Genomic DNA, 112,489 nt, shown 5'->3' with positions numbered 1-112,489 from the left:
GCTCTCCGCCCGCGCACCGTGCGCGACCAGCACGCTGATCAGCAACGCGGCCAGCCACAGCAGACGAAACGGAACCGCTGAACCGCGGTTCCGCACCCTGCCGTTGTTCGAACGGGCCGTTGCCATGCCCCGATCGTAACCGGGGCGGGCGGCCGTCGCCGGTAAGCCGGTGCCCGCCAGACGGTTATCGGCCTGCCGGCGAGGCGTGCCGGCGGTGACCGCCCACGCCTCGCCTCCTCATCTCACTGATGAGGGCGCATCAGGCGAACGACACCGCGGGCGAGGCCGCCGGGGCCGCCCCGTCGGCCGTGGCCTTGGGCCCCGGCTCGGCCGGCGGCTCGACCGGGAGGACCGGCGGCATGGCCGGCTGCCCCTTCGCGTCGGGCACGCTGCGCAGCGGGGCCTGGCTCGTCAGCGGGGCCTTGCGGGTCTCCTCGACCCGTCGGGTGAACCAGATGACCTTGCCGTCCGGGGTCCCGCAGGTGCCCCAACTGTCGCTCAGCGCCGCGACCGTGGACAGTCCGCCGCCACCGGCACTGCGCAGCTTCGGCAGCCGTGGGCCCTCGTCCGCGACGGAGGCCGTCAGATGGCGTCCGGACCAGCGGAGTTCGACGACGCAGCGGGCGTCCGGGCCGATATGGCGATGGACGTTGGTCAGGAGTTCCGCCACTCCCCGGCATACGGGCGGAATATGCAGCTCAAGACTCCAGTACCGCAGGTGTGCGGCCAGGATCCGCCGGATCTGCGGCACACGTTCCGCCGAGGCATGCAGTTCGACCGTGTAGTGCCGGTCGCTGGGAAGTGTCATGTCGTGGCTCCTCACCGCGAGGCTCACGCCCTCACCTCGTTGGACCAACGAACCCCGAACACGAAGAGTGAGCATTAATCACGTATGGGTCATTTGTCATGGTGTCCCGACGGCGAGACTTCCGCAACAGATCTTGGGCCACCGGAGTCCCCCGCCCTCGTCCGCTCCGGCCGCTCCGACCGCCCCGACCGGCTCACAGATGCGGCAGGAGCCTGTCGGGCGTGAGCGGCAGATCCCGCAACCGGACGCCGGTGGCGTGCCGCACGGCGTTGGCGACGGCCGCGGCGGTGCCGACGATGCCGATCTCCCCGATGCCCTTGCTGCCCATGGGGTTGAGATGCGGATCCTCCTCGTCGAGCCAGTACGCCTCGATCCACGGGACGTCGGCGCAGGCCGGCACGTGGTACGAGGCCAGATCGCACTCCGCGAAGTCGCCGAAGGCGGGGTCCAGACCGCTGCCCTCCATGAGGGCCATCCCGAGCCCCATGGTCATGCCGCCGATGAACTGCGAGCGCGCCGTACGGGAGTTGAGGATCCGCCCGGCCGCGAACACGCCCAGCAGTCGGCGCACCCGGACCTCCCCGGTGACGGTGTCGACCTGGACCTCCGCGAAGGTGGCACCGAAGGAGTGCCGGGCATACGGGGACCGCTCGGCCGCCTCCTGGCGGGTGTCCGCGGTGACCGTGAACCCGTCGGACGGGAGCGGCCCGACATGGTCGCGCAGCCGCGCCCGCAGCGCCGTGCACGCCTTGTGCACGGCCCAGCCCCAGGACCCGGTGCCCGCCGAGCCGCCGGCCAGCAGCGCGGGCGGCAGATCGCTGCTGCCGATCTCGATACCGACCCGGTCCTCCGGCACGCCCAGCGCGGCGGCGGCGACCTGCGCGAGGACGGTACGGGCGCCGGTGCCGATGTCGGTGGCGTTCAGGCGGATGCGGAACCCGCCGTCGGCGTCCGCGTGCGCCTCGGCCTCGGAGGCGGCCTGGAAGACGGGGTAGGTAGCCGAGGCGACGCCGGTGCCCAGCAGCAGACGGCCTTCCCGCCGGACGGCCGGCCGTGGATCGCGCGGCTGCCAGCCGAAGCGCTGGGCGCCCTCCCGAAGGCAGCCCACGAGGTGCCGGCTGCTGAAGGCGCGGTCGCTGTCCGGCTCGGTGTCCGGTTCGTTGCGCATCCGCAGTTCGACGGGGTCGATGTCCAGGAGGACGGCGAGTTCGTCGACGGCCGACTCCAGGGCGAACATCCCGGGTGCCTCGCCCGGCGCGCGCATCCACGAGGGGCTCGGCACGTCGAGCGGGACGACGCGGTGCACGGTGCGGCTGTGGGGCGAGGTGTACATGACGCGCGCCGGGACCGCGGCCTGTTCCACGAACTCCTTGACGGTGGAGGTGTGGGTGACGACCTCGTGCGCGAGGGCGGTGATGACACCGTCCTCGCCCGCACCGATGCGCACCCGCTGGACGGTGGGTGCCCGATGCCCGACGACGGCCGGCATCTGGCGGCGCGGCAGGGACAGCTTGACCGGTCGGCCGGTGTGCCGGGCGGCCATCGCGGCCAGTACGACCTGCGGGCGCGGCGTGCCCTTGGAGCCGAAGCCGCCGCCGACGTGCTCGGAGACGACGGTGACCTCGCTCTTGTCCAGTTTGAACAGCGCGGCGAGGTCCTCGCACACCTTGGTGGAGCCCTGGCTGGAGTCATGGACCGTCAGATGGCCGTCGCTCCAGTGGGCGGTGGAGGCGTGCGGTTCCATGGGGTGGTTGTGCAGCGGGGGCACGGTGTAGGTGGCGTCGACGGTGGCCGGAGCGGCCGCGAACGCCGCGTCGAAGTCGCCGCGCTCCCGGGTCCCCGGATAGCCGCCGTTGGCCGTCTCCGGTGCGTACAGGCGCGGATGCCCGGCGCTCAGCCGCACGTCGTGCGCGTCGGACTCGTAGGTGACGCGTACCGCCTCGGCGGCGGCGCGGGCGGCTTCGAGGCTGTCCGCGACGGCCAGCGCGACATACCAGCCGCGGTGCGGCACCCGGTCCTCCTGGAGCACCGACAGCGTCGGATCGTCGGCGGCCGCGAGACGGGGCGCGTTCTCATGCGTCAGCACCGCGCACACCCCCGGCAGCGCGAGCGCCTGCGCGGTGTCCACCGCGGTCACCCGGCCGCGGGCGACGGTCGCCGGGACCGGCCAGGCGTAGGCGCAGTCCGGCGGGGTGTGTTCGGCCGCGTAACGGGCGGCGCCGGTGACCTTCAGCCGGCCCTCCCGGCGGACGAGGGGCGCGCCCAGGGGATAGGGCGGTGGACCTGACGGGAACTGGGGGGTCATGGCGGGGTCCTTGGGGGGTGGGGGTCGGTACCGTCAACGGTCAACCGCGCGCTGCCGGGTCCGGCCGATCCGACAGATCCGCCAGGTCCGACAGCACTCCGACGGCGAGGTTGCGGGCCAGGGGGACCTTGAAGCCGTTGTCGCGCAGCGGCCGGGCGGCGGCGAGTTCGGCGTCGGCGGCGCGTGCGAAGGTCTCTTCGGTGGCCGGCGCGCCCTGCAGCACCTCCTCGGCCGCGCGGGCGCGCCACGGCCGGTGCGCGAGCCCGCCGAACGCCAGCGCCGCGCGCCGTACGACACCGTCCCGCACCTCCAGTACGGCACCGACGGAGACCAGCGCGAAGGCGAACGAGGCGCGGTCGCGGGCCTTGCGGTAGCGCGAGCGCGCGCCGGGTCCCGCCGGCGGGAGCTCGACGGCGGTGATCAGCTCGCCGGGCCGGATCACGGTGTCCTGCTCCGGCTGCTCGCCCGGCAGCCGGTGGAAGTCGGTCGCCGGCACACTGCGTTCGCCGTCGGGGCCGTGCAGGTGCACGGTGGCGTCGAGGGCGGCCAGCGCGACCGCCATGTCCGACGGCTGGGTGGCGACGCAGTGTGCGGAGTGGCCCAGTACGGCGAGGTCGCGATGCGCGCCCTCACGGGCCGGGCAGCCGCTTCCCGGGGTGCGCTTGTTGCAGGGCTTGGAGGTGTCCTGGAAGTACAGGCAGCGGGTGCGCTGCAGCAGATTGCCGCCGGTGGTCGCGGTGTTGCGCAGTTGCCCGGAGGCGCCGGCCAGCAGCGCCTGCGACAGGACCGGGTAGCGCTCGCGTACGGGGACGGCCGCGGCGAGAGCGCTGTTGCGGACCGTCGCGCCGATGCGCAGTCCGCCGTCCGGCAGCTCCTCGATACGGTCGAGCGGCAACCGGGTGACGTCGATGAGCAGCCGCGGCGTCTCCACGCCCAGCTTCATCAGGTCGACGAGGTTGGTGCCCCCGCCGAGGAACCGTGCGCCGGGCCGGCCGCCGGCTGCCCGTACGGCCTCGTCGACGCTGGTCACGCGGAGGTATCCGAACGGCTTCACGGGGCCACCCCCTGACCTGCCGGCGAACCGGCCGCCGCGCCCTCGGCACCGACGTCCCCGACCGCTTCGACGATCCGGGGGTACGCGCCGCAGCGGCACAGGTTTCCGCTCATCCGCTCGCGGATCTCGTCCGCGCCGAGCTCCACCGGAGCACCGGGGTCCACGGTGGCCGGGGTGACGTGGGACGGAAAGCCGTCGGCCGCCTCCTCCAGCACCCCGACGGCCGAACAGATCTGGCCAGGGGTGCAGTAGCCGCACTGCAGGGCGTCCCGCTCCAGGAAGGCCTCCTGCAGGGGGTGCAGCCGCTCCCCGTCGGCCAGGCCCTCGACGGTGACGATCCGCCGTCCGTCCTGCGCCACCGCCAGCAGCAGGCAGCTGTTGGCGCGCCGCCCGTCGACGAGCACCGTGCAGGCGCCGCACTGCCCGTGGTCGCACCCCTTCTTGGCGCCGGTGAGACCGAGGTGCTCACGGAGCGCGTCCAGGAGCGTCGTGCGGTGATCCAGGGTCAGCGGGTGCGTCCGGTTGTTGACATGCAGCACCAGCTCGGACGCCTGGCCGGCCTTGGGCCAGGCGGTCTCGGAGTCGGCCGGGGCGTTGCCGTCGGCGGCCGGCGGGTCGTTGGTGGGCTCCACTCGGTCATACCTTCCGGTGTGGGTCGTGCCGTACGTGTCTCCCCCGCCGCTTGCTTTCCGCGCGCGTCGTCCGTCAGCGGGATTCCAGGCGCAGTTCGACTTCCTTTTCCTGGTCGCCGGCGGCCATGCCGAGAATCTGTACCGCGAACGCCGGCTGCAGGCCCTTGACCAGCTGGTCGACCGCCCAATAGCCCCCCTGGAGGCTGACGATGACGGGCGCGCTCAGCCGTCGGGGCTCGGCCTCGACCTTGCGCTCGCTCACGTCGAAAGTCGAGGTCCACACGGTCGCGCCTGGCCCCGCCATCTCCTCGGGCACGTCATCGGCGGCCCGGTCTGAGCTGAACGAGGTACGCAGCGCGCTGAAGACGGCGTGCGCGTCCTGCGCGGCGCAGCTCTCCAGCTCCACCACCACCTCGGCCGATACGTGTTCCGCGTGTGATGCCTGATCCGCGCTGTTCACTGTGGGGCCTTCCTCTGCGGGCCTTCCTCCGGGGCCGAACGCTTCCAGGCTCGCGCCACGGCCCGGTGTGTGCGACCTGAGGCTCGAACGAGTGGTTTGAACGGCGCAACGTTGCGACGCGACCCACGAATGTTACGCTCTGTAATCGATGACAGCTCTCTGTGAGCGTCAGTAGCCAGTACCCACCCTCGCCCCCACCAGGAGTCCGCTTTGACCAGCACCGTCATCGATCAGAAGGCCACCAGCTACAGCGTCCGCCATGCGCTGTGCATGGCGCGCGCCGCCGAGCTCGCGTACAAGGACGAGAAGTCCGTCGAGGCCACCGCCCATAGTTGGGGCTTCGACCGGGTGCGCCATCATCACACCGAGTTCCGTCAGCCCTTCCCGCTGGAGGACACCCAGGCATACACCCTCGGCGGCGAGAGCATGATCATTACCGCGTTCCGGGGCACGGAGCCGGCGAACCTTCGCGACTGGCTCTCCGACGCCACCACACCGCCGCGGCCCGGCCCCGGCGGCAAGGGGTACGTCCACTACGGCTTCGGCGAGGCGCTGGCGGGCATCTGGCCGCAGGTCCGCGCCGCCATCGACGAGTTCCGCGACAACGGCCAGACCGTGTGGTTCACCGGCCACAGCCTCGGCGGCGCGCTGGCGATGCTGGCCGGCGCCCGGCTGCACTTCGAAGAGCCGCATGTGACGGCCACCGGCGTCTACACCTTCGGACAGCCGCGGACCTGCGACCAGCTGTTGTCGCAGGCGTTCAGCGCGGCGTTCACGGACCGTATGTACCGCTTCGTCAACAACAACGACATCGTGCCGCAGCTCCCCCCGGAGCCCGCCTTCCACCACGTCTCCGCGCTGCGCTACATCGATTCCAAGGGCACCATCCACCACTCCATGCCGGTGATCACCGGCCTGTTCGACCGCGCCAAGGGGCTCACCGCCGATGCGTTCGCGCCCGCCTCCGACGGCGTCCGCGACCACTTCATGAACGCGTACATCAACGCACTGGAGAAGAACCAGAACTGACCGGCTGGGTGAGGTTGACGGCATTGCCGTCCGGGTCCTGGATGTGGGCCACCCGCTGGCCCCACGGCATGTCGTTGGCCGGGCCGCGCACCGTGCCGCCGAGGGGCGCGACCCGGTCCAGGAGGTGGTCCACGTCCTCGACCGCGAAGCTGAGCAGGATGCGGGTCGGGGTGCCGGTCTCGACGTCCTTGTCCGCCACGATGCCCAGCTCCGAACCGCCGAGCCGCAGCCCCACGAAGAAGACCGGCCCCTCTTCGGGCACACGGGTGAACTCCTCGGCGCCGAGCAGCTCGCGGTAGAAGCTCCGCAGCCGTTCGACGTCAGGGGTGACGATCACGGGCTGGAGGGCGGCGGGGGCGGGGGGCGTGGTGTCGGGCACGGTGTCCTCCTGTTGCGAGGGGTAGGGGCTACCAGGCCCGGGGGTCCGAGGAGACGGACCGCCGGGTCCGGGGAGGTGGACCGCGCCAGGGGCGCAGATTCATCGGTCGGGGTGGGACGCGGTGGACGTGGCGCGGGTGAAGGTGACGTCGGCGGCGTGGGCGACGATCTCCACCTCGTCGCCCAGGGCCCATTCTGCGGCGCGGGAGGACATGGCCGCCGGGACGACCTCGCTGATGCCCGGAGCCGCGGGGATGTCGTAGGTGGCGTGTGCGTCGTGCGGCAGAACGACCCGGAAGTCGCGGTCCAGGGCCGTGCGGGCGGTCGCGGCGACGCACATCTCGGACAGGACCCCGCAGACGGCCAGCGCCTGGACGTCGGCGTCGGCGAGCAGGGCGCCCAGCGCGGTGCCCTCGAAGCCGTCGTCCTCCGTCTTGCGGACCACGACCTCACGGGGTCCCGGCTCGACGGGCAGATGGAGTTCCCAGCCGGGCGTGTGCGGCGCGTCGACGGTTCCGGGCGCGCCGTCGTTCTGCAGATGAACGACGAGGGCGCCGGCGGCGCGGGCCCTGGCGAGCAGGTCGCGGCTCCGGTCGAGCACCCGCGCCGCGTCGGGCACCGCCTCGTCGCCCGCGACAAAGGCCGACTGCAGGTCGACGAGGAGGAGGGCCTCGACGGGGAGGAGGGGGCCGGCGGGGTGAATCGGGTCGCCGGTCGCGGCGACGGCATGCGCCCCGGTCCCGGGCCGCGCCCCGGCCTCGGTCGCGGACTGCGCATCGGGCCCGGCGTGCGGACCGGTCGAGGTGCTGGTCGTGGTCATGGTGACCATGGTGCGTGCGCGGACGGGCGGTGATCGCCGAGTACGGCGGGATCCGGCCAGGGACTTCACGCGGCGGACGGTCGTAGCGGAAGGCGGTGAGGGTCAGGTGCTGCTTCCCGCCGCGCTCCGGCCGGCCCGGACACGCGCCGCTGAGCCGTCCGGGCTCACCTCGTTGCCATGAGCATCGACCGGGCGGATCATCCCGTCGAGCACACCGTACGCAGCCACCCCCCGCACGTACGCGCCCTGCGTACCAGCCCATGGACGCGCCGTACGGACGCACGAGATGACGCACAAGGACGACGCGAGGAGAGCCGCCGTGGGACCAGCCACCGTCAAGGGCCACTGCGCACCGGAGTTCGCCGGCGTACGGGAGGCGTTCGAGCGGAACTTCGGCGAGCACGGCGACGTCGGCGCGGCAGTCGCGGTGACCGTGGACGGCGCGGCGGTGGTCGACCTGTGGGGCGGCCACGCGGACGCCGACCGGACCCGCGCCTGGGAGCGCGACACCCTCGTGAACGTCTACTCGACGTCCAAGGGGATGACCGCACTGTGCGCCCATCTCCTCGTGGACCGAGGCGAGTTGGACCTCGACGCGCCGGTCGCCCGCTACTGGCCGGAGTTCGCGCAGGCCGGCAAGCAGGACATACCCGTACGCTGGCTGCTCAGCCATCGCGCCGGACTGATCGCGCCCGGTGAGCCACTGCCCGCGGGGCGCGCCTACGACTGGGACCGGGTGTGCGCCGCCCTGGCGGCCACCGCGCCGTGGTGGGAGCCGGGCACCGCTCAGGGCTACCACGCGGTGACCTTCGGCTACCTCGTCGGTGAGGTGGTACGGCGGATCACCGGGCAGTCCCTCGGCGCGTTCCTGCGCAGCGAGATCACCGGGCCCATGGGCGCGCGGATGTTCATCGGGACCCCCGCCGAGGAGCACGCCTCCTGCGCGGACATGATCGGGCAACTGGACGGGACACCGATCGGGGAACGGTTCCCCGGCGCGCCGAAGCCGCCGTTCCGGTCGATCACCGATCATCCGCTGACGGCCGCGCTGCTGGCGCTGACCTACATCCCCACTGGTGACGTCAACAGTGCCGCCTACCGCTCGGCCGAGATCCCGGCGGGCAACGGGCACGCCACCGCGCACGGGCTGGCGGCGGTGTACGGCGCGCTGGCGTGCGGCACGCTCGTCGGCCCGGCCACGCTGGAGGAGATGCGCCGGTCGCAGAGCCTGCCCGGCGAGCGCGACCTGGCCCTCGGCGCGCTCGCCCCGGCGGGCTTCGCGCACCACTGGGGCCTTGGCTACCTCCTCAACCACCACGGCCTGGCGGGCCCCAATCCGCGGGCCTTCGGGCACGGCGGGGCGGGCGGCTCGTACGCCTTCGCCGACCCGGAGAACGGGCTGTCGTACGCCTACGTCATGAACAGGTGCGGCGGCGGCACGACCGGCGACGACCCGCGCAACCTCGGTCTGGTCGCGGCGGTGTACACGGCCCTGGAGCGGGTGCGGGGCCAATGCCCCGGCCCGGCTTCTACGGGGTGGCCGATTCGGGCGGCGGGGCGGGCCTCGGGGCGACGGGCCGCTCGCCGGCGGCATCGGTGAGCGCGCGCAGGGACGCCACGAGCCCGGCGCGCTGGGCGACCGGCAGCCGGGCCACGACCGCGGCGATCTCCGCATGCCGGTGGGCCAGTACGCGCTCGACGAGCTCGCGGCCCTGCGCCGTCAGGCTCAGGACCACCTCCCGGCGGTTACCGGGATTGGCCTGCCGGGTGACGCCGCCGGCCGCCGCCAGCCGGTCGACCATGCGCATCGCGGTCGACGGATTGACGCCCAGCGCGGCGGCCAGCGTGGCGAGCTTGACCGGGCCCTGGCCCTCCAGCACCACGAGGGCCCGCAGCTGGGGCAGCGTGAGCGAGGGATCCGTCCGGGCGAGCGCACGGGCCGAGATCCCGACCAACAGCCGGGAGGCGGTCAGCACGGCGGCGATGACCTCCTCGACCTCATGATCGAGATCGACCTCATGATCGAGATCGTCGTCCCGGCCTGGATCGTCGTCATGCCCCGTGGCTGCCTTTGGCCCCATGGCTGCCTTTATACCGCTGACGGCATCACACCTGGTGAGGGGCCCCTTCGGGCGCTGCCGGCGGCCTGGAGGTCTGCCCCGGCGATCGCGGTTGCCCGGCGCAATAATGGGAGGTGCGGCAAGTATCCGGCCCGGCGCGAGCGCGGCGGGCCCGGGGAGAGGGCGTGGTGACCATGGAACGGGACACCGAGACGGTTCACGAGGCGTATTCGTTCGTCTGTCTGCACTGCGGGCACGGCTGGGAGGAGGAGTACGAGATCCGGCACACCACGGACCTGTCCGGGCATCGGCGCGCCGACTACTTCACCCGCGGCGTCCGGGTCGCCTCCCCGCTGACCCGCAACGACTGCCCGTCCTGCAACCTCGGCCCGATCCGGATCCTGCGCCCCGGCCGGGTGAACACGGCCCGTACGTACCTCGCCTGAGGACGGTGCCCGTCCGTACGCGCCTGGCGTGTGGCGCCTGGCCCGATGACTCCTGCCCAGCGCCCCTGACCGACGCGACAGCTCACCCCGCCCCTCACTGACGCATCGTCACCATCCGGTGTACAGCAGATGGTTGACGCCCAGTGCCAGTAGCGCCTGCGCCGTGAGCCAGTGGCGGTGCCGGGCGGGGGGCAGTAGGGCGCAGGCGGGCAGGAGCCAGACGGCGAAGGGGAGCCAGATGCGCTCGGTCTCCGCCTTGCTCATGCCGGAGAGGTCGGCGACCAGCAGGGCGAGCAGCGCGGCCAGGACGAGGATCGCCAGGCGGTCGACGGGTCGGTGCAGGGAGCCGGTGCCGGCCCGTCCGGTGGCGGAAGGGAGCCGGGAGCGGAGCCGCCGTACCGCGGTGGGGGCGGCCGCGAGGACCCGGCGCAGACCGGCGACCGTCGCCAGGCCGGTGATCAGGACGGTGCAGGCGAGGTTGCCCCAGACCCAGTACGCGTACGGGCGGACCGCCGCGGCGCCCTGGTAGTAGCGCTCCACCAGCAGGCGGTAGCCCTCCCACCAGTCGAACCCGGCGAGGGTGAAGACCGCCGCCACGGCGGCGACCCCGGCGGCCAGCAGGGGCAGCGGCCGCGCGGTACGGGCGAGCAGCAGCACGGCGGCGGCGATCAGCGTGACGAGGGTGAGGCCGTAGGAGAGGTAGCAGGTCAGGCCGAGGAGGAGCCCGGAGGCCAGGGCCGCGGCCGCGGGGTGGCGGGTGCGGCGGGTGGCGGCGAGGGCGAGCAGCGCCGACGACCAGGCGGCGACGGCGGTGAAGTAGCCGTCGGCGGAGGTGCCCACCCACACCGCGGCCGGGGCCAGCGCGAGGAACGGGGCGGCCCGGCGCGCGGTCGGCTCGTCGGTGAGGGCGCGCAGCGCGATGAGGACCGCGGCCGCGGCGGAGGTACCGACGGTGATGCACCAGGCGCCGGCCCAGGCTCCGCCGCCCAGGCCGACGCGGTCCAGGCCGACGAAGGTGAGCACCGCGGCCGGCGGGTGCCCGGCGACATGGGCGGGCCAGTGGTCGGGCGCGTTGTTGAGGATGTGCGCGGTGAAGTCGCGCAGTGCCGGGCCGAGAGCGTCGAAGCGGCGGATGACGGTCAGATACTCGTACTCGGTGGTGAGGCGGCGGGCGACACCGGTCTGCCAGCCGTCGACCAGGGCCAGCGACCACGTCCAGGCCAGACAGGCCGCCCAGCCCGTGAGGACCAGCCGACGCCAGGGCAGCCGGTCGGCGAGCGGCGGCCCGTAGGCGATCACCAGGACGGCGACCGCGAGGGCGGCGGGGGTACCGGGGCCCAGGTGCGCGAACCACGAGGCGTACAGCGGCGGCACGTTGACATGCAGGCTGCCGTTGGCGCGCTGGATGACGATGCCGACGACCGCGGCCAGCACGACGAGCAGGGCGCCGGCCGCGGCGGCCAGCAGATCGGCCCGGCGCGCGGCGCGTTCTTCCGGAGCCCGGCGGGCGGCGGCCGCGTCGGCGCGTTCTTCGGACATCGGTCGGGGGGTCACACCGGCACGCTAGGGCGCCGGCGGGGTGACCGGGGCCCGCCGTTCCGCCGACGTCAGAGTTTCGTCATGCGTCGCGGCCCCCTGGGGGCCCGGGTGGCGGCATACCGTCGGAGCGGACCTGCTCGTCCGGGCGGCGGAACGTCGTCGCGCCGGCCTCCGAGGGCTCATCAACCGCCGAGGACTCATCATGGGTGCCCACCACCGTCTCGTTCCCCCCACCTCGCCGTCGTTCTGGCGCAGCCCGCTGCGCGGTCCCCGGCTGACCGCGGTGCTCGGCGTGGTGCTGCTGGCCGGGATCACGCTGCTGTTCGTCACCGGCCTGCTCTCCTACGCCGCGTACAACCCGGACCTGGCCGGCGGCGTCAACGACAAGACGCCGGACAAGGGGCTGCTGGGCTTCTACCTCTTCAGCTGGCCGACCGATCCGCACTGGATCTACCGGCTCACCCAGGGGGTGCATGTCACGCTCGGCGTCGCGCTGGTGCCCGTCCTGCTGGCGAAGCTGTGGTCGGTGATCCCCAAGCTGTTCACGCTGCCGCCGGCGCGGTCCGTCGGGCATGGCCTGGAGCGGATCTCACTGCTGCTGCTGGTCGGCGGCGCGCTGTTCGAGTTCGTGACCGGCATCCTCAACATCCAGTTGGAGTACCTCTTCCCGGGGTCGTTCTATCCGCTGCACTTCTACGGCGCGTGGGTGTTCATCGGCGCCTTCCTCGCCCATGTGGTGCTGCGTCTGCCGCGGGCCGTACGGGCGCTGCGGGAGCGCACGGACCCCGCGGCGGACGCCGACGACACCGGGCTGGTGGCGGTCCGACCGGACCGGCCGACGGTGTCCCGGCGCGGTGCGCTGGGGCTGGTCGGCGCCGGATCGCTGCTGCTGCTCGCGACGACCGCCGGTCAGAGCATCGGGGGATGGTGGCGGCGGACGGCCGTGCTGGCGCCGCACGGTGGCCGCGACCCGGGCAGCGGACCGAACGCCTTCCAGATCAACAAGACGGCCGCGTACGTCGGGATCAGGCCGCAGGACACCGGCGACGACTGGCGGCTGACGGTCGAGGGGGGCGGGCGGCGGGTGCGGCTGGACCGCGCCGCACTGCTGGCCCTGCCGCAGCACGAGTCGGCGCTGCCGATCGCCTGCGTGGAGGGCTGGTCGACGGACGACCAGCTGTGGAGCGGAGTGCGGCTGCGTGACCTCGCCGCGCTGGTGGGGCTCGGCGCGCAGCCGCCCGACCTGCTGGTGGAGTCGCTGCAGTTGCACGGCGCGTTCCGCCGGGCCGCGCTGCGCGGTAACCAGGTGCGCGATCCGCGGTCGCTGCTCGCGCTGCGGGTGGGCGGTGCGGAGCTGTCCGCGGACCACGGCCATCCGGCGCGGATCATCGTTCCGGCGGCGCCCGGAGTGCTCAACACCAAGTGGGTGTCGCGGCTGACGTTCGGGGAGTGGTGAGGGTGCGGCGCAGGTGGCGGGAGCGCGCGGGAGGGTGGCGGCGGGCACTGGCGCGTCACCATTGGTACGGCGAAGGGCCGCTGCATCTGCTGCTGATGCTCGCCTCGTTCGCGCTCACCGGCTATGCGGGGCTGCGGCTGCTGGGCGGCGGGGACTGGCTGCTGGTGATCGTGTGGTTCGTCGGGGCGGCGCTGCTGCACGATCTGGTGCTGCTGCCGCTGTACGCGTGCGCCGACCGCGGGGTGGCGGCGTACACGGCGGGGACCGCCCGGCACGCGGCCTGGACCGGGTACGTCCGGGTCCCCGCCGCGCTGTCCGGGCTGTTGCTGCTGGTGTGGTTCCCGCTGATCGCGGGCTCGGCGGGGAGCGGGTCGGCAGCGCACTTCGAGGCCGCCACCGGACTGTCCGGCCAGGGGTTCCTGACCCGCTGGCTGCTGATCACCGCGGGCCTGTTCGCGGCCTCTGCCCTGTGGCTGCTGTGCCGTACGGTTCAGCCACGCCGGGCGGGCAGGGCCCGGCGCCGGCGCAGGGAGACAAAGCAGCGGCCGGGCACCGGGGACTGAGCGGGCTCCGGTGCGACGGTCCACCGCTCGGCGGGCGTCCAGCCGGTGGCGGCCGCGTACCGCAGCAGCGCGCGGGTGCCGACCCGGGCCCAGGGGAAGGGGGCGCCCGGTGCGCGGTGTCCGTCGTCGTGGCCGTGGCCGCCGGCGGCGTACTGCCCGGTGGCGACATGGACCTCGACGCGTTCGTCGAGGTCCGCCGGGGCGGTCTCCACTATGAGCAGGCCGGACGGGCCGACGAGTTCGGCCGTCCGGGCGAGCAGGGCGCGCGGGTCACCGCCGATGCCGATGTTGCCGTCCAGCAGCAGTGCGGTGCCCCAACACCCCTCGTCGGGCAGGGGGTCGAAGACGGAGCGGTGCAGCGCGGCACCACCGGTCGCGGCGGTGCGGGCGACCGCGGCCCGGCTGACGTCGATGCCGAGCACCGGCCGGCCCTGTGCGGCGAGCGCGGCGACCAGCCGTCCGGGGCCGCAGCCGATGTCGAGGACGGCGCCCTCGCAGCGGCCGAGCGCCGACAGGTCGGCGGCGTCCGCCCCGGCGCACCAGCGCTCGACCTCCAGCGGCAGCAGCCAGCCGTCGGTACGGCGCAGGAAGAGCGGGCCGCGGCCGCGGCGGAGGGCGTCGGCGTAGGGGTCCGCTCCCCAGGAGGCGGTGCCGGGCGGGGCGGTGGCCGGTGGCACGGCGGGGCTCATCGCCCGCCGGCCCGGGTCAGTCGGGCGAGGGTGGCGGCGAACCGTCCGCCGGGGGCCGCGGCCGCGACCCGCTCGGCGTCGTCCGCGGTGTCGACGTCGCACAGCGGCGGCAGTTCCGCCACCCGGAGTCCGGCGGCGGTCAGCCGGGCCCGCTGGGCGGCGCCGGTGCGGTCGGTGGACATGGGGACGCCGCGCAGCAGCCGGGGGTCGGGCACGGCCAGGCCGAGTGCCCAAAATCCGCCGTCCTCGGCCGCGCCGAACCAGGCGTCGCAGTCGTCCCACGCGTCGAAGTCCGTTGCGGGGGCGAGGAGTTGCGGGGTGATCTGCGGGGTGTCCATGCCGATCAGCAGGGTCGGTCCGGTGCTGCCGGCGAAGGCCTGGGCGAGCCGCTCGTCGAGGCCGCCGGTGCCCTGCGGCCGTACCTCGAAGCCGGCCGGCAGCCAGCTTCCCGGCCGGCCGTCGAGCACCACGACCCGCCGCCGGGCGGGCATGGCGCGTACGGCCCGCAGGGTGTCGTACAGCGCGGCCTCGGCCAACTGGGCGGCCTCGGCGGGGGTGTACCGCGGGGTGAGCCGGGTCTTGACCCGGCCGGGCACCGGCTCCTTGGCGATGACCAGGACCGTGGTCGGCCCGGGGCCCGGCAGCGGCTCCGGGCGGTCGGGCGCGGTCATCGGGCCGCCTCCTTCGTACGGGGTGTCAGCGGCGGCTGGTGGAGGACGCCGCGCATGTCGCGGACCGCGTGCCAGGTGCCGCGCCAGGTGCCGGTGACCTTCGAGCGGCCGGTGCGCGGCCGGTAGGGCACCTCGCGCTCCTCGATGCGCCAGCCGGCGTCGGCGGCCCGGACGACCATCTGGAGGGGGTAGCCGCTGCGGCGGTCGGTGAGGTCGAGGCCGAGCAGCGCGGTGCGGCGGGCGGCGCGCAGCGGGCCGAGGTCGTGCAGCCGCAGCCCGGTGCGACGGCGCAGCATCCGGGCCAGGGCGAGGTTGCCGGCCCGGGCGTGCGGCGGCCAGGCGCCGCGTCCTTGGGGGCGCCGGCGGCCCAGCACCAGGTCGCTGTCGCCGTCGCGGACGGCGGCCACGAACGGGGCGAGCAGGGCCGGGTCGAGGGAGGCGTCGCAGTCGCAGAAGCAGACGATGTCCGCCTCGGCGGCCAGCAGTCCGGCGTGGCAGGCGGCGCCGAAGCCGCGGCGCGGTTCGTGGACGACGGTGGCGCCCAGGTCGCGGGCGATCTCGGCCGAGCCGTCGGTGGAGCCGTTGTCCACGACGATCGCCCGCCAGCCGGCCGGGATGCGCGCCAGTACCCAGGGCAGCGCGGCGGCCTCGTCGAGGCAGGGCAGGACGACGTCCACCGGGGCGGGGCGGGCGGCGCCCGCCGCGGCACCGGTCACCCCGGCCGCCGGGCCGGCCGCCGGGCCGGCCGCCGGGCGCAGCTCCTCCCGGGCGAACTCCGCCATCCCTTCCGCGAATCCGGTCGCCGCCCGCCAGCCGAGGTCCTCGGCGATCCGCCGCGACGACGCCGTGATGTGCCGTACGTCGCCCAGCCGGTACTCCCCCGTCACCACCGGCGCCGGCCCGCCGTGGGCCTCGGCCAGGGCGTGCGCCATCTCGCCTACGGTGTGCGGCTGCGAGCTGCCCGTGTTGTACGCGGTCAGGGTGTCGGGCGCCCGCTCCGGCAGGGCCTCCAGCGCCACCACGTTGGCCGCCGCGATGTCCCGCACGTGGACGAAGTCCCGTCGCTGGCCCCCGTCCTCGTAGACGGTCGGTGCCTCGCCGCGGGCCAGCGCCGAGCGGAAGAATGAGGCGACGCCGGCGTACGGGGTGTCGCGTGGCATTCCGGGCCCGTAGACGTTGTGATAGCGCAGCGAGACGGCCCGGCCGCCGGTCGACCGCGCCCAGGAGGCGGCCAGATGCTCCTGGGCGAGCTTGGTGGCGGCGTAGACGTTGCGCGGATCGGTGGGCGCGTCCTCGCCGACCAGCCCCGGTCGCAGCTGCGCACCGCACCGCGGGCAGCGCGGCTCGAACCGTCCGGCGGCCAGCTCTGCGGCGCCGCGCGGACCGGGCCGCACCGCACCGTGCGCAGGGCAGGTGTAGCGCCCCTCCCCGTAGACCACCATCGACCCGGCGAGCACCAACTGGCGGACGCCCGCGGCGGCCATCGCGGCCAGCAGCACGGCCGTCCCCAGGTCGTTGCAGCCGACGTAGTCGGGCGCGTCGGCGAAGTCCTTGCCCAGGCCCACCATCGCCGCCTGGTGGCAGACCGCGTCGATGCCCCGCAGGGCCGCGTCGACGGCCGCCCGGTCGCGGACGTCCGCGACGATGCGCCGCTCCTGCGGGCGCGGCGGCGGGGGCTCGGGGTGTGCCGAGGGGAGCAGCGCGTCGAACACCACGGGCTCGTGGCCGCGCGCGATGAGCGCGGTGACGACCTGCGATCCGATGAAGCCGGCGCCTCCGGTGACCAGTACTCGCATGTCGGTCACGCTAAGCGGGACCGGGCCGCCCGGCGCGCGCCACGACCGCCGTGTCACCGGTCCGTAAGATCCGGCGGCCCACTGCGATTCGGTAACAGGCGCATTCGAGGTATTTCGGTACGGCATGGGTTGCATATGCTCAGGTCGGGGGCTGGGGGGCCGTTTTCGGACACTCCGACGGCCGACGGCCCCCGTAGCCCGATCACCGGACACGACACCGTCGGAGAACACCTTGGCCGTGGAGAACGGGGAGCTGCGCACCGGCTCCCGTGTGCTGTCCGTACTCCCCTACGCGGTGATGGCCGTGGTCAGCGTCGTCGACCTCACCGCAGGCCCGGAAGTGGGCTTTCTGCCCCTGGTGTCCCTGGGGCCGGCGTTCGCCGGACTGGTGGGCGGCTGGCGGCGCACCGCCCTGGTCGGACTCACCGCGTTCGTCCTCTGCCTCGGCCTGGGCGTCTACAACGGTCTGTTCGAGAGCCGGCGCGGGCTGACCGCACTGCTGTCGGTGGCCGGGGTGACCGCGGCCGGTGTGGTCGCGGCGGTGATGCGGCAGCGCCGCGAGGCGGAGCTGGCCAGCGTCCGTTCGATCGCCGAGGTCGCCCAGCGGGTGCTGCTGCGCCCCGTGCCGCGCAGCGCGGGCCCGCTGCGGATCGCGGTCTCCTACACCTCGGCGGTGGCCGAGGCCCGGATAGGCGGCGATCTGTACGAGGTGGTGACCTCGCCCGCCGGTGTACGGATCATCGTCGGCGACGTCCAGGGCAAGGGCCTGGAGGCCGTGGAGAGCGCCGCGGTGGTGCTGGGCGCGTTCCGGGAGGCCGCGCACGACGAGCCGGATCTGCCGGCCGTCGGCGAGCGCGTCGAACGGGCCCTGAACCGCCATCTGTCCGGCGAACGGTTCGTCACGGCGGTGCTCGCGGAGATCGGTGACGGTCCGTGCGCGACGCTGCTCAACTACGGCCATCCGGCCCCGCTGGTCGTCCGCCCCGCCGGCACGGTCGCCTTCGCCGCGCCGCCCGACCGGGCCCTGCCGCTCGGCCTCACCCTCACCGGCCCCGGTGCCCCGCTCCCCTACGAGGTGCCGTTCACCCCCGGCGACCAACTGCTGTTCTACACCGACGGGGTCACCGAGGCCCGCGACGCGGCGGGCCGCTTCTACCCCCTCGACGAGCGCTCCGCGCTGCTGAAGGACCCCGACCCGGAGGCCGCGCTGCGCTCCGTCCGCGAGGACGTGGTCGAGCACGCCGAGGGGCCGCTGCACGATGACGCGGCGATGCTGCTGGTCCGCTACCGGGAGCGCCGCTGACCCAGCGTCACTCCAGGGGCCGGTCAGCGGTGGGCAAGGAAGACCGTCTCCTCGTGCGCGCCGTCCGCCGGCCGCTGCAGCCGTATGTCGAAGCGGTACCGGCCCGGTCCGTCCGGGCGGGCGAGCAGGGTGCGCGCGCGGGCGGCGGGCAGCCGCGTCAGCAGCGGGTCGGCGGCGTGGGCGGTGGGGTGCTCGGGGAAGTAGACGCGGGTGAAGAGGTGGTCGATCAGTCCGCGGGCGAAGACGCACACGGCGAGGTACGGCGCGGCGTCCGGGCGGCCGGCGGGGGCGGCGGTGGGCAGGGTGCGTACGGCGTAGCGCCCGTCGGCGTCGGTGGGGACGCGGCCGAAGCCGGTGAAGTCCACGCCGTCGCGGCCGATGACCGCGCCGGTGGCCGGGTCGTGGCGCAGCGAGCCGGGCGCGCCGGCCAGGCTGCCGTCCGGTGCCGCCTGCCAGAACTCCAGCAGTGCGTCGGGCACCGGGGCGCCGGCTCCGTCCCGTACACAGCCGTGCACGGTGATCGTGTCGGGGTGGCCGGCCGGCGCGATCTGCTCGCCGCCGGGGAACGGGAGCGCGTGGCCGAAGAACGGGCCGATGGTCTGTGAGGGTGTCGGGGCGAGCGGCGCGGGGGACGGAGCGGGCGGCGCGGTGTCGGACGGGTCCCGCCGGGCAGTGGCGCGGGGCATCAGCGGCCCTCCTCGGTCCAGGTGGCGGACGGGCCGTCCAGGACGATGTCCCAGCGGTAGCCCAGGGCCCGTTCGGGGTCGGACAGTTCGTGGTCGTAGGTGGCCACCAGGCGGGCGCGGGCGGCGGGGTCGGTGACCGAGCCGAGGACCGGGTCGTACGGCAGCAGCGGATCGCCGGGGAAGTACATCTGGGTGACCAGCCGCTGGGTGAACGCCGCTCCGAAGAGCGAGAAGTGGATATGGGCCGGGCGCCAGGTGTTGTCGTGGTCGCTCAGCGGATAGGCGCCGGGCTTGACGGTGGTGAAGGCGTAGCGGCCCTCGTCGTCGGTCAGTGCGCGGCCGGTGCCGGTGAAGTTCGGGTCCAGCGGGGCGGGGTGCCGGTCGCCCCGATGGGCGTACCGGCCGGAGGCGTTGGCCTGCCAGACCTCGACGAGCTGGCCGCGTACGGGGCGGCCGGCGCGGTCCAGGACGCGGCCGGTGACGGTGATGCGCTCGCCGAGGGGTTCGCCGGCGTGCTGACGGGTGAGGTCGGCGTCGAGTGCGCCGATGTCCGTGCCGCCGAACACGGGTCCGCGGAGCTCCACGGCCTCGGGGTCGGTGCGGTGGTCGATCTCGACCAGCGGCCGGTGGGGGCGGCGGAGTTCGCTGCTGCGGTACGGGACGTGGTCGTGGGCGGGGTGCTCCGGGGTGCGGGGACCATCGAGCGGGGTGGGCTGCGGGGGCGGGGCCATGTGCCGTCTCCCTGCGGTTGAGGACGGGCCTGGGCGGACGCGTACCTGGTCACTGAAGCAGGCCCGGCCGCCGCAGCGACAGGCGATACCAGGACGAGAACACTCAGCCGGCGCGCCCCTCGCCGTTGCCGTCCCCGCCCTCGTTCCCGTCTGCGCCCTCGTTCCCGTCCGCGCCCTCGTGCCCGCTCTCGTCCCCGTCCGCGCCCTCGTCCCCGTCGCCGTCCCGCTCCGCCGCCCGGCGCGCGATCTCCTCGCGCGCCGCGGCCGTGGCGACCGACGGCCACACCCGGTCGAGTGAGGCGTTCATCGCGGCACCGACCAGCACCGCGAAGGCGGACACGCCGATCCACAGCAGTACCGCGACCGGCGCGGCCAACGACCCGTAGATCGTGGGGCCCTCCACGGTCGAGGTGAGGTAGAGCCGCAGCAGAAAGCTGCCGAGCACCCAGATGCCGAGTGCGACCACCGCCCCCGGAATGTCCTCCTGCCAGGGCGACCGGACCGGTACGGACAGGTGGTAGAGCGTGGTGAGGAAGGCGACCGACACCAGCAGGACGAACGGCCAGTACAGCACCCGGATGATCTGCTCGCTGGCCGGCAGCCAGCTCACGACGGTGTCGGGCCCGGCCACCATCAGCGGCAGCGCGACGGCGCCGACGACCAGCCCGCCCAGGTAGAGCGCGAACGCCAGCAGCCGGGTCCTGACGATGCCGCGCCGGCCGTCGAGCCCGTACATGATGGTGATGGTGTCGACGAAGACGTTCAGCGCCCGGGAGCCGGACCACAGGGCGATGGCGAAGCCGAGGGAGATGACGTCGGGGCGGCGGCCGGTGAAGACGTCGTCCAGCAGGGGGCGGGCGATCTGGTCCACGCCCTTGCCGGACAGCACGGTGCCGGCGGCGCCGAGGATGCGCTCGCGGACGCCGTCGATGGTGTCGTGCCCGATCCAGGCCTGTGTGTAGCCGAGCACGCCGAGGAGTCCGAGGATCAGCGGCGGCAGCGACAGCAGACACCAAAACGCCGCCTCGGCCGCCAGGCCGGTCACGCGGTAGGTCATACAGGAGTGGACGATGTCCTTGAGCAGCAGCCAGGCCAGCCGGCGCTTGGAGACATTGCGGTACAGCACGCGGGCCCTGGTCAGACGCCCCGCGGGCCGCTCGGTTGGTTCGTTTGCCGGCTGCACCTCCTTACCGTATCCGGCATGGCAGCCACCACTCACACGGTCACCAACCAGCCCCCGCCGCTGGTCGGCTACGACGTCTTCGGCAGCGACCCGGCCCTCACCGAGGGCGTCGCCCGGTACCTCGACGGCGCCCGGCTCAGGGAGGCCCGGGCGGAACTGAGCCTGCTGGGCAGGGCGGCCGGCTCGGCGCACGCCCAGCGCTGGGGCGAGCAGGCCAACGCCCATCCGCCGGTCCTGCACACCCACGACCGGTTCGGCCACCGCATCGACGAGGTGGAGTTCCACCCGGCCTGGCACCGGCTGCTCGGCCACGCCGTCTCGGCGGGCCTGACCGACGCCTGGTCCCGGCCCCACGGCCACCTTCGCCGCACCGCCGGCTTCCTGGTGTGGACCCAGGCCGAGGCCGGGCACGGCTGCCCGCTGTCGATGACCCATGCGGCGGTGCCCGCGCTGCGCGCCGAGCCGGATCTGGCGGCCGTATGGGAGCCGCTGCTCACCTCGCACATCTACGCGCACGAGCTGCGGCCGGTCGCCGAGAAGGGCGGCGCGCTGGCGGGCATGGCCATGACGGAGAAGCAGGGCGGCAGCGACGTACGGGCCAACACCACGCGCGCCGAGCCGCTGGCCGCACCCGGCGAGTACGTGCTGACCGGGCACAAGTGGTTCTGCTCGGCGCCGATGTCGGACGCCTTCCTGGTGCTGGCGCAGGCGCCCGGGGGGCTGACCTGTTTCCTGCTGCCGCGGGTGCTGCCGAACGGCGGCCGCAACGCGTTCCGCATCCAGCGGCTCAAGGACAAGCTCGGCAACCGCTCGAACGCCTCGGCGGAGGTCGAGTTCGACGGGCGGAGCTGGGCGCGCCGGGTCGGGGAGGAGGGGCGCGGGGTGGCGACGATCATCGAGATGGTCGCAGCGACCCGGCTGGACTGCGTGACCGCCGCGGCCGCGGTGATGCGGCAGGCAGTGGCGCAGGCGCTGCACCACACGGCGTACCGGGAGGCGTTCGGCGGCCGGCTGATCGACAAGCCGCTGATGCGCAATGTGCTGGCCGACCTGGCGCTGGAGTCGGAGGCGGCGACCACCCTCGCGCTGCGGCTGGCGGCCGCGTACGACGGCGGCGGCGAGCAGGACCGGCAGCTGCTGCGGCTCGCGGTGCCGGCGGCGAAGTACTGGGTGACCAAGCGGTGCACGCCGGTGGTCACAGAGGCGCTGGAGTGCCTGGGCGGCAACGGCTACGTCGAGGAGTCGGGGTTGCCGCGGCTGTTGCGCGAGGCCCCGCTGAACTCGATCTGGGAGGGCTCCGGCAACGTCCAGGCACTGGACGTGCTGCGGGCCCTGCGGGGCGACCCCGAGCCGCTGCACGCCTTTCTGACCGAGATCGGCACCGCCCGCGGCGCGGACCACCGGCTGGACCGGGCGATCAGGGGACTGCTCACCGAACTCGCCGACCTGGAGGGCATCGAGGCCCGGGCCCGGCGTCTGGTGGAGCGGATGGCGCTGGTGCTGCAGGGCTCGCTACTGGTGCGGTACGCACCGCCCGAGGTCGCCGACGCGTTCTGCGCCTCCCGTCTGGGCGGCGACGCGGGCGCCGCGTTCGGGACGCTGCCGCACACGCTGGATCTCGCGGCGGTCGTGGCGCGGGCGCGGCCGGTCCTGGACGACGCGCCCTGAGCGGCGCCGGCCCCCGTACGACGTCGGCGCGGCGGCGGCTCCCCGTCACCTCCGGGCCGTTGCCTCGCGGGGGGACGGGGACAGGGGGTTACCGCCGCCGCGCCCGTCGGGGAGCGGTGCCGCGCCGACTCGGCACCGCTCCCGGTCTCAAGGGCCCCTAGGGCGGGCCGGTCGGGTCGTCGGGCGGGTCCACGGCGGTGCGCCCGCGCAGCGCCGCGTCGACGGCCATGATGATCTCGCCGTCCGGTGCGCCCGGCGGGAAGGCCGCCAGCACCCCGCGCGCCTCGTAGTACCGCAGCACCCGGCAGGCTTCACCGGTGCCGTCGCACTCGGCCTCGTGCAGCACCACGACGAGGTCGGCGAAGGCCAGCGCGGGCAGCAGACCGCCGACACCGGCCACCCGGTCGAGCAGTTGGGGGGCGCCGTCGATGACATAGCCGTCGGCGGGCGGCGGCTGACGCCTGATCAGGACGTCGACCGCGGGCAGCCGGGGGACCCGGTAGTGGCCGGCGAGCCGGGCGGCGCGCGCGATCCGCGCCCCCTCGCTCGCTCCGATCACCACGACGCGCGGAGCAGCGGCCACCATGGTGAGCCCCCCTCGCACCGTGCCGACGTCGCGCCGCGGCCGATGGATTCCCGACGTCACCGGCGGGTTCCCCGACGGGTGACCGGCGAACCTCGCGGTGGCGAGAAGCCATCGGCCGCTGTGATCAGCGTCCTGGTTACGCGTCATAGGCCACAACGGTTGCAGTGCGTTGCAGTGCGCACCGGTGGATCTGGACAATGACGCCTCCCGGACGGCCTGGTGACGGCACGATGGGCAGCGACCGGTGGACCGCACAACGGAGAGCAGCGTGAGCGACAGACCGATCCACAGCGCCATCTGGTCGGCCCAGGACACCCGCTCGACCGCCCGCCGCCTCGCCACCGTGCACGAGGCCGCGCTCGCGGGCGAGGCGTCACCGGGCGCGCCGCCGGAGTCGCCCCGCGCGGTCATCGGCGAGTCCTGGCGCCGGGCGCTGGGCTCCGGCGTCGACCCCGACCGCGATCCGCCGCAACTTCTGCTTTCCGTGGCGGAGTTGGAGCACCGTCGGCAGAAGTCGCAGCTGGCGACGGTGCTGCCGGTGCTCAACGAGGGGCTGCTGGCGACGGCCGACGCGGCCCAGCAGATCATGGTCGTCACCGACGCCGAGGGCCGGGTGCTGTGGCGGGAGGGCAGCTCTCCGGTCCGGCGGATGGCCGACCGGCTGGGCTTCGACAAGGGCGCCGACTGGACGGAGGGCGTCGTCGGCACCAACGCCATCGGCACCGCGCTGGTGGCCCGCCGTCCGGTGCTGGTGCACTCCGCCGAGCACTTCGTACGCAGCCACCACCAGTGGACGTGCGCCGCGGCACCGCTGCACGACCCGCGCGACGGACGCCTGCTGGGCACCGTGGACATCAGCGGACCGGCGCACACCTTCCACCCCACGACGCTGTCCCTGGTGTCCGCGGTCGCCCGGCTCGCGGAGGGTGAGCTGCGCACCCGCCACCACACGTCCCTGGAGCGGCTGCGGTCGAGTGCGGCGCCGGTGCTGGCGCGGCTCGGCGGGCGGGCGCTGGCCGTCGACCCCAACGGCTGGGTCGTCGGCGTGACGGGCCTGACGCCGCCGGAACGCGTGGCGCTGCCCAAGGCGCCCGAGGCCGGGCCGCTGTGGCTGCCGCGCTACGGCATGTGCGCCCTGGAGCCGCTGCCCGGCGGCTGGCTGATCCGGGTCGGCCGGCCGGAGCCGGAGGCCGGGCCCAGCCGGGTGGTGCTGGACGTCGGCGAACGCGACGGCGCCACGGTCACGGTCAGCGGGCCGGCCGGCAGCTGGTCGCACGCGCTGACCCCGCGCCATGCCGAGCTGCTGTTCGCCCTCGCCGCGCATCCGCCGGGGCGCAGCGCCACCGAGCTGGCCGAGGACCTGTTCGGCGACGGGAGCCGTACGGTCACGGTGCGCGCCGAGCTGTCCCGCCTGCGCCGCCATCTCGGGGGTGTGCTGGCGCACCGGCCGTACCGCTTCGCCGACGGTGTGGAGGTGGAGCTGCGACTGCCGCCGCGGCCCGCCGAGCTGCTGCCGCAGTCGACGGCGCCGGCGGTGGTGGCGGCCCGGCGGGGGTGAGGGGGCCCGCGTCCGGCGGGCCTCGGCCGCGGTGGTCCGCCGCCACCCGTTCGGCGGGCTGCGCTCGCCGCCGCCCCGGCGGCGTCCTAGCGTGCCGACCGGGGCCGCACACTCCCCGGCGTGCGGCCGCGGGAGGTGAGCGATGGGCCCGGCAGGCTCGCCGAGGGAACCGGAAGCGGCCCAGGGGCGGCCGGCGGGCGGGCGACGGCCCCGGTGGGGCACGCTGGTGCTGGTCGGTCTCGTCGGGTTCGGCATGCTGCGCCACGGCCTGTCCGGCGAGGCGGACGGGCCGCCGCAGCCGGACGCCGCCCGCTCCCTGTTCTTCGGTGATCCGCCGCCCGGCGGCCCCGCCCCGCCGGCGCTGCCCCGTTCCGCCCCCTCGCTGGTGACGATCCCCTCGATCGGGGTGGCCGCCCCGGTGCTGCCGCTGGGCCTGGACAAGGACGGCTGGATCGAGGCGCCGCCGGCGTCGGACGCCCGTCTGGCCGGCTGGTACAAGGCAGCGGCGTCTCCCGGGGAGCGCGGCACCGCCGTCCTCGTCGGCCATGTCGACAGTGCCGGCGGACCGGCGGTGTTCTACTCGCTGGGCGCCCTGGAGAAGGGCAGGACGATCCGGGTGACCCGTGAGGACGGGCGGATCGCGGACTTCGAGGTCTACGGCGTCCAGGTCTTCGACAAGCGCCGCTTCCCCGCCCGGAAGGTCTACGGCGACACCGGGCGCCCCGAGCTGCGCGTGCTGACCTGCGGCGGAGCGTACTCCGCGGGCTCGGGCTACGCGGGCAACGTGGTGGTCTTCGCCAGGATGGTGAAGATCGGCTAGGGGTGCCGGGCGGCGGCGCGCGCGCCACCGCGCCGTCCACACGATGGGCCGGTGTCTCACCATCCGGATGGTGCGCCGCCGCGTGGCACGGCGGCGCCCCGCCCCGGCGCCCGGACCGGATCCGGCCGCCGCGGGCCGGTGTGATGTGCTGGCCGCATGAGCCTCTCGGTCACCACCTGGTACCTCGAACAGACCGCACGGGCGGACCTGCGCCCCGCACAGGAGCCGCCGGCCGAGCAGGACGTCCGCATCGTCCGGTCCGAGCGGCCGTCGCCCGAATTCAGCCGGTTCCTCTATACGGCGGTCGGCGGGGACGTCGCCTGGACCGACCGGCTGGGGTGGCCGTACGCGCGGTGGGCGGAGCACCTGGGGCGGCCGGGCGTGGAGACCTGGGTGGCGTACGAGCGGGGGACGCCCGCCGGGTTCATCGAGCTGGAGGCGGCCGGGGACGGATCCGTGGAGATCGTCTACTTCGGGCTCGTCCCGGCCTTCCGGGGGCGCCGGATCGGCGGGCACCTGCTGGCGTACGGGGTCGAGCGGGCCTGGGACCTGGCCGAACGGTGGCCCGGACAGGTCCCGACGAAGCGGGTGTGGCTGCACACCTGCTCCCTGGACGGCGCGCACGCGATGGCGAACTACCAGCGGCGGGGGTTCCGGCTCTACGACACCACCGTGACCGAGGAGCCCGAGGCGCCGGCCCCGGGACCCTGGCCGGGCGCGGGGCCGCTCGTCGCGCCCCACACCCCCGCCGAGGAGTGATCGACACCACACCGTCCCGCCATGCGAGACGTCGATGTCCATATTCTGGATAACGGTGGACTGGCCGGAGAGCGGCGTGCCACGCTTCCGTCATGTCTCGAGCTGGAATTGCCTTGGTGAGTCGGCGGCACGTCGACCTCGGCCGCATGTCCAGCGCCATTTGTCGGACGGGCTGAGGCTGTACCCACCTGGGGCGATCGGCCCCGGACAGCACCCAGCACCACCGCACACCCCGCCGTCCCCATCGTCGCGGACGCGCTGAGACCCCACGATCCGCAGGCCCACCGTCGACGCGTCACCACGCGCCGCACTTCGGTGTGTCCGCGCAGGTCACCGTGGGCGCCCGGCGCCGGTCCCGATCCCTTGAGCCTGCCCAGAAGGACGTACGCCCATGGCCGCCACCCCAGAAGCTCCCCAGCCTTCGGCCGGGGGTGCCCGCACCGCAGCCACGACCCGCCGCAAGGCCGGACGCCACCGCGGCGAGGGCCAGTGGGCCGTGGGCCACTTCACGCCCCTGAACGGCAACGAGCAGTTCAAGAAGGACGATGACGGTCTCAATGTGCGGACACGCATTGAGACGATCTACTCCAAGGCCGGATTCGACTCGATCGACCCCAACGACCTGCGCGGGCGGATGCGCTGGTGGGGCCTGTACACCCAGCGCAAGCCCGGGATCGACGGCGGCAAGACCGCGATCCTGGAGCCCGAGGAGCTGGACGACAAGTACTTCATGCTGCGGGTCCGCGTCGACGGCGGACGGCTGACCGTGGCGCAGCTGCGCGCCATCGGCGAGGTCTCCGAGCAGTACGCCCGCGGCACCGCGGACATCACCGACCGGCAGAACATCCAGCTGCACTGGATCCGCATCGAGGACGTCCCCGCCATCTGGGAGAAGCTGGAGGCCGTCGGGCTCTCCACGACCGAGGCGTGCGGTGACTGCCCCCGAGTGATCATCGGTTCCCCGGTCGCCGGCATCGCGGCGGACGAGATCATCGACGGCACCCCGGCCGTCGACGAGATCCACGAGCGCTACATCGGCAGCAAGGAGTTCTCCAACCTGCCGCGCAAGTTCAAGACCGCGATCTCCGGCTCGCCGGTCCAGGACGTGGTCCACGAGATCAACGACGTCGCCTTCGTCGGCGTCGTCCACCCCGAGCACGGCCCCGGCTTCGACCTCTGGGTCGGCGGCGGACTCTCCACCAACCCCAAGCTCGCCCAGCGCCTGGGCACCTGGGTGCCGCTGGACGAGGTCGCGGACGTCTGGGCCGGTGTCGTCGGGATCTTCCGGGACTACGGCTACCGCCGGCTGCGCACCCGCGCCCGGCTGAAGTTCCTGATGGCCGACTGGGGTCCGGAGAAGTTCCGCCAGGTGCTGGAGGACGAGTACCTCCAGCGCAAGCTGGTCGACGGCCCGGCACCCGAGCAGCCGCTCTCCAAGTGGCGCGACCACATCGGTGTCCACCAGCAGCAGGACGGCCGCTTCTACGTGGGCTTCGCGCCGCGCGTCGGCCGGGTGGACGGCACCACCCTCACCAAGATCGCCGAACTCGCCGCCGGGCACGGCTCCGACCGCCTGCGCACCACCGTCGAGCAGAAGATGATCATCCTCGACGTCGAGCGGGACCAGGTCGACGCGCTGGTCGCCGCGCTGGAGGCGCTGGACTTCCAGGTCAACCCCTCGCCGTTCCGGCGCGGCACGATGGCCTGCACCGGTATCGAGTTCTGCAAGCTCGCCATCGTCGAGACCAAGGGCCGGGGCTCCTTGCTCATCGACGAACTGGAGCGCCGGATGCCGGACTTCCAGGAGCCGATCACCATCAACCTCAACGGCTGCCCGAACGCCTGCGCCCGCATCCAGGTCGCCGACATCGGCCTCAAGGGGCAGCTGGTGCTGGACGACGACGGCAACCAGGTCGAGGGCTACCAGGTGCACCTGGGCGGCGCGTTGGGCCTGGAGCCCGGCTTCGGCCGCAAGGTGCGCGGCCTGAAGGTCACCGCCGACGAGCTCCCCGACTACGTCGAGCGGGTGCTGCGCAACTTCGAGGCGCAGCGCGAGGAGGGCGAGCGGTTCGCCACCTGGGCGGCGCGCGCCGAAGAGGGTGCGTTGAAGTGAGCGCGCGTCCGAGCGCGCCCCGGCCGATCGGGAGGCACGGTGAGTGAGCGCGCCGCGCCGTTCTACTGCCCGTACTGCGGGGACGAGGACCTGCGCCCCTCCGAAGAAGGGCCCTTGCGAGGAGAAGGCGCAGCGTGGGAATGCCGGTCCTGCAGCCGCGCGTTCCGGCTGAAGTTCCTGGGCCTGCTGGCCCCGGGAGCCCCCGGCCAGTCCCCTTCCGCTTCCGACGGAGGTACGTCGTGACCACCGCTACCGACCTTCAGCAGCTCGCCGAACAGGCAGGCCGCGACCTGGAGGACGCGCCCGCCCTGGAGATCCTCAAGTGGGCCGCCGAGACCTTCGGTCCGCGCTTCTGCGTGACCTCCTCGATGGAGGACGCGGTCGTCGCGCACCTGGCCTCGCGGGCCTTCCCGGGCGTGGACGTGGTCTTCCTGGACACCGGCTACCACTTCCCCGAGACCATCGGGACCCGGGACGCGGTCGCCGAGGTGATGGACGTCAACGTCATCACCCTGACGCCGCGGCAGACGGTGGCCGAGCAGGACGCCGAGTACGGCCCCAAGCTGCACGACCGCAACCCCGATCTGTGCTGCGCGCTGCGCAAGGTCAAGCCCCTCGAAGAGGGCCTGACCGGGTACGACGCCTGGGCCACCGGACTGCGCAGGGACGAGTCGCCGACCCGGGCCGACACCCCGGTCGTCGGCTGGGACCCCAAGCGGCAGAAGGTGAAGGTCTCGCCGATCGCCCGCTGGACGCAGGCCGACGTGGACGCCTACGTGGCCGAGCACGGCGTGCTCACCAACCCGCTGCTGATGGACGGCTACGCCTCCGTCGGTTGCGCGCCCTGCACCCGCCGGGTGCTGGCGGGCGAGGACGCCAGGGCCGGCCGCTGGGCCGGGAGCAACAAGACCGAGTGCGGGCTGCACGGATGACAGAGCATCAGGAGATATCCATGACGGGCGCCACGATCTGGCTGACCGGTCTGCCGAGCGCGGGCAAGACGACCATCGCGCGCGAGCTGGCGGCCACGCTGCGCGGCGAGGGGCATCGCGTCGAGGTGCTCGACGGCGACGAGATCCGCGAGTTCCTCTCCGCGGGCCTCGGCTTCACCCGCGAGGACCGGCACACCAACGTCCAGCGCATCGGCTTCGTGGCCGAGCTGCTGGCGAGCAACGGCGTCAAGGCGCTGGTGCCGGTGATCGCGCCGTACGCGGACAGCCGCGAGGCGGTGCGGGGGCGCCACCAGAAGGAGGGCACCGCGTATCTGGAGGTGCATGTGGCCACGCCGGTCGAGGTGTGCTCCGAGCGTGATGTGAAGGGGCTGTACGCCAAGCAGGCGGCCGGCGAGATCTCCGGTCTGACCGGCGTGGACGACCCCTACGAGCAGCCCGAATCGCCCGATCTGCGCATCGAGTCGCACACCCAGACCGTGCAGGAGTCCGCGGCGGCGCTGCATGCGCTGCTCACCGAAAGGGGACTGGCGTGACCACCGCGACCATTCGTACCGAGACCGGCGGCGAGCCCGGAGGCGACAACCCGTACGCGCTGTCGCACCTGGACGCCCTGGAGTCCGAGGCGGTGCACATCTTCCGCGAGGTGGCGGGCGAGTTCGAGCGGCCGGTGATCCTGTTCTCCGGCGGCAAGGACTCCATCGTCATGCTGCACCTGGCGCTCAAGGCGTTCGCGCCCGCCGCGATCCCCTTCTCGCTGCTGCACGTCGACACCGGGCACAACTTCCCCGAGGTCCTCGACTACCGCGACCGCACCGTGGAGCGGCACGGCCTGCGGCTGCACGTCGCCTCCGTACAGGACTTCATCGACCGCGGCGAGCTGCGCGAGCGCCCCGACGGCACCCGCAACCCGCTGCAGACCGTCCCGCTGCTGGACGCCATCGACAGCAACCGCTTCGACGCGGTCTTCGGCGGCGGCCGCCGGGACGAGGAGAAGGCACGCGCCAAGGAGCGGGTCTTCTCGCTGCGCGACGAGTTCGGCGGCTGGGACCCGCGCCGGCAGCGCCCCGAGCTGTGGCAGCTCTACAACGGCCGCCACTCGCCCGGCGAGCACGTCCGGGTCTTCCCGCTGTCCAACTGGACCGAGCTGGACGTGTGGCAGTACATCGCCCGCGAGAAGATCGAACTGCCCGCCATCTACTACGCCCACGAGCGCGAGGTGTTCGCCCGCAGCGGCATGTGGCTGGCGCCCGGTGAGTGGGGCGGCCCCAAGGACGGCGAGAGCCTTGAGACCCGGCAGGTGCGCTACCGCACCGTCGGCGACATGTCCTGCACGGGTGCCGTCGACTCCGACGCCGACACCATCGAGGCCGTGATCGCGGAGATCGCCGCGTCCCGGCTCACCGAGCGGGGCGCGACGAGGGCGGACGACAAGATGTCCGAGGCCGCCATGGAGGACCGTAAGCGCGAGGGGTACTTCTAACCATGAGCACGATCAACACCGTGGACGCGGGTGCCACCTCACTGCTGCGCTTCGCCACCGCCGGCTCCGTCGACGACGGCAAGTCCACCCTGGTCGGGCGGCTGCTGCACGACTCCAAGTCGGTGCTCGCCGACCAGCTGGAGGCCGTCGAGCGGGCCTCTCTGGGCCGCGGGCAGGAGGCGCCCGACCTGGCGCTGCTGACCGACGGGCTGCGCGCCGAGCGCGAGCAGGGCATCACCATCGACGTCGCCTACCGCTACTTCGCCACCCCGCGGCGCCGCTTCATCCTCGCCGACACCCCCGGGCATGTGCAGTACACCCGCAACATGGTCACCGGCGCCTCCACCGCCGAGCTGGCCGTGGTGCTGGTCGACGCCCGCAACGGCGTGGTCGAGCAGACCCGCCGGCACGCCGCGGTCGCCGCCCTGCTGCGCGTCCCCCATGTCGTCCTCGCGGTCAACAAGATGGACCTGGTCGACTACGCCGAGCCGGTCTTCGCCGCCATCGCCGAGGAGTTCACGACGTACGCGGCCTCGCTGGGCGTCCCGGAGATCACCGCGATCCCGATCTCGGCGCTGGCCGGCGACAACGTCGTGTCACCGTCGGCCCACATGGACTGGTACGGCGGCCCGACCGTGCTGGAGCACCTGGAGACCGTGCCGGTCGTCGCCGACCCGTCGGAGGACCCCGGCCGCTTCCCGGTCCAGTACGTGATCCGCCCGCAGACCGCCGAGCACCCCGACTACCGCGGCTACGCGGGCCAGATCGCCTCCGGCGTGCTGCGCGTCGGCGACGCCGTCACCGTGCTGCCCTCGGGCCGGACGACCACCATCGAGGCGATCGACGCGCTCGGCCAGGCCGTGGACGTCGCCTGGGCGCCGCAGTCGGTGACCGTGCGCCTGAGCGACGACATCGACATCTCGCGCGGCGACCTGATCGCGCCGACCGCCGCGGCCCCGGCCGTCTCCCAGGACATCGAGGCGACGGTCTGCCATGTGGCGGACCGTCCGCTGACCGTCGGCCAGCGGGTGCTGCTCAAGCACACCACCCGTACCGTCAAGGCGATCGTCAAGGACATCCCGTCCCGGCTGACGCTGGACGATCTGTCCCAGCACCCGGCGCCCGGTGAGCTGGCCGCCAACGACATCGGGCGGGTGGTGGTCCGTACGGCCGAGCCGCTGGCCCTGGACGCCTACGCCGACTCCCGCCGCACCGGCTCGTTCCTGCTGATCGACCCGGCGGACGGCACGACACTGACCGCGGGGATGGCGGGCACCGCCTTCGCGGAGGCGGCCGCGGACGCCGCACCGGCGACGGCGGCGGACGACGAGGGATGGGACTTCTGACCATGACGGAAACGACCCAGGACGTCTTCTCGACCTTCGCGAAGGAGGGCGGCCGCATCGGCAGCGGCGCCCTGGGGAGCGGACAGGGCGGAGTCGGCCGATGTGTGCGCTGACGATGCATGACTCCGTACCCCCCACGCCCCCCTTCCGAAGATCCATAGCTCCGCCGGGCGCGCCCTAGTACGGGCGCGGCTGCCCCGGCCCTCCGAGAGGAACTCCTCCCGTGTCTGCCGTTCGACACCGCCTGCTGGCGGCCGCCGCCACCGTCCCGCTTCTGATCGGCGCGCTGGGCGCCTGCGGCTACGGCTCCGAGGCCAAGAAGGACACCGCCGCCGGCGTCGCTCCCAAGGGCCCCAAGACCGACGGGCTCGATGAGATCAAGATCGGGTTCTTCGGCAACACCACGCACGCCACCCCCCTGATCGGCCTCCAGAAGGGCCTGTTCCAGAAGGAACTGGGCGGCACGGCGGTCAAGCCCGCCACCTTCAACGCGGGACCCGCGGAGATCGAGGCGCTCAACTCGGGCGCCATCGACATCGGCTGGATCGGCCCCTCCCCCGCGATCAACGGTTTCACCAAGTCGCAGGGCAAGAGCCTGAAGATCATCTCCGGCTCGGCCTCCGGTGGTGTCTCGCTCGTCGTCGACCCCAAGAAGATCAAGGGTCTGGACGACCTCAAGGGCAAGACGATCGCCACCCCCCAGCTCGGCAACACCCAGGACGTGGCGCTGCTGAACTTCCTGGCCGGCAAGGGCTACAAGGTCGATGCCACCACCGGCAAGGGCGACGTCACCGTCCAGCGCACCGACAACAAGGTGACGCCGACCGCCTTCGAGCAGGGCTCCATCGACGGTGCCTGGGTGCCCGAGCCCACCGCGTCCAAGCTGGTCGCCGCGGGCGGCAAGACGATCCTGGACGAGAAGAAGCTGTGGAAGGACGGCAAGTTCGTCATCACGAACGTGATCGTCTCGCAGAAGTTCCTCAAGGAGCACCCGAAGGCCGTCGAGGCCGTGCTGCGCGCCTCGGTGAAGACCAACGCCTGGATCCGGTCGCACCCGGCGGAGGCGAAGAAGGCGCTCAACGACAAGCTGGCGGAGGTCGCCGGCAAGGCGCTGCCGAACGACGTCCTCGACCCGGCGTTCAAGAACGTCGACCTCACCGACGACCCGCTGGCCGCCACCCTCGAGCAGGAGGCCGATCACGCCGTCAAGGCGGGTCTGCTGCACAAGCCCGACCTCAAGGGCATCTACGACCTCACGCTGCTGAACAAGGTGCTCAAGTCCGAGGGCAAGCAGCCGGTCGACGACGCCGGCCTCGGCAGCAAGTAGCCCTCACCGCACCGCACTCCCCCAGGAGGTGACACCGATGACGACCACCACGCTCACCAAGCAGCAGCCCGCCACGGCGGACACGGGCACCACCGTGCCGCACGCGGCTCGCATCGACCATGTCTCGAAGTCGTTCGGCCGCACCGGCGCGCAGCAGCATGTGCTCGACGACATCAGCATCGATGTGGCACCCGGCGAGTTCGTCTGCCTCCTGGGGGCCTCGGGCTGCGGCAAGTCCACCCTGCTCAACCTCGTCGCCGGCCTCGACGCGCCGTCCGCCGGCGCCATCGAGACGCCCGGCGGCCGGCCGGCCCTGATGTTCCAGGAGCACGCGCTGTTCCCGTGGCTGACCGCGGGCCGCAACATCGAGCTGGCGCTGCGGCTGCGCGGGGTGCCGCGCGCCGAGCGCCGCGAGGAGGCCGAGCGGCTGCTCGAACTCGTCCGCCTCAAGGGCGCGTACGGCAAGCGGGTGCACGAGCTGTCGGGCGGTATGCGCCAGCGCGTCGCGATGGCCCGTGCGCTCGCCCAGGACAGCCAGCTGCTGCTGATGGACGAGCCGTTCGCCGCGCTGGACGCGATCACCCGCGACGTCCTGCACGACGAGCTGACCCGCATCTGGCAGGAGCAGAACGCCACCGGCTCCGCCGGCAACCTCTCGGTGCTGTTCGTCACCCACAACGTCCGCGAGGCCGTACGGCTGGCCGAGCGGGTGGTGCTGCTGTCCTCGCGGCCGGGCCGGATCGCGCGCGAGTGGCGGGTGGACATCCCGCAGCCGCGCCGCATCGAGGACGCCGCGGTCGCCGACCTTTCCATCGAGATCACCGAACAGCTCCGTGGGGAGATCCGCCGCCATGGCCAGCACTGAGACCTCGGCCGAGTCCGCCGCCGCATCGACCGGCGACGCCCCGGCCACCGACACCACCGTCGCCGACAAGCGCGACGCCTCCGGTGACATCGCCGGTCTGGAGGCCGGCCTCGACGCGCTGGAGTCCACGGTCGTCGCCCGGCAGCCGTGGCTGCGCACCACCGTCTCGAAGGCGCTGCCCCCGCTCGTCGCCATCGCGATCGTGCTGGGCCTGTGGCAGCTCGCCTACCACTTCGAGCTCAAGGCGCACTATCTGCTGCCGAGTCCCGTGGACGTCGCCCGCTCGCTGCAGCAGAAGTGGCTCGAGGGCACCCTGCTGAACTTCGTGTGGACCAGCGTCTCCCGCGGCGCCCTGGGCTTTTTGGCCTCGGTCGCCCTGGGTACGGTGCTCGGGCTGATCGTCGCCAAGGTCAAGGCCGTACGTGCCGCGATCGGCCCGATCCTGAGCGGTCTGCAGTCGCTGCCCTCGGTGGCCTGGGTGCCGGCGGCGATCATCTGGTTCGGGCTGAGCGACGCCACCATCTACGCGGTGGTGCTGCTGGGCGCCGTCCCCTCCATCGCCAACGGCCTGGTGGCGGGCGTCGATCAGATCTCCCCGCTCTATCTGCGCGCGGGCCGCACCATCGGTGCGACGGGTCTGGCCGGGGTGCGCCATGTACTGCTGCCGGCCGCGCTGCCCGGCTACATCGCCGGCCTCAAGCAGGGCTGGGCGTTCTCCTGGCGCTCGCTGATGGCCGCCGAACTGATCGTCAACGCGCCCGATCTGGGCACCGGCCTGGGGCAGTTGCTGGAGCAGGGGCGCGAACTGCAGGACATGTCCTGGGTGCTGGGCGCGATCCTGCTGATCCTGATCGTCGGCATCGGCATCGAGCTGCTGATCTTCGCGCCGATCGAGCGACGGGTGCTGCGCAGCCGCGGCCTGCTGGTGAAGAGCTGAAAAGCCATGGACATACGCCCCGCCTCCCCCACGCTTGTCGTCGTCGCCCACGGCAGTCGCGACCCGCGGCACGCGGCGACCGTCTCCGCGCTCTGCGCGCGGGTACGGGCGCTGCGGCCGGGGCTGCGCGTCGAGGTCGGCCATCTCGACTTCAACGCGCCCCGGGTGCCGCGGGTGCTGGAGCGCCTGTCGGCCGAAGGGGTTCGGGATGTGGTGGCGCTGCCGCTCCTGCTCACCCGCGCGTTCCACGCCAAGGCCGACATCCCGTCGGTGCTGCGCGAGGCCGCCGCGCGACTTCCCCTGCTGACCGTCCGCCAGGCCGAGGTGCTCGGCCCGTCCCCTCTCCTGACCGGTGCGCTGGAGCGCCGGCTGGCCGAGGCCGGGCTGCGGCCCGGCGACCGCCGCTCGACCGGGGTCGTACTGGCCTCGGCGGGCTCTTCGGACCCGGAGGCGATCGCAGTGATCGCTGAAATCGCGCGGGAGTGGCGGCGCACCGCTGGTTGGTGTGCCGTGCGACCTGCGTTCGCCTCCGCATCTCTTCCCCGCACGGCCGACGCCGTACGGGCACTGCGCGCCGAGGGCGTGCACCGGGTGGCCGTCGCCCCGTACGTCATCGCCCCCGGCTTCCTCCCGGACCGGATCGCCGCCGGTGCCCGGGAGGCCCGCGCCGACATCCTCGCCCCCGTCCTCGGCGCCGCTCCCGAACTGGCCCGGCTGGTGCTGCGCCGCTACGACCGGTCGGTCCTGGCCGGCGTCCGCGGTGAGCTGCCGGCGCTGATCGCCTGAGCGCACTGCGCCCGGGGCGCCGGGGCTTCGGCCTCCGGCCCCGGCCGCGGTGCGGGAGTCGGACCGGTGCCGGTGGGGGTCACTGCGCCCATTCCGGTCGCCACGTCCCGGCGTCGTGCGGGACGGGACGCCTGGCGCCGAGGTAGTCGCGGAGCGTGCGGAGCGCGGGGTGCGGGTTGTCGCCGCGCCAGATCAGCGAGTGGGGGTAGACCGGTGTCGGGTCGTGCAGCGCGATGCGCCGCAGATCGCAGTCGGCGGGCCAGACGAGGCGGGTCTGCTCGCCGACGAAGGTCGCCAGCACCGCCGAGCCGGCGATCGTGTCGAGCAGCGGCTCGGTGCCGAAGTCGGGGCCGGTCACCTCGATGGTGAGGCCGAACGCCGCGGCGAGGTCGTCGTAGTAGACGGCCCACTCGGTCCCGGTGACCAGGCCGGGCATCCAGATCCGGTGGCCGGCGAGCTGGGCGGGGGCGACCGAACGGGCGGCGGCGAACTGGTGGGCCGGTCCGGTCAGGAGCTGCAGGGGCTCATGGAGGACCCGGACGGCCTCGATGCCGTCGGGGAGCTGCCGCGTGGGCAGGGTGACGGCGCGGAAGGACGCGTCGATCGTGCCGGACCGGACGGCGGCGAGGGCCGCGTCGGCGTCGAAGAGGGTCACGACGTCGAGTGCGGTGCCGGGATGCGCGCGGTGGAAGTCGCGCAGCAGCGCCGCGGGGGCCAGCTGCCGCCCGATCACGTCGACGCGCAGCGCGCGACTGCCGGGGCGCACGGAGGCGGCGGCCCGCTCCTCGGCCCGCAGGAGGTCGCGGGCGTGCGGCAGAAACGCCTGCCCGTCGATGGTGAGCCGGGCTCCGCGCGCCGTACGCGTGAACAGCCGCACCCCGAGGTCCCCCTCCAGCGTGGAGACCCGCTTGGAGACGGCCTGCTGGGTGATCGACAGGTGGGCGGCGGCCTCCTGGAACTGCCCCGCGTCCGCGACGGCGACGAAGGTGCGCACGGCATCGAGATTCACGCCGACCACCCTAGGCGGCGCCTCCACCTCTGCGTACAACGCATGGTTGTACCCCACCACGCACAGCGGTTGTTTGATCGGCGGGCCCTCCCCTGGCTTGGATACGTCACGGCAACGCGAGGTGGTTCGGGTTGTTGGAGGACGACGGACAGGGGGCGGGGCATGGGCGCCGGCAGGTCGCTGGGGCGGAGTTTCGGGTGGCTGTGGGCGGCGTACGCGGTCAGCGCGTTCGGCACCCGGCTCGCGTTCGACGCGTTCCCCATGATCGCGATCCTGGTGCTGCACGCCGGGCCGGCACAGGTGTCGGCGCTGGCCGCCGCGGGGCTGGCGGTGGGTGCGGTGGTGGCGGTGCCGCTCGGGCCGTGGGTGGAGTTCCGCCGCAAGCGGCCGGTGATGGTGGCGATGGACCTGGCCCGGTTCGCGGCGCTGCTGAGCATCCCCGCCGCGTACGCGCTCGGCCGGCTCGGTTTCGCCCAGCTCGTGGTCGTGTCGGTCGTCGTGGCCGCGGCCGACATCGCCTTCAGGGCGGCCGGCGGGGCGTACCTGAAGGCGCTCGTACCGCAGGGCGATCTCCTCGTCGCCAACGGGCGGTTCGAGAGCACGACGTGGACCACGACCCTGCTCGGACCGCCGCTCGGCACGACCGCGATCGGACTGCTGGGCCCCATGGCGACCGTGGTGGCCGATGCCGTCAGCTATCTGCTCTCGGCGGCCGGGATCCGCGCGATCGGCGGCAGCGAGCCACGCCCCGCGCGCGCGGCCGCGCCACACAGCCGGGCCGGCGGTCTGCTCGCAGGATGGCGATATCTGCTCGCCCACCCGACGCTGCGTCCGCTGCTGTTCAACACGGTGCTGGTCAATGCCCTGATCATGGCGACGGCGCCGCTGCTCGCCGTCCTCATGCTCGGCCGCCTCGGTTTCGCCCCCTGGCAGTACGGCCTCGCCTTCGCGGTGCCCTGCGTGGGCGGCATGATCGGCGCACGGCTGGCCCGGCCGCTCGTCGCGCGGTTCGGGCAGCGCACGGTGATGCTGACCTCGGGGACGCTGCGCGCCTGCTGGTCGCTCGGATTGGCCTTCGTCGGCCCCGGGGTCGCCGGGATGGTGCTCGTGATGGCCGTCGAACTCGGGCTGATCACCTGCATCGGCGTGTTCAACACGGTGTACGCCACCTATCGGCTGGAGCGCACCGCGACGGACCAGGTCGCCCGCGCCTTGTCCGCGTGGACGGTCACCGCCAAGGCCGCCACCGCGGCCCTGACCGGGCTGTGGGGCCTGCTGGCCGGCCTCACCGGCCCCCGCACCGCGATCGCCCTCGCCGGTCTCCTCCTCCTGGCCACACCGTTCCTCCTCCCCCGCCGCGACAACGCACCGCGACACGAAGGGAAGCCGGCACCGGTCCCCACCTGACCTCGGCACCTCGGCACCTCGGCGTTACGCCCACGGCGCCCTGACACCCCGCCACCCCGGCATCGCCACATACCCACGGAAAACAAGGCCGGCTCGACGATCAAGGCGAACCCCGGCTTCCGCGCCAACGGCACCTGGAACATGAGCTACCCCTGCGGCCGGACGCATGTCGGCCTCACGCGCTTTTGCGTGCGAGGAGCCGGCCACCGCGCTCCGCCACGAACCCTTGTGTTCCTTTCTGTTCTACACAACACTCTCAATGCACAGAAACGCGCACCGCTGAACATGTTCGCACCTTGGACGACGACCGATCGAGTCGAGGAGAGCAGAGATGACGCAGTTCAGCCGACGTGGATTCGTGAGCGCGGCCATGGTGGGCGCCGCGTCCATGGGTCTCGCCCTGGGCAGCGGCCGTACGACCCTCGCCCAGGCCGAGAGCCCGCGGGGACTGACCGTCCGCGGCACCGAATTCCTCCTGGACGGTGAGCCGTTCCGGATCCTCTCGGGCGCCTTCCACTACTTCAGAACGCATCCCAAGGACTGGCGGGACCGGTTGCTGCGGATGCGCGCCATGGGCCTGAACACGGTGGAGACCTACGTCGCCTGGAACTTCCACCAACCGCAGGAGAGGAAGGCCGACTTCACCGGATGGCGCGACGTCGCCGCCTTCGTACGGACCGCGGACGAGGCCGGGCTGAAGGTGATCGTGCGACCGGGGCCGTACATCTGCGCCGAATGGGACTTCGGCGGTCTGCCCGCCTGGCTCCTGAAGGACAAGGACGCGCCGCTGCGCCGCTCCGACCCCGCGTACGAGCGAGCCGTCGACACCTGGTTCGCCGAACTGCTCCCCCGCTTCGTCGATCTGCAGGCCACCCGCGGCGGGCCCATCATCGCCCTGCAGGTGGAGAACGAGTACGGCAGCTACGACGACGACCACGCGCACCTGGAGCATCTGCGCGACACCATGCGGGCGCAGGGCATGGACAGCCTGCTGTTCTGCTCCAACGGAGCCACCCAGGAGGCGCTCGAGGCCGGCAGCCTTCCCGACCTCCTGTCCACCGTCAACTTCGCCGGCGACCCCACCGGGCCCTTCGCGGAGCTACGCAAATTCCAGCCGGACAAACCCCTGTTCTGCACGGAGTTCTGGGACGGCTGGTTCGACCACTGGGGAGAGCGGCACCACACCACCGACCCGGCGCAGACCGCCACCGACGTACGAAAGATCCTCGAAGCAGGAGGATCGATCAACTTCTATATGGCGGTGGGCGGAACGAACTTCGGCTGGTCCGCCGGGGCCAATCTGCACGGCAGCGCCTACCAGCCCACCGTCACCAGCTACGACTACGACTCCCCGATCAGCGAATCCGGCGAACTCACCGAGAAGTTCCACAAGGTGCGCGAGGTGCTCGCCGAATACACCACGCTGCCGTCCACGCCCCTGCCGGCCACACCACGCCGGATGCCGGCCCAGAAGGTCACCGTCCGCGAGTCCGTACCGCTGATACAGGCCCTCGACGTACTGAGCGGCGCCCCCGTGCGCCGTACCGCCCCCGTCCATATGGAGGCCCTCGGGCAAGCGCACGGACTGATCCACTACCGCACCCGGGTGCGCGGGCCGCAGGGGACCAGGCGCCTGCGGATCACGGGACTCGGCGACCGTGCGCTGGTGTACGGCGGCGGCCGGCGCATCGGCACCTTCGACCGCAACCAGCCGTCCCACACCGTCGACTTCACCGTTTCCGGCGCCGCCGGCACCCTCGATCTGCTGGTCGACCCCACCGGACGGGTCAACTTCGGCCAGGGCCTGAACGACCCCAAGGGAATCAGCGGACAGGTCCTCCTCGACGACGAGGAACTGCGCGACTGGGAGATCCGCCGGCTGCCCCTGGACGATCTCTCACCCCTGAAGTTCGGCAGCGGAAGCACCCCGACGAACCCCGCGTTCCACCGGGCCCGGGTCCATGTCGACACCCCCGCCGACGGCTTCCTCGCCTTTCCCGGCTGGGACAAGGGCATGGTCTGGCTCAACGGATTCGCACTCGGCCGGTACTGGTCCCTGGGACCCCAGGTCACCCTCTACGCACCGAGCCATCTGTGGCGCCGCGGCCGCAACGAACTCGTCGTACTGGAGATGGAGCGGACGGGCGACGGGATCGAAGTACGGTCGGCGCCCGACATCGGCTAGGAAGGTGCGCTCGACACACGCCCGAACTCGCTGGTGGGGACCGGTGGTGTTCCTCCTTCCAAGCCAGGAGTTCCTTCCCCATGGTGCGGTGGTACGGGATGACGAGTCCGGTGCCCTGGTAGCAGCCGTCGGCAAGGGCCATGGTGTGGCCGACGGCGTTCTTGGCGCCGGACTCCCCCAGCTACGGGAGCCATGACGGTTGCCGGGCACGGACCGGCCGACTACCACGACCACGACCACGCGGGTGTCGGCGTCGATGACGACCTGGTGGACGGTGGAGTACCGACAGTCCTTGGACTGCTCGGCAATGCTGCAATCGCGGGTCGGTACCAGGGTGCCGTCCGTCCACGATCAGCGCCGCGTCCTTCGCGAACCGCTTGCGCGACTCGAGCGCGACCTTCGGGCCAAGATGGGACTGATGCTCTTTCCAGGCGACGACGACGTGGCGAGCCCGGACATCTCCTGGTCCTCCACCGGCTTCAGCCTGTTCAGGAAGTGGTGGGCCCAATCAGAGGGGTTCACCCTCACCGAGATGAACGGCTCCGGCGGAGATCGCCAGTGGTGCAGCGTCTCCACCACGCTGGCGCCACCACTCAACCCTCCAGACGACGACGGCCCCGACCTCGCGCCCGGCCGCCGACACCTGCGACGACGCCTACAAGGCCCTGAAGTCCTACGCGGAGACGGTGTCCTGGGCCCAGGGCAAAGCCGAATTAGCCGCCGCATCGAACGGGACTTCCCCTAGAGCGAGAGTGCGGTCGTTTCGCAGCTCCTTGAGGAACTCGTCGAATCTGTTGGTCGTGGCAGCGCAATAGTTGAGGAGCGCGTCGCTGCTGCAGTTCTTCTCTACAGGTCGCAGATTCCCGCTTCGAGGAGCATCGGCAGTGCCAAGCCTGCTTCCAGCCTGGCGAGGCGGGCGCCCAGGCAGTAGTGGGGCCGTGGCCGAACGCCAGGCTCGGGGTGGCACGTCCGCCGCGTCGGGATCCCAGATCGATGTCTTCGGTGGCGCGCCGCCACGTCGTGTTCTCCAGCGGGCTGGCGTAGCCCAGTGTCTCCTCCACCACGGCCGGCCGACGCCGTGGATTGTCGCGTGCCGCGTCGAGCTCGCCTCGATGGGTGAGCAGGAGTAGGCGGGCCGAGACGAGGAGGTTCATCGTGGTCTCGTAGCCGGCGATCAGGAGCAGGAACATCTGGGGCTGCACGCAGCTCGCGTCAGCCGGTCGAAGACCGTCGCAGCTCTTCCTCAGGCGTTGCCTCTCGCGCGCCCGGGCTTCACCGCTCTGCGCCTCAGCCGTCATGTACCTGGCTCGGATGGTGGTTCCGGCATTTCGGCGGGGGTGGGGAGGGTGAGGGTGGTGATGGCGCCACCGTCGGGGGCATTGGCGAAGTGGATTTCGGCGTTGAGGAGTTGCGCTTGGCCGGTGGCGATGGTCAGGCCAAGGCCATGGCCTTTGCCACGGCGGGAGGTGTGGAAGCGTTGGGGGCCGCTTTCCAGGAGGTAGTCGGGGTAGCCGGCGCCGTGGTCGCGGACGGTGAGGGTCGGTCCGTCGACGGTGAGGATGACAGGCGGTGTGCCGTGGCGGTGGGCGTTGGTGATCAGGTTGCCCAGTACGCGCTCCAGGCGGCGTCGGTCGGTTTCCACCCACACGTCGCGCACGATGTGCACCTCAGTCGGTTGCCCGAAGGCCCGTACGACCCGTTCGGCGATGTCGCCGATCTGGTGGAAGGCAAGTTCCGCCTTCTCGGTCTGGGAGTCGAGCCGGGAGATCTCCAGAAGGTCCTCGGTCAGGTGATGCAGAGCCTGGATGCGGTCGGTGACCATGTCAGTGGGGCGCCCAGGAGGCAGCAGGCCGGCGGCCATGTGCAGGCCGGCGATGGGGGTGCGCAGTTCGTGGGCGACGCCGGCGGTGAAGCGCTGTTCGCTGTGCAGCTTGCCCTGCAGGGTCGTGGCCATCGCATCGAGGGCGGCGGAGACCGCGGCGATCTCGTCCGGAGACCGTCCTGGGCCCTCGTCTGTACGTGGGTCGGCGACGCGGGCATCGAGGTCTCCGGCGCTGATCCGGCGGGCGACATCGGCGGTGTGGTGCAGGCGGCGGGTGACGCGGGAGGACGCGAAGGCGCCCACGGCCACGGTGGTGCCGATGGCGAGTGCAGCGGAGAGGACGATGGCCCGATCCAGGCCCCGGATGGCCTGGGCGCCGGCGCTGTAGTCGTATCGGGCAGCCAGAACCTTGCCGCCGCGCGCCGGGATGGCAGCCCACATGGTCGGCGCGTCGGCGAAGGTGCCCAGCGCCGTTCCGTGCTCACCGCGCCGGGCGAGCGCGCGCAGCTGGGTGGGTAGGGCGGGCGGGTCGAGGGAGGCGGGAGTCGGCAGGGGCACCCCGTTGGTGTAGGCGCGCGTGGCGGCTTCGAGACGGGCCAGGGCCTGGCTGCGCGCCTGCTTGACGGTCTGCCCGGTGACGATGACATGGACCAGGACGCCGACCAGCCCGGCCACAAGGCAGCACACGGCCGCCAGGAACAGAACTGACCTCCAGCGCAGTGAACGAGGCCGGAAGGCTGCCCGCCAACGGGCCGGGAGCCGGCGCCGCTTCGCGGGAGCCGCGCGGGGCCGACAGGCTTCGTCGCATGCTCGCCGGACGAGCTGTGCATCATCGGTGGCCGCCCGGGGAGGGCGTGGCGCCATTGTCAGCGCGTCGAATCTCGTCGGTGCTTTGTGTCATCGAGCCCCGGTGCGCATCCCAGCCCCACTCCGTACGCATGACATACCCCGGAGCGTCTGCGGGTTCGGTGACGATCAGCTTGCCGTTGGCCAGATCCACCGAGCGGGGCGCTACCCCGATGTCGAGGATGCGGGTCAGCCGGCCGTCCACGAAGGCGTAGCAGCGCACGTTCAGAAGGGGGTCTTCCAGACTGAAGCCGAGGATGAGGTCGTCTTCACTGTCACCCGTCAGGTCCTGGTAGATGGGCTCCAGGACCGGGCAGCCCGGCTTGCCCGCGGTGCAGACGGTCTTCTCCAGATACGGCTCCAGGCTATTGGGGCCGCCAGTCGTCGCGGCGACCTCCGCGGCGAAGACGTCGGACGGAACCAGGGCGCGGGCGTTCCCCGCAGCGGCTCCGCGAGCGTGGGGGATCTTCAGGGGAGCCACCGTCACGTCGGTCTGCTCCGTTGACATCGGTGCCGGAGAGCGGTGGGGCCACAACCGTTGGGGCGGTTCCACCGGCGTGGCCTTCCCTGCGCTCACCAGTCCCCCGCCCGCCCCGCACCCCGCCACCGCGGAACAGGCCAGCACGGCCAGCACCGCCGGCAGGAGGAACAGGCGTCTGACCCGCGCGGCCGAAGAGGGCAAGAGCACAAATTTCTCATCTCTGAGTAAGACGCAGCGAATCTACAACAACACCCAAAACGGTTCCATTACCCCCTTTCCACGTCCGAGGCGCAGAGCCCAGTCCGGGCCACTGTCCCGCGCAGCCTCGACGACCAGTCAGGCCACGCGCTGCCGCCCTTCACGAACACCTACCGAGCCCACCAGCCCACCACGGTCGTTTTGAACGGTGAGGGTTGGCCCAGGCCCTGCGGGGCCGCAGGGCCTGAAGCCGGGTCCTGCTGGTCACCCCGGCCGCGCTCGGGTTCGGCGGATTCCCGCGTCCGCGCGATGTCGAAGTGCGGAGCCCTTAGGCGGCCGGCGCCGCCAGGTCGCCGCGGATACCCGCCTGGACCGACTGGTTGTAGCGGCGCCGCAGCAGACGGGCCAGCTCGGGGGCGGCGCCGAGGACCGGGGTGGTGGGGGTGGTGGAGTGCTGCGGTCCCGCCTGTACGAAGTGCGGGCTCCGGAACCAGTCCCACGTCAGGCGACGCTCGTCCTGTCTGACGACAGCATCTAAGCGTCCCTGGCAGGCGCTGACGCCGGATTCTCCACTGGCGCCTTCGTCGTATCAAGGAGTAGCCAGGTGTCCGGCGGCATGTTCGCGGGGAACTTTGGTGGTACCGGCCGCTGCGTCTTCCCGGCCCGTACCGCTCGGGCAGATCCCGCCAAGCCGCCCTCGTGGACAGCTTCCACAAAATGTCGTTGACGACAGCCTGTCCGCCGACGCCATCGCCGCCCTTTACCTCTCTACCTGCGAGTCCGCGTTCTACCGGGAGATCAACGCCTTCCTCCGCTCTCCGGACCGGATCGGATCGTGACCTGGTGGGGCGTGTTCTCCTGCATGTCCAGGCTCAGCGTGGCGCGGGCATTTCTCGGCAGCCGCGGCAAGCGGCATGGCCCTCGTGTCCTGAGCAGGCAGGCGCCGGCCCGGCGGCTTACTGGATGGCCTCTCGTACTCACCCCGCTCCCGCGAGTGCGGTCCGGCCGGTCGGGGTGTCGGCCCGACCCTTTTCGTACACCGTCAGGCCCCGCGCCAGATGGAGGGGTACCAGGAGCAGTTCCACGACGAGGGCCTTCCAGGCGTAGACGAGGTTGACGGCCTTGGTGGCGTAGACGCAGGGGAGGTTCAACAGGACGCCGGTCAGCGGGAGTTTGCGGCGGTGGGCGGCGTAGATCAGGGGTGGGGTGGTGAGGAGGAGTTCGGCTCCGGCCCACCAGGTGACGGTCAGCGGGAGCGGCTGGCCGGTGGTGGCGGCGGCCAGGAAAGGCGTTGCCCACCACAGAGGGGCGGTGACGATCTCGAAGAGGGCCAGGAGCACCCAGAGCGCCAGAAGGGGCTTTCGGAGGATGAGGCGGCCCAGGTGGAGGCGGACGTTCTGGCAGAAGCCGGCCATCCAGCGCCAGACCTGCTTGCGGAGGTAGGTGAGGTCTTCCGGGTCGGCGGCGAGGGCGACGGCGTCGGGGACGTAGACCGCGCGTCTGCCGGCGAGTTGCTGGGACCAGGTGTAGTCCATGTCCTCGACGATGGTGCGCTCGGGGAAGCCGCCGAAGGACATGAGGTCGTCGCGGCGGAAGACGGAGCAGCAGCCGGAGCAGACCATGGGGCTGTTGGCGCGGGCCTGGATGGGGCGGTGCCAATGGAAGCCGAAGAGGTATTCGGTGGAGCGTCCGCGCTCCCAGATCGTGCGGGTGTGACGGGTGCGGACCATGCCCGCGGCGATGGAGACGGCCGGGTCGTCGAAGACGGGGACGACGGTCTCGATGTAGTCCGGGGCGAGGACGGTGTCCGCGTCGACGGCCAGGACCAGGTCGGTGGTGCAGTGCGGAAGGGCGTAGTTCTGAGCTTTGGCTTTGCTGCCGAGGTTGCGCGGCGGGCGGAGGACCGTCACGCCGTGTGATGCGGCCACCTCGCCCGTGCGGTCCGTGGAGGCGTCGTCCACGACCAGGATCCGGTCAGGCCGGAGCGTTTGGCACGCGAGCGACTCCAGCGTGGCCGGTAACCCCTCCTCCTCGTTGTGAGCAGGGACGATGACGGTGATGGTGTGCATGACGAGCTCCCCCCGTGGTACGGATCGCGCCGGTTGCGGCGGCGATCAGGCCGATCAGGCCGTAGATGATGGTGCTGATGCCGATGAACGGCAGTCCTCCGTGCATGTCACCGACGGTAGCGGAGTCGAGCGGGGAGCGGTTTCGGAGGTCACCTCCTGTGGATAACTCGCGGGGCTGCGGGCGAGTTGCTCGTGTGACGCGCGTGTGACCGGGATTCTTAGTTTGCGGACGGGCTCGCTACATTGCGGATCTCGATCAAGTGACGCTGTGTTGCGAGACTGAGCGCTTCAGGTGCCCGTCAGCGCTTGAGTTGGCCCAGCAGGCATAGGCATCCGGAGCATGCAGTGACAGCGGCCTTCACGGCCCGCGCCGACGTCCATGGGATCTCCTGGCTGCCCATGGACCTCTGCTGCAGCAAGGAGATCACACAAGTGCTTAGGGCGACCCAGCCGGACGTGGTCATCAACGCGGCGCATCGCAAGGACGACTGGTCCACCAGTGAGCGTGTTCAGGTTGGGAGAGCCTCGCGGTTGGTGGCCCCGGGAGGGGGCCAACGCGCCGTGGCGCCCGGAGGATGAAGCGGCCGTCCTCCTTTGATGCTCTGCTCTTCTTCACGCATAGCAATGTGCAGGCCGTCACCAGCGTGGAATGATCGCTGTGTCGGTCTGGGGAAGAGGGTGGGCGATGGCAGACACCGGTGAGCAGTATGAGGCGTCGGCGTCGGCGCTTGGCTACCTCTTCCAGTTCGCGAAAGCGCTGCACATCTGTATCGAGCAGTGGATGAGCGCCGACACAGATTGGAGTGTTGCGGTTGAAGCGGCTGACGACATCGAGATCCACCAGGGCTCGGATAGGCGTCTGATTCAGCTGAAGCAGCGCGCCGAGGGCGTTCGAATGACCGACCTGTCTGAGGACCTCTGGAAGACGTTGAGGATCTGGGCGGAGGCCGCCAAGGCCAGCCGGATCACGCTCACCGAAACGAAGCTGTTCCTGCTGACGACGGCTGAGCTCCCCGAAGGTAGCGCAGCCTTTTACCTTCAACCTCGAAGCAGCCAGCATCGCGATGAAGACCGCGCCCTGCACCTGCTCCGCGAGGCCCGTAAGGCTTCGAAGGCGACGAAGGGTTCTCTTCCGAAGTGCTTCGAGGCCTTCGACGATCTGGGCCTCGGAGATAGACCGCTTCAGCGGCCTCTGATCTCCCGTATCGAGGTCCTCGGAGGCACACAGGACATCACCGAGGTCCGGACGGCGCTGAAGGGCCTTGCGGCCTTCGCTGTCGGCCACGATGCGGCGAAGGCATTTCTCGCCAGGCTGGAAGGGTGGTTCTATAACCGTGTAATCGAGCAGATGCAGACGCCAGGGGGAAGCCCGGTCACCGGCATCCAGTTCGATGAAGCGCTCTCCGACCTGCAGCGTCAGTTCCGCTACGACAATTTGCCGATCGACCACGACATCTACGACATGAGTTCCGATGTCTCTGAGGCAGCCGAAAAGAATTTCGTCCGTCAGCTCGGTCTGATCGGTGTCGGAGCTGAGCGGGTCGGTCTCGCGGTGCGGGACTACGTCCGTGCCTTCACCCAGCGCTCCCGCTGGTCCGCCGAGAATCTGCTGCGTGCGGGAGAGCTCGGCAAGTTCGAGCGCAAGCTCGTTGAGGAGTGGCAGTCTCGCTTCGCCGAGATGGCGGAGGAACTTGGCCCCGAGGCTACCGAGGAGGAGAAGAAGAAAGAAGCCAGGTTGATTTACCGCTGGGTCGATCGGGAGGCCCGCTTCCCCATCCGCACAGGTTGCGACGAAGTCTTCGTGACCAAAGGCTCGTACCACATGCTCGCCGACGAACTTAGAGTCGGATGGCACCCGGACTTCTCCGCACGCCTCATAGCGCTCCTTGAGCCGGCCCGGACCCGCTGATGGAACTGAGCCGTGAGGAACGTGCCCTGTACAACCCTGCCTTCACCGCAGTCCTATGCATTCGCGCCGTCCAGGGCTACGACAAGGAGTACGCCGCCGCCTGCCCGCTCCCCGTAGCCGTCACCGCCGGCGTCATGGCCTTGCAGCCCGCCATCCGGGCAGCACTGCCAGCAACGACAGGCACCGGGCTAATGGGGTGGCTCGAAGCAAACGAGCACGTGCGCATCGAAATGTCCCGTAACGCCACGGTCCTCGCCACCGTGGTCAGGCCGGGACTCCTGTTCGCCCTTCAGTCTCGCGTCATGCACTGCACCGCCGCCGGCCTCACCCCCGTTCCCCGCGCTCTGGCCAAAACCATCAGCGAGGGCACACCGCAGACCAGGGCCATCCAACAGGCAGCCCTCATGCTCGGACGCTGGCTCCCCAGTACCGGAAGCCTCGGCACCGTTCTGACCCTCCTGGGAGTTCAGCCGTGACCTTTCAGATCCAAGCGGTCACCATCTATGGCAAGCAGCCCAACCAGGTGCACACCGTGCCCTTCAAGCCTGGCAGTCTCAACATCGTCACCGGCGACTCCCGCCGCGGGAAGAGCGCCCTGCTGACGATCATCGACTATTGCCTCGCCAGCTCCGACTATCCAGTGAAGTCCGGCAAGGTCCGCGAATACGTCAGCACGTTCGCGATCACCCTCGTCAGGCCCGGAGAGCAGCTCTTTGTCGCCCGCCGTGCCCCAGAAGCCAAGAAGGGCGTCAGCACCGTCCTCTGCATCCTTTCGCAGGCGCCCGGCTCCCCGCCGCCGCCCCTGGACGAGCTTCGCTTCGTCACACCGAGGGAGGTTGCCAAGGACCTGCTGAGCGACTTCTGCGGCATCGACCGCAACATCCGCGTCCCGGCCGTCGGCCGCGCAACACTCATCGCACCCTCCGTCCGGCATGCCTTGTTCTTCTGCTTCCAGGCCCAGAACGAGATCGCCAACGAAGACGTGCTCTTCCACTCCCAAGGCGAAGAGTGGAGGCCTAACACCATCCGGGGCGTCATCCCCTACTTCCTTGGCGCAACAGACCGTGAGCAGGCACTTCTCCGCAGCCGGCTACGTCTCGCCCTCCGGGACCTGTCCGACCACGAAGCGAAGCTGGCCGCCGCGAGCAACCTTGCCCCCGCTGCCGGCCAGGCCCAGGCCCTGCTCACCGAGGCCATCGAAGCCCACCTCCTGCCCCCTGCCTCCGGCCGCGAGATAGCCGCCGAAGGCGTCCTGCGCCTCTTGCGTGAGGCGCTCCTCCAAAGAGGCCCGCAGCCAGGTCCGGACGGGACCGACGACCCCCTCACTGAGCTGCGCACCCGTCGTGCCGAGCTGCGCGGTCGGGCAAGCAGAACACGGGTCCGGATCGCCGACCTCAAGACCGCCCTGGCGGAGAACGGCGACTTCACCGACCAAGCCAACGAGCAACGTGCTCGACTGGCCACCCTTGGCCTGCTGAAGCGCGATCCAGAGGCTTCCGATATCGCACAGTGCCCGGTCTGCGACAGTCCCGTCAGATCCGCCCATGGCACCGCCATGGCGTTGACCGCTGACCTGCTTCACCTCCAAGGCGACCTGCACGCCATCGGCAGGGACACCCCGGTCATCGAGCGGATGATCAGCCACGAAGAGGGCCAGCTACAGGAACTCCGCTCGGAACTCGCCCGCAATCAGGAACAGATTAGCGAGGTCACCGCAGCGTCCCGGACCCTTGACCAAGAGCCCGACGACGTTCGGCGTGCCGCCATCGTGCAGGGCCGCATCAGCCTCTACCTAGACACGGCGGCCCAACTCGCCATCGGCCCTAGAGTGGAAGACCGAACCGAGGAGCTCCGAACACGGATTGCCGAGTTGGAGACGCTTCTCAGCGAAGATGTCCAAGGCGACCGCCTGACCAGTTTCCTGTCGCTGATCAACCAGGAGATCAGGAAAAAGGCCCAGGAACTCGCCCTGGAACACTCCAGCTCGCTCATTCGCCTCGACGTGAACCGCCTCACCGTGGTGGCTGACACCATAGAGGGGCCGGTGCCTCTGAGGGACATGGGCAGCGGAGATAACCATCTCGGGTACCACGTGGCCACGCTCCTCAGCCTGCACGAGTGGTTCGCAGAGAACGACAACCCTGTGCCAGGCGTGCTCATTCTTGACCAACCCTCGCAGGTGTACTTTCCGCCCGATCACGTTGGCGAAGAGGTACTGGAGAGCGACGACCGGGTCCTTCTCCTCAACATCTTCAAAGCCATCCACCGGACGCTCCGCAGGCTCGACGGGAAGCTACAAGTCATCGTCATGGAGCACGCCGACCTTGAAGATCCGGCCTTCAGCGACCACGTCGTGCATCGGTGGCGCCGGCGCGATGGACAAGCACTTGTACCCGCCGCATGGATCCCGCCCGAGGCTGACTGACGCGGCCGGTGCAGTAGGCCCCCAGCCCTCATCGACGTGACGCTACGAGACATCCCTGGACCACCGTCGGCGCCTATGTGGGGCGACCCGGGTCGGAGACCAGAAGCGAGCTGTCCCTTCCTGACTGGGTGCGGGGCACCGGCCCTGGTGAAGGGCTCAATTGAGGTTGTCCATAGTGCAGTCCAGGATGTCCAGCAAGGCCATGAGGATCGTTAGGCTGAGTTGCTCGGGTCGCTCGACGACGAGCCGGTAGACCTGGCTGGTGGACAGCGTGATGCCGCGTTCCTTCAGCGGCGGCAGCAGGTCGGTGGTGGAGAACATCCCGCGGTCCGCCATGTCTTTGCGCAGGTGCCAGCGGTAGTCCAACTCTCGGAATGCCTCTGACTGAAAGGAGCAAAGGACGCAAAATGAAAGGGCTGGATCAAACGCCTCACGACAATGATGCGTCCATGAGGACCACGTGTGAGTGGCGCGGAGACTTCGACAGTGTCGCCGTGTTCGGGCCTAAACCTGATTTGTTCCAAGCACGTCCCGGGCGGCCTCGATCAGCTTTTCTCGTACCTCGATGTAGTGCTGCTCGCGCCAACGCTGTTCCCGCCCCGCCCTCTCCGGGTCGCTTCGATCCTGCAACAGCCCGTTGACGTGATCAGCGCCGAAACCGGGGAGGGCTAGGAGGGCTGCGCGCAACTCCTCGTGCTCGGCCCTAAGCTGCGCGAGGGTCTGTGATTCGCGAGGACCTTCGCCTCGCACACGTTGCAGGGCGGTTCTGGCTTGCTCCGCCTCCGGCCGGTCCGACTGTGCCATCTCGGTCAGCGCCCGCCACCCCCACCCGTGGGACGCCCAGATATCCGCCGTGCTCCAGACGTTTCTCACGGCGTTGTGCATCGCAGCCATGTATATGTCCATGTTGGTCGGTGCGGCCAGTTCTGCCTCGGCCTGAGCCAGCACGAACACCTTGTAGGCGGTGTCGTTCTCAGTCAGGGACCCGGCATCGTAGGAGCGCGCGACCGCATCCATGCACAGGTCGGCGGCGCGCAGGTAGGCCGTCAAGACAGCCCAGCGGCGTTCCCCGAGCGCCTGACCGCGTGCAGCCTGGGCAGCTGTTGCTGCCGCGTCGCGGGCGGCCTGGGCCTGAGCATGACCGCCGTTGGCCTGAATCCGGGCTCCCACGACCGTGCCGCCGATCGTCCCGAGCACGCCCGCGGCGCCGATCAACGCGACCACTATCTCCGTGTTCATGTACGGGATGTTGGCTGATCGGCGCAGTCGCAGTCGAGTGAAACTGCTTCGCAGGGCAGCGGCGGACCGCGCAGGCCCTTCGCCGCTGCCTGCCCGGACGTCAGCGCCATGGGTCGAGCAGGCCCGCACGATCGACGCCGCTGTCGACTCCGACCGTCGCCGCCGACGGGAGGAAGTCGTCCTGGACGAACCGGTCGCGCCACCGCTGCTGGAAGATGCCCTGCGTCGCCATCACCTGTTCCTGCTTCCGCTGGGACCCGACGCCAATATTGACCAGCCTCTGGAGGAGAACGCGTGGGCCAGTCCCCCTCCGCCGATGATCCGCTGGCCGATCTGCCCTCACGAGGCCGGATCGCCGAGCCGATCCTGCAGGGACGCCCGCACCGCGACACCTACGCCGGCTGGCAGCATTACCGCACCCACCGCGGTCAGCTCATTCCGCCGCCACCGCTGACAACGAACCAGTGGCGGAGCGCCCCTACGGCCCGCCGCACCGACTACGGCCTCTATCGCAGGATCACGAACGTCAATCTGCCGCTGCAACGGACTCCGATGCAGGAGAAAGTCACCCGGCTCATCCGGCTTCGGCTGAACGCAATACCCTGAAGCAGGACGATCCGACCCTGGCCGGGGTCATGGTCAGCGGCTGGGGCAACTACGGGAAGACCGCAACCGTCTGCTCAGCCGCAGCCGCCTTCGAAGACCAATGGCTGCAGCTGCACAGCTACCTGCTGCCGGGCGCCATCCCGGGGACCTCGGATCTGCACGCTCCGGTTGTCTACGTTTCGACTCCTGTCACCGCGACTCCTAAGAGCACCTGCGTGTCGATCCTGAACTTCTTCCGGGCCGACTTCCGCAGGTCAGCGACACTCCCTGAACTGGTCCGCCTCGTCGCCGACTCACTCAGGGATCACGGCGTCAAGGTCCTGGTCCTGGTCCTGGACGACATCAGCCGATTGCGCATGCACCGCGCTGACGACCAGGACGTCCTAGACCTCATGCGAGCCTTTATGAGCCTTGACGTCACCTTGATCCTCACCGGAGTCAACATCCCCGCGACCGGGCTGCTGCGCGAGGCGAAATGGGACAAGGCAACAGCCCAGTGGATCATGCCGCAGTTGGAATCGACCCGCATCCACGGCCTGGAGGTCACCCAGACCGAGCACCGCTTCGAACTGGTCGAACTCGACCGGTTCCGCTACACCACCGCCGAACAGATCACGGCATTCCTCAACCACCTTCGAGGGATCGAGGTCCACGTCCGGCTGTTAAACGCGAAGAAAGGCATGCTCACCGACGGTGCCATGCCCGAGTACTTGATGCGCCGCACCGGCGGCGTCGTCGGGCTGCTCGGACGGCTCATCGAGGATGGCACCCAAGAGGCAATGGACAGCGGCAGGGAAGCTCTCGACGAGGACCGCCTCGACGAGATCGTCCTGCGACGAGACGACATGACCGACGCCCCCGATGAGCCAGCCGTCCCCAAGGACCCGTCCACCACGCGGCGTTCGCCGCGCACAAAGCGCCGAACCCGCAACACCGTCTTCGACGACCGCGGCCCTCGCGCCGCTGAAGACCAGACAGGCTGATCCGTGAACGTCGTCAAGGACCCGATGCCCAGGAGCTTGGTCCCTCTGCCTGACGAGAGCCTGCCGGGATTCCTCCTCAGTTTGGCCCACCGCCTCGATCTGTCGCCTGGCCAAGTGGCCCGGCGGACGGGCCTCACCCGCTCACCTATCGCGCTGGCTTCGGCCTCCAGTCTGCTGATGCTGGAGTCCTCACCGTTGAATGTCTTCGCCCGCTCGGCCAGGGTCACGCCGGCTGCTGCGGACTCACTGACCCTGCGTCCCTACATCGACCGCTACCCAGCCCTCACGCACGCGCTGGTCCGGGCGGGAAGCACCCCCGTCCTCGCAGCGTCTTCCCTCCCTGGCTGCTGATGGCCTATTCGCGCTACTGCCCCACCTGCCTTGCTGGAGACGACACACCCATCCAGCGCCGCCACGGCGGTCCTTGGAAGCGGGAATGGCGGCTGGCCATCACGTTCGCTTGCCTCGATCACCAGGTGTTCCTGCGCAACGACTGCCCACGCTGCCGGCTTCCGGTGTTCGGCGGCCGGGGCAGCCGCCTCGCCCCCATCTTCCAGCCGCCAATCTCCCCACCAAACCGACAACTGGACACCGCATCACCAGCGATGACATTCCTCGGGCGCTGGGACCACGAGAACCCGCCGTTCCCTGACCTCCTCGAAGCACTCGAAGCACTCGCCCTTCAGATCATCGCAGCCTTCCCTCACTCACCGTGACGCCGCCACCGCCAAGATTCGCAAACTAGCGCTCTCAAGATTCGCAACCCGTCTTCCCTGCCCCTGTCTTGAGCTGCTCAGTCCCGAGGAAGATTCGCAAACTACGATCCTCGGTCACAGCGCCGGGAACGCGCGGGCGGCCAGGGCGCCGAGCGCGGTGATGACCGCCAGGACCACGAGCGTGCGGCCCGTCGTGGCGGTGAGGCCGGTCAGCATGGTCGCGGTGGCGACGCCGAGCGTGGGGCCGATGTTCATCGCGGTCTGCTGGAGCCCACCGGCCACCCCGGCGTCGCCCACGGACGCATGCCGCACGATGACGGCGGTCGCGGTGACCATCACCGTGCCGAAGCCGGCGCCGAGCAGGAGGCAGCCTGCCCCGATCGTCAACGCCGTTGAGCTGCGGTCGAGTTGGGCGAGGAGGAGGATGCCGGCGGTTATCAGGGCCATCGCGACGGCGGAGGTGCGGCGAGGGCCGTATCGGCGCTGCAGCATGGCTGCGGCGGGTGCGCTCAGCACCATCATCACGGCCAGCGGAAGGACCCGCAGACCGCACTGGAGCGGGTCCAGCCCGAGGGTGTCCTGCAGGAAGTAGGTGGCGACGAAGAGGGTGCCGAACAGGGCGGCGGAGGCGGACAGGAGGATCGCGAGCGCGGCGGCAATGGTGCTTGAACCCAGCACGCTTGGCGGGATCAGCGGGCTCGCCGTGCGCCGCTCGTGCCGGATGAACGCGGCACCGGCGGCCGCCGCCGCGACCGGCCCCAGCACGACGGTCGTCGTCCATCCCGCCTCCGGCAGGGCGACGAGGGTGTGGACCAGGCACACCAGGGTGACCGCGAGCAGGCCGGCCCCGGGCAGGTCGAGCCGGGAGGCGGCGGCACGCCGCGGCGCCTGCGGCGTCCCCGCGGGCAGGCGTACGGCGAGGGCCAGCACCCCGGCCAGCGCCGCCGGTGCCACATTGAGGAAGAAGACGGCCCGCCAGCCCAGGTGGGCGACGAGTGCGCCGCCGACCACCGGGCCGGCGGCGGCCGCCAGTCCGATCGCGCTGGTGCGCAGTGCGAGGGGCATGCCGAGCCGTTCGGGCGGGTACGCGGCGCGCAGCATCCCCAGCGTGGCCGGTTGCAGCAGTGCGCCGAAGACTCCCTGGGCGACGCGCAGGCCGATCACCCAGCCGACACCGGGCGCCAGGCCGATACCCGCCGAAGCGGCACCGAAGCCGAGGATCCCGGTGGCGAAGACCTTTTGGTGGCCGTACCGGTCGCCGAGGCGGCCCGCGAAGACGAGCAGGCCGGCCACGGCGATGAGGTAGCCGGTGCTGGTCCACTGGACCTGTACGAACGAGGCGTGCAGGTCCCGTTGCAGGGTGGGCTGCGCGACGGTCAGCACGGTGCCGTCCAGGGCGACGATGGCGGCTCCGGTGATGCTGCCGGCGAGGGTGAGGCGTCGTTGACGGATCGAGGTCATCGGCCCTCCGGCCCCAGGTGCGCGTCCAGTGTGGCGCGCAGTAGCGGTTCGACGTCGTCGGCTTGGGTCGCGAGCTGGAGGCTGCCCCATCCCCACAGCTGGGCGATGCCGTGCAGATTCGCCCACAGCGCGCCCGCGACCACCGGTGGCGCCTGGCCGGCGGACGGCCGTACACGTGCGACGAGGTCCACGAGGAGGCGGAACAGCGGCAGGCTGGTCTCCCGCAGCCCGTGCTGCTGGCTCTCCAGCAGGTCGTGACGGAACATCAACTCGTACATCCCACGGCGGGTTCGCGCGAAGTCGAGGTAGCACCTGCTCAACGCCGTGAGCTGGGACCGCGGGTCCGCCCGCCCGGTGTCGAGCACCTCGGTGGCCGCGGCGCCCAGCTCGGCGAAGCCCTGCCGCGCGATCGCGGACAGCAGGGCCAGGTGGGTCGGGAAGTACCGGCGCGGGGCCCCGTGCGAGACCCCGGCCCGGCGGGCGATCTCCCGTAGCGACAGGGCTTGTGCGCCCCGGCTGTTCACCAGGTCGACGCCGGCCTCGACCAACCGGGCACGCAGGCCCGCATCCTGTGCAGGTTCATCCATAGACACTGTCTACCAGAGTGCGTAGACAGTGTCTACGCGACGGGACGACTGAGCCCCGCGCCCCGTCAACGGTGAAGCGGTGACGGGGTGCGGGGCTCCAGCGCGCACAACGACGCCGGCCGCCGCGCCCCGTGGGGGCGAGCGCGACGGCCGGCGTGTGGAGCTGAGGCGACTACTCGACGACCTTCAGCAGCTTGTTGGGCGTGCCCTCGCTCGGGTTGGAGATCTTGTCGGGCGTGGCACCTTCGGTCAGGGCCTTCTCCACGTCCGCGGGCTTGGCGTCCTTGTGACCGGCCAGGTAGACCGCGGCGGCACCGACGACGTGCGGGGTCGCCATGGACGTACCGGAGATGGTGTTGGTGGCGTCGTCGCCGGTGTTCCAGTCCGAGGTGATGTCGGAGCCGGGGGCGTAGAGGTCCACCACGCTGCCGAAGTTGGAGAAGTCGGACTGCTCGTCCTTGTCGGTGCTGGAGGCCACCGTGATGGCCTCCTTCACGCGCGACGGGGAACCCTGGCCCGCGTCGGCGGACTCGTTGCCCGCCGCGACAGCGAAGGTGACACCGGAGTCGATGGCCTTCTTCACGGCCGCGTCGAGGGCCTCGTCCGCGCCGCCACCGAGGGACATGTTGGCGACCGAGGGGCCCTTGTGGTTCTTGGTGACCCAGTCGATGCCCGCGACGACCTGCTCGGTGCTGCCGGAGCCCTGGTCGTCGAGCACGCGGACGGCGACGATCTTCGCCTTCTTGGCGACACCGTGCGCCTCGCCGGCGATGGTGCCCGCGACGTGCGTGCCGTGGCCGTTGCCGTCGTCGGCGTTGTCGTCGTTGTCGATCGCGTCGAAGCCGGAGCTGGCGCGGCCGCCGAAGTCCTTGTGGCTGATGCGGACACCGGTGTCGATGACGTAGGCGGTGACGCCCTCACCGGCGCTGTCGGGGTAGTTGTACTTCTTGTCGCCCTTGGTGTCCGCCTGGTCGATGCGGTCCAGGCCCCACGACGGCGGGTTGTCCTGGGTGGCGTCGATGTGGAACTTCTTGTTCTGGACGACCTTGTCGACGGCCGGGTCGGCGGCGAGGCGCTTGGCCTCCTCCTCGTTCAGTCCGGTCGTCGAGAAGCCGCCGACGGAGGAGAAGTTCCGCTTGACCTCGCCGCCGTACTTGGCGGCCAGGTCGCCGCTCTGCGCGGTGCGGACCGACTTCTTCATCATGACGATGTAGCTGCCGCTGACGGCACCCTTGGCCTCGGCTCCGTAGATCTTGCCTTCGACCGGGGCCGGGGATGCGCCCGCGGTGACGGCGGTGACCGCGGCGACACCCGTCGCGGCGACCGCGGCGGCTATCGACGTGATGAGCCGCTTCTTGCTGGAACGCTTGTGAGCCATTGCGAGGGTTCTCCTCGTTCGTGGTGTGGGGGGGAAAGCGTTGCGTCAACAGCCCGTGCACACAGGAAAATCTGCGTCGGGCTGGCTCGAAACCCTGTCTGATTGACGAGTCCAATTCAAGGGGGACCCGGCCGTGTGAGATAAGCAACAAGCCTGCAAAAATGTCAAAGAGCATCAGAACTGGGCAAAAGATCTTGCGACTTGAAGCATTCAGGCTCAACTCCGTTTACTTTCACGCAACAGAGGGCAAGTTCGGGCTCATTTGAGGACCGTTCCGGGCCCATTCGGGCAACGCGGACTCGATGAGGTCCGCCGCCAGACGGGTGCCGCCCTCGCTCGCCACCTGGCGGCGCAACTGCTCGGTCCGCGGGGCGACTTCGGGGCCTTCAGCAGGGACAGCACGCCGCGGGCGGCGCCTGCGCGGTCGCCTCGGTCACCCTGGTGCACTGCGGACCGCTGCGCCCGCTCGGCGTGACGGCCCCGTCGCCTCCTTCAGCGCTGATACCGCGCCAGCACCACGTTGCCGTCCTCGACCAGTCGCTCCCGCAAGGTGTTCAGGCCGATGGCACCGCTGTAGTACTCCTGCAGACCGGGAGTCGCGATCTTGTCCTTCCACTCCGGGTAGCCGCGAACGGACTGCGCGGGGGCGGAACGCAGTGATCCGGCCAGTGCGGTACCCGTCGCCCAGTCGTACCGCCGCACCCGCAGCGCCGGGTCCGCCAGCGCCTCCTGCCCCGTCGGCAGCAGCCAGTCGCCCAGGGCGAGCCGGACCATGTTCGCCGGCCCGAGGAGGAAGTCGATGAAGGCCATCGCCTCTTCCTTGTACGGGCAGTCCTCGGCGACCGACAGGGTCTGCGGGCTGACGCCCTGGTCGAGCGCGGTGCCCTTGGGGGCGGGCAGCACCGTCCAGTCGAAGCCCTCGGGGGCCTGCTGGGCGATCTGCTGACGGTAGGAGAAGCCGAGCGGCACCATCGCGTAGCGGCCGGCGAAGAAGCCCGGGAGGGTGTCGGAACCGCCCATGCCCAGCGTCGCGCGCGAGGCGCTGCGGTCGACGTTCAGCTGGTCGTGGATGGTGCGCGGCACCACCTGGTCGACGGCGTCGAAGCGGACCTCCACCTTGCCGTCGGGGTGGCGGTGGAAGAGCCGGCCGCCCGTGGACAGGGCGAGGTTGAGGGTGGCCGAAACGGGCTCCTTGAGCGGCCAGGCGACCCCGTAGCCGGTGTCGCGGGTCAGCCGCTGGGCCGCCGCGGCGAACTCCTGCCAGGTCCAGGGGTGTTCGGGGGTGGGGATACGTACGCCGGAGCGCCGCAGCTTGCCGCGGTCGGCGATCAGCACCCGGGGCTCCTGGAGGAACGGGACACCGTAGATCCGGCCGTTGAAGGTGCCGCTCTCCCAGCTCCGGCGCGGGATGTCCTGCTTCAGGCGCGGCGGCAGGAGGTCGGTGAGGTCGGCGAGATCACCGCCGTAGGCGAAGTCCGCGAGGTCGTCGGAGGCGTCGTGGATGATGTCCGGGGCCTCGCCGCCCTCGAAGGAGGTCAGCAGCTGGTCGTGGACGGTGGACCAGGCGCCCTGCACATACTGCACCTGGACCTTGGGATGCCGTCTGTTCCACTCCGCGACCAGCTGCTTGTTGGCCTTGAGGGAGTCCTGCTGCCAGGCGAGCGACTGGAAGCGCAGCGTGATGCGGCCGCCGGCCTCACGGCGGCGCCGGTCGTTGGCGCAGCCCGGCAGCAGGGCCGCGGCGGGCAGTGCGGCGGCCGCCGCGAGCAGCCTGCGACGGGCGAAGGGGGCGGCCGTCGTCGTCTCGTCGCCGGCCCGCATCAGTGCTTCACCGCCCCGGCGAGCATCCCGCCCGTGATCCGCCGTTGGATCACGGCGAAGAGGAGCAGGCTGGGGAGGGTGGCCAGCAGCGCCGCGGCGGCGAGCGGGCCGAGGTCGGCGACGCCCTCCGCCCCCAGGAAGTGGGTCAGCACGACCGGCAGCGTCTGCTTCCCGGGCGACTTGAGCAGGACCAGGGCGAAGAAGAACTCGTTCCAGGCGGTGATGAAGGCGAACAGCGCGGTGGCCACGATGCCCGGCGCGAGCAGCGGGGCGGTCACCGAGACGAGCGTACGGACCCGGCCGGCGCCGTCCACGGCGGCGGCCTCCTCCAACTCGGCCGGCACCGCCCGGACGTAGCCGGTCAGCATCCACAGGGCGAACGGCAGCGACCAGACCACATAGACCATGATCAGGCCGATCCGGGAGTCCACCAGATGCAGGCCCTTCAGGACCAGGAACAGCGGGATGATCACCAGTACCAGCGGGAAGGCCTGGCTGATCACGACCCAGCCCGTGGCGGCGCGCGAGAGCCGGTTGCGGTAGCGCGCCAGGACGTACGCCATCGGGGTCGCCAACACGATCGCGATCAGCGCGGAGACCCCGGCGGCCAGCAGGCTGTTGCCCGCGGCGGCCAGCAGCGGCTGCTGCTCGAAGGCCTGCCGGAAGTTCTCCAGGGTCGGCGCCTTCGGTATCCACGTGGGGTGGATGCTGCCCAGCTCGCGCGGTGGCTTGAACGCGGTGGAGAGCAGCCAGAGGAACGGGAAGGCGAGGAAGAGGAGGTAGGCCAGGAGCGCGGTGTACTGACCGGTGCGGGTGGCGGTGCGCCGCACGGCAAAGGCGCCTCCCGTCCGGCGCGGGGCACCGCGCTCCGTCCGACTCGTCGCCGCCGTGGCGCTCCTTTGCGGTGTCCCGCTCGTCCGCCGCGCACCGTTCACCGGTCGTCCTCCCCTTTCAGCCGGCCGACCAGGTAGCAGGCCAGGAGCACCGAGATCACCGCGACCATCGCCAGGCCCATCGTGGCGGCGTACCCGAACTGCCCGTAACGGAAGGCCTCTTCGTAGGCGAAGAGCATCGGCAGCCTGGTGCGGCCGCCCGGGCCGCCGTCGGTCAGCACATAGACCAGGGCGAAGGAGTTGAAGTTCCAGATGAAGTTGAGGGCGGTGACGGCGAGCGCGATGGGCCTGATGGCCGGCCAGGTGACCGTACGAAAGCGGCGCCAGGCCCCCGCACCGTCCATGGCCGCGGCCTCGTGCAGCTCGCCTGGCACGTTCTGCAGACCGGCCAGGAGGGTGACGGTGGTCTGCGGCATCCCGGCCCATACGCCGACGACGATGACCGCGGGAAGGGCGGTGGCCAGCCCGCTCAGCCAGTCGCGGCCGTCGGCTCCGGACAGACCGAGGCCGCGCAGCGTCTCGTTCAGGACACCGGCGTCCGGGTGGTAGACCAGCCGCCACATGATGCCGACGACGACCTCGGGCATCGCCCACGGAATGATCGCCAGCGCCCGGGCCAGCCAGCGCAGCCGCAGGTTCAGATGGAGCAGCAGGGCGAGGCCGAGGGCCAGGAAGAACTGCGGGACGGTGACACCGAAGGCCCATAACAGGCCGATTCGGAACGAATCCCAGAACAGGGAGTCCTGGAAGAGGTCGGAGAAATTCAGCAGTCCCACGAAGCGGGTGGCCTGGGCCCGGCCCGACTGGGCGTCGGTGAAGGCCAACCCGATGCCGTACAGCAGCGGCCCCACGCTCAGCACCAGGATGGGCAGCAGCGCGGGCAGCACGAGGAACCACGCGCCGTGGTCGCGCCGCGCGCTCCCGGCGTGGCCCGTATCCGCCGCGGTGGACCGCCGGGGCGCGGTCGCGAGGGTCACAGCGGGGGCTCCCCGCCACGTGTGCCCGCCTTCGGCGCCTGTGCCATCGCGCTCCCCCGTCCCCGTTCGCCCGCCGTCGTGTCCCCAGTAGGCCGCCGTCATCGTCGTGAGGGCCGCCACGGCAGTCAAGGTCCCGGTCGCGATCCATGGCGGAAACTCCCCACCGGAAGGGTGTGGGGAGGTGTCCTGCGACACTGGTCGCGATCGCGCACCGCAGGAGGCATCACCATGACCGAAGCGAGTCCCGCCGCCTTCACAGAGGCACGCGCCCGGGGCGTACTGGCCGCGGCCGGGCGGCCGGACGCGGCGGCCGACGCCCGGCTGCTCGCGCTCGGTGAGAACGCCGTCTTCGCCCTCGGCGACGGCGGTCCGGTGGTACGGGTGGGCCGCGGCGCCGAACTGCTGGAGCGCGCCGAGCGGGAACTGGACGTGGCGCGGTGGCTGGCGGCCGCGGGCGTACCGGCGGTACGGGCCGCGGAGCCGGTGGCCACGCTCGTCGACGGGCACCCCGTGACGTACTGGGAGCGACTGCCGCAGGCCGTCCGCCCCGCCGGGCCGCAGGATCTCGCCGCGCTGCTGAAGCTGGTCCACGCCCTGCCGGAGCCGCCGTTCGCGCTGCCCCGGCGCGAGCTGCTGGGCGGTGTCGAACGCTGGCTACGGCTGGCGGGTGACGCCGTGTCCGCGCCGGACGCGGAGTATCTGCGCGGGCGGCGCGATGCGTTCGCGGCCGCCGCCACGGCGCTGGAGCCACATCTGCCGCGCGGCCCGATCCACGGCGACGCGCTGACCCGCAACGTCCATGTCGGACCCGACGGTCCGGTACTGGTGGACCTGGAGACCTTCTCCTCCGATCTGCGCGAACACGATCTGGTCGTGATGGCGCTGAGCCGGGACCGTTACGGCCTGGGCCCGGACGCCTACGACACCTTTGTGTCCGTCTACGGCTGGGACGTACGGGACTGGGAGGGCTGTGCCGTGCTGCGCGGGTCCCGGGAGACGGCGAGCTGCGCCTGGGTCTCGCAGCACGCACCCGGGAACCCGGCGGCGCTCAAGGAGTTCCGGCGCCGGATCGCCTCACTGCGGGAGAAGGACGCGACGGTGCGGTGGTATCCGTTCTGAGGCCGCGAGCGAGGTAGGGCGTCCGTGCCACGGCCGGCAGCGGCGTAAGGCAGCCGCGCCCCGCGGCCCCGGGCCGTACGAAGGCAGACCGGGGCGCGCCTCGGACCGGCGGCCGCGCCGGCGCGCTACCGGGCCGGGCCGGCCTGGTACGGAATCAGCGGCCAGGCCGGTTCGACTATCGCCCGGGGATCGCCGGAGCGCCGCAAGTACGCCTGGAACGAGGCGGCCTGCTCGGCGGCGGCCTGCTCCTGGAGGGCGTGCAGAGCGCGGGGCGAGGGGAGGGCGACGGCCGGGTACTTCTCCCCGATGCGGCGGGCGACACCGGCGGCGGCCGCCGCGTCCGCGCCCGCTTCGTGTGCGTCCTCCAACCGGACACCGTAGTGGCCGCACAGCGCCTGCAGCGCGCGCTTGCCCTTGCGGTAGCGGTCCACGTGCTTGTCGAGGACGAGTGGGTCGATGACCGGCGCGGGGGCCCGGCCCAGCCGGTCGGTCAGGGTCCGCAGGCCGTGGCGCCGGCATTCGCGGTCCAGGAGGGAGAGGTCGTAGCGGGCGTTCATCACCACCAGGGGGATCTCCGCGCGCAGAGCCTCGGCCAGCGCCTCGGTGATCTCCTCTATGGCCGCTGCCGGCGACTGCCCGTGTTCTTGGACATATGCGGTCGAAATGCCATGTATGGCCGCGGCTTCATCGGGAATCGGCACGCCCGGATCCAGCAGCCAGGTCCGCTTCGCGGCCGCCCGGCCGTCCCCCTCCAGCCGGAGCAGGGCGGCGGTGACGATGCGGTCCTGCTCCACGTCCGTGCCCGTCGTCTCCAGGTCGAAGCCGACCAGCAGCTCCTGATGCCAGCTCATGCCGAAACCTCGCTTCGCTCGACCTCGCACTCGCGCGGCGCGCACCCGCGTTCCCCGCGCTCGCTGCCCTCGCTCATGCGGCCTCCTTCGGTGGTACTTCCCCCGTTGCTCGCCCACTCTCCCACGCACCACTGACAATCCACCGGCCACCCGTCGCGGCACGGGCGCCCCCGTCGCGCGGCCCCCCTAGGCTGACCGCCATGGACCTACGGCTGGCAGGACACGGGGCGCTGGTGACGGGCAGCAGTTCGGGGATCGGCGCGACCATCGCCGAGACGCTGGCGGACGAGGGCTGCGAGGTGCTCGTCCACGGGCGGAACGCCGGGGCCGCGGCGGCCGTCGCCGAGCGGATCGCGCGCCGCGGGGTACGGGCCGAGGTGGTGCTCGGCGACCTGACCGAACCCGGCGTCGCCGAACAGGTCGCCCTCACCGCACGCGACTTCGGGGCGCACATCCTGGTCAACAACGCCGGTCCGTTCACCGAGCACGACTGGGAGAGCTCCCGGCCCGCCGACTGGCGCGCCGCCTTCGAGGGCAATGTGCTGCCGACGGTGCGGGTCAGCCAGACGCTGCTGCCCTCGCTGCGCGCGCACGGCTGGGGCCGGGTGATCACCATCGGCAGCCGGGCCGTACGCACACCGCTGCCCAACATGGTGACGTACTCGGCGGCCAAGGCGGCCGTGGTGAACATGACCACGAGCCTGGCCAGGCACCTCGCGGGGAGCGGGGTGACCGCGAACTGCGTGAGCCCGGGAGTGATCGTCACCCCGTCGATGTACCGCATGTGGCAGGAACGGACCGCGACGGGCGACGGGGGCGGCAGCGGGTCGGACGCGGCGGGCGAACTGGGCGAGCCGGACGAGGCGGACATCGTCGCGCAGTACGCGCCGAATCCGGCCGGGCGTCTGGGGCGCCCGGAGGACATCGCGTCCGCGGTCGCCTATCTGGCGAGCCCGCGCGCCGATTACGTCAACGGAATCGAGCTGCGGGTCGACGGGGGCATCACGGGGACGCCGTAGGGCGCCACCGTCCCCTCACTCACCTCCGCCGGCGTGCTCACCTCCGCCACCAGCACGTCCGGGGCCGTCTCCGCGCCGCTCGCGTACGCCGCCGCGAAGGCCTCCGTGCCCAGGCCCCGGCGCGCCGCGGCCGTGGCGCGCGCGACGTCACCGCGCTCCGCGACGGGCTGCGGCGCCCCGGCCGCAGCGCGCAGCGCGCCGGCGCCGCCCAACAGCCGGGCCGCGGAGGCGAAGCGGCCGCCCAGCGCCTGGGCGCCGGCCAGGCCTTCCAGTGCCAGCGCGACGGCACGGGGATCGGCGGTGGCGCGGGCCGCCGCGAAGCCGTCCAGATGGCGGCGGCGGGCGGCCGGCGCATCGCCCCGCAGCTCGGCCACGAAGCCCAGCTCGGCCAGGACGAACGCGGTACCGGGGTCGCCGTCCCGGCCGCGGCACCACGTCAGCCAGGGCAGCAGATGCGCCTCGGCGTCGTCGAGGCGGCCCTCCCTCCTGGCGCCCAGCGCGAGTCCGGTCTCGGCGAACATCTCGCCGCGCCGGTGCGAGTGTTCGGCGGCCAGCCGCAGGCCCCGCTCGTGGAAGTCCCGGGCACCGGCCACCTCGCCGGTCAGCAGCGCGATCCGGCCCAGGCCGGAGAGCTGGTACGAGGCCTGGATCCCCAGGCCGAGCTCCTCGGCGATCCGTAGCCCGTCCTGATGGAGCCCGGCCGCCCGGGCGTAGTCGCCGGTGATCTCCGCGATCGCGCCGAGCGCGTCGGCCGCCTGCAACTGACCCCAGCGGTCGCCCAGTTCGCCGAAGAGCGCGGCGCTCTCCTCGGCGTCGCGGCGGCGCGCGGCCAGTTCCTTGCCGCCCGCCAGCCGGGCGCGGCTGCTCAGCGCCGCGGCGGTGCCCCAGCGGTCGCCCAGCGTCCGGAAGGCGGCCAGCGCTTCCGACACCCGACGCGCCGCCACCGCGCTGTCGCCGAGGCCCACCTGCGCGTACCCCAGGAACCACTGCGCCCAGGCCCGGTCCCGCGGCTCCTCGTGCTCCTCGTACCGCCGCAGTACGGCGGCCGCCCGCCCCACGGGGTCGGCGTCGCCGCCCGCCAGCGACGCCATCCCGACCTGCCAGGCGGCCGCCCGCAGCCGGCGCCCCGCCAAGGCCGCGGTGCCGTCCCCCTCGGGGGCCGCACCGGGCGGCGCGGGGACCGCGAGCGCGGCCTCCAGGGAGCGGCCCGCCTCCGCGAGCCGGCCGCGCAGGAACCAGTACCAGGCCAGCGCGTCGACCAGGCGCAGCGCACGGTCCGCCGCGCCTGCGCGGACCCAACCGTCCAGCGCCGCCCGCAGATTCGCGGCCTCCTGGTCGAGCCGCTCCAGCCACTGCCGCTGGTCCGCCCCGTACAGCAACGGCGCGGCGTGCTCGGCCAGTTCGGTGTAGTAGCCGTGGTGGCGGCGGCGCACCGCGGTCAGCTCGCCGGCCTCCCGCAGGCGTTCGAGGCAGTACGCCCCCACCGTCTCCAGCAGGCGGTAGCGCACTCCGTACGGCGTGGGGGCCACCGCCACCAGGGAGCGGTCCACAAGACGGACCAGCAGATCCAGTACCTCGTCCGGCCGTATGCCGTCGCCCGCGCAGACCGTCTCGGCGGCCTCCAGGGTGCAGCCGTCGGCGTGTACGGCCAGTCTGCGCAGCACGGTGCGTTCGGGGAGGGGCAGCAGCTCCCAGCTCCAGTCGATCATCGCGCGCAGGGTCTGCTGCCGGGCCGGCGCACCGCGTCGGCCGGCCGCCGGCAGCCGGAACCGGTCGTCCAGCCGGGCGCTCAACTCCCGTACGCCCAGCGCGCGTACGCGGGTGGCCGCCAGCTCCAGGGCGAGCGGGATGCCGTCCAGGCGGCGGCAGATCTCCGCGACGACGGGGGTGGTGTCCGCGTCCAGCGCGAAGTCGGGGTCGGCGGCGCCGGCGCGGGCGGCGAACAGCGCGCGGGCGCCGGCCGGCTCCAGCGGCGGTACGGTCCACACCACCTCGCCCGCCAGGCCCAGCGGTTCCCGGCCGGTCACCAGTGCCCGGAGCTCCGGCGCGGCGGCCAGGAGTGCGGCGGTGACCTCGGCGGCCGCCTCGACGACGTGCTCGCAGTTGTCCAGGACGAGCAGCAGGCGCTTGCCCCGTACCGCGCCGACGAGCCGCTCCGCCACCGGGCCGGCCGCGGCGCCCTCCCGGATACCGAGCACGGCGAGTACGGCCTCGGCCACCTCGGCGGCGGTGCACTTGGCCGCACGCGCACCCGCGGCGTCGTCCGGGCGGCTCAGCGCGGCCAGCTCCACGAGCCAGACGCCGTCCGGGAAGGCGTCGGCCGACCGGCCGGCGGTCTCCAAAGCGAGCCGTGTCTTGCCCACGCCACCGGGGCCGGTGAGCGTCACCAGGCGGGTGGCCGCGAGGAGCCGGCCGACCCGGTGTACGGCGTCCTGGCGACCGAGGAGTTCGGTGAGGGGGGTGGGAAGATTGGTGCGCGGGCGCGCGGCGGGGCCGGCGGCCGCCTCCGCGGCTGCCCCGGCGGCCCCGGGGTGCCCGGCACCCGCGCCGCTCGCCCCCCAGGGCTCCTGCCGCAGAATCGCCTGATGGACCGCGGTCAGCTCGGGACCGGGGTCCACCCCCAGCTCCTCGGCGAGTTGCGCACGTACGGCGCCGTACGCGGCCAGCGCCTCGCTCTGCCGTCCGGCCCGGTACAGGGCGGTCAGCTGCAGCCCACGCAGCCGTTCCCGGAGCGGGTGCCGGGCCGCCAGGGCGGTCAGCTCGTCGGTCAGGGCGGCGTGCTCGCCCAGCTCCAGGCGTGCCGCGGCCCGCTCCTCCAGGGCGGTCAGCCGCTGCTCCTCCAGGCTCTCGGCCACCGGGCGCACCAGGTCGTCGTCGGCGAATCCGGCGAAGGCCGGGCCCTGCCACAGCGCCAGGGCCTCACCGAGCAGGCCGGCCCGCTCCCGTGCGGTGGCGGCCGCGCGGGCGCGGCCCGTCAAGGCGGTGAAGCGGTCTGCGTCCAGGGCGTCGGCCGGGATGTCCAGCCGGTAGCCGGGCGGGGCCGCGGTCAGCAGTTTCCGGGCGCCGGGCTCCGCGGTGTCCAGGGCACGGCGCAGCTGCGAGACCTTGCTCTGGAGGGAGGCGGTCGGGTTCGCGGGCGGCCGCCGGCCCCAGAGGTGGTCGATGAGCCGGGTCGCGGACACCGGGCGGCCGCGGTGCGCGAGGAGCGCGGCGAGCAACGCCCGTACCTTCTTCTCCGGGACGGGGGCGCGACGGCCGTCGGCGGTCCGCACGTCCAGCGGGGCCAGTACGCGGAATTGCATGCGTCAACCGTACGAGGCGGTCAGGAGACCGGCCGCGAGTCCGCCCAGATGCTCTCGAACTCCTCCCGGTAGGTCTCGAAGAGGCCGTGGTCGCCGTCGCGCCCGTCGCGGGCGTCCTGGCGGACGACCTCGCGGGAGCCGCCGCGCAGCACCAGGACGGGGGACTCCATGCCCCGGCTCTTGCGGAGGTAGGACTGGACGACGGCCAGGCCGTCGGGGCCGTCGCCGTCGACGAGATAGGCGGTGAAGCGCGGGGTCTCGTCGAAGACCTGGATCTCGAAGGCGCCGGGGTCCCGCAGCCGGGCGCGCACCCGCCGCATATGGAGGATGTTCATCTCGATGGAGCGGCTCATCTCGCCCTTCTTCAAGCCGATTTCGCGCTCCCGGCGGCGGACCGCGCTGCTCGCGGGGTTGAGGAAGAGCAGCCGGACCCGGCAGCCGGATTCGGCGAGCCGGACCAGGCGTCGGCCGGAGTAGTTCTGGACGAGGAGGTTCAGCCCTATGCCGACGGCGTCGAGGCGGCGGGCGCCGCCGAAGAGGTCCTCGGCGGGCAGCTGCCGCTGGAGGCGGACCCGGTCGGGGTGCACGCCGATGACATCGGCGTAGCGGTCGCCGACCAGGTCCTCCACCGCGTCGATCGGCAGCCGGCCGGAGATCCGGGTGCCGGCGCCGGAGCCGAGGATGTCCAGGAGCCGGGCGGAGGCGCGCTCGGCCTGGGCGAGGACGGTCTGCGACAGGGCGCGGTTGCGGGAGACGATGTTGCGGGCGACCTCCAGCTCGTCGAGGGCCAGCTCGACCTCGCGGCGGTCGTCGAAGTACGGCTCGAAGCAGGGCCAGTGCTGGACCATCAGTTCGCGGAGTTGCGGCAGCGTCAGAAAGCTGACGATGTTGTCGTCGGCGGGGTCGAGGAGGTAGCCCTTGCGGCGGCTGACCTCGCGGACGGCGACCGCGCGCTGCACCCACTCCTGACCGGCGGGGCCGGCCGCGGCGACGACCCATTCGTCGCCGTGCACCGGTTCGTAGATGGGCCGCAGGACCGCCGCGACCACGGCCCGCAGCCGCTGCTCGACGAGATTCAGCCAGATGTAGGCACGACCGGCCCGGCGGGCCCGGGTACGCACCTCGCTCCAGGCGTCGGCGCCCCAGTCCAGCTCCGCCCCGATCTCCAGCGGCCGTGCCAGGGACACCGCGCCGGGCGGTGCGTCGACGGAGCCGCCTTCTTGAGCCTCGTGACTCTCGTCACCAGGGGGCAACTCCAGCCCGCCGCTCACCTGCCACCGCCTCCCGAACCCCCGTGCCAACGATCAAGGCAGACTACTGCGGTGCGGGAGACGGTGCAGCAGGATGGGTCGAGTCGGCTGTCAACTCCCCTTATTCATAGTGCCCGTTGTGACCGGACAGCGCGGGCGGAGTGAGCGGATTCATAGCGGTGACGTCGCGCGGAGCCAGCTGGAAGCCCTGCCAGTGGACGGGCATCGGCTCCTGGTCCTCATCTCTGGCGACATGATGGAACCCGATGTTGACCCACGCGATGGGGTGTTTCAGCGGCTGGCCGTTGACCCAGCCGTCGACACTCCTGCCGCCGCGGGCACCGCAGTTGGCCAGGTTGTTGCTGGCGAACTGCTCACATTTTTTGTAGTCGGTGAAATAGATGTCGTGCGTGGTGTAGCTGCGGCCGGTGTACTTGCTGGTGTGCCCCGGCACGATCTCGTACGAGCGCGGGTGGCCGTCCTTGTTCTTGCCGGTGGCGCTCACCACCCGCCACCAGCGCATCGGGCCGGCGTCCCCGGCCATTTCCTTGGTGACGGGGGTGCGGGTGGTGCGGATGGTGGGAGTGCGGCCGCCGGGGCGGGTGGTGGTGGCGGAGTCGAACTGCTCGACCTTGTTGCCGGAGGAGCCGTCCAGACCGAAGTTCAGCCGCCAGAAGACATTGTGGCTGTGGCTGGTGGCGTAGTCCTTGGCGCCCTTGCCGAGGGGCATACCGCGGCCGTCGCCGGCGTCGTAGTCGCCCGGTGAGACGGTGCCGGTGGCGCCGACCTGCATGGTCATGGCGCCGTCGCCGGAGAACCGCCATTCGGTGATGTACTCGTACCAGCCGACCTTGTTGACGGTGTAGAGCAGCAGGTCGTTGCCCTGGAGCTGGTAGGTCTTGGTGTTCTCGCCGGGGTAGGCGCCCAGCCGGTAGGCGTGGCCGCGGGCCCGGGTGGTGGCGCACAGGCCGCCGACCTCGGGGTGCGCGGGGTCCCAGGCGCCGGGCACCTTGACGGTCTTGATGGTGCCGCCGGGGCATTCGGCGGGGGCGAGCTTCTGCAGGCCCTGGGCAAAGCCCTGGCCGGTGAGGTCGTCGTACTCGTTCGTGCCGTCGTCGTAGGGGACGTGGATCTGGGCGAGCTTGGCGGTGGTGAGCACCTTGATCGGGGCGGGTTCGCCCTTGGGCTGGTAGGAGATGTCGTCCAGGACCAGGCCGGCGTTGCCCTCGTAGTGCCAGCACATCCGCCAGACCGTGCCGCCGTCGAGCGCCTGGGTGATGCGGTAGGCGGCGCTGCACTGGGGCGCGGGGGCGGGCGCGGCGGCGGGGGTCTCGGGGGCGGCCTGGGCGGCCGGGCCGGTCAGCAGGGCGGTCGCGGCGAGCAGCGGGGCCGCGGCGAGGGCGGCGGCGCGCCGGTACGGGCGGTGGGTCGGGGTGCCGGTGGTGCGTCTTTGGCGCATGGTGGCGGCTCCATTGCGAAGGAGTGGAGGTCGATGGCGGGCCCGCTCGGCGCGGTCAGCCCAGGCGGGCGACGGTGCGGGCGCTGAGGTCGATGACGAAGCGGCGGGTGTCGATCCACTGACCGTTTTTGATCTTGGTGAAGAGGCGGACGCAGCGGTGCTCCCCGCAGGCGGCGAGGGCACCGGGCGCCTCGCCCTCCGCGCGCCCCCGGTAGACGAAGCCGGTCACGGCGAGCGGATCGGGGCCGGTGAGGTCGCGCCCGGTGGCGTCGCGGTAGTCCTGCCGCAGACCGGAGCCGAGCGGGGCGGCGATCAGCAGCCGCGCCGCCTGGACAGCCTCGTCGTGGCTGGGCGGCGGCTGGACGCCGTGCTGGGTGTCGGTCGACTCCACCTTCGAGGTGGTGAGGTTGACGGTCTTGGTGATGTAGCGGTCGCCGGCGTAGTCGTAGTACGAGACGTTCGCCCGGCGCGGCGGGTCGGCGAGCCCCACCTCCGACGGGCCGAGTTCGGCCAGGTCGGTGGTGAGCGGCTCGGGCCCCGGCTTGCCGGTGACGTCCTTGGCGACGCCGCGCACGGGGCGCGGCAACGCCAGTTCCCGGGCGCGGCGGAGTTCGTCGTCGGTGAGCGGGTCGCGGCCCTGGCCGCGCTCCCCCTGGGCGCGGACCTGCTCGACGACACCGGGCGGCGGCTGCCCCGGGTCGCGCCCCGGTGCGGCCGTCCCGGCCGCGGCGGGCCGGGCGCTGCTTCCGTCGTCGGCGCCGGCGGGCAGGGTGACCGCCACCATGACGGCGGTGCCTGTCAGTGCGATGGCGGCGGTCGCGACGACCTTGCCGAGGTGGCGGTGCATCAGTTGGTGCACGGTTCCCCCCTGCTGTCACATTCCGTGACACACATCTCGGATTCCCCCGTCAGTCCTCCAGTAGGACGTCCAATAGGACGAACCGACATCGCGACAGGTTGCCCACCATTCAGCCGAGATCCCAGGAAAAGACCGCCGTGTACGACAAGTTGCGACAGATTGCGGAAGATTTTGCTTCGGTCCGCGGACGTGTGTCGTGGAGTCGCCGCAGCGCCCGACGAGAAAGTGGAAGAGTCTACGCATGCAGGTCTGGCCGGGACAGATGTATCCACTGGGTGCCACCTTTGACGGGGCGGGCACCAACTTCGCGGTGTTCTCCGAAGCCGCGAAGCGCATCGAGCTGTGTCTGCTGCACGACGACGGCTCGGAGACCGCCGTCGAGCTGCGCGAGAGCGACGCCTTCGTGCGGCACGCGTACCTTCCGGGGGTGATGCCGGGGCAGCGCTACGGCTTCCGGGTGCACGGTCCCTACGAGCCGCAGCGGGGGCAGCGCTGCAACTCGGCGAAGTTACTGCTCGACCCGTACGCACGGGCCATGAGCGGCCGGATCGACTGGGACGAGGCGGTCTACGGCTACCACTTCGGGCGCCCCGAGGTGCGCAACGACCTGGACTCGGCGCCGCACACCATGGCGTCGGTGGTGGTCAATCCGTACTTCGACTGGGGCGACGACCGCCCGCCGCGCACCGCGTACCACGAGACGGTGCTCTACGAGGCCCATGTCAAGGGCCTGACGATGCTCCACCCGGAGCTGCCCGCGGAGCTGCGCGGCACCTACGCGGCGCTGGCGCACCCGGCGATCATCGACCATCTGACGGAGCTGGGGGTGACCGCCCTGGAGCTGATGCCGGTGCATCAGTTCGTCCAGGACCACCGGCTGGTGGACGCGGGCCTGACGAACTACTGGGGCTACAACACCATCGGCTTCTTCGCCCCGCACAACGCCTACGCGTCCTGGGGCGACCGCGGGCAGCAGGTGCTGGAGTTCAAGACCGCGGTACGGGCGCTGCACCAGGCCGGCATCGAGGTGATCCTCGACGTGGTCTACAACCACACCGCCGAGGGCAGCCATCTCGGCCCGACCCTGTCGTTCCGGGGGCTGGACAACGCCTCCTACTACCGGCTGTCGGACGACCGGCAGTACTACATGGACACCACCGGCACCGGGAACTCGCTGCTGATGCGCAGCCCCCACGTGCTCCAGCTGGTGATGGACTCGCTGCGCTACTGGGTGCAGGAGATGCGGGTGGACGGCTTCCGCTTCGATCTGGCGGCGACGCTGGCCCGGCAGTTCCACGAGGTCGACCGGCTGTCGTCGTTCTTCGACCTGGTGCACCAGGACCCGGTCGTCAGCCAGGTGAAGCTGATCGCGGAGCCGTGGGACGTCGGCGAGGGCGGCTATCAGGTGGGCAACTTCCCGCCGCTGTGGACCGAGTGGAACGGCAAGTACCGCGACACCGTACGGGATCTGTGGCGGGGCGAACCGCGCACGCTGGCGGAGTTCGGGTCCCGGCTGACGGGGTCGTCGGACCTCTATCAGGAGGACGGGCGGCGGCCGCTGGCCTCGGTGAACTTCGTGACCTGCCACGACGGCTTCACGCTGCGCGACCTGGTCTCGTACAACGACAAGCACAACGAGGCCAACGGCGAGGACAACCGCGACGGCGAGCGCTACAACCGGTCCTGGAACTGCGGCGCCGAGGGGCCGACCGACGATCCCTCGGTGCGGCGGCTGCGGTCCCGGCAGATGCGGAACTTCCTCGCCACGCTGATGCTGTCGCAGGGTGTGCCGATGCTCAGCCACGGCGACGAGTTCGGGCGCAGCCAGCAGGGCAACAACAACGCCTACTGCCAGGACAACGAGCTGTCGTGGGTGCACTGGCCGCAGGACGTGCCGGGGGCGGGCACCGAGCCGCGGGCGGCCGACGGCCCGGACGGGGCGGATGCGACGGATGAGGGGGCCGGGCCGCAGCAGGCACCGGAGGCGGACGAGGAGCAGCGGGCGCTGCTGGCGTTCGTCCGGCAGATGGTGTGGCTGCGGCGCGACCACCCGGTCTTCAGGCGCCGGCGGTTCTTCCAGGGCCACCCCATGGAGGGCACCCACGACGAGCTGTCGGACATCGCGTGGTTCACGGCCGACGGCGGGGAGATGGGGCCGCGCGACTGGCAGTCGGTGCACGCCAAGTCGCTGACCGTCTTCCTCAACGGCAGCTCGATCTCCGAGCCGGGTCCGCGCGGTGAGCCGATCACCGACGACTCGTTCCTGCTGATGTTCAACGCCCACGACCAGGAGAAGGAGTTCGTGATCCCCGAGCACCTCGGCCGGCAGTGGCAGGTCGTGGTGGACACCGACCGGCCGGAGGCGGTGGCCGACGGCGCCGGCGCCAAGGTCAAGGCCGGCGACCGGCTGACGCTGACCGACCGGAGCCTGCTGGTGCTGCAGCGGCCGGCGTAGGCGTTCGGGTGACGCCGATGCCGGAAGGAGATGACAGATCGGGCCCTGGGCGGGGTACGGGTGTTCCCATGACGCAGCCATCGAGTCCGTCGCCGACCGCCACCTACCGGCTGCAGCTCCAGCCGGACTTCCCGTTCGCCGCCGCCGAGCGGGCCGTCCCCCATCTGGCCGCGCTGGGCGTCTCCCATCTGCATCTCTCTCCGGTGCTGGAGTCGGTGCCGGGGTCCACGCACGGCTATGACGTGGTCGACCACTCGGCGGTACGGGCCGAGCTGGGCGGTGAGCGGGGACTGCGGGCGCTGGCGGCGACGGCCCGTGCGCACGGGCTCGGGCTGGTCGTCGACATCGTGCCGAACCATATGGCCGTGCCGGAGCCGATGGCGCTCAACGGCCCGCTGTGGGAGGTGCTGCGCGACGGGCCGGAGTCCCCGTGTGCGCGGTGGTTCGACATCGACTGGGACGGCGGGCACGGCGGGCGCCTGCTGCTGCCGGTGCTCCACGGGCCGCTCGGCGACGAGGCGCGGCACCTCCGCGTCGACGCCGCGGAGGGGGTGCTGCGCTATCACGCGCACACCTTCCCGCTGCGCCCCGGTACCGAGGACCTGCCGCTGGAGCGCCTCCTGCCGGCGCAGTGGTACCGCCTCGCCTGGTGGCGGCTGGCCCGCACCGAGCTCAACTACCGCCGCTTCTTCACCATTTCGGAGCTGATCGGGGTGCGCGTGGAGGACCCCGAGGTCTTCGCGGCCACGCACGACACGGCGCTGCGGCTGGTCCGTGACGGCGTCATCGACGGGCTGCGGATCGACCACCCGGACGGCCTGGTGGACCCCGCCGGCTATCTGGCCCGGCTGCACGAGGCGACCGGTGGCCGCTGGACCGTCGTCGAGAAGATCCTCACCGGCGACGAGCGGCTGCCCGCGAGCTGGGCCTGCGCCGGCACGACGGGCTATGACGCGCTGCGGCACATCGACGGGCTCTTCGTCTGCCCGCAGGGCTCCGGGCGGCTCTTCTCCCACTACCGGGACTTCGTCACCCCGCTGGCCGACGAGGGGGGTGACTGGGAGGAGACGGTGCGCCGGGCCGCGTACGAGGTCGTCACCCACGATCTGGCCGCGGAGGTCGAGCGGCTGGTGCGGACCGCGGCACGGATCAGTGCGCGCGACCCGCGGCCCGGTGACCACGCGCCCTGGGCGCTGCGGCAGGCGATCCGGGAACTGCTGGTGCGGCTGCCGGTCTACCGGCCGTACGCCGCCGACGCGACGCGGGCGGTGACGGACGCGGCGATGCTGGGGCGGGCGGCGGTGCGGGCGCGCGGCGCGTTCCGGGTGCCCGAGGAGGCGCGGGCGGTGGACCTGGTCCACGATCTGGCGCTGGGCCGGTGGACGGACGAGGCGGCGGGGGGCGACGGGTCGCAGGAGCCCGCTCCCGAGCGGCACGAAGCGGACCGCGCCGACTTCGCCGCCCGCTTCGCCCAGACCGCTTCCGCGCTGCGCGCCAAGTCCGTCGAGGACACCGCCTTCTACCGCTATCCGGTGCTGCTGTCGGCCTGCGAGGTCGGCGGCGACCCCGGGGAGCCCGCGCGGAGCCCTGCGGCCTTCCACGCCTACTGTGCCCGGATCCAGCGGGACTGGCCGGCGACGGCCACGGTGCTCTCCACGCACGACACCAAGCGCAGCGCCGATGTGCGGGCGCGGATCGCGGTGCTGTCGGAGTGCCCGGACCGGTGGCGCGACGCGCTCGGCGCGATGGGTGAGGCGGCGGTGTGCGGGGCCGCGGGCGGCTCGATGGACGGCGCGGGCCCGGCGGACCCGATGGTGTCCTGGCTCGCCTGGCAGACCGCGTTCGGCCTGGGCGCGCCCGCCGGGGAGTCCGCGGCGACGGGGGCACCCCCCGAGCTACCGCTGGGGGCACCCCCAGCCGGCGACAGCTGGGGGAGGGTCGCGGCCGCGGTCCTGAAGTCCGTACGGGAGGCCGGGCTGCGCACCTCGTGGACCGAGCCGAACGCGGACTACGAGGAGGCGGTGGCGGAGTTCGTCCTGGGCGGGCCGGGCGGTCCCCCGGCCGCCCCGCTCGCCGCGCTGGGCGAGGAGCTGGCCCCGTTCATCCGCGCCAACGTGCTGGGGGCGACGCTGCTGCACCTGACCATGCCCGGCGTCCCCGACCTCTATCAGGGCACCGAACTCGGCTATGCCGCGCTGGTCGACCCGGACAACCGGCGGCCCGCCCGGTTCCGTCCGGAGCTGCTCGCCGAGCTGGACGGCGGGGCCGCGCCGCGCGATCTGTCCGGCGAGAAGCTGCGGCTGACGGCCGCGGCGCTGCGGCTGCGGCGCGAGCACCCCCGGTGGTTCGGCGCCGCCGCGGCGTACGAGCCGGTGGAGGCCGAGGGGCCGGCCGCCGAGCACTGTGTGGCGTTCTGCCGTGGCGGGCGGGTACTGACGGTGGTGACCCGGCTGTCGCTGCGGCTGGTGGAGACCGGCGGCTGGTGGGACACCGGGCTCCGGCTGCCCTCCGGGGGGACGTGGCGCGAGCTCCTGAGCGGGCGGGAGCTGCCGGGCGGCGCGGTGGTGGGGCTGAGCGAGCTGCTGGAGGAGTCGCCGGTGGCGCTGCTCGTCCGTGAGTGACGCCCCGTCAGCCGCCGTGCGGGCCGGGGCGGCCGGACCGGCGGCCGTCGTCCCCGGCCCCGTCGGCGGCCCGCAGCAGCTCGGTGAACTCCGCAGCGGCGCCGGTCAGTTCGACGCGTGAGAAGACCGTGATCTCACGCTGCCACAGCGGATCGGTGGGCACCGACGTGCAGTCCAGGCCGCGCAGTTCATGGGCCGCGGTCAGCAGTACACCGACGCCCGCCGATGCCATCCGCACGGCGGTCGAGCTGTGCTGGGTGCGGACGGCGGTACGCGGTGTGAAGCCCACCCGCTCGCACTCCAGGTCCAGCCAGCGCCGGCCCTCGACCATCGGCTCCAGGCTGCACCGCACCCAGGGCCGGTCGGCCAGCTCGGCCAGCCGCACCGACTCGCGGGCGGCGAGCGGATCGCCGTGCGGCACCACCAGCACCATCCGCTCCCGCCCCACGACGGTGACCGGCCCCTGCCAGTCCTTGGGGCCCGGCCCGAGCGCCATGTCGGCGACACCGCGCGCCATGTGCTCCTCCAGCTCCTCGGTGGTGGCGTACTCGTGGAGCACCAGGCGCACACCGGGGTGCTCGCGGGTCCAGCGTGCGCAGACCTCCGGCAGCACCCCGATCGCCTGCGCGTGCACCGTCGCGATATGCAGCTCGCCGCTCTGCGCACCGCCGGCGGCCAGCGCGGCGCGGCGGGCCTGCCGGGCGCTGCGGACGGCGAGTTCGGCGTGCGGGAAGTAGGCCCGGCCCATCGCCGTCAGCCGCACCCCGCGGGGCATCCGCTCCAGCAGCGGGCCGCCGACCTCCCGCTCCAGCGCCTTGATCTGGTGCGAGAGCGCGGACTGGGTGACGTGCAGCGCCTCGGCGGCGCGGGTGAAGGACTCCTCCTCGATGACCGCCACCAGATACTCCATCTGCCGCAGGCTCATCGTCCCGCCCCTCCCCGCCGCATGCCCGGCCGCCCATGACGATCCTTCATCACCACCATAGAAACATTGCCTTGGACTCATCGCCGCAGGTGGGCGGAGCCTGAACACATGCCTGATCACATGAGTGAGACAGACTCGAACACCACAGACGTCATCGTCATCGGCGGCGGCACGGGCGGCTACAGCACCGCCCTGCGCGCCGCGTCCCTGGGCCTGCGGGTGGTCCTGGCCGAGCGCGACCTGATCGGCGGCACCTGCCTGCACCGCGGCTGTATCCCCAGCAAGGCCATGCTGCACGCCGCCGAGCTGGTGGACGGCATCGCCGAGGCCCGCGAGCGGTGGGGCGTCAAGGCCACCGTCGACGCCCTGGACTGGCCGGCGCTGGTGGCCACCCGCGACGACATCGTCGCCCGCAACCACCAAGGCGTGGCGGGGCACCTGTCGACGGCACAGGTCCGGGTCGTCAAGGGCACGGCGCGGCTGACCGGTCCGCGTACGGTCCACATCGAGGGCGCCGGGGACTTCAGCGCCCGGCGCGGCATCGTGCTGGCCACCGGCTCCCGGCCGCGCCTGCTGCCGGGCCTGCAGGCGGACGGACGGCGGATCGTCACCAGCGACGACGCCCTGTTCGCGGCCGAGCTCCCGGCGTCCGTACTGGTCCTGGGCGGTGGCGCGATCGGCGTCGAGTACGCCTCGTTCCACCGCTCCATGGGCGCCGAGGTCACCCTCGTCGAGGCGGCGCAACGGCTGCTCCCGCTGGAGGACGAGGACGTCGGCCGCCACCTGGCGCGCGGCCTGAAGAAGCGCGGCATCACCGTCCGTACGGGTGCCACCCTCACCGGCACCGAGCTGCTGCCGGACGGGGTCCGGGCCACCGTGACCACCGCCGGCGGCGAGGAGCTGGTGATCGAGGCCGAGCGGCTGCTGGTCGCGGTGGGGCGCGCCCCGGTGAGCGACGGGCTCGGCCTGGAGGCCGCCGGACTGTCCACGGACGCCCGGGGGTTCGTCGTGCCGGCGGACTGGTCGCGGCTGGAGACCGCCGTACCGGGCATCCACGTGGTCGGGGATCTGCTGCCGCCGCCGTCGCTGGGGCTGGCCCATGCCTCCTTCGAGGAGGGCCTGCTGGTGGCCGAGACACTGGCGGGCGTCCCCACGCGGCCGGTGGACTACGCGACCGTCCCGCGGGTGACGTACTCCTCGCCGCAGACCGCGTCGGTCGGTCTGACCGAGGCCGAGGCGCGCGCCCGGGGCCTGGAGGTCAAGGTCAACTCGATGCCGCTCGCCGCCACCGCCAAGGGCATGGTGCACGGTCAGGGCGGCATGGTGAAGGTGATCGCGGCGGCCGACGGTGCGGGCGGCGAGGCCACCGGTGTGGTGCTCGGCGTGCATCTCGTCGGGCCGCACGTCTCGGAGATGATCTCGGAGAGCCAGCTGATCGTGGCCTGGGACGCCGAACCCTCCGACGTCGCCCAGCACGTCCACGCGCACCCGACCCTGTCGGAGGCGGTCGGCGAGGCCTTCCTGACGCTGGCGGGCCGCGGTCTGCACCAGCACTGAGCGGACGGGGCGCCCCCGCGGACGGACGATCAATTCGGTTGCGCGGGGGCGCGCCGCTGGCCAGCATGGCCCGGTCAGCACGCCCCTCCCTTAAGCAGGAGCACGGAAATGCGCGGATTCCTCGGAACGACCCCTCGCCCCGTCCGGACGACCGTTCTTGAGGAATCCACCTTCCATGCTTGTCTCGCACACCCTGAACATCGGGATTCTCGCCCACGTCGACGCAGGTAAGACCAGCCTCACCGAGCGGCTGCTGTTCGACACCGGCGCCATCGACCGGCTCGGCAGCGTCGACGCCGGCAGCACCCGTACGGACACCGGCGAGCTGGAGCGGCAGCGCGGCATCACCATCCGCTCGGCCGTCGCCTCCTTCACCGTCGGCGAGGTCCAGATCAACCTCATCGACACCCCCGGGCACTCCGACTTCATCGCGGAGGTCGAGCGCGCCCTGGGGGTCCTCGACGGCGCCGTGCTGCTGCTGTCCGCGGTGGAGGGCGTCCAGGCCCGGACCCGGGTGCTGATGCGGACACTGCGGCGGCTGCGGCTGCCCACCCTGCTCTTCGTCAACAAGATCGACCGGGTCGGCGCCCGGGGCGAGGCGCTGCTCGCGGACATCCGCCGCCTGCTGACGCCGGTCGCCGTCCCCATGACGTCGGTGTCCGGCCTCGGCACGCCACGGGCGCGCTCGGTGCCGTACGCGCTCAAGGACCCGGCCGCCCGCGACCGGATCGCCGAGGCGGTGGCCGAGGCGGACGAGTCCGTGCTGGCCCAGCTGGTCGAGGGCCCGCCGCCCACCGCGGACGAGCTGCGCGCCGCCCTCGCCGCGCGCACCGCCGACGGTTCGCTGCACCCGGTGTACTTCGGTTCGGCGCTCGGCGGCCAGGGCGTCGGGGCGCTCATCGACGGCATGGTCCGGCTGATCCCACCGGCCCCGGTGGTCGCGGGCACCGAACCCCGCGGCACGGTCTTCGCCGTCCACCAGTCACCACGGGGCGAGCGCACGGCCCATATCCGGCTCTACGAGGGCGAGTTGCGGCCCCGGCAGCGGATCGAACTGCACCGTCCGGGCGCACCGGACGGCGCGAGCGGCCCGCTGACCGGCCGGATCACCGCACTCGACGTCATCGGGCGGCCGCCCGGCGACGACGGGCCGCTGACCCCGGGCAACATCGCGGTGCTCCGCGGACTGCCCGGCATCCGGACCGGCGACCGCCTCGGCCCGCCCACCGGCGCTCCCGCCGAGGCCGGTCTCTTCCCCTCCCCCACCCTCGAAACCCTCGTCCGGGCCGGCGATCCGGCACGCGCCGCCGCGTTGCGCGCCGCGCTGCTGGCACTCGCCGACCAGGACCCGCTGCTGCAGGTCCGCCCCGCGCCCGACGGCGCCACCTCGGTGCTGCTGCACGGCGAGGTGCAGAAGGAGATCATCGCGGCCACCCTGCGTCAGGAGTACGGCATCGAGGCCGCGTTCGCACCGAGCCGGGTGGTGTGCGTGGAGCGGCCGTGCGGCGTCGGCGAGGCGCTCCACGAGATCGCCCGGCGCGGCCACACCGGGCCCTGGGCCACGGTCGGACTGCGCGTCGAACCGGGCGCCCGCGGCTCCGGCCCGGTCTTCGCCTACGAGACCGAACTGGGGGCGCTTCCGCACGGCTTCCACCAGGCCGTCGAGGAGACCGTACTGGCGACCCTGCGGCGGGGCCCGCGCGGTCTGGCGGTGACGGACTGCCGGGCGGTGCTGACCCGCTCCGGCTTCATCGGCCCGGTCAGCACGGCCGGGCACTTCCGCGCGGTCACGCCCGGCGTGCTGCTGCGCGCCCTGGAGCTGGCCGGCACCCGGGTGTACGAGCCGTACCACGCCTTCGAGGCCGAGGTCCCGCTCGCCGCGCTCGCGCCCGTGACCGCCCGGCTGGCCGCGCTGGGCGCGGAGCTCGGCGAGACCTCCGGCGGCCGGCGGTCCTGGCTGCTCAGCGGCGCCCTGCCGGCCCGCCATGTCCAGGAGTTCGAGGGGCTGTTGCCGGGGCTGACGCACGGCGAAGGGGTGTGGATGTCGTATCCGTCGGGCGACCGCCCGCTGCGGCAGATGGAGGACGGCGCAGCTGGGTCCTAGGGCCTTTCCGACCCTGACCCATCGGACAGGCCCTAGGTCGTGTCCGCAAAGTCCCGTCGTCCGCCCGTAGGGCGGGGCCTGCGGCGTCTGGTGCGTGCGATCGCAAGGCGGAGGGTCGTCCTCGTAGTGGGTCTACGTGGACGATCCCGACAACGGTGGGGGTCCCCCCGCGCCGTTCAGGCGTGGGGGAGAGGTGCCGTGCCAGGCGTCGCAGGCCAGGCGGGACTTTGCGGACACGACCTAGCGCTCCGTCAGCACGTAGTCCACCCTGCCGAAGGTGATGTGGTCGCCGGGGCCGACGGGGACCTCGCCGACCACCCGGCGGCCGTTGACGCAGGTGCCGTTCGTGGAGCCGAGGTCGCGCAGCAGCCAGCCCTTGCCGGCGCTGCGGAGTTCGGCGTGGGCGCGGGAGACCGTCTCGTGGTTCAGGCGCAGGCCCACCCCCGGGGCCCGCCCTATGAGCAGGGGGAACGGTCCCGGCTCCGGCAGCAGGAGCTTGGGCAGCCGCTCCGTGCGCCAGGCCCTGCGCACCCGTATGTGGAAGGCGGACACCCGGCCGACCATCCGCAGCAGGGTGCCCTGGACCTTGCCGTGGCTCTCCAAGTCGGCGGTGGCCAGGTCGAGTTCGGAGTGCTGTTGGGCGGTGAGGACGAGTTCCAGGCGCCGCAGAAAGGTGTCCTGGGACAGCCGTCCCTGCGCCGCGCCGTCGCGCAGCAGATCGAGGGCGCGTTCCCGGTCGGCATCCGACGGGCGCGCCGGGCGCGCGGGGAACTCGAGCGAAGTCATGCCGTGATTGTCCGACCACCGCGTGCCGCTGTCCAGGCGATGTAGGTGCACGGGGCGGTCGACCCGGTCACGCCGGCCGGCTCCCCGGAACGGCCCAGCGCGATGGCGCATTGTCGGCCCGTAGCGCCCCGCCGGGCTGTCCGGCGGGGCGACGGCATGCTTGGCTCGTGGGGACCGCCGCGATCGAAGGAGGACGGCCGTGCTGTTCGAGGTATGGGCGCCGAGGGCCAGGCAGGTCGTTCTCCAGTGGGCGGGGGACCGGGCCGGTGAACCGCTGGTCGCGATGGAGCGGGACGAGGGCCGCGCGGGCTGGTGGCGCGCCGAGGCACCGGCCCGCGACGGCGACCGCTACGCCTTCCGGCTCGACGGCGGGCCGCCGCGGCCCGATCCGCGCGCCGCGCGGCTGCCGGACGGCCCCGGCGGGCCCGGCGCGGTCGTCGAGCACGACCGGTTCGGCTGGCGGCATCCGTGGTCCGGCCGCCCGCTGCCCGGCGCGGTCCTCTACGAGCTGCACATCGGGACGTACACCCCCGAGGGCACCTTCGACGCCGCGGCCGAGCGGCTGCGGCACCTCGCCGACCTGGGGATCAGCCATGTGTCGCTGATGCCCGTCTGCCCGTTCCCGGGCACCCACGGGTGGGGGTACGACGGGGTCGCGCCCTGGGCGGTGCACGAGCCGTACGGCGGGCCCGACGGGTTCAAGCGGTTCGTGGACGCCGCGCACGGCCTCGGCCTGGGAGTCGTCCTCGACGTGGTGCACAACCACCTCGGCCCGTCGGGCAACCATCTCCCGGAATTCGGGCCGTACTTCACCGAGACCCATCACACGCCGTGGGGAGCGGCGGTCAACCTCGACGCGCCCGGCTCCGACGAGGTGCGCGGCTACCTCGTCGGCAGTGCGCTGGCCTGGCTGCGCGACTACCGGCTCGACGGGCTGCGGCTGGACGCCGTCCACGCGCTGCACGACGACCGGAGCCCGCACTTCCTGGCCAAGCTGTCCGCCGCCGTGGACGGGCTGGCCGGCCGGCTGGGGCGCCCGCTGTTCCTCGTCGCCGAGTCCGACCTCAACGATCCGCGCACCACCGCACCACGGGAGAGCGGCGGCCAGGGCCTGCACGCCCAGTGGAACGACGACTTCCACCACGCCCTGCACACCGCGCTCACCGGCGAATCCCAGGGCTACTACGCCGACTTCGCGCGCGCCCCGCTCGCCGCCCTCGCCAAGACCCTGACCGGCGGCTTCTTCCACGACGGTACGTACTCCAGCTTCCGCGGCCGGGCGCACGGCGCGCCGCTGGACCTGCGCCGCACGCCCGCGTACCGGCTGCTGGCCTACGCCCAGACGCACGACCAGGTCGGCAACCGCGCGCTCGGCGACCGGCTCGCCGCCGGCGTGCCCCCCGGGCTGCTCGCCTGTGCCGCCGCGCTGGTGCTGTGCGCGCCGTTCACCCCGATGCTGTTCATGGGCGAGGAGTGGGGGGCAACCACCCCCTGGCAGTACTTCACCGATCACACGGATCCGGAGCTGGCGGAGGCGGTACGGGCCGGCCGGCGGCGCGAGTTCGCCGCGCACGAGTGGTCGGGCGACGGCGGCGACTGGCCCGACCCCCAGGACCCGGCCACCCGCGACCGCTGCGTCCTGGACTGGTCCGAACCGGCCCGCCCGCCCCACGCCCGCCTGCTGGCCTGGCACCGCACGCTGCTGACGCTGCGCCACGAGCTGCCCGCGCTGACCGACCCCGATCCGCGCCACACCGACGTCCGCTTCGACGAGGACGCCCGCTGGCTGCTGCTGCGGCGCGGCCCACTGCGGGTGGCGGTCAACCTGGGGCGGGACACCACGGCGCAGATCGCGGTGGCGGACCGGGACACCGACCTGCAGGCACTGGCGGGCTGGCCCGAGGCCCGGCTCCCCGGCACGGACGGCGTGCTGCGGCTCCCGCCGGAGTCGGTGGTGGTCCTGGGCCCCTAGGGTCTGTCCGATGGACACTGGAGCTGTGCCCCTGCGTATCTCCGACCTCCTGGCCAGGCCCGATCTCCGTCTGTCGGTCACCTACGAGGTGCCGCCGCGGCTGCTGGACCGCACGATCGAGGCGGCGACCGTCTCGGATCTGCTGACGCCGGGCAAGTGGCTGCAGGGCGGTGAACTGCTGATGACCATCGGCCTGTTGCTGCCGATGGAGTCTGCCGCCTGCCGGGCCTACGTCCGGGACGTCGCCGAGGGCGGGGCCGCGTGCCTGGCACTCGGGCTGGGGCAGGGGCTGCCGTACCAGGAGGCTCCGCGACCACTGGTGGCGGCGGCCGAGGAGGCGGGCCTGCCGCTGCTGACGGTGCCGGACGAGGTGCCGTTCATCGCCGTCACCAAGGCCGTCTTCGACGCGCGGGCCGATGAGCAGCGCGCGGCGCTGCACCGGGCGTTCGCGACCCAGCGGCGGCTGACGGCCGCCGCGGCGGCCGGCGACGGGCTGCGGCCGATGCTGGCGGAGTGGACGGCCGCCACCGGGGTCGGCGCCGCGGTGCTCGACCCGCTGGGGCGCCTGCTGGCGGCGGGCGGGGGCGCGCAGCAGCAGCCACCGCCCGCGCAGGCCCGCGAGCTGATCGAACGGGTCGCCACGCGCGGGCTGCGCGGCAGCGCGTCCAGTACGGCCGCGGGGCAGCAGCTGGAGGTGCAGCCGCTGGGTGCGCGGCGGCTGCGCGGGCTGCTGCTGCTCACCGGCAGCCCGGACGAGGCCGCCCGCTCGGTCGTCCCCGGCCTGGTCTCGCTGCTGTCCCTGGAGCTGGAGCGCCGGCATCTGCGCGACGAGCCGGAGCGCCGCCGCAGGTCGGCGCTGCTCTCGGAGCTGCTGGCCGACGAGGATCCGTCCGCCGACCGGGCCCGGGACATCCTGCACTCGGTGGGGCTGACCGCCGAGCGGGTGCGGGGGGTCGTGGTGGAGCCGGGCAGCGGGGACGGTGCGGCCGGTGCCGGGCGGCCTCCGGGAGACGCGGCGGGGGACGCGGCTGCCGACGCCGCCCAGGAGACGGCCGCCGATCTGGCCCTGGCGATGCCCGGCGGCCTGGTCCGGGTCACCGACGCGGCGCCGGGCGGCGCGCCGGGCCGGCTCATCGAGGCGGTGGTCGGCGAGGAGCTGGACATCCGCGATGTGCTCGCCCGCTTCGCGCCGCACCGCCCGGCGGGCATCGGCCCGGCCACCGCCCCCGAAGCCGTACGGGTGTCGCTGCGTCAGGCCGCCGGTCTGCTCGCCGTCAGCCGGTCCAGCGGCGAGCCGGAGGAGGCCCGGCAGAGCCAGTCCAGCCGACTGCTGCTCGACCTCGGTGACCGCCGTACGCTGCACGGCTACGCCGACTCCGTGCTGGGTCCGCTCGACCTCGCGGACAACGGCGAGGAGCTGATCGCCACCCTGGCGGCCTGGCTGGAGACCGGCGGCGCCTGGGACGCCACCAGCCGCCGCCTCGGCGTCCACCGGCACACCGTACGCAACCGCCTCGACAAGGCCATGGACCTCACCGGCCGGCGCCTCGACGACCCCGACGACCGCTTCGACCTGTGGCTGGCCACCCGCATCCGGCGCGGCGGCGCGCCGTCCGCCCACGCCGCCGCCCGACCCGCTCCCCCACCGCCCCCCACACCACCAGCCCGGTGACCGACGCCCCTGTGTGCCCGCCCCGCCTTTCGTTCTCCCCTCCACACCGTCTTTACTTCGATGGTGACCTACGAGATCCGCACCCTAGAACCCGGCGCCGCCGGCCCAGCCCCCACCGCCCCCGCTCCCGGCTCCGTGCGGGGCGGCGGACGCGGCACCCTGGTGGCCGTCAGCGATCTGCACATCCGCTACAAGGAGAACCGCGAGATCGTCGAGCGGTTAAGACCGCGGTCCGACGACGACTGGCTGCTGGTCGCCGGCGACGTCGGCGAGTACGTCTCCGACATCCGCTGGGCGCTCGGCCTGCTCAGCGAGCGGTTCGCCAAGGTGGTGTGGGTGCCGGGCAACCACGAGCTGTGGACACCGCCGGACGACCCGGTGCAGCTGCGCGGTGTGGCGCGCTATGAGCATCTGGTGGACATCTGCCGGCAGTTGGGCGTCCTGACGCCCGAGGACCCCTATCCGGTCTGGGAGGGCGTCGGCGGGCCCGCGGTCATCGCCCCCCTCTTCCTCCTCTACGACTACACCTTCCGCAAGCCGGGGCTGACGTCGAAGACGGAGGCGCTCGCCGACGCCGAGGAGGCCGGGGTGGTGTGCACCGACGAGTTCCATCTGCACCCGGACCCCTATCCGACGCGGGAGGCCTGGTGCCAGGCGCGGGTGGCGGCCACCGAGGCCCGGCTCGCCGCCGTGCCGGAGGAACTGCCGACCGTCCTGATCAACCACTGGCCCGTGGTGCGCGAACCCACCAGGCCGCTGTGGTACCCGGAGTTCGCGCTGTGGTGCGGTACGGAGGCGACCGCCGACTGGCCGCGCCGGTTCCGCGCCGCCACCGTCGTCTACGGCCATCTGCACATCCCCCGGCTGCTGATGTGCGACGGCATCCCCCATCAGGAGGTGTCGCTCGGCTACCCGCGGGAGTGGCAGCGCCGCTCCGGCGAACCGGGCCGCCCGGTCCAGATCCTTCCCGCCCCGGCCGCGGTCGCGCCCGGCGTCACGGGGAGCCACGCATGATCGACAAGTTGCTGCCCGCGCCGATCGTGACCGCCGAGGCCTTTCAGGACGTGCCCCTGTCCGAGATGTTCCCCGAGGAACAGGCGCTGGTGGCCCAGGCGGTGCCCAAGCGCCAGCTGGAGTTCGGCACCGTACGCAGCTGCGCCCGCAGTGCGCTGTCCCGGCTGGGCTTCGCCCCCGCGCCGCTGCTGCCCGGCCGCGACCGGGCGCCGCAGTGGCCGGCCGGTGTCGTCGGTGCGATGACGCACTGCGCCGGCTACCGCGCGGCCGCGGTGGCCCAGCGGCGGGACATGGTGACCGTCGGTCTGGACGCGGAGCCGAACCTGCCCGTGAACGACCCCGGCGTCATCGATCTCGTCACCCTGCCCCAGGAGCGCGCCCAGCTCCGCCATCTGGCGGACCTGGAACCGGAGGTCAGCTGGGACCGGCTGATCTTCAGCGCCAAGGAGAGCGTCTACAAGGCCTGGTACCCCCTCGCCCAGCGCTGGCTGGGCTTCGAGGACGCCCTGCTCACCCTCGACCCCACGGACGCCACCTTCACCGCCCGCCTCCTCGTCCCCGGCCCCGTCGTCGACGGCAGGGAGATCACCGAGTTCAGCGGGGGGTGGCTGGTCGAGGCCGGGTTTGTGGTGACGGCCATCGCCATGACGGCGTAAGGGGGCTGGCGCGGCTCACGACTGACGGCTGACGGCTGACAACGGCGGGGCCGGTGGCGGGAGGGGGTGGATCCCCCGCCCGCCGCCGGCCCCGCGTCTCGTCCGATGTCAGCCGTCTTCGTCGGCCGTCAGTCCTCGTCCGCCGTCAGCCGCAGCGAGATGCTGTTGATGCAGTAGCGCTGGTCCGTGGGAGTGGGGTACCCCTCACCCGCGAAGACGTGCCCCAGGTGCGAGCCGCACTTCGCGCAGCGGACCTCCGTCCGCACCATGCCGTGGGAGCGGTCCTCGATGAGCTCGACCGCCTCGGAGTCCTTGGGGTCGTAGAAGGACGGCCAGCCGCAGTGGCTTTCGAACTTGGTGTCGGAGCGGAAGAGTTCGGTGCCGCAGGCACGGCAGGAGTAGACACCGGCGGTCTTGGTGTCGGTGTACTCACCGACGAACGCGGGCTCGGTGCCGGCCTGCCGGAGCACCTGGTACTCGGCGGGGGTCAGCTCGGCGCGCCACTGCTCATCGGGCTTGTCGATCTCGTACGGCATCTGGGTGCCTCCTCCTCAGCTCAGCTGCCCAGGCGGGTCAGGATGGCGGGGCCGAGGTCGGTCACATCGCCCGCGCCCATGGTGAGAACAAGGTCACCGGGCCGGGCCATTCCGGCGATCACGTCCGGGACGGCGGCCTGGTCGCTCTCGGCGGTGACATCGGCGCCGGCGGACCGCGCGGCGTCGATGATCAGGGAGCTGGTGACGCCGGGGATCGGGTCCTCGCGGGCCGGATAGATGTCCAGGACGACGGACGCGTCGGCGAGGGCCAGCGCCTGGCCCATCTCCACGCCCAGCTCCTGGGTGCGGGAGAAGAGATGCGGCTGGAAGACGACGACGATACGGCTGTCCGATCCCTGCGTGGCGCCGCGGATGGCCTCCAGGTCGGCGGTCATCTCCGTGGGGTGGTGGGCGTAGGAGTCGATGACCTGGACGCCGGCGGCCTCGCCCTTGAGCTGGAGGCGGCGCTTGACGCCGGTGTACTTGCCGAGGGCGGAGGCGAGGTTGTGCGGCGGCAGGTCCAGGGCGACGCCGGCGGCCAGGGCGGCGACGGCGTTGTGGGCGTAGTGCCGGCCGGGGACGGAGACGGTGAAGGTCAGGATCTTGCCGCTGGTCAGGGTGACGGTGACGTCGCTGGTCAGACCGCGGGGGTTGACCTTGAGGATGCGGACGTCGGCGTCCGGTGACTCGCCGTAGGTGACGACCTCGATGTCGTAACGGCCGGCGATCTTGGCGGTCAGCTCGCGGGCGCCGGGGTGGTCGGCGGCGATGACCAGGGTTCCGCCCGGGCGGATGCGGCCGACGAAGGTCTCGAAGGACTCGTAGATCTCGTCCATCGAGGCGTAGTTGGCGTGGTGGTCCAGCTCGACGTTGAGGACGATGGCGACCTCGGGGGCGTACTTGTGGAAGCTGCGGTCGCTCTCGTCGGCCTCGGCGACGAAGATCTCGCCGGAGCCGTGCTCGGCGTTGGAGCCGGGGGCGTCGAGGTCGCCGCCGATGGCGTAGGACGGCTTGAGGCCGAGGGCGCCGAGGGAGACGGCGAGCATGGAGGTCGTCGTCGTCTTGCCGTGGGTGCCCGCCACCGCGATGGGGCGCAGGCCGTCCATGAGGGAGGCGAGGGCGTCGGAGCGGTGCACGACGGGGATGCCGCGCTCATGGGCGGCGGCCAGCTCGGGGTTGTCGGGGCGGATCGCGGAGGAGACCACGACGCTGGTGGCGTCGGCGGCCAGATGCCCGGCGTCATGGCCGATGTGGACCGTGGCGCCGAGGTCGCGCAGGGCCTGGGCGGTCGCGGAGTCCTTGGCGTCGCTGCCCGCCACCTGGGCGCCGCGCTGCGCGAGGATCTTGGCGATGCCCGACATGCCGGCTCCACCGATGCCGATGAAGTGCGGCCGTTCCATCGAGGCTGGGATGGCGGGTGCCATGGTGCGTCTCCCTGATCGTCGATCATCGCGAGCGGTACTGCTGTCGTTCTGTCGTGCTGTCGATGATTCTCGCACCCGGCACCGACAGCGCCGGTCCGCGGACCCCGGCCGCCGCTCAGCGGCGGATCAGGCCCTGGGCGGTGGCGGCGGCGACCGCGGACGTGCGCGAGTCCACGCCCAGCTTGGCGTAGATGTGGACAAGGTGGGACTTGACGGTCGCCTGGCTGAGGAAGAGCTGCTTGCTGATCGCGGCGTTCGACAGGCCGTCGGCGACGAGCTGCAGGACCTCGGTCTCCCGGCGGGAGAGCGCGGTGGCGGGGGTCCGCATCCGGTCCATCAGGCGCAGCGCGATGGTGGGCGCGAGCGCGGACTTGCCGGCGGCGGCGGTGCGCACCGCGGCGGCCAGTTCCTCCGGCGGGGCGTCCTTGAGGAGGTAGCCGGTGGCGCCGGCCTCGATGGCGGCGAGGATGTCGGCGTCGGTGTCGTACGTGGTCAGCACCAGGACCCGGGGGGCACCGGGGCGGGCGGCGATCGCGGCGGTGGCCTGGGAGCCGAGCATCCGGCCGCCGAACTGGAGGTCCATGAGGACGACGTCGAGGTCACGTCCCGCGGCGAGCTCGACGGCCTGCTCGGCGGTGGCGACGTCGGCGACGACCTCGAAGTCCGGTTCGGTCTCCAAAACGGCGCGCAGCCCGGCGCGCACGACGGGGTGGTCGTCGGCGAGCAGCAGCCGGATGACGGGGGCCCCGCCCTGGGGCGAGGCCGGCGTCCCGGGAGTGTCCGTAGTGGTCACGAGGCGGCCTCCGGGGCGACGGGTGCTGCGGTGCAGGGCAGGGTGACGGCGATGGCGGTGCCCTCTCCGGGGGCGGATTCCACGGCGAGGGTGCCCTGTAGGGCGCGGGCCCGGGCGCGCATCGCGGCGAGGCCGAAGCCGGTGCCGGAGGCCGCCGCGGAGCCCGGTGCGGGCACCTCCGCGGGCACGAATCCGGCGCCGTCGTCGACGACGTCCAGGGCGACCTCGGTGTCCATGTAGCTGAGGGTCAGCTCGACGCGGTCGGCGGCGGCGTGCTGCACGGTGTTGGCGAGCGCGGACTGGGCGATGCGCAGCAGGGCCACCTCGTGCGGGGTGGGAAGGGCGGTGGGCGCGCCGGAGACCTGGCAGTGCACGGCGAGACCGGACGTACGGGCGGTGGTGGCGCAGAGCCGTTCCAGGGCGGCGGGCAGCGTCCCCGCCTCCAGGTCGGGCGGGCTCAGCGCGCGCACGAAGCGGCGCGCCTCGGCGAGGTTGTCCACCGCGGCGGTACGGGCCTGCCGGACATGGCCGAGGGCTGTGCCGGGCCGCTCGGGCAGGGCGCGTTCGGCGGCCCGCAGCAGCAGCTGGATGCTGGACAGGCCCTGGGCGAGGGTGTCGTGGATCTCGCGGGCCAGCCGCTCGCGCTCGGCGAGCACTCCGGCGGCGTGTTCCGCCGCGGCGAGTTCGCTGCGGGCCGCGGTCAGCTCCTCGATGAGGCGGCGGCGCTGCTCGCTCTCCCGATAGAGGGCCTCGTAGCCGAGGACGACGGCCACGGCGACGGCGGCGCCCAGCGCGGGCCCGAGCACCGTGCCGACGCTCAGGGTGTGGGTGTGCCAGCCGAATCCGGCGGCGGCGAGGACGGTGGTGGCCACGACGGCGGGCAGCGCCCAGCGCAGCGGCAGCAGATGCAACTGGACGAAGAAGAGCGGGAAGGCCAGCCAGACGCCGTCCGGGGTGAGGGCGAGCAGCACCAGCCAGAGCAGGCCCACGGCGCCCAGCCAGAGCGCGGCGGCGCCCGTGGAGCTGCGCAGCCGGGGCAGCCTGGGGCCGATCGCGTACACGGCGAACAGCGCGACGGCGGTCGGGAGGACGGCCGCGGCGTCCGGAGCGTGGTCGGCGACCGCGCGTACGGCGGCCAGCCCGAGCAGCGCGGCCACCATCAGATGCAGGCAGCTGCGCAGGACCCGCAGGACGGGGGTGAGGGAGTGATCGGTCACGGCTTCTTCGGTCACGGCCTCTTCAGGCTAAGGGCCACCTCCACCTGCGGCATCAATCGAAGGGTTGATCCCGGGGCACACCTTTCGACGCCGGTGAACCACTCCGCGGCGCGATGCCGGAGCCCCACCCGGGCGGCGACGGTGGACACCAGCCGCCGGGCAGTGGGTCCGGCGCCCGGATCCGAGGAGAGCAGAGCCGGTGTTCGTCGCCTGGAGAGACCTGAGATTCGCAAAGGGGCGGTTCGCCCTGATGGGCACCGTCGTCGTGCTGATCACGGTGCTGGTGGGTCTGCTGTCCGGTCTGACCGCGGGCCTGGGCCGGGAGAACACCTCGGCCATCACCGCGCTGCCCGCCGACCACCTGGTGTTCTCCGCACCCGCCGGGGACGACGCCGTCGCCTTCACCGGTTCGCGGCTGCCGGAGCGGACCGTGGGGCAGTGGGCCCGGGTGCCGGGCGTACGGTCCGCCGAACCGTTGGGGATCGCCACGACGAAGGCCGGTGCCGACGGGCGGACGGCCACGGTGTCGGCGTTCGGGGTGCGGCCGGGGTCGCGGCTGGGCGTGGACACCGGGCAGGTCGGCGAGGGTGCGGTGGTGCTGTCCGAGAAGGCCGCCGAGTCGCTCGGTGTGCGGGCCGGGGGGTCGCTGACGCTGGGCGGCCGTACGGTGCACGTCGCGGCGGTGTCGGGCGCGGCGATGTACAGCCACACACCGGTGGTCTGGACGACGCTGGGCGACTGGGCGCGGCTGTCGGGCGGCTCCGGGGCCCAGGGCCGCGGCTCCGGTCCCGCGACGGAGGCGACCGTGCTGGCCCTGTCCACCACCGGGAGCGCCGATCTGGCGGCCGCCGACAAGAAGCTGGGCACCCGGACCGTCACGACCGACGACGCGCTGCAGGCGATCGGCTCGTACTCCGCCGAGAACGGCTCGCTGCAGCTGATGCGGGGCTTTCTGTTCGCCATCTCCGCGCTGGTCATCGGGGCGTTCTTCACGGTGTGGACGATCCAGCGCAGCGGCGATGTGGCCGTGCTGAAGGCGCTGGGCGCCTCGACCCGCTATCTGCTGCGGGACGCGCTCGGCCAGGCCGTCGTCCTGCTGGTGATCGGTACGGGCCTGGGCACCGCCGTGGCGGCGGGGGTGGGTGCCGGGATCGGCGGCGCGGTGCCGTTCGTGCTCGATCCGTCCACCGTGCTGATCCCCGCACTGATCATGATCGCGCTGGGTGCCGTGGGCGCCGCGCTGTCCATCCGCCGCATCACGTCCGTAGACCCGCTGACCGCCCTGGGGAGTGCCCGATGAGCCTCGAACTGACCGATGTGACCCTCACCTACCCCGACGGCGGGACCCGGCTGACCGCGCTGGACGAGGTCTCGCTGTCCGTGCCCGCCGGGTGTCTGACCGCGGTGATCGGGCCGTCCGGGTCCGGGAAGTCCAGCCTGCTCGCGGTCGCCGCGACGCTGATCGGCCCGGACCGCGGGCGGGTGGTGATCGACGGTACGGACACCGCGGGCCTGGGCCGCGGCGAGCTGACGGCGCTGCGCCGCACCACGATCGGCACGGTCTTCCAGCAGCCGAACCTGCTGCCTTCCCTGACCGCCGTCGAGCAGTTGCAGGTGATGGCCCACCTCGACGGCCGCTCGCCCCGTAAGGCACGCTCCCGGGCCCTGGAGCTGCTGGCGGCGGTCGGCCTGGACGGGCAGGCCCACCGGCGCCCGCACCAGCTGTCGGGCGGGCAGCGGCAGCGGATCAACATCGCCCGGGCGCTGATGAACGAGCCCGCCGTGCTGCTGGTGGACGAGCCGACCAGCGCGCTGGACCACGAACGCGGCGCCGCGGTCCTGGATCTGCTGCTCACCCTCACCCATCAGCGCGCCACCGCGACGGTTCTGGTCACCCACGACGCAGCGCATCTGGGCGCGGCCGACGAGATCGCGGAGGTGCGGGACGGGCGGCTGGGTCCGCGGGTCGGGGCCCGTTCCTGACGGCCGCTGCGGCCCGCGGCACCGTTCCGGACGGCCGCCGGGGCGGTGCGCCCCACCCGTACACCCGCTCGGGGTGCGGATACACCAACCGGGTGGCGTGCCCGCACCGCGCACCCGAGGTCAGGCAGACCCCTGGGGCTGGTCGTCCGCCGCGTGCGAGAAGAGCTTGAGCACCGGCACGCCGACCTTGTGGCGGGCGCGGGAGGCCCAGTCACGGTGGAAGAACTCCTCGACGAAGTGCGGTGTGGTCAGCACGATCACCTCGTCCGCGCCGGTCTCGTCGACGACGGAGCGCAGCAGGTCCAGCGGGTGGGCCTCGACCACCTGTCCGATGGCCTCCGCGCCCGCGTCGCGCAGCGCTTGCAGGGTGTGGGACAGGGCGAGGTCGGCGGGGGCGTCCGCCGCGCTGCCGCCCGGTTCCTCGCCCTCCCGTACCGCGTCGTCGAACTCGCCGAGGGCCACGTCGTCGATGGCCCGCAGCAGTACGTCCTGCTTGCCGCGCGGCTGCATCAGGACGACGAACGACATCGGGTCGTCGCCGTGCAGGGTCGTCACAAACTCCACGTCGGCGGGCGTCAGTGGCTTCTCGATCATCAATACGCTCGTGAACACGACGGACGCCCTTCTTCTCTTCGGGGCACTGCGGTGCGCGGTGCCCGACAGAAACCATCCTGCCCCGTCGCCACACGGGACTGCTGGCTTTTAGTGTGCCCAAAGGAAGCTAAGCGGAACAGATAATTCCGCCGATTGTCAGGACCGACGGTAGCGAGTGAACAGAAACCCGGCCTCCTCCAATACGGACGCCAGGACGAACCGCTCGGGAACCGGGACGGCAGGTCCGTCCATGATCCTCGGCGCAGCGCCCACTGCGACCACCGGGGCCAGCGTCAGACACATCTCGTCCACCGCCCCTGCCGCCGCGAACTGCCCCAGCAGCCGCGGCCCGCCCTCCGTGAGCAGCCGGGTGTACCCCTGTCCGGCCAGCACCCCGGCCACCCGGGCCGGATCGACGCCCAGCCCCTCACCGGCGAACAGCACCTCGGCCCCCGCCTCCCGGGCCTTCGCCACCCGGTCCGCCGGCGCGCCCGCTCCGGTCAGTACGAGGGTGGGGACCAGCGGCTCGGTGAACAGGGGCAGGCCGAAGTCCAGCCCGAGCCCGGCGGTGACCACGGCGATGGCGGGGGCCGGGCCCTGGCCGGCGGCGGCCCGCCGGGCGGCGAACGCCTCCCGGGCGCGGGCCGGCCGGTAGCCCTCCTGCCGTACCGTTTCCGCACCCACCACCACGACATCCGCGAGCGCCCGCAGCACCCCGAAGATCCGCATGTCGGCGTCGCTGGAGAGCGGCTGCGAGCGGCCCTCGTGATGCGCCGCGCCGTCCATCGACGACACCATGTTGGCGCGCAGCCACCCGTCCCGCCGCGTACCCGCCGGATCGTCCGGCGCCGGATACGCGTAGGCCTCGGCCAGCTCGTCCAGGGTCCACTCGCGGTCGGTCAGGCCGGGCGGCGGCGCCGCGGCGTCCGTGCCGTCGGGGGAGGTCGCGGGCGGGGTGGGGAGGGGGAACAGGCGTCGCATGGCGGCAGTGTGACATGCCTCGCTCGGCGGACCGGCGGATACCGCCGAGGAGATAGGCTGGACGGCTGTGTCGCCTTCCCAGCCCTCTTCCCCGCAGCCCGACCCGATAGCCGGACCGCCGGCCGACGGGGACGACGTGGCGCCCACCGCGCTCACCTCCCGCGCCCCGCACGTCCCGGCCGACCGCCTGGTCGCCGAGATGGTGCCGCCGCCGCGCTTCCAGGACGCCCGCTTCGACACCTACATCCCGGACGCCCAGCAGCCCAGCCAGGCCGAGGCCGTCCAGGTGCTGAGCGACTTCGCGGACGGCATCGACGCCGGGACGGGCCCGGGCACCGCCAAGCGGCGCTGGTTCGCCAGGAAGCCGGCGGCCCCCAAGGGCCCGCGCGGCGTCTATCTGGACGGCGGCTACGGCGTCGGCAAGACGCACCTGCTCGCCTCCCTGTGGCACGCCACCCCGGCCCCGGCCGAACGCAAGGCCTTCGGCACCTTCGTCGAGCTGACCAACCTCGTCGGCGCGCTCGGCTTCCAGCAGACCGTCCGCACGCTCGGCGACCACAAACTGCTGTGCATCGACGAGTTCGAGCTGGACGACCCCGGCGACACCGTCCTGGTCTCCACCCTGCTCGGCAAGCTGGTGGACGCCGGCGTGGCGCTGGCCGCCACCTCCAACACCCTGCCCGGCAAGCTCGGCGAGGGCCGGTTCGCCGCCGCCGACTTCCTGCGCGAGATCCAGGGCCTGAGCGCCCACTTCCGTCCGCTGCGGATCGACGGCGAGGACTACCGCCACCGCGGTCTGCCCGAGGCCCCCGCCCCGTACGACACCGAGACCGTCACCCGCACCGCCTACCGCACGCCCGGCGCCTCGCTCGACGACTTCCCCTCCCTGCTGGACCACCTGTCGAAGGTGCACCCCAGCCGCTACGGCGCGATGTGCGACGGCATCGAGGCGGTCTGCCTCACCGACGTCCAGGCGGTCCCCGACCAGTCCACCGCGCTGCGCCTGGTGGTCCTCGCCGACCGGCTCTACGACCGCGAGGTGCCCGTCCTGACCTCCGGCAAGGCCTTCGACGAGCTGTTCAGCGACGAGATGCTGCGCGGCGGCTACCGCAAGAAGTACTTCCGGGCGATCTCCCGCCTGACGGCGCTGGCCCGCGACGCCAAGCCGCTGGTCGCCGGCGAGGCGCCGTAGGGGCACCCGCGGCGGATCGGGAAGAGTGACCGGCCCGCGCAGCCTGGTTCCCGGCGGCGCGGGTGCGTGGTACACACGAGCGGGTTACGTCACCTGTCCGCCAACAGGGAGTGGCCCATGTCTGCGACACGACGTCAGATTCTGACGAGAGCCGGCGCGTTGGGGGTTTCCCTCGCCTTCTCCGGAAACGTCACCGAGATCTTCGCCGGGACCGCGACCGCCCAGAGCATGGGGCGGCGCGGCTACGGCCCGCTGGTCCCCGACCCGGCCGGTCTGCTCGATCTGCCCCAGGGCTTCCGGTACAAGGTGCTCTCCAAGGAGGGCGACCCGCTGCCCTCCGGGGAGGGCAAGGTGCCCAGCAACTGCGACGGTATGGCCGCCTTCCCCGGTTCTCCCGGCCGCCACGGCGGTACCTACCTGGTCCGCAACCACGAGAACCGCACCGGCTCCCGCTCCGCCGTCCCCCGGGTCCGCGACCTGACGTACGACCCCGGTGGCGAGGGCGGCTGCACGGCCCTGGAGCTCGACCGGAACAACACCGTGCGCTCCGAACGGGTCGCCATCGCCGGCACCTCCACCAACTGCGCGGGCGGCCACACCCCGTGGAACACCTGGCTGACCTGCGAGGAGACCGAGTTCCGGGCCGGTGAGGAGAACTACACCAAGGACCACGGCTTCATCTTCGAGGTCGATCCGTACGACCCGCGGCGGACGGGAGCCGTCCCGCTGACCGCTATGGGGCGCTTCCAGCACGAGGCCGTCGCCGTGGACCCCGGCACCGGCACGGTCTACGAGACCGAGGACGCCTTCGAGAAGCCGTTCGGGCTCTTCTACCGCTTTCTGCCGAACAAGCCGATGGGCGGGCGCGGTTCGCTCCGGGCCGGTGGCCGTCTGCAGGCGCTGCGCGTCCCCGGAGTGCCCGACCTGTCCACCATCCAGGAGCCCGGCACCACCTTCGACCACGTGGAGTGGGTCGACGTCCCCGACCCGCTCGCCCGCCGGACCCCCATCCGCTTCCAGGACTTCGGCCCCCAGGGCATCACCCACGCCCAGAAGCTGGAGGGCTGCTACTGGGGCGGCTCCTGCGTCTACTTCGTCTCCAGCTTCGCGCACCGCGACGCCGGTTCGGCGGCGGACCACTACGGCCAGGTCTGGAAGTACGAACCGAAGCGGCGGCGCCTGACCCAGGTCGTCGTCTTCGGTCCCGACACCGATCTGCAGCTTCCCGGCGAGTCCCCCGACAACATCTGCCTGGCGCCCAGCGGCGGCCTGATGGTCTGCGAGGACGGCGAGGGGGCCCAGCACGTCTTCGGCCTCACCCGGCACGGCGAGGTCTATGCGATGGCGCGCGGCCGCCAGAACATCGGCACCCCGCAGAAGCCGGAGTGGGGCGAATTCGCCGGCGTGACCTTCTCACCCGACCACCGCACGATGTACGTCAACTGCTACACCCCGGGGACGACGTTCGCGGTGACCGGGCCGTGGCAGCACTGATGCGGCGGACCGGCGCCGACACGGCGGGCCCGGGCTGACCATGGGGTGGCCGGTCGCGCACGGCGTCCTGGTGGCGGCCGGTCACCCCGAGCAGGCGGTGCGCTGGGCCTCCTGCCATTCGCACACCGGGCAGAGCACGATGCCGGGGCGGTCGGCGGGGTACTCGGTGGGACGGCCGCAGTGCAGGCAGTCGGCGCGGGGCGCGGGGGCGGTCGGGTCGCTGGTGGTCGGGTGATTGTCGGTGCCTGCCATGGTGCCGAGCGTACGCCTGCGCCTGCCGGACGCGGGCCCCGTGCGGGTCAGTTGCGGCGGGAGCTGAGGGCGCAGGCGGCGGCCGTGGCAGCGGCCGCGATCAGGAAGGTGAGGGCGAGTGGGAGCCAGGGGGTGCTGATCGTGCCGTGGACGGAGCCGGTGACCAGGCCGGTGACGGCGGCGTTGGCGGGCGAGGCACCGAGGACGAGCAGGAGCAGTGCGGCGGTGAGACCTGCCGGGATGCTCCAGGCCGGGCTGCGCAGGACCGGCCAGTTGCACAGCGCGCCGATCGCGGTGCCCATCAGCAGGCAGGCCAGCGCGGCGAGCAGCCCCGCGGCGGCCGCGGGCAGAACCGGGACGGCGACGCGGTGGTCGGTGGAGCGCGGGTCGGACAGCAGCACGGCCGCCGCCGTACCCAGCAGCGCGAGCAGCGTCGCGGCACCGGCCGCGGTGAGCACACAGGCCAGGTGCACCCGGCCGGGCCCGGTGGCGGCCGCGGCGCAGTTGCGGGCGGCCGGCGGCTCGTTGGTGACACAGACCCGGGTGAGCCATACCGCTACGGGCAGCAGGCCACCGGCGGCGTAGCCGAACGCGTCGAGGATCGGGCCGCCGCCCTGGACGCCGATGGCCAGGAAGGCGGCGTAGCAGATGACCGGCGGCAGCCAGCGGTGCGAGCCGATGAGCAGCGCGGCCTGGTAGCGGAGGAGCGCGAGCACAGGGAGGGGCCTCTTCAGGGTGTCGGAGTCGGGGCGGACGGGGGCGGAGCCGGCAGCGGGCGGGTCGGGACGCGTCGGAGCCCGGTCCGGGGCGGGAACCGCGTGGTCGTTCAGGGGGCGGGCGCCGCGTGCCCCGGGGCGGGGGTCTCGGCCGGAGCCGGGCCCCGGGCCGGGGCGACCGAGCGGATGTGCCAGGGCGGACGGGCGGCGAGCAGGGCCCGCAGCAGGGCGTCGGAGTGGGCGGCCGCGACCGTCAGCCGGATCGTGCCGTCCGGGCCCGGCGCGATCTCCGGTCCGCCGGGAAGCCGTGCCGCCCCGCCGGACGGCCCGGACCCTCCGCCGGGCAGCGCCGCCGCCCCCTCGGGCGCCGGCACGCTCCCCGGTGCGCCCTCCACCTCGATGATCACCCGTCGGCCGGTCGCCGCCGCGCCCGCGGCGGGCCCACCGCTCTCCTCCTGGGGCAGCAGCCGCCCCTCCGCGACCCGATAGCGGGCGTCGGCCGCGCCGGCCAGCCGCTGCGGGTCGTGGTCGACGAAGACGACCGTGCCACCGGCCGCGACCCGCTCGGCGACGGCGCGGTCGAGCACCTCGCGCGCGCCGCGGTCCAGGCCGGTCCAGGCCTCGTCCAGGACGAGGAGTTCGGGCTCGGCGAGCAGGGCCTGGGCGACCGCGACCTTCTGGCTGGTCCCCTTGGACAGCTCGCCCAGTCGCGTATGCGCATGCCCGGCGGCGCCGAAGCGTGCGAGCCACTCGGTGGCACGGCCGGCCGCTTCGGAGCCGGGTACGCCGTGGATGCGGCCGAGGTGGGTGAGGTAGCCGACGGCGGTGAAGGGCATGGCGGCCGGGAAGCGTTCGGGTACGTACGCACTGCGCGGCCGGCCGGTGATCCGCCCGGTGCTGGGGCGGTCGATGCCGGCGAGCAGCCGCAGCAGGGTGGACTTTCCACTGCCGTTGGTCCCCTCGACGCGCAGCAGCGCACCCGCGGGCACGTCCAGATGGACATCCTTCAGCACCCAGGGCCCGCGCACCCCGTAGCGCCGCCCCACCCCGTCCAGCTTCATCCGCTGTGCACCTCCACTGCCTCCGGCCTCCCGGCGTCCCTCGGGACCCCGCGGCACTCCCCCGCCGCCGTCCCCCGCCGCCGCGCCGTCCCCGACGGTAGCCGGAGCGACCGCCCGGTGCCCGCGCGGGTGCGCACCGGGCGTCAGCCGCGTACGGCGCGAACCCCGGGCCGGCCGGGTGGAGTTGGCCGGCCGCCGGCCGGTGCCAAAGGCCCGCCCGGGCCGGCCCACCGGCTGCGAGGCCGGCGCCGGGGTTGTCAGTGGTGGCTGGCAGACTGGTCGGGTGACCAGCACCGAGACCGCCGGGCAGCCCGGCAACAGCTCCAGCAGCCCGCTCCCGCACGCACCGACCGACCGGGACGCGGCGCCGCAGTTCGTGCTGCCACTGGTCGCGCGGATAGAGCGGGCCGAGCCGCCGGCGCGTACGGACGCGCTGGAGACGGCCGCACGGGCGGTGCTGGTGCTGCTGTCGGACGAACGGTCGGCCGGGGACGGCGAGTGGGCCGGGGCCGTGCGGGCCTGGCAGGACGCCCGGATACGCAAGGTGGTGCGGCGGGCGCGCGGCGCGGAGTGGCGGCGGGCCGAGGCGCTGCCGGGCATCACGGTCAGCGGTGACCGCGCCGAGGTGCGGGTCTATCCGCCGGTGCCGCTGGACGGCTGGCCGAAGGATCTGGCGCGCCTCCAGGTCTCGGGCACGGAGCTGGACGACCCTCAACCGCCGAAGGCGCCGGCTGAGGGGCTGCCGGTGCTGTGGCTCAACCCCGAGCTGGAGATGTCGGCGGGCAAGGAGATGGCGCAGGCCGGGCATGGCGCCCAGCTGGCGTGGTGGGAGCTGTCCGAGGAGGAGCGGGCGGCCTGGCGCGCGGCGGGGTTCCCGCTGGCCGTCCGGTCCGCGGAGCGTACGCACTGGGAGGCGCTGACCCGCAGCGGGCTGCCCGTGGTGCGCGATGCGGGCTTCACGGAGATCGCCCCGGGCTCCTGCACAGTGGTCGCCGACCACCCCGCGCTGCGCAAGGCGCTGCCGCGCTCCCTCCCGCGGTAGCCATGCTCTGACCGCCCTGCCACTGGACGCCCCCAGCGGCATCAGGTCCGTCACCCTGCCCCGTGGCAGCCGTCTGGAGAAGCGGACCGCAGCATGGACAGGTGACTCGCCGCCGGGGTGGCAGAACGAGGGTCATAACCATCGATCATGCCGGAGGACTACTCGGCCGGCAGGGCCTCCCGTATCGCCTGGGCGGTGGTGGTCGGGTCGTAGCCCTCGGGGACGCCGTCGACCAGGATGATGTCGCCCTTGATGTGCCGCGAGCGCAGCGGTGCGATCTCCTGGTACGCGGGGGAGTCCCACCAGGCCCGCGCCTCGGCGATGCCGGGGAAGCCGATCAGTACGACGTGCCCGGGCCAGCTGCCCTCCTTCGCTTCGTGCTGCGCCCCGTGCACCAGGAAGCGGCCGCCGTACGGCTCGAAGGTCGCGGTGATGCGCTCGATGTACTCGGCGATCTCCGGGTGCGGAGCGGCTTCCTGGAGGTGGGCTATGGCGTAGGCGGGCATGGCGTCCTTCCGTTCCGTTCGGTTGGGCTCCGTCATGCCGACGATCATGGCATGCGGACACGCCGGGGGTGAGGGCTTGGCGCGGATCGCCGCAGTGCCCGCCCGGCCATAACTCCCTCAGAAGTTGCCGTAGTTGACCTGCCAGGTCGGCAGGCCCATCCGGCGCCAGACGGCGACGACGCGGTCGCGGTCGTCCAGGGAGACGCGCACCGCGAAGCGGTGGCGGACATGGCGGTCGAACAGTTCGGCCTTCACCACGTCGTCACGGCGGCCGTCGCCGGCGGCGCGCATCCACAGCTCGTCGTAGGGGACGTCGTGCCGGCGCAGCCACTCCTCGGTCCGCTCGCGGTGCTCCTCGCCGCGCCCCGACAGCAGGACGACGACGTCGTCGTCGGCGCGCTGGAAGGAGCGCAGGGCGTCGCGCACCGAGACGTTGAGCAGGTCCTCGCCGCAGCGGGAGAAGTCATAGGGGCCGCGGTCGCCCCTGATGGCGAGTGTGCCGTCGATGTCGCACATCACCGCCGCCGGCAGGGCCGGGTCGGCGGCGTACGGCTCGACCGGCACCTCGTCGTTGAACCACTCCGCGGTGAGCCGCCAGCCGCCCTGCCTGGCCTTGGCGTGCTTGTCGGCCAGGAGCCGGATGATGTCCTCACCGGCCGTGCGCTCGCGCGCGGCGTCGCGCCGTATGCACTCCTCGACCGGGACGTCGGTGAAGTCGTGCACGACGAAGGCGGCCTGTCCGGCCACGGCGGCCTTCAGGCGCTTGGGAATGTGGGGCGTCAGGTGCGTGTTGTCGACGACGACGTCGAAGCCGTCGTCGACGGCGGCCCGTACGGCCGCGTCCTGGATCGCGAGCACGGTCTGCTCGTGCGCGTACGACCGGCGCTCGGGTGCCGGGATGTCGAGCATGGTCCGCAGGTCGTCGAGGTTCACCCGGCGCATCCGGCCCTCGGACTCCGCCTGCAGCCTGCGCGCGGCGGTCGTCTTGCCCGAGGCCGGGAGCCCCGTCATGACGTGTACTTCGGGCACGGTCAGTTCTCCTCGTCGTTCTTGAAAGGGTCGGATGCCTCCGGCCGGAGGGAACGGTACGTCACCAGCTCTGTGGGACGCCCGTCCAGGCGCTGGAACATGGCGGGCCGGACGGCGGCGTCGGGCAGCGCCCGCACGGCGCGGGCGAAGGCGCCGCGTTCGCCGGCGAGGTGGGCCAGGGAGCGGTACGCCTCGTCGATCGCGTGCTCGCGGTCGGCCACGTTCTTCTCGATCCGCGCGATCACCTCGTGCACCCAGGTGTCGAACTCGTCGGGCACCTGCTCCAGCAGCGCGTCCAGGGGCCGGCCGCCGGACGCCTCGATGTCGGCCGCCGAGCAGCCCAGCGCCTGGGCCACCTGCTTGGCGGGCAGTCCGGCGAAGCGCTGGATGCCGTGGCCGCGCCAGATGTCCCGCTCCGTCACGCCGGTGAGCACCTTGTGCAGCCGTACGTACTCGGCGAGCTTGGCCTTGGCCCGTACGCCCGAGGCGAAGCGCAGCACGAAGCCCTCGGCGTCGGTGCCGGTGGGGGGGCCGCCACCGGGCAGCCGGTTGGCCTCGGTCAGGGCGAGCAGTTCGGCGAGCGGCATACCGGGCCAGACGGTGACGACCGAGCCTATGCCGTGCCAGCACGCCGCGGCGTCGGCCAGGGGTATCTCCGTGCCGTCCTTGGCGAGGGCGGCGAGGAGCACCAGGTCCCGGCGGTCGCCGTAGTCGACGACGATGCGGTTCTGCGGGTAGAGGATCTCGGCGAGATAGGTGATTCCGGGCACCAGGGCGGAGGTGTCCTTGCCGTCGAGCAGCCGCTGGGCCCAGGTCGCCTGGGTGCTGATGAACGAGCCCTTGGACGCGACGTGCCACCGGTCGGCGTAGTGGAAGACCACGGCGAGGCTGCCGTCGACCTTGTCGTACACCTCGAACGGCTCGTCCGGGAGGGCCGGCGCGTACGGCTGGCCGGACTCGTGCTCGCCGACGTTGAAGAACTTGGGCAACGGCAGCGCGACGATCTCTCCGGTGGCGTCGTCGGCGACCAGGCCGCGGCAGCGCATGGTCACCCGGTTCCACACGCGCTCGTACTGGGCCGTCCTGGTGTACGTGTAGAGGGACAGCGGCAGTTCGGGGTGCCGTTTGCGGTTGACGTGCCCGGCGTCGAGGGCGGCCGTCAGCTCCTGCGGCGGCAGCAGCTCGTGAAGAGTCGGGGTCGCCTGGCTCATGGGTCTCTCGGTTCCTCCTGGTAGTGACCCCTGATTGTGGTCTGCGGGAGGCCCGGTGAACAGCGAATTTGTTGCGCGGACGGGGGACGACGGTGGTGCGGGCCCGGCGGGCGGGCCCCGCGCGGCGACGGCCGTGGTCGAGCACCCCGACCGCGCCGGCGACGAGTTGGTGGATCACTTCTCGGTGGGGCGGGGCGGCATCCAGTGCTCGACGTGGAAGTCGCCCTTCTCCAGGGTCTCGAAGGGGGCGGAGCCCAGGCACTTGCCGACGCTCTTCTTCGGCACGCCGTCCATGGCCCAGCTGTAGCCGAGCCGGTCCTTCCTGCCGTCGTCCAGCACGGTGAAGCCGAACCGCTTGCCCTTCAGATCACCGATCTTCGGCATACCCGGGGTGTTCTTGAAGTGCGACTCCGTCACGATGCCGGTGGCGACGGCGACCGGGCCGCCGGTCACCAGGCAGTCGACACGGCCCTTGAAGTAGCCGCCCCAGTCCTTGCCGTAGTAATGGCTGACGCGGAACGTGCCGCGCGCCTGATCGGCGAAGCCATGGGCGTTGATGGTGAAGTGCACGTTGTCGCCGGGCTGGCGCTTGAGCTTGACGGAGCCGGTGAGCGAGGGCTCCTCGACGGTGTGCCGGGCGGCCCGGGACCCGCTGTCGACGGCCGCGGCCGGCCCCGTCAGGCCCAGGGTCAGCGCGGTCGCCGTACATGCGGCGAGCGCCGTGGCGGCCATGACGAAGGGGCGACGCATTGCAGGCATTCGTTCTCCAAGGGGCGAGGCGAGAGGTCGGAATCGGTGCGGCAGGGAGGAGTCCCGTCCCTGCTGCTCTCCACGGTCCTCTCGGCTCCGACCTCGGGCGTCGCTCCGCAGAAGGAATGCCCTCCGCCGAGCGGTGGAGCCGGGGATGGGCCGACAGACCGAGGCCCAGGGCCTTTCGATGGGTCATGGCCGGATCCGCGCCCTTTCCGGCCCCGACCCGTCGGACAGGCCTAGCGGAAGGCCGAGACATGCCGCCGGGCCCAGTCGGCGAAGGTGCGGGGCGGGCGGCCGAGGACGCGTTCGGCGTCGGGGCTGATGTGCCGCTCGGCGGAGGTGGGTTCGCCGAGGATGGCCAGCGTCGTTTCGACGACGGGCTCGGGCATGAACCGCAGCATGTCCTCGCGGGCCTCCTCACGGGTCTGCTCGAGGAACCGGACGGGTTCGCCGAGTGCGGCACCGAGCGCCGCGGCGCGCTGCCGGGGCGTGGTGAGGGCGGGGCCGGTCAGCTCGTACGTCCGCCCCAGGTGCCGGTCCTCGCGCAGTGCCGCGGCGGCGACCTCGGCGATGTCGGTCGGGTCGACGGTCGGCAGGCCGGTGTCGCCGAACGGGGCGGCGACGGTCCGCCGGGCCCGGACCGACTCGGCCCAGGCATAGGCGTTGGAGTGGAAGCCGCCGGGCCGCAGGATCGTCCACCGCAGGCCGGAGTGCCGGACCGCGTCCTCGATGGCGCCCGCCGTGCCTGCGTGCGAGGCCGACTGCGGCCGGGTCGCGACTCCTTGGGACGACAGCAGCACCACCCGTTCGACGCCGCCGGCCTTGGCCGCGTCGAGGATGTCGGGCGGGCTCAGCAGGTGCGCGCTGGAACCTCCGTTCTGCAGGAACACCGCGTCGGCGCCGTCGAAGACGCCCCGGAGGCTCTCCGCGTCGGTCAGGTCCGCCCGCCGATGCCGCACGCCCTCCGGTACGTCCCGCGCCGAGATCCTCCGCGAGGTCGCGGTCACCTCCTCGCCGGCGGCCGCGAGGGCCGCTACGAGGGGTCGGCCTGCGTTGCCGGTCGCACCCGTCACCACGATCATGAGCAACTCCCTGGGATTTCCGCCTTGTTGGCGACGCCCGAGCGGGCGAGAACGCTCCGGAGGACTGTTCTCCGGGCGACGGGAGGACGCTAACAGCGGCCGTATTGTAGGTACCTAGAGGAAAGTGACTACCCCGGGGGGATGCACATGGCCGACGGCGCGACCCGGACGGCGTCGATCGAGGTCGATCCCCGACTCGCCTGCCCGATCAGCCCGGTCGTGGACATGGTGTTCAGCCGCTGGACCACGCCGATCCTGTGGACCCTCCATGCGCACGGACGCCAGCGCTTCGTCGAGCTCGAACGGCGGATCACCCACATCACCCCGAAGGTGCTGACCCAGCGGCTGCGGCAACTGGAGCGCGACGGCCTGGTGGTGCGCACGTACCACCCGGAGGTTCCCCCGCGCGTCGAGTACGAGATCAGCGGCCTCGGGCGCAGCCTCGCCCCGCTCTTCGCGCAGCTCGCCGAGTGGGGCGCCGGCCACCTGGACGAGGTCGAGCAGGCCCGGCGCGACTACGACGCCGACGCGGCCCGATAGCGGGGGCAGCAACAAGAAGGGTCCCTTCCTCATATGAGGAAGGGACCCTTTGCCGAGCGCCCGGCAGGCCTTGCACCTGCATCTCCCACCGGTTGGTGGACGTCTTTCCTTGGACCACAGACGCTTGGCTCCCGCCCGTGGGCCGGAGCTTCACCATGATCATACATGGCGCTGGCGGAGGCTCGTCCTCGTAGTGGGTCCACGTGGACGATCCCGACAACGGTGGGGCCCCCGCGCCGTTCAGGCGTGGGAGAGGCGCCGTGCCGGGCGTCGCGGGCCAGGCGGGGCTTTGCCGACACCCCCTAGTTCAGGGTCTTCAGCGCCGCCACGTCGTACGGCTTCAGCTCGTCGAACCTGCCGGCCAGGACCTTCGTCGCCCACTGCGGGTCCTGGAGCAGGGCGCGGCCGACGGCGACCAGGTCGAACTCGTCGCGCTCCAGGCGGTCGAGGAGGTTGTCGATGCTGCCGACCTCGGCGCCCTCGCCCGCGAACGCGCGGATGAAGTCGCCGTCGAGGCCGACCGAGCCGACGGTGATGGTGGGGCGGCCGGTGAGCTTCTTGGTCCAGCCCGCCAGGTTCAGGTCCGAACCCGCGAACTCCGGGAGCCAGTAGCGGCGGGTGGAGGCGTGGAAGGCGTCGACGCCGGCCTCCGCGAGCGGGGTCAGGATCGCCGCCAGCTCCTCCGGGGTCTCGGCGAGCCTGGCGTCGTAGGCCTCCTGCTTCCACTGCGAGTAGCGGAAGATCACCGGGAAGTCGGGCGAGACGGTCTCGCGGACCGCGGCCACGATCTCGGTCGCGAACTTCGTGCGGGCGACGGGGTCGCCGCCGTACGCGTCGGTGCGGCGGTTCGTCCCCGCCCACAGGAACTGGTCGAGGAGGTAGCCGTGGGCGCCGTGCAGCTCGATGCCGTCGAAGCCGATGCGCTCGGCGGCCGCGGCGGCCTCGACGAAGGCACCGATGACCTCGTCCAGATCGCTTCGGGTCATCGCCTTGCCGGTGCCCTCGGTGCCGTCGACGCGGATGCCGGAGGGGCCGACGGCGGGGGCGTCGGCGTAGGGCGGGTCGCCCTGCTTGCGCACCATGCCGATGTGCCACAGCTGCGGCACGATCGTGCCGCCGGCCGCGTGCACGGCCTCGGCGACCTTCGCCCAGCCCGCCAGCTGCTCCTCACCGTGGAAGCGCGGCACACGGTCGCTCTGCCCGGCCGACTCGTGGCCGACGTAGGTCCCCTCGGTGACGATCAGGCCGACCCCCGCGGCGGCGCGGCGGGCGTAGTACGACCGCACGTCCTCACCGGGGACACCGCCCGGGGAGAACATGCGCGTCATCGGCGCCATCGCGATGCGGTTCGGAACGGTCAGGCCGTTCAGGGTGACGGGTCGGGACAGGATTTCCGCCGCGCGGGAGGCGGAGGACGCGGTGACGGTCACGGAGTGCTCCTCGTAGGTACCGGTCGGTATGTGCACACGCATTCAATGCGTGCATTGCCAACCAGGGCGGCTGTCGCGGCATTCCGGCCGTCCGGCGAACCCGCCTGTGATCCGGGACACGCGCCGGGTGCCGGGACCGTACGGCCCTCCTCAAGGCGACGGCCCGTGGGGAGGGAAGTTTCGGGCCAGACCGTATCGTTGGCCCATGATTGCCTCACTTCTCGGGTTCACCACCGTGGCCGCGCTGCTGACCATCTCCCCCGGCCCCGACTTCGCGGTGGTCCTGCGGACCGCGCTCGGCTCGGGGCGGCGCGCCGCGCTGTGCAGCGCGCTGGGCATATCCACCGGGTGCTTCGTGTGGGGGCTGGCCGGCGCGGTCGGGCTGACCGCGATGCTGTCGGCCTCGGAGACGGCGTACCGCGTCCTGGGGCTGGCCGGTGCGCTGTATCTGATGTTGCTCGGGGTGCAGGCGCTGCGCAGTGCCCGGCGGGGACGGACGGCCGGGCGCACGGAGACGACGGGCCCGGGACAGGGCACGGGGCGGGAAACGACTGCGGGCGGGCGGCAGGCACAGGCCGCGGGCGCGACCAAGGACGCGCTTGCGACGCCCCTGGGCGCGTTCCGTACCGGTCTGCTGAGCAATGTCCTCAACCCCAAGGTCGGGGTCGTCTATATGTCGCTGCTGCCGCAGTTCATCCCGCACGGTGCGCCGGTGGTCGCCACCACACTGCTGCTGGTCACCGTCCATGCCGCACTGGGCGTGCTGTGGCTGGGCGGTATCGCGCTCGCGGTCCACCGGGCGCGGGCCGTCTTCCAGCGTCCGCGCGTACGGCGGAGGCTGGATCAGGCCACCGGCGGGGTGCTGCTGGCGCTGGGCGCGGCGGTGGGGTTCGAGACCGCCCGCTGACTGCCGCGGGGCACCGGCGGGGGCGGGCGGGAAGCTCAAATCAACCTCTGAACTCGGCCGGTGCAGGGTTTGGCCCCTGTTGACGGGGCCATGAGTACCCCGACCACGGAGCGAGAGGGGGAGCCATGGAGCGCATGGGGCGCCTTGGTACGGGAATCGGCTGGCGGCCGGAAATCGCCGCGGAGATCGCGGAGCTGCCCGGGGTGGACTGGGTCGAGGTCGTGGCGGAGAACATCTGCCCGGGCCATCTGCCGGACGCCCTGCGGGAGTTGCGCGAGCGCGGCACGACCGTCGTTCCGCACGGTGTCTCGCTCGGCCTCGGCGGCGCCGACCGTCCCGACGCCGGCCGTCTGACCGCGCTCGCCGAGCGCGCCGAGGCGCTGGGCGCGCCGCTGGTCACCGAGCACATCGCGTTCGTCCGGGCCGGCGGGCCGCTGACCGTCTCCCCGCTGATGGAGGCCGGGCACCTGCTGCCCGTACCGCGCACCCGTGACGCGCTGGACGTGCTCTGCGAGAACGTCCGGATCGCCCAGGACGCGCTGCCGGTGCCGCTGGCCCTGGAGAACATCGCCGCACTCATCAACTGGCCGGGCGAGGAGTTCACCGAGGGCCAGTTCCTGTCCGAGCTGGTCGAGCGGACCGGGGTGCGGCTGCTGATCGACGTCGCCAACCTGCACACCAACCACGTCAACCGGGGCGAGGACCCGGCGGTCGCGCTCGACGAGCTGCCGATCGAGGCCATCGCGTACGTCCATGTCGCGGGAGGGGTGGAGCGGGACGGGGTGTGGCACGACAGCCATGCCCATCCGGTGACCCGGCCGGTGCTGGACGTGCTGGCGGAGCTGTGCGCCCGGACCGCCCCGCCCGGTGTGCTGCTGGAGCGCGACGAGGACTTCCCCGAGGGCGGGGAGCTCGCCGGTGAACTCGACGCGATCCGCACCGTGCTGAAGGAGGCCCGTCATGCGCAGGCGGCTTGAGTCCGTACCGGAGGCGAGCACGCTCCGGGGCCCGGGCGCCGACCCGGCGACCGGCACCGACGCGGCGCGGCAGCGGCTGGCGCTGGCGCAGACCGCACTGCTGTCCGCGCTGGTCGCCGGGACGCCGGCGCCCGAGGGCTTCGACCGCACCCGGCTGCGGGTGCAGAGCCGGGCGCTGACCGCCAAGCGCGCCGCGGTCGTCGCCAAGGTCGCACCCGAGCTGCCCGAGATCCTCGGCGCCGACTACCGGGCGGCGTTCGCCGGCTTCGCGCGGAACCGGCCGATGGCCGGCGGCTACCGCCAGGACGCACTGGACTTCGCGGCGCATCTGCTGGCCCAGGGCCGTCCCGAGGACCCGGCCGCACGGCAGCGGCTCACGCGCTGGTGGCGCGATCGCGCGGGCCCCAAGCCGCCGTCCGCCCGGCCCGCGGCCCGCCTGGCGCGCGCCGTACGCGACGTGCTGGGCCGGAGGTGACCGCGATGTCCTTCACACAGTGGGTGTACGCCGCGGTCGGTGTCTCGTCGTTGCTGCTCGTCCTCGGCACGGTGGTGGTGCGGCTGCGGACGCCGTCGGCCACCAGGGGGGACGCGCTGACGCACCACGTGTGGGAGGCGGCGTTCCTGGCCGGCGGCCCCGGGCGGGTGGTGGACGCCGCGGTCGCCGGGATGCACGAGGACGGGCTGCTGGCGGTGGGCGGGCCGGGCGTGGTGACCCTACGCGGTGCCGCCGCCCGCGACGCGGTCGAGGCGGCCGTGGTGGACGCGATCCTGCGGACGCCCGGCGGGGCGCTGACCACGGTTCGCGTCGAGGCGATGCGCAGCCCGGCGGTCCAGGGCGTCGGTGACCGGCTGGCGGCCCGCGGGCTGCTGCGCCCGCCGGGGCTCGGGCGGGGCTGGCGACGGTGGGCGAGCACGCAGATGACGGCGTGCACGGTGCTCTTCGCCGCAGCGGTGGTGATCTCGATCGCCGGGGCGGCCGGGGACGACGGGTTCGAGGCGCCGGTGGTCCTCCGCACCGTGCCGGCGCTTTTCGGCGGCGTGCTGATGGGGGCGCTGTGCCGGAAGGCGCTTCGCAAGCGGATCACCAAGGCGGGGTCCGTGGCGCTGCGCGCCGCGCAGACGGGCGGCTCCAGGGGCGGCGTGGGCGGTGCCTGGCAGCCCGCCGCGCAGGTGGTGGCGCTGGGGGGTACGGCGCTGATCGCGGACGAGCTGCTGCGCCAGCAGTTCGAGGAGGCGCAGCGGGCCACCGCGGCCGCCGCTTCGGGCAGCGGGTCCTCCTCGTCCGGCAGTTCGTCGTCCTGCGGCTCCGGGGGCGACGCCTCCTGGTGCGGTGGGTCCGACGGCGGCTCGGGGTCCGGGTGCGGCGGCGGTTCGTCCTGCGGCGCGGGGGCGTCGTCGTGCGGGGGCGGTTCGAGCGGCGGCTCGTCGTGCGGCGGGGGTTCGAGCTGCGGGGGCGGGGGCGGCTGCGGCAGCAGCTGACGCGAGGGGGCGGGGGCCGCGCGTGCGGTGCGGGTGGCGGCGCGTGCGGTGCCTCACATGTGGAGAAAATGCGTGGCGTCCGTGACGGACCCTCACGTATGAACTCTGCATATGTGGCTTCTTTTCCTCCTCGTCGCCTGTGTGGCGGCGGTGCTCTCCTGTGCGCGGGTCTGCCGTGCCGCGGTCGTCTCCGCCCGCACCGCCCCGCCGGCCCCTCGTCCAGCGTCGGATCCGGCCACCGCTGACGGGTCCGAGCCCGGCCTGACCCTGTACGAGATGGCCTATCTCTCCGGCGGTCCGCACCGGCTCGCCGATGTGGTGCTGGTGCTGATGGCACAGCAGCGGCGGCTGCTGCTCGCCCACACCGGCTGGGCCACCGTCGTCGACCCGGTCGGCCAGGACTCCGTGGAGCGCGCCACTCTCTCCGCCATAGGGCCCGACGGGCAGCGCCCGATACCGGCGGTGCGGGAGGCCCTGGTCGCCGACGACGCGGTGCGGGCGGTGGCCGACCGGTTGGTGGCCGACGGGCTCGCGCTGCCCGCCGGGGTCCGGCCGGGCATCCGCGGCGCGGTCCGGCAGGTGCGGGCCGCCGCCCTGCTGGTGGTGCTGTCCGCCGCGGCGAGCTACTGGATGGCGCCCTCCGGCGCGGACTACGGGGCGGCGCTGGGCTGGTTCGCGCTCCCGCTGATCCTCAGCCTCGGCACGCTGGCCATGGCCCGCTTCGAGCTGTATCCGTACGGCGACTGGGCCACCGACGCGGGCGAACGGCGACTGCCCGCCGCCGGCTCCCCCAGCTCCCCTGCCGCTTCCGTCTCACTCACCAGACTCGCGCTGCACGGCCCCATGGCCCTCACCGACCCCAGCCTGCGCGCCGCGCTCCACTCTTCCGGGGCATAGCGTCCGACACCGGCACCAGGTGCTTTACATCGGCAATGAGCGCCTCAACTATCCCTTTTGTATGCACACACGAAGGGACGGCCAGTGAGAGCACTTGCGTTGTACGGCACGATCGGATCGCTGATCGTGACCGCCGTCGCCACCGCCCCGGCGGGCAGCGCCCCGCGTTCGACCAGCGCGCCGCCGGCGCCCGTGGCCCACCGCATCGACTTCGGCCGGTGCGCGCCGGTGGAGCATCTGCCGTCGACCGTCGAGTGCGGCAAGCTCACCGTCCCCCTCGACTACGCGCGGCCGGACGGCAAGAAGATCGACCTCACGGTCAGCCGGATCCGCGCCACCTCGCCGGGTGAACGGCAGGGCTCCCTGGTCTTCAACCCCGGCGGCCCCGGCGCGTCCAGCCTGGAGTTCCCCCTCTACGGCGGGCTGCCCAAGTGGAACAAGCTGGCCCGTGCCTATGACTTCGTCGGCTACGCGCCGCGCGGCGTCGGCCGCTCGGCGCCGCTGTCCTGCCAGGACCCCGAGGAGTTCGCCAAGGCGCCGACCGACAGCCGGTCGCAGCCCGACGCGGCCTACAAGCGCAAGAAGGTGGCCGAGGCGAAGGCGTACGCCCGCGGCTGCGCCCGCCGGGCCGGGGCGGACCTGCCGTTCTACAACTCCGTCAACAACGCCCGCGACCTGGACATGCTGCGGGCCGCGCTCGGCGAGAAGCGGCTGACGTTCATGGGCGCCTCGTACGGGACGTACTTCGGTGCGGTCTACGCGACGCTCTTCCCCGGCCACGTCCGGCGGATGATCTTCGACAGCGTGGTCAACCCCGCGCCCCAGCAGATCTGGTACCGCAACAACCTCGACCAGTCCATCGCCTTCGAGCGCCGGTGGGGCGACTGGCTGCGCTGGGTCGCCAAGCACGACCACCACTACCACCTCGGGACGTCCAAGCAGGCGGTGCAGAAGTCGTACGACAAGGCCGTCGCGCGGCTGCGCCGCCACCCGCTCAGCGGCAAGATCGGCCCCGGCCAGCTGCAGGCGGCGTACCTCAAGACCGGCTACAACGACGCCTTCTGGCCGCTGCGCGCCGAGGCGCTCTCGGGCTACCTGCACGGCGACCCCAAGCAGCTGATCTCCCAGGCCATGCCCCAGACCCGCACCGCCAAGGACGAGGAGAACGCCAACGCCGTCTACACCGCGGTGGAGTGCAATGACGCGCACTGGCCGCGCTCGTGGCAGACCTGGGACCGGGACAACAGCGACATCGCGCGGATCGCGCCGTTCGAGACCTGGGACAACGCCTGGATGAACCTGCCGTGCGCCTTCTGGCCCGAGCGGTCGGAGTCGCACGCGGCCGGCACCGACTCCGCGGAACAGGGCGCGGCGCAGGACCTGCTGGACGACGCCGGCCACGCCGCCGCGACCGGGCTGGACGACCTGCTCCTGGGGACGCACGGACCGCTCGACATCCACACCGAGCCGGGGGCGCTGCCGCCGGTGCTGCTGCTCGCGGCCGAGCGGGACGCGGCGACCCCGTACAAGGGCGCGGTGGAACTGCAGCGGCGGCTGCCCGGCTCGTCGCTGGTCACCGAGAACGCCGCGGGCACCCACGGCATCGCGTTCGGCGAGAACGCCTGTGTGAGCAAGTACGCCGAGGACTACCTGCTGCGCGGGAAGATCCCGGCACACCGGGTGTACTGCGCGCCGCACGCGGAGCCGGTGCCGGGCCAGGCGGCGAACCGGGCGCAGCTCGCGCGGCCGGGCGCACGGCCCGGGAAGTAGCGCGCCGGCCGAGACAGCGCGGTGGGGGGGGGGGGGGGGGGGGGGGGGGGGGGGGGGGGGGGGGGGGGGGGGGGGGGGGGGGGGGGGAGGGGGGAGGGGGGGGGGGGGGGGGGGGGGGGGGGGGGGGGGGGGGGGGGGGGGGGGGGGGGGGGGGGGGGGGGGGGGGGGGGGGGGGGGGGGGGG

103 protein-coding genes and 3 pseudogenes (1 of these 106 cut by a window edge) are annotated in these 112,489 nt (G+C 72.6%); 52 read left to right on the top strand and 54 right to left on the bottom strand.

Going from position 1 to position 112,489, the window contains the following annotated elements; all coding sequences use genetic code 11:
* From ACZ5XZ_RS17645 to ACZ5XZ_RS17620, 6 genes are all read right to left on the bottom strand, one after another.
* Window positions 1-126: the beginning of a hypothetical protein gene (locus ACZ5XZ_RS17645; RefSeq protein WP_468978821.1), read on the bottom strand. 312 nt of this gene lie to the left of the window's left edge; only the first 126 of its 438 coding nucleotides appear in the window; its start codon is at window positions 124-126; its stop codon lies beyond the left edge, outside the window.
* 133 nt (window positions 127-259) lie between these two features.
* A complete protein-coding gene (locus tag ACZ5XZ_RS17640; RefSeq protein WP_468978818.1) occupies window positions 260-808 on the bottom strand; it encodes an ATP-binding protein in 549 nt (182 codons plus the stop codon).
* Between the two features lie 193 nt (window positions 809-1,001).
* Window positions 1,002-3,113: a xanthine dehydrogenase family protein molybdopterin-binding subunit gene (locus ACZ5XZ_RS17635; protein WP_468978816.1), complete on the bottom strand. Its 2,112-nt coding sequence runs from the start codon at window positions 3,111-3,113 to the stop codon at window positions 1,002-1,004.
* Between the two features lie 40 nt (window positions 3,114-3,153).
* Window positions 3,154-4,167 carry an FAD binding domain-containing protein gene (locus tag ACZ5XZ_RS17630; protein ID WP_468978814.1) on the bottom strand — a complete coding sequence of 338 codons (1,014 nt, stop codon included), beginning with the start codon at window positions 4,165-4,167 and terminating at the stop codon, window positions 3,154-3,156.
* A complete protein-coding gene (locus tag ACZ5XZ_RS17625; RefSeq protein ID WP_468978811.1) occupies window positions 4,164-4,799 on the bottom strand; it encodes a 2Fe-2S iron-sulfur cluster-binding protein in 636 nt (211 codons plus the stop codon). Before ACZ5XZ_RS17625 ends, ACZ5XZ_RS17630 begins: the two co-directional genes overlap by 4 nt.
* A 73-nt stretch (window positions 4,800-4,872) precedes the next feature.
* Window positions 4,873-5,259, bottom strand: a complete 387-nt coding sequence (locus ACZ5XZ_RS17620) for a hypothetical protein (protein ID WP_468978808.1) — start codon at window positions 5,257-5,259, stop codon at window positions 4,873-4,875.
* A 210-nt stretch (window positions 5,260-5,469) separates the two neighbouring features.
* Here ACZ5XZ_RS17620 and ACZ5XZ_RS17615 point away from each other — a divergent pair, with 210 nt between their 5' ends.
* Complete coding sequence (locus tag ACZ5XZ_RS17615) at window positions 5,470-6,288, top strand: lipase family protein (RefSeq protein ID WP_468978807.1); 819 nt, start codon at window positions 5,470-5,472, stop codon at window positions 6,286-6,288.
* Here ACZ5XZ_RS17615 and ACZ5XZ_RS17610 read toward each other — a convergent pair.
* Entirely contained in the window at window positions 6,260-6,667 is a 408-nt protein-coding gene (locus ACZ5XZ_RS17610; protein ID WP_468978805.1) for a VOC family protein, read from the bottom strand. The genes ACZ5XZ_RS17615 and ACZ5XZ_RS17610 overlap by 29 nt on opposite strands.
* 99 nt (window positions 6,668-6,766) lie before the next feature.
* Entirely contained in the window at window positions 6,767-7,486 is a 720-nt protein-coding gene (locus ACZ5XZ_RS17605; protein ID WP_468978803.1) for an isochorismatase family protein, read from the bottom strand.
* A gap of 319 nt (window positions 7,487-7,805) precedes the next feature.
* On the opposite strand from ACZ5XZ_RS17605, the gene ACZ5XZ_RS17600 reads away from it, so the two are divergent.
* Window positions 7,806-9,086 carry a serine hydrolase domain-containing protein gene (locus ACZ5XZ_RS17600; protein ID WP_468978802.1) on the top strand — a complete coding sequence of 427 codons (1,281 nt, stop codon included), beginning with the start codon at window positions 7,806-7,808 and terminating at the stop codon, window positions 9,084-9,086.
* Here ACZ5XZ_RS17600 and ACZ5XZ_RS17595 read toward each other — a convergent pair.
* Entirely contained in the window at window positions 9,016-9,567 is a 552-nt protein-coding gene (locus tag ACZ5XZ_RS17595; RefSeq protein WP_468978800.1) for a MarR family winged helix-turn-helix transcriptional regulator, read from the bottom strand. The two genes, ACZ5XZ_RS17600 and ACZ5XZ_RS17595, sit on opposite strands and share 71 nt — an antisense overlap.
* A 173-nt stretch (window positions 9,568-9,740) precedes the next feature.
* Here ACZ5XZ_RS17595 and ACZ5XZ_RS17590 point away from each other — a divergent pair, with 173 nt between their 5' ends.
* Window positions 9,741-9,992 (top strand): hypothetical protein, encoded by a 252-nt coding sequence (locus ACZ5XZ_RS17590; protein WP_468979052.1) that lies wholly within the window; start codon window positions 9,741-9,743, stop codon window positions 9,990-9,992.
* Between the two features lie 108 nt (window positions 9,993-10,100).
* On the opposite strand, the gene ACZ5XZ_RS17585 is transcribed toward ACZ5XZ_RS17590, so the two are convergent.
* Window positions 10,101-11,531 (bottom strand): hypothetical protein, encoded by a 1,431-nt coding sequence (locus ACZ5XZ_RS17585; protein WP_468979051.1) that lies wholly within the window; start codon window positions 11,529-11,531, stop codon window positions 10,101-10,103.
* A gap of 202 nt (window positions 11,532-11,733) precedes the next feature.
* Here ACZ5XZ_RS17585 and ACZ5XZ_RS17580 point away from each other — a divergent pair, with 202 nt between their 5' ends.
* On the top strand, window positions 11,734-12,987 hold the full coding sequence (locus ACZ5XZ_RS17580; protein WP_468978798.1) for a molybdopterin-dependent oxidoreductase: 1,254 nt from the start codon (window positions 11,734-11,736) through the stop codon (window positions 12,985-12,987).
* A 95-nt stretch (window positions 12,988-13,082) separates the two neighbouring features.
* Window positions 13,083-13,550 (top strand): hypothetical protein, encoded by a 468-nt coding sequence (locus tag ACZ5XZ_RS17575; protein WP_468979050.1) that lies wholly within the window; start codon window positions 13,083-13,085, stop codon window positions 13,548-13,550.
* Here the strand turns inward: ACZ5XZ_RS17575 and ACZ5XZ_RS17570 are convergent.
* From ACZ5XZ_RS17570 to ACZ5XZ_RS17555, 4 genes and pseudogenes are all read right to left on the bottom strand, one after another.
* Window positions 13,478-14,227, bottom strand: a complete 750-nt coding sequence (locus ACZ5XZ_RS17570; protein ID WP_468978795.1) for a class I SAM-dependent methyltransferase — start codon at window positions 14,225-14,227, stop codon at window positions 13,478-13,480. The two genes, ACZ5XZ_RS17575 and ACZ5XZ_RS17570, sit on opposite strands and share 73 nt — an antisense overlap.
* Window positions 14,228-14,235: 8 nt before the next feature.
* A complete protein-coding gene (locus ACZ5XZ_RS17565; RefSeq protein WP_468978792.1) occupies window positions 14,236-14,910 on the bottom strand; it encodes a TIGR04282 family arsenosugar biosynthesis glycosyltransferase in 675 nt (224 codons plus the stop codon).
* Complete coding sequence (locus ACZ5XZ_RS17560) at window positions 14,907-15,587, bottom strand: glycosyltransferase family 2 protein (protein WP_468979048.1); 681 nt, start codon at window positions 15,585-15,587, stop codon at window positions 14,907-14,909. The genes ACZ5XZ_RS17565 and ACZ5XZ_RS17560 overlap by 4 nt, the downstream gene beginning before the upstream one ends.
* Before the next feature lie 45 nt (window positions 15,588-15,632).
* Window positions 15,633-16,706 (bottom strand): annotated as a pseudogene (locus ACZ5XZ_RS17555) (NAD-dependent epimerase/dehydratase family protein); the annotation flags it as partial.
* A gap of 298 nt (window positions 16,707-17,004) precedes the next feature.
* On the opposite strand from ACZ5XZ_RS17555, the gene ACZ5XZ_RS17550 reads away from it, so the two are divergent.
* Complete coding sequence (locus ACZ5XZ_RS17550) at window positions 17,005-18,009, top strand: PP2C family protein-serine/threonine phosphatase (RefSeq protein ID WP_468979046.1); 1,005 nt, start codon at window positions 17,005-17,007, stop codon at window positions 18,007-18,009.
* A gap of 23 nt (window positions 18,010-18,032) precedes the next feature.
* Here the strand turns inward: ACZ5XZ_RS17550 and pcaG are convergent, their stop codons facing one another.
* The 3 genes from pcaG to ACZ5XZ_RS17535 all read right to left on the bottom strand — a co-directional run bounded on the left by pcaG (window position 18,033) and on the right by ACZ5XZ_RS17535 (window position 20,609).
* Window positions 18,033-18,695 (bottom strand): protocatechuate 3,4-dioxygenase subunit alpha, encoded by a 663-nt coding sequence (gene pcaG / locus ACZ5XZ_RS17545; protein ID WP_468978789.1) that lies wholly within the window; start codon window positions 18,693-18,695, stop codon window positions 18,033-18,035.
* The gene (pcaH, locus tag ACZ5XZ_RS17540; RefSeq protein WP_468978786.1) at window positions 18,695-19,426 is read right to left on the bottom strand and encodes a protocatechuate 3,4-dioxygenase subunit beta; all 732 of its coding nucleotides are present in this window, start codon (window positions 19,424-19,426) and stop codon (window positions 18,695-18,697) included. The genes pcaG and pcaH overlap by 1 nt, the downstream gene beginning before the upstream one ends.
* Before the next feature lie 103 nt (window positions 19,427-19,529).
* A complete protein-coding gene (locus ACZ5XZ_RS17535; RefSeq protein WP_468978783.1) occupies window positions 19,530-20,609 on the bottom strand; it encodes a YihY/virulence factor BrkB family protein in 1,080 nt (359 codons plus the stop codon).
* 18 nt (window positions 20,610-20,627) lie between these two features.
* On the opposite strand from ACZ5XZ_RS17535, the gene ACZ5XZ_RS17530 reads away from it, so the two are divergent.
* Complete coding sequence (locus ACZ5XZ_RS17530; RefSeq protein ID WP_468978781.1) at window positions 20,628-22,277, top strand: acyl-CoA dehydrogenase family protein; 1,650 nt, start codon at window positions 20,628-20,630, stop codon at window positions 22,275-22,277.
* A 157-nt stretch (window positions 22,278-22,434) separates the two neighbouring features.
* On the opposite strand, the gene ACZ5XZ_RS17525 is transcribed toward ACZ5XZ_RS17530, so the two are convergent.
* On the bottom strand, window positions 22,435-22,863 hold the full coding sequence (locus ACZ5XZ_RS17525; RefSeq protein WP_468978778.1) for a hypothetical protein: 429 nt from the start codon (window positions 22,861-22,863) through the stop codon (window positions 22,435-22,437).
* A gap of 268 nt (window positions 22,864-23,131) precedes the next feature.
* Between ACZ5XZ_RS17525 and ACZ5XZ_RS17520 the strand changes: the two genes are divergently transcribed.
* The 14 genes from ACZ5XZ_RS17520 (at window position 23,132) to ACZ5XZ_RS17455 (ending at window position 35,807) form a co-directional block, all read left to right on the top strand.
* Complete coding sequence (locus tag ACZ5XZ_RS17520; RefSeq protein WP_468978776.1) at window positions 23,132-24,421, top strand: helix-turn-helix domain-containing protein; 1,290 nt, start codon at window positions 23,132-23,134, stop codon at window positions 24,419-24,421.
* A 142-nt stretch (window positions 24,422-24,563) separates the two neighbouring features.
* Window positions 24,564-25,241 carry a class F sortase gene (locus tag ACZ5XZ_RS17515; protein WP_468978774.1) on the top strand — a complete coding sequence of 226 codons (678 nt, stop codon included), beginning with the start codon at window positions 24,564-24,566 and terminating at the stop codon, window positions 25,239-25,241.
* Window positions 25,242-25,397: 156 nt separating this feature from the next.
* On the top strand, window positions 25,398-26,000 hold the full coding sequence (locus ACZ5XZ_RS17510) for a GNAT family N-acetyltransferase (RefSeq protein ID WP_468978771.1): 603 nt from the start codon (window positions 25,398-25,400) through the stop codon (window positions 25,998-26,000).
* Window positions 26,001-26,092: 92 nt separating this feature from the next.
* Window positions 26,093-26,176 (top strand): putative leader peptide, encoded by an 84-nt coding sequence (locus ACZ5XZ_RS17505; RefSeq protein WP_352300790.1) that lies wholly within the window; start codon window positions 26,093-26,095, stop codon window positions 26,174-26,176.
* Between the two features lie 215 nt (window positions 26,177-26,391).
* Entirely contained in the window at window positions 26,392-28,113 is a 1,722-nt protein-coding gene (locus ACZ5XZ_RS17500) for a nitrite/sulfite reductase (RefSeq protein ID WP_468978769.1), read from the top strand.
* A 39-nt stretch (window positions 28,114-28,152) separates the two neighbouring features.
* Window positions 28,153-28,356, top strand: a complete 204-nt coding sequence (locus tag ACZ5XZ_RS17495; protein WP_468978766.1) for a hypothetical protein — start codon at window positions 28,153-28,155, stop codon at window positions 28,354-28,356.
* On the top strand, window positions 28,353-29,045 hold the full coding sequence (locus tag ACZ5XZ_RS17490; protein WP_468978764.1) for a phosphoadenylyl-sulfate reductase: 693 nt from the start codon (window positions 28,353-28,355) through the stop codon (window positions 29,043-29,045). The genes ACZ5XZ_RS17495 and ACZ5XZ_RS17490 overlap by 4 nt, the downstream gene beginning before the upstream one ends.
* A gap of 20 nt (window positions 29,046-29,065) precedes the next feature.
* Window positions 29,066-29,599 (top strand): adenylyl-sulfate kinase, encoded by a 534-nt coding sequence (gene cysC, locus ACZ5XZ_RS17485; RefSeq protein ID WP_468978763.1) that lies wholly within the window; start codon window positions 29,066-29,068, stop codon window positions 29,597-29,599.
* Window positions 29,596-30,546: a sulfate adenylyltransferase subunit CysD gene (gene cysD, locus ACZ5XZ_RS17480; protein WP_468978761.1), complete on the top strand. Its 951-nt coding sequence runs from the start codon at window positions 29,596-29,598 to the stop codon at window positions 30,544-30,546. The genes cysC and cysD overlap by 4 nt, the downstream gene beginning before the upstream one ends.
* Before the next feature lie 2 nt (window positions 30,547-30,548).
* Entirely contained in the window at window positions 30,549-31,892 is a 1,344-nt protein-coding gene (locus ACZ5XZ_RS17475; protein ID WP_468978760.1) for a sulfate adenylyltransferase subunit 1, read from the top strand.
* 223 nt (window positions 31,893-32,115) lie between these two features.
* A complete protein-coding gene (locus ACZ5XZ_RS17470) occupies window positions 32,116-33,219 on the top strand; it encodes an aliphatic sulfonate ABC transporter substrate-binding protein (RefSeq protein WP_468978758.1) in 1,104 nt (367 codons plus the stop codon).
* A gap of 37 nt (window positions 33,220-33,256) precedes the next feature.
* Window positions 33,257-34,084 (top strand): ABC transporter ATP-binding protein, encoded by an 828-nt coding sequence (locus tag ACZ5XZ_RS17465; RefSeq protein WP_468978757.1) that lies wholly within the window; start codon window positions 33,257-33,259, stop codon window positions 34,082-34,084.
* Complete coding sequence (locus ACZ5XZ_RS17460; protein ID WP_468978754.1) at window positions 34,071-35,021, top strand: ABC transporter permease; 951 nt, start codon at window positions 34,071-34,073, stop codon at window positions 35,019-35,021. The genes ACZ5XZ_RS17465 and ACZ5XZ_RS17460 overlap by 14 nt, the downstream gene beginning before the upstream one ends.
* Before the next feature lie 6 nt (window positions 35,022-35,027).
* Entirely contained in the window at window positions 35,028-35,807 is a 780-nt protein-coding gene (locus tag ACZ5XZ_RS17455) for a sirohydrochlorin chelatase (RefSeq protein WP_468978752.1), read from the top strand.
* A 79-nt stretch (window positions 35,808-35,886) separates the two neighbouring features.
* On the opposite strand, the gene ACZ5XZ_RS17450 is transcribed toward ACZ5XZ_RS17455, so the two are convergent.
* On the bottom strand, window positions 35,887-36,816 hold the full coding sequence (locus ACZ5XZ_RS17450; RefSeq protein ID WP_468978749.1) for a LysR family transcriptional regulator: 930 nt from the start codon (window positions 36,814-36,816) through the stop codon (window positions 35,887-35,889).
* A gap of 162 nt (window positions 36,817-36,978) precedes the next feature.
* Between ACZ5XZ_RS17450 and ACZ5XZ_RS17445 the strand changes: the two genes are divergently transcribed.
* Entirely contained in the window at window positions 36,979-38,223 is a 1,245-nt protein-coding gene (locus tag ACZ5XZ_RS17445; RefSeq protein WP_468978747.1) for an MFS transporter, read from the top strand.
* Between the two features lie 331 nt (window positions 38,224-38,554).
* Window positions 38,555-40,408, top strand: a complete 1,854-nt coding sequence (locus tag ACZ5XZ_RS17440; RefSeq protein WP_468978744.1) for a glycoside hydrolase family 35 protein — start codon at window positions 38,555-38,557, stop codon at window positions 40,406-40,408.
* Here the strand turns inward: ACZ5XZ_RS17440 and ACZ5XZ_RS17435 are convergent.
* Window positions 40,409-40,820: pseudogene (locus tag ACZ5XZ_RS17435) on the bottom strand (transposase family protein); the annotation flags it as partial.
* 139 nt (window positions 40,821-40,959) lie between these two features.
* Here ACZ5XZ_RS17435 and ACZ5XZ_RS17430 point away from each other — a divergent pair.
* Window positions 40,960-41,223, top strand: coding sequence for a putative T7SS-secreted protein (locus tag ACZ5XZ_RS17430; protein ID WP_468979043.1), 264 nt, complete (start codon window positions 40,960-40,962; stop codon window positions 41,221-41,223).
* Window positions 41,224-41,702: 479 nt separating this feature from the next.
* Here the strand turns inward: ACZ5XZ_RS17430 and ACZ5XZ_RS17425 are convergent, their stop codons facing one another.
* From ACZ5XZ_RS17425 to ACZ5XZ_RS17415, 3 genes are all read right to left on the bottom strand, one after another.
* Window positions 41,703-43,094 (bottom strand): sensor histidine kinase, encoded by a 1,392-nt coding sequence (locus tag ACZ5XZ_RS17425; protein WP_468978742.1) that lies wholly within the window; start codon window positions 43,092-43,094, stop codon window positions 41,703-41,705.
* Window positions 43,060-43,563 carry a hypothetical protein gene (locus ACZ5XZ_RS17420; RefSeq protein ID WP_468978741.1) on the bottom strand — a complete coding sequence of 168 codons (504 nt, stop codon included), beginning with the start codon at window positions 43,561-43,563 and terminating at the stop codon, window positions 43,060-43,062. Before ACZ5XZ_RS17420 ends, ACZ5XZ_RS17425 begins: the two co-directional genes overlap by 35 nt.
* A gap of 1,169 nt (window positions 43,564-44,732) precedes the next feature.
* Window positions 44,733-45,824 carry a glycosyltransferase family 2 protein gene (locus ACZ5XZ_RS17415; protein ID WP_468978738.1) on the bottom strand — a complete coding sequence of 364 codons (1,092 nt, stop codon included), beginning with the start codon at window positions 45,822-45,824 and terminating at the stop codon, window positions 44,733-44,735.
* A 685-nt stretch (window positions 45,825-46,509) separates the two neighbouring features.
* On the opposite strand from ACZ5XZ_RS17415, the gene ACZ5XZ_RS17410 reads away from it, so the two are divergent.
* The 3 genes from ACZ5XZ_RS17410 to ACZ5XZ_RS17400 are packed head-to-tail and all read left to right on the top strand — an operon-like array spanning window position 46,510 to window position 50,158.
* Window positions 46,510-47,733, top strand: coding sequence for an ABC-three component system protein (locus ACZ5XZ_RS17410; RefSeq protein WP_468978735.1), 1,224 nt, complete (start codon window positions 46,510-46,512; stop codon window positions 47,731-47,733).
* Window positions 47,733-48,209, top strand: coding sequence for a three component ABC system middle component (locus ACZ5XZ_RS17405; RefSeq protein ID WP_468978732.1), 477 nt, complete (start codon window positions 47,733-47,735; stop codon window positions 48,207-48,209). Before ACZ5XZ_RS17410 ends, ACZ5XZ_RS17405 begins: the two co-directional genes overlap by 1 nt.
* The gene (locus tag ACZ5XZ_RS17400) at window positions 48,206-50,158 is read left to right on the top strand and encodes a DUF3732 domain-containing protein (protein WP_468978731.1); all 1,953 of its coding nucleotides are present in this window, start codon (window positions 48,206-48,208) and stop codon (window positions 50,156-50,158) included. Before ACZ5XZ_RS17405 ends, ACZ5XZ_RS17400 begins: the two co-directional genes overlap by 4 nt.
* A 156-nt stretch (window positions 50,159-50,314) precedes the next feature.
* On the opposite strand, the gene ACZ5XZ_RS17395 is transcribed toward ACZ5XZ_RS17400, so the two are convergent.
* From ACZ5XZ_RS17395 to ACZ5XZ_RS17385, 3 genes are all read right to left on the bottom strand, one after another.
* Entirely contained in the window at window positions 50,315-50,524 is a 210-nt protein-coding gene (locus ACZ5XZ_RS17395) for a helix-turn-helix domain-containing protein (protein WP_468978728.1), read from the bottom strand.
* Between the two features lie 138 nt (window positions 50,525-50,662).
* The gene (locus ACZ5XZ_RS17390; RefSeq protein WP_468978726.1) at window positions 50,663-51,397 is read right to left on the bottom strand and encodes a hypothetical protein; all 735 of its coding nucleotides are present in this window, start codon (window positions 51,395-51,397) and stop codon (window positions 50,663-50,665) included.
* A gap of 100 nt (window positions 51,398-51,497) precedes the next feature.
* Window positions 51,498-51,629 (bottom strand): hypothetical protein, encoded by a 132-nt coding sequence (locus ACZ5XZ_RS17385; RefSeq protein WP_468978723.1) that lies wholly within the window; start codon window positions 51,627-51,629, stop codon window positions 51,498-51,500.
* Between the two features lie 62 nt (window positions 51,630-51,691).
* On the opposite strand from ACZ5XZ_RS17385, the gene ACZ5XZ_RS17380 reads away from it, so the two are divergent.
* From ACZ5XZ_RS17380 to ACZ5XZ_RS17365, 4 genes are read left to right on the top strand one after another with little or no spacing between them, the layout of a single operon-like run.
* Window positions 51,692-52,003 (top strand): hypothetical protein, encoded by a 312-nt coding sequence (locus ACZ5XZ_RS17380; RefSeq protein WP_468978721.1) that lies wholly within the window; start codon window positions 51,692-51,694, stop codon window positions 52,001-52,003.
* Between the two features lie 29 nt (window positions 52,004-52,032).
* Window positions 52,033-52,986: a TniB family NTP-binding protein gene (locus tag ACZ5XZ_RS17375; RefSeq protein WP_468978718.1), complete on the top strand. Its 954-nt coding sequence runs from the start codon at window positions 52,033-52,035 to the stop codon at window positions 52,984-52,986.
* Window positions 52,987-53,010: 24 nt separating this feature from the next.
* Complete coding sequence (locus ACZ5XZ_RS17370; protein ID WP_468979042.1) at window positions 53,011-53,337, top strand: TniQ family protein; 327 nt, start codon at window positions 53,011-53,013, stop codon at window positions 53,335-53,337.
* Window positions 53,331-53,702, top strand: a complete 372-nt coding sequence (locus ACZ5XZ_RS17365; protein WP_468979041.1) for a TniQ family protein — start codon at window positions 53,331-53,333, stop codon at window positions 53,700-53,702. The genes ACZ5XZ_RS17370 and ACZ5XZ_RS17365 overlap by 7 nt, the downstream gene beginning before the upstream one ends.
* A gap of 114 nt (window positions 53,703-53,816) precedes the next feature.
* Here the strand turns inward: ACZ5XZ_RS17365 and ACZ5XZ_RS17360 are convergent, their stop codons facing one another.
* From ACZ5XZ_RS17360 to ACZ5XZ_RS17335, 6 genes are all read right to left on the bottom strand, one after another.
* Complete coding sequence (locus ACZ5XZ_RS17360) at window positions 53,817-55,163, bottom strand: MFS transporter (RefSeq protein ID WP_468978715.1); 1,347 nt, start codon at window positions 55,161-55,163, stop codon at window positions 53,817-53,819.
* Window positions 55,160-55,750 (bottom strand): TetR/AcrR family transcriptional regulator, encoded by a 591-nt coding sequence (locus ACZ5XZ_RS17355; RefSeq protein ID WP_468978712.1) that lies wholly within the window; start codon window positions 55,748-55,750, stop codon window positions 55,160-55,162. The genes ACZ5XZ_RS17360 and ACZ5XZ_RS17355 overlap by 4 nt, the downstream gene beginning before the upstream one ends.
* A 172-nt stretch (window positions 55,751-55,922) precedes the next feature.
* Window positions 55,923-57,128 carry a S8 family peptidase gene (locus tag ACZ5XZ_RS17350; protein WP_468978711.1) on the bottom strand — a complete coding sequence of 402 codons (1,206 nt, stop codon included), beginning with the start codon at window positions 57,126-57,128 and terminating at the stop codon, window positions 55,923-55,925.
* A gap of 492 nt (window positions 57,129-57,620) precedes the next feature.
* On the bottom strand, window positions 57,621-58,949 hold the full coding sequence (locus ACZ5XZ_RS17345) for an ABC transporter substrate-binding protein (RefSeq protein WP_468978710.1): 1,329 nt from the start codon (window positions 58,947-58,949) through the stop codon (window positions 57,621-57,623).
* A complete protein-coding gene (locus ACZ5XZ_RS17340) occupies window positions 58,949-59,779 on the bottom strand; it encodes a carbohydrate ABC transporter permease (RefSeq protein WP_468978707.1) in 831 nt (276 codons plus the stop codon). The genes ACZ5XZ_RS17345 and ACZ5XZ_RS17340 overlap by 1 nt, the downstream gene beginning before the upstream one ends.
* 101 nt (window positions 59,780-59,880) lie before the next feature.
* Window positions 59,881-60,819, bottom strand: coding sequence for a carbohydrate ABC transporter permease (locus ACZ5XZ_RS17335; protein WP_468978705.1), 939 nt, complete (start codon window positions 60,817-60,819; stop codon window positions 59,881-59,883).
* A gap of 228 nt (window positions 60,820-61,047) precedes the next feature.
* Here ACZ5XZ_RS17335 and ACZ5XZ_RS17330 point away from each other — a divergent pair, with 228 nt between their 5' ends.
* Window positions 61,048-61,938, top strand: coding sequence for an aminoglycoside phosphotransferase family protein (locus ACZ5XZ_RS17330; RefSeq protein ID WP_468978703.1), 891 nt, complete (start codon window positions 61,048-61,050; stop codon window positions 61,936-61,938).
* A gap of 125 nt (window positions 61,939-62,063) precedes the next feature.
* Here ACZ5XZ_RS17330 and ACZ5XZ_RS17325 read toward each other — a convergent pair whose 3' ends face one another.
* The gene (locus ACZ5XZ_RS17325) at window positions 62,064-62,789 is read right to left on the bottom strand and encodes an exonuclease domain-containing protein (protein ID WP_468978701.1); all 726 of its coding nucleotides are present in this window, start codon (window positions 62,787-62,789) and stop codon (window positions 62,064-62,066) included.
* A gap of 200 nt (window positions 62,790-62,989) precedes the next feature.
* On the opposite strand from ACZ5XZ_RS17325, the gene ACZ5XZ_RS17320 reads away from it, so the two are divergent.
* On the top strand, window positions 62,990-63,808 hold the full coding sequence (locus ACZ5XZ_RS17320; RefSeq protein ID WP_468978700.1) for an SDR family NAD(P)-dependent oxidoreductase: 819 nt from the start codon (window positions 62,990-62,992) through the stop codon (window positions 63,806-63,808).
* Here the strand turns inward: ACZ5XZ_RS17320 and ACZ5XZ_RS17315 are convergent.
* From ACZ5XZ_RS17315 to ACZ5XZ_RS17300, 4 genes are all read right to left on the bottom strand, one after another.
* Window positions 63,754-67,110: an AfsR/SARP family transcriptional regulator gene (locus tag ACZ5XZ_RS17315; RefSeq protein WP_468978698.1), complete on the bottom strand. Its 3,357-nt coding sequence runs from the start codon at window positions 67,108-67,110 to the stop codon at window positions 63,754-63,756. The genes ACZ5XZ_RS17320 and ACZ5XZ_RS17315 overlap by 55 nt on opposite strands.
* A 20-nt stretch (window positions 67,111-67,130) precedes the next feature.
* On the bottom strand, window positions 67,131-68,381 hold the full coding sequence (locus ACZ5XZ_RS17310; protein ID WP_468978697.1) for an SAV2148 family HEPN domain-containing protein: 1,251 nt from the start codon (window positions 68,379-68,381) through the stop codon (window positions 67,131-67,133).
* Window positions 68,382-68,481: 100 nt separating this feature from the next.
* Window positions 68,482-69,819, bottom strand: a complete 1,338-nt coding sequence (locus tag ACZ5XZ_RS17305; RefSeq protein WP_468978695.1) for a copper amine oxidase — start codon at window positions 69,817-69,819, stop codon at window positions 68,482-68,484.
* A 55-nt stretch (window positions 69,820-69,874) separates the two neighbouring features.
* A complete protein-coding gene (locus tag ACZ5XZ_RS17300) occupies window positions 69,875-70,678 on the bottom strand; it encodes a Tat pathway signal sequence domain protein (protein WP_468978693.1) in 804 nt (267 codons plus the stop codon).
* A gap of 241 nt (window positions 70,679-70,919) precedes the next feature.
* Here ACZ5XZ_RS17300 and glgX point away from each other — a divergent pair, with 241 nt between their 5' ends.
* Both glgX and treY read left to right on the top strand, forming a co-directional pair.
* Window positions 70,920-73,133 carry a glycogen debranching protein GlgX gene (gene glgX, locus ACZ5XZ_RS17295; RefSeq protein ID WP_468978691.1) on the top strand — a complete coding sequence of 738 codons (2,214 nt, stop codon included), beginning with the start codon at window positions 70,920-70,922 and terminating at the stop codon, window positions 73,131-73,133.
* A gap of 68 nt (window positions 73,134-73,201) precedes the next feature.
* The gene (gene treY / locus ACZ5XZ_RS17290) at window positions 73,202-75,754 is read left to right on the top strand and encodes a malto-oligosyltrehalose synthase (protein ID WP_468978689.1); all 2,553 of its coding nucleotides are present in this window, start codon (window positions 73,202-73,204) and stop codon (window positions 75,752-75,754) included.
* Window positions 75,755-75,761: 7 nt separating this feature from the next.
* Here treY and ACZ5XZ_RS17285 read toward each other — a convergent pair whose 3' ends face one another.
* The gene (locus ACZ5XZ_RS17285) at window positions 75,762-76,679 is read right to left on the bottom strand and encodes a LysR family transcriptional regulator (RefSeq protein ID WP_468978688.1); all 918 of its coding nucleotides are present in this window, start codon (window positions 76,677-76,679) and stop codon (window positions 75,762-75,764) included.
* Between the two features lie 120 nt (window positions 76,680-76,799).
* Between ACZ5XZ_RS17285 and lpdA the strand changes: the two genes are divergently transcribed.
* Together lpdA and otr(A) are read left to right on the top strand one after the other, a co-directional pair.
* Window positions 76,800-78,236, top strand: coding sequence for a dihydrolipoyl dehydrogenase (gene lpdA, locus ACZ5XZ_RS17280; RefSeq protein WP_468978687.1), 1,437 nt, complete (start codon window positions 76,800-76,802; stop codon window positions 78,234-78,236).
* Between the two features lie 175 nt (window positions 78,237-78,411).
* Entirely contained in the window at window positions 78,412-80,340 is a 1,929-nt protein-coding gene (otr(A), locus tag ACZ5XZ_RS17275; protein ID WP_468978686.1) for a tetracycline resistance ribosomal protection protein Otr(A), read from the top strand.
* A gap of 240 nt (window positions 80,341-80,580) precedes the next feature.
* On the opposite strand, the gene ACZ5XZ_RS17270 is transcribed toward otr(A), so the two are convergent.
* Window positions 80,581-81,126, bottom strand: a complete 546-nt coding sequence (locus ACZ5XZ_RS17270; protein WP_468978684.1) for an FHA domain-containing protein — start codon at window positions 81,124-81,126, stop codon at window positions 80,581-80,583.
* 199 nt (window positions 81,127-81,325) lie between these two features.
* Between ACZ5XZ_RS17270 and treZ the strand changes: the two genes are divergently transcribed.
* The 4 genes from treZ to ACZ5XZ_RS17250 all read left to right on the top strand — a co-directional run bounded on the left by treZ (window position 81,326) and on the right by ACZ5XZ_RS17250 (window position 86,440).
* Window positions 81,326-83,098, top strand: a complete 1,773-nt coding sequence (gene treZ / locus ACZ5XZ_RS17265; RefSeq protein WP_468978682.1) for a malto-oligosyltrehalose trehalohydrolase — start codon at window positions 81,326-81,328, stop codon at window positions 83,096-83,098.
* A 10-nt stretch (window positions 83,099-83,108) separates the two neighbouring features.
* Entirely contained in the window at window positions 83,109-84,770 is a 1,662-nt protein-coding gene (locus tag ACZ5XZ_RS17260) for a PucR family transcriptional regulator (protein ID WP_468978681.1), read from the top strand.
* A 63-nt stretch (window positions 84,771-84,833) separates the two neighbouring features.
* Window positions 84,834-85,784, top strand: coding sequence for a metallophosphoesterase family protein (locus ACZ5XZ_RS17255; RefSeq protein WP_468979039.1), 951 nt, complete (start codon window positions 84,834-84,836; stop codon window positions 85,782-85,784).
* Window positions 85,781-86,440, top strand: a complete 660-nt coding sequence (locus tag ACZ5XZ_RS17250; RefSeq protein WP_468978679.1) for a 4'-phosphopantetheinyl transferase family protein — start codon at window positions 85,781-85,783, stop codon at window positions 86,438-86,440. The genes ACZ5XZ_RS17255 and ACZ5XZ_RS17250 overlap by 4 nt, the downstream gene beginning before the upstream one ends.
* Before the next feature lie 128 nt (window positions 86,441-86,568).
* On the opposite strand, the gene msrB is transcribed toward ACZ5XZ_RS17250, so the two are convergent.
* From msrB to ACZ5XZ_RS17230, 4 genes are all read right to left on the bottom strand, one after another.
* Entirely contained in the window at window positions 86,569-86,976 is a 408-nt protein-coding gene (gene msrB / locus ACZ5XZ_RS17245) for a peptide-methionine (R)-S-oxide reductase MsrB (protein WP_468978678.1), read from the bottom strand.
* Between the two features lie 20 nt (window positions 86,977-86,996).
* The gene (murC, locus tag ACZ5XZ_RS17240) at window positions 86,997-88,400 is read right to left on the bottom strand and encodes a UDP-N-acetylmuramate--L-alanine ligase (RefSeq protein ID WP_468978677.1); all 1,404 of its coding nucleotides are present in this window, start codon (window positions 88,398-88,400) and stop codon (window positions 86,997-86,999) included.
* 115 nt (window positions 88,401-88,515) lie between these two features.
* Window positions 88,516-89,193: a response regulator gene (locus ACZ5XZ_RS17235; protein ID WP_468978674.1), complete on the bottom strand. Its 678-nt coding sequence runs from the start codon at window positions 89,191-89,193 to the stop codon at window positions 88,516-88,518.
* Window positions 89,190-90,425, bottom strand: coding sequence for a sensor histidine kinase (locus tag ACZ5XZ_RS17230; protein WP_468978672.1), 1,236 nt, complete (start codon window positions 90,423-90,425; stop codon window positions 89,190-89,192). The genes ACZ5XZ_RS17235 and ACZ5XZ_RS17230 overlap by 4 nt, the downstream gene beginning before the upstream one ends.
* 184 nt (window positions 90,426-90,609) lie before the next feature.
* Here ACZ5XZ_RS17230 and ACZ5XZ_RS17225 point away from each other — a divergent pair, with 184 nt between their 5' ends.
* Both ACZ5XZ_RS17225 and ACZ5XZ_RS17220 read left to right on the top strand, forming a co-directional pair.
* A complete protein-coding gene (locus ACZ5XZ_RS17225; protein WP_468978669.1) occupies window positions 90,610-91,710 on the top strand; it encodes an ABC transporter permease in 1,101 nt (366 codons plus the stop codon).
* The gene (locus ACZ5XZ_RS17220) at window positions 91,707-92,393 is read left to right on the top strand and encodes an ABC transporter ATP-binding protein (protein ID WP_468978668.1); all 687 of its coding nucleotides are present in this window, start codon (window positions 91,707-91,709) and stop codon (window positions 92,391-92,393) included. The genes ACZ5XZ_RS17225 and ACZ5XZ_RS17220 overlap by 4 nt, the downstream gene beginning before the upstream one ends.
* A 120-nt stretch (window positions 92,394-92,513) precedes the next feature.
* On the opposite strand, the gene ACZ5XZ_RS17215 is transcribed toward ACZ5XZ_RS17220, so the two are convergent.
* Window positions 92,514-92,987 carry an indole-3-glycerol phosphate synthase gene (locus ACZ5XZ_RS17215; RefSeq protein WP_384431734.1) on the bottom strand — a complete coding sequence of 158 codons (474 nt, stop codon included), beginning with the start codon at window positions 92,985-92,987 and terminating at the stop codon, window positions 92,514-92,516.
* A 156-nt stretch (window positions 92,988-93,143) separates the two neighbouring features.
* Complete coding sequence (locus ACZ5XZ_RS17210; RefSeq protein ID WP_468978666.1) at window positions 93,144-93,968, bottom strand: pyrimidine reductase family protein; 825 nt, start codon at window positions 93,966-93,968, stop codon at window positions 93,144-93,146.
* 67 nt (window positions 93,969-94,035) lie between these two features.
* Here ACZ5XZ_RS17210 and zapE point away from each other — a divergent pair, with 67 nt between their 5' ends.
* Both zapE and ACZ5XZ_RS17200 read left to right on the top strand, forming a co-directional pair.
* A complete protein-coding gene (gene zapE / locus ACZ5XZ_RS17205; RefSeq protein WP_468978665.1) occupies window positions 94,036-95,160 on the top strand; it encodes a cell division protein ZapE in 1,125 nt (374 codons plus the stop codon).
* A gap of 117 nt (window positions 95,161-95,277) precedes the next feature.
* Window positions 95,278-96,654: an alkaline phosphatase PhoX gene (locus ACZ5XZ_RS17200; RefSeq protein ID WP_468978663.1), complete on the top strand. Its 1,377-nt coding sequence runs from the start codon at window positions 95,278-95,280 to the stop codon at window positions 96,652-96,654.
* An 81-nt stretch (window positions 96,655-96,735) separates the two neighbouring features.
* Here ACZ5XZ_RS17200 and ACZ5XZ_RS17195 read toward each other — a convergent pair whose 3' ends face one another.
* From ACZ5XZ_RS17195 to ACZ5XZ_RS17185, 3 genes are all read right to left on the bottom strand, one after another.
* Complete coding sequence (locus ACZ5XZ_RS17195) at window positions 96,736-96,906, bottom strand: hypothetical protein (protein ID WP_468978661.1); 171 nt, start codon at window positions 96,904-96,906, stop codon at window positions 96,736-96,738.
* A 47-nt stretch (window positions 96,907-96,953) separates the two neighbouring features.
* Window positions 96,954-97,622 (bottom strand): ABC transporter, encoded by a 669-nt coding sequence (locus tag ACZ5XZ_RS17190; protein ID WP_468978659.1) that lies wholly within the window; start codon window positions 97,620-97,622, stop codon window positions 96,954-96,956.
* Window positions 97,623-97,732: 110 nt separating this feature from the next.
* Window positions 97,733-98,683, bottom strand: a complete 951-nt coding sequence (locus ACZ5XZ_RS17185) for an ATP-binding cassette domain-containing protein (RefSeq protein ID WP_468978657.1) — start codon at window positions 98,681-98,683, stop codon at window positions 97,733-97,735.
* A gap of 283 nt (window positions 98,684-98,966) precedes the next feature.
* On the opposite strand from ACZ5XZ_RS17185, the gene ACZ5XZ_RS17180 reads away from it, so the two are divergent.
* Window positions 98,967-99,725 carry an aminoacyl-tRNA hydrolase gene (locus ACZ5XZ_RS17180; protein ID WP_468978655.1) on the top strand — a complete coding sequence of 253 codons (759 nt, stop codon included), beginning with the start codon at window positions 98,967-98,969 and terminating at the stop codon, window positions 99,723-99,725.
* A gap of 158 nt (window positions 99,726-99,883) precedes the next feature.
* Here ACZ5XZ_RS17180 and ACZ5XZ_RS17175 read toward each other — a convergent pair whose 3' ends face one another.
* The 5 genes from ACZ5XZ_RS17175 to ACZ5XZ_RS17155 form a co-directional block, all read right to left on the bottom strand.
* Window positions 99,884-100,231, bottom strand: coding sequence for a DUF1330 domain-containing protein (locus ACZ5XZ_RS17175; protein ID WP_468979036.1), 348 nt, complete (start codon window positions 100,229-100,231; stop codon window positions 99,884-99,886).
* 117 nt (window positions 100,232-100,348) lie between these two features.
* Window positions 100,349-101,260, bottom strand: coding sequence for a phosphatase domain-containing protein (locus ACZ5XZ_RS17170; protein WP_468978654.1), 912 nt, complete (start codon window positions 101,258-101,260; stop codon window positions 100,349-100,351).
* A 2-nt stretch (window positions 101,261-101,262) separates the two neighbouring features.
* On the bottom strand, window positions 101,263-102,471 hold the full coding sequence (locus ACZ5XZ_RS17165; protein WP_468978651.1) for an RNA ligase: 1,209 nt from the start codon (window positions 102,469-102,471) through the stop codon (window positions 101,263-101,265).
* A gap of 174 nt (window positions 102,472-102,645) precedes the next feature.
* Complete coding sequence (locus ACZ5XZ_RS17160; protein WP_468978649.1) at window positions 102,646-103,230, bottom strand: hypothetical protein; 585 nt, start codon at window positions 103,228-103,230, stop codon at window positions 102,646-102,648.
* Between the two features lie 230 nt (window positions 103,231-103,460).
* Window positions 103,461-104,306 (bottom strand): SDR family oxidoreductase, encoded by an 846-nt coding sequence (locus ACZ5XZ_RS17155; protein WP_468978648.1) that lies wholly within the window; start codon window positions 104,304-104,306, stop codon window positions 103,461-103,463.
* Window positions 104,307-104,447: 141 nt separating this feature from the next.
* Here ACZ5XZ_RS17155 and ACZ5XZ_RS17150 point away from each other — a divergent pair, with 141 nt between their 5' ends.
* Window positions 104,448-104,846, top strand: coding sequence for a winged helix-turn-helix transcriptional regulator (locus ACZ5XZ_RS17150; RefSeq protein ID WP_468978646.1), 399 nt, complete (start codon window positions 104,448-104,450; stop codon window positions 104,844-104,846).
* Between the two features lie 302 nt (window positions 104,847-105,148).
* Here the strand turns inward: ACZ5XZ_RS17150 and ACZ5XZ_RS17145 are convergent, their stop codons facing one another.
* Window positions 105,149-106,276 (bottom strand): NADH:flavin oxidoreductase, encoded by a 1,128-nt coding sequence (locus ACZ5XZ_RS17145; RefSeq protein WP_468978644.1) that lies wholly within the window; start codon window positions 106,274-106,276, stop codon window positions 105,149-105,151.
* Window positions 106,277-106,481: 205 nt separating this feature from the next.
* On the opposite strand from ACZ5XZ_RS17145, the gene ACZ5XZ_RS17140 reads away from it, so the two are divergent.
* The 5 genes and pseudogenes from ACZ5XZ_RS17140 (at window position 106,482) to ACZ5XZ_RS17120 (ending at window position 112,306) form a co-directional block, all read left to right on the top strand.
* Window positions 106,482-107,183: a LysE family translocator gene (locus ACZ5XZ_RS17140; RefSeq protein ID WP_468978642.1), complete on the top strand. Its 702-nt coding sequence runs from the start codon at window positions 106,482-106,484 to the stop codon at window positions 107,181-107,183.
* Between the two features lie 134 nt (window positions 107,184-107,317).
* Window positions 107,318-108,635, top strand: a pseudogene (locus ACZ5XZ_RS17135) (MbnB/TglH/ChrH family RiPP precursor modification enzyme).
* Window positions 108,636-108,640: 5 nt separating this feature from the next.
* The gene (locus ACZ5XZ_RS17130; protein WP_468978639.1) at window positions 108,641-109,639 is read left to right on the top strand and encodes a TIGR04222 domain-containing membrane protein; all 999 of its coding nucleotides are present in this window, start codon (window positions 108,641-108,643) and stop codon (window positions 109,637-109,639) included.
* A gap of 111 nt (window positions 109,640-109,750) precedes the next feature.
* Window positions 109,751-110,536 (top strand): TIGR04222 domain-containing membrane protein, encoded by a 786-nt coding sequence (locus tag ACZ5XZ_RS17125; protein ID WP_468978638.1) that lies wholly within the window; start codon window positions 109,751-109,753, stop codon window positions 110,534-110,536.
* An 84-nt stretch (window positions 110,537-110,620) separates the two neighbouring features.
* A complete protein-coding gene (locus tag ACZ5XZ_RS17120) occupies window positions 110,621-112,306 on the top strand; it encodes an alpha/beta hydrolase (RefSeq protein ID WP_468978635.1) in 1,686 nt (561 codons plus the stop codon).
* The last annotated feature ends 183 nt before the right edge of the window (window positions 112,307-112,489 follow it).

It is taken from the genome of Streptomyces sp. NPDC033270, assembly GCF_055576575.1.
Note: the sequence above shows the minus strand (reverse complement) of the source record. Positions and strands in the feature narration are given on the sequence as shown.

Bases quoted from the DNA above. Each gene is read 5' to 3' on its own strand.
- ACZ5XZ_RS17635 (WP_468978816.1), bottom strand. From the start codon at position 3,113: ATGACCCCCCAGTTCCCGTCAGGTCCACCGCCCTATCCCCTGGGCGCG.
- ACZ5XZ_RS17350 (WP_468978711.1), bottom strand. From the start codon at position 57,128: ATGGCTCACAAGCGTTCCAGCAAGAAGCGGCTCATCACGTCGATAGCC.
- ACZ5XZ_RS17565 (WP_468978792.1), bottom strand. From the start codon at position 14,910: ATGACCGCGCCCGACCGCCCGGAGCCGCTGCCGGGCCCCGGGCCGACC.
- ACZ5XZ_RS17510 (WP_468978771.1), top strand. From the start codon at position 25,398: ATGAGCCTCTCGGTCACCACCTGGTACCTCGAACAGACCGCACGGGCG.
- ACZ5XZ_RS17140 (WP_468978642.1), top strand. From the start codon at position 106,482: ATGATTGCCTCACTTCTCGGGTTCACCACCGTGGCCGCGCTGCTGACC.
- ACZ5XZ_RS17195 (WP_468978661.1), bottom strand. From the start codon at position 96,906: ATGGCAGGCACCGACAATCACCCGACCACCAGCGACCCGACCGCCCCC.
- ACZ5XZ_RS17585 (WP_468979051.1), bottom strand. From the start codon at position 11,531: ATGTCCGAAGAACGCGCCGACGCGGCCGCCGCCCGCCGGGCTCCGGAA.
- ACZ5XZ_RS17165 (WP_468978651.1), bottom strand. From the start codon at position 102,471: ATGAGCCAGGCGACCCCGACTCTTCACGAGCTGCTGCCGCCGCAGGAG.
- ACZ5XZ_RS17410 (WP_468978735.1), top strand. From the start codon at position 46,510: ATGGCAGACACCGGTGAGCAGTATGAGGCGTCGGCGTCGGCGCTTGGC.
- ACZ5XZ_RS17315 (WP_468978698.1), bottom strand. From the start codon at position 67,110: ATGCAATTCCGCGTACTGGCCCCGCTGGACGTGCGGACCGCCGACGGC.
- ACZ5XZ_RS17320 (WP_468978700.1), top strand. From the start codon at position 62,990: ATGGACCTACGGCTGGCAGGACACGGGGCGCTGGTGACGGGCAGCAGT.
- ACZ5XZ_RS17345 (WP_468978710.1), bottom strand. From the start codon at position 58,949: ATGCGGGCCGGCGACGAGACGACGACGGCCGCCCCCTTCGCCCGTCGC.
- ACZ5XZ_RS17155 (WP_468978648.1), bottom strand. From the start codon at position 104,306: ATGATCGTGGTGACGGGTGCGACCGGCAACGCAGGCCGACCCCTCGTA.
- ACZ5XZ_RS17455 (WP_468978752.1), top strand. From the start codon at position 35,028: ATGGACATACGCCCCGCCTCCCCCACGCTTGTCGTCGTCGCCCACGGC.
- ACZ5XZ_RS17440 (WP_468978744.1), top strand. From the start codon at position 38,555: ATGACGCAGTTCAGCCGACGTGGATTCGTGAGCGCGGCCATGGTGGGC.
- msrB (WP_468978678.1), bottom strand. From the start codon at position 86,976: ATGCCGTACGAGATCGACAAGCCCGATGAGCAGTGGCGCGCCGAGCTG.
- ACZ5XZ_RS17305 (WP_468978695.1), bottom strand. From the start codon at position 69,819: ATGCGCCAAAGACGCACCACCGGCACCCCGACCCACCGCCCGTACCGG.
- ACZ5XZ_RS17590 (WP_468979052.1), top strand. From the start codon at position 9,741: ATGGAACGGGACACCGAGACGGTTCACGAGGCGTATTCGTTCGTCTGT.
- ACZ5XZ_RS17415 (WP_468978738.1), bottom strand. From the start codon at position 45,824: ATGCACACCATCACCGTCATCGTCCCTGCTCACAACGAGGAGGAGGGG.
- ACZ5XZ_RS17390 (WP_468978726.1), bottom strand. From the start codon at position 51,397: ATGAACACGGAGATAGTGGTCGCGTTGATCGGCGCCGCGGGCGTGCTC.
- murC (WP_468978677.1), bottom strand. From the start codon at position 88,400: ATGGCACCCGCCATCCCAGCCTCGATGGAACGGCCGCACTTCATCGGC.
- ACZ5XZ_RS17150 (WP_468978646.1), top strand. From the start codon at position 104,448: ATGCACATGGCCGACGGCGCGACCCGGACGGCGTCGATCGAGGTCGAT.
- cysC (WP_468978763.1), top strand. From the start codon at position 29,066: ATGACGGGCGCCACGATCTGGCTGACCGGTCTGCCGAGCGCGGGCAAG.
- ACZ5XZ_RS17475 (WP_468978760.1), top strand. From the start codon at position 30,549: ATGAGCACGATCAACACCGTGGACGCGGGTGCCACCTCACTGCTGCGC.
- treY (WP_468978689.1), top strand. From the start codon at position 73,202: ATGACGCAGCCATCGAGTCCGTCGCCGACCGCCACCTACCGGCTGCAG.
- ACZ5XZ_RS17130 (WP_468978639.1), top strand. From the start codon at position 108,641: ATGTCCTTCACACAGTGGGTGTACGCCGCGGTCGGTGTCTCGTCGTTG.
- pcaG (WP_468978789.1), bottom strand. From the start codon at position 18,695: ATGCCCCGCGCCACTGCCCGGCGGGACCCGTCCGACACCGCGCCGCCC.
- ACZ5XZ_RS17185 (WP_468978657.1), bottom strand. From the start codon at position 98,683: ATGAAGCTGGACGGGGTGGGGCGGCGCTACGGGGTGCGCGGGCCCTGG.
- glgX (WP_468978691.1), top strand. From the start codon at position 70,920: ATGCAGGTCTGGCCGGGACAGATGTATCCACTGGGTGCCACCTTTGAC.
- ACZ5XZ_RS17160 (WP_468978649.1), bottom strand. From the start codon at position 103,230: ATGCCTGCAATGCGTCGCCCCTTCGTCATGGCCGCCACGGCGCTCGCC.
- ACZ5XZ_RS17505 (WP_352300790.1), top strand. From the start codon at position 26,093: ATGTCTCGAGCTGGAATTGCCTTGGTGAGTCGGCGGCACGTCGACCTC.
- ACZ5XZ_RS17460 (WP_468978754.1), top strand. From the start codon at position 34,071: ATGGCCAGCACTGAGACCTCGGCCGAGTCCGCCGCCGCATCGACCGGC.
- ACZ5XZ_RS17370 (WP_468979042.1), top strand. From the start codon at position 53,011: ATGCCCAGGAGCTTGGTCCCTCTGCCTGACGAGAGCCTGCCGGGATTC.
- ACZ5XZ_RS17330 (WP_468978703.1), top strand. From the start codon at position 61,048: ATGACCGAAGCGAGTCCCGCCGCCTTCACAGAGGCACGCGCCCGGGGC.
- ACZ5XZ_RS17580 (WP_468978798.1), top strand. From the start codon at position 11,734: ATGGGTGCCCACCACCGTCTCGTTCCCCCCACCTCGCCGTCGTTCTGG.
- ACZ5XZ_RS17215 (WP_384431734.1), bottom strand. From the start codon at position 92,987: ATGATCGAGAAGCCACTGACGCCCGCCGACGTGGAGTTTGTGACGACC.
- ACZ5XZ_RS17285 (WP_468978688.1), bottom strand. From the start codon at position 76,679: ATGAGCCTGCGGCAGATGGAGTATCTGGTGGCGGTCATCGAGGAGGAG.
- ACZ5XZ_RS17325 (WP_468978701.1), bottom strand. From the start codon at position 62,789: ATGAGCTGGCATCAGGAGCTGCTGGTCGGCTTCGACCTGGAGACGACG.
- ACZ5XZ_RS17515 (WP_468978774.1), top strand. From the start codon at position 24,564: ATGGGCCCGGCAGGCTCGCCGAGGGAACCGGAAGCGGCCCAGGGGCGG.
- ACZ5XZ_RS17500 (WP_468978769.1), top strand. From the start codon at position 26,392: ATGGCCGCCACCCCAGAAGCTCCCCAGCCTTCGGCCGGGGGTGCCCGC.
- ACZ5XZ_RS17210 (WP_468978666.1), bottom strand. From the start codon at position 93,968: ATGCGACGCCTGTTCCCCCTCCCCACCCCGCCCGCGACCTCCCCCGAC.
- ACZ5XZ_RS17405 (WP_468978732.1), top strand. From the start codon at position 47,733: ATGGAACTGAGCCGTGAGGAACGTGCCCTGTACAACCCTGCCTTCACC.
- ACZ5XZ_RS17525 (WP_468978778.1), bottom strand. From the start codon at position 22,863: ATGGTGGCCGCTGCTCCGCGCGTCGTGGTGATCGGAGCGAGCGAGGGG.
- ACZ5XZ_RS17530 (WP_468978781.1), top strand. From the start codon at position 20,628: ATGGCAGCCACCACTCACACGGTCACCAACCAGCCCCCGCCGCTGGTC.
- pcaH (WP_468978786.1), bottom strand. From the start codon at position 19,426: ATGGCCCCGCCCCCGCAGCCCACCCCGCTCGATGGTCCCCGCACCCCG.
- ACZ5XZ_RS17270 (WP_468978684.1), bottom strand. From the start codon at position 81,126: ATGACTTCGCTCGAGTTCCCCGCGCGCCCGGCGCGCCCGTCGGATGCC.
- ACZ5XZ_RS17360 (WP_468978715.1), bottom strand. From the start codon at position 55,163: ATGACCTCGATCCGTCAACGACGCCTCACCCTCGCCGGCAGCATCACC.
- lpdA (WP_468978687.1), top strand. From the start codon at position 76,800: ATGAGTGAGACAGACTCGAACACCACAGACGTCATCGTCATCGGCGGC.
- ACZ5XZ_RS17250 (WP_468978679.1), top strand. From the start codon at position 85,781: ATGATCGACAAGTTGCTGCCCGCGCCGATCGTGACCGCCGAGGCCTTT.
- ACZ5XZ_RS17260 (WP_468978681.1), top strand. From the start codon at position 83,109: ATGGACACTGGAGCTGTGCCCCTGCGTATCTCCGACCTCCTGGCCAGG.
- ACZ5XZ_RS17175 (WP_468979036.1), bottom strand. From the start codon at position 100,231: ATGCCCGCCTACGCCATAGCCCACCTCCAGGAAGCCGCTCCGCACCCG.
- ACZ5XZ_RS17220 (WP_468978668.1), top strand. From the start codon at position 91,707: ATGAGCCTCGAACTGACCGATGTGACCCTCACCTACCCCGACGGCGGG.
- ACZ5XZ_RS17385 (WP_468978723.1), bottom strand. From the start codon at position 51,629: ATGGCGACGCAGGGCATCTTCCAGCAGCGGTGGCGCGACCGGTTCGTC.
- ACZ5XZ_RS17425 (WP_468978742.1), bottom strand. From the start codon at position 43,094: ATGGCGCCACGCCCTCCCCGGGCGGCCACCGATGATGCACAGCTCGTC.
- ACZ5XZ_RS17640 (WP_468978818.1), bottom strand. From the start codon at position 808: ATGACACTTCCCAGCGACCGGCACTACACGGTCGAACTGCATGCCTCG.
- ACZ5XZ_RS17465 (WP_468978757.1), top strand. From the start codon at position 33,257: ATGACGACCACCACGCTCACCAAGCAGCAGCCCGCCACGGCGGACACG.
- ACZ5XZ_RS17445 (WP_468978747.1), top strand. From the start codon at position 36,979: ATGGGCGCCGGCAGGTCGCTGGGGCGGAGTTTCGGGTGGCTGTGGGCG.
- ACZ5XZ_RS17605 (WP_468978803.1), bottom strand. From the start codon at position 7,486: ATGACCACGACCAGCACCTCGACCGGTCCGCACGCCGGGCCCGATGCG.
- ACZ5XZ_RS17200 (WP_468978663.1), top strand. From the start codon at position 95,278: ATGTCTGCGACACGACGTCAGATTCTGACGAGAGCCGGCGCGTTGGGG.
- ACZ5XZ_RS17595 (WP_468978800.1), bottom strand. From the start codon at position 9,567: ATGGGGCCAAAGGCAGCCACGGGGCATGACGACGATCCAGGCCGGGAC.
- ACZ5XZ_RS17575 (WP_468979050.1), top strand. From the start codon at position 13,083: ATGCTCGCCTCGTTCGCGCTCACCGGCTATGCGGGGCTGCGGCTGCTG.
- ACZ5XZ_RS17355 (WP_468978712.1), bottom strand. From the start codon at position 55,750: ATGGATGAACCTGCACAGGATGCGGGCCTGCGTGCCCGGTTGGTCGAG.
- ACZ5XZ_RS17375 (WP_468978718.1), top strand. From the start codon at position 52,033: ATGGTCAGCGGCTGGGGCAACTACGGGAAGACCGCAACCGTCTGCTCA.
- ACZ5XZ_RS17125 (WP_468978638.1), top strand. From the start codon at position 109,751: ATGTGGCTTCTTTTCCTCCTCGTCGCCTGTGTGGCGGCGGTGCTCTCC.
- ACZ5XZ_RS17550 (WP_468979046.1), top strand. From the start codon at position 17,005: ATGGCCGTGGTCAGCGTCGTCGACCTCACCGCAGGCCCGGAAGTGGGC.